Annotated in this window: 108 protein-coding genes, 1 tRNA gene and 2 pseudogenes (2 of these 111 only partly in view); 55 read left to right on the forward strand and 56 right to left on the reverse strand. The window is 66.1% G+C overall.

The window, feature by feature from the left end:
- Positions 1 to 380, reverse strand: partial view of a DUF7973 family transport facilitator gene (locus ACYQ07_RS01120; RefSeq protein ID WP_459876203.1) — the 5' end (the start) only. It extends 781 nt beyond the left edge of the window; 380 of the gene's 1,161 nt are visible here — the first part of the coding sequence; its start codon is at positions 378 to 380; the stop codon falls past the left edge of the window.
- Positions 381 to 382: 2 nt separating this feature from the next.
- A complete protein-coding gene (glpK, locus tag ACYQ07_RS01125) occupies positions 383 to 1,921 on the reverse strand; it encodes a glycerol kinase GlpK (protein WP_459876205.1) in 1,539 nt (512 codons plus the stop codon).
- Between the two features lie 336 nt (positions 1,922 to 2,257).
- Here glpK and glpA point away from each other — a divergent pair, with 336 nt between their 5' ends.
- The 7 genes from glpA (at position 2,258) to ACYQ07_RS01160 (ending at position 10,648) form a co-directional block, all read left to right on the forward strand.
- On the forward strand, positions 2,258 to 4,003 hold the full coding sequence (gene glpA / locus ACYQ07_RS01130) for an anaerobic glycerol-3-phosphate dehydrogenase subunit GlpA (RefSeq protein WP_459876207.1): 1,746 nt from the start codon (positions 2,258 to 2,260) through the stop codon (positions 4,001 to 4,003).
- Positions 3,994 to 5,403 (forward strand): glycerol-3-phosphate dehydrogenase subunit GlpB, encoded by a 1,410-nt coding sequence (gene glpB / locus ACYQ07_RS01135; protein WP_459876209.1) that lies wholly within the window; start codon positions 3,994 to 3,996, stop codon positions 5,401 to 5,403. The genes glpA and glpB overlap by 10 nt, the downstream gene beginning before the upstream one ends.
- Positions 5,400 to 6,920 carry an anaerobic glycerol-3-phosphate dehydrogenase subunit C gene (locus ACYQ07_RS01140; protein ID WP_459876211.1) on the forward strand — a complete coding sequence of 507 codons (1,521 nt, stop codon included), beginning with the start codon at positions 5,400 to 5,402 and terminating at the stop codon, positions 6,918 to 6,920. Before glpB ends, ACYQ07_RS01140 begins: the two co-directional genes overlap by 4 nt.
- 103 nt (positions 6,921 to 7,023) lie before the next feature.
- Positions 7,024 to 7,986: a hypothetical protein gene (locus ACYQ07_RS01145; protein WP_459876213.1), complete on the forward strand. Its 963-nt coding sequence runs from the start codon at positions 7,024 to 7,026 to the stop codon at positions 7,984 to 7,986.
- Positions 7,987 to 8,094: 108 nt separating this feature from the next.
- Positions 8,095 to 9,537 carry a CRTAC1 family protein gene (locus ACYQ07_RS01150; protein ID WP_459876216.1) on the forward strand — a complete coding sequence of 481 codons (1,443 nt, stop codon included), beginning with the start codon at positions 8,095 to 8,097 and terminating at the stop codon, positions 9,535 to 9,537.
- An 85-nt stretch (positions 9,538 to 9,622) separates the two neighbouring features.
- Complete coding sequence (locus ACYQ07_RS01155; RefSeq protein ID WP_459876219.1) at positions 9,623 to 9,817, forward strand: DUF7576 family protein; 195 nt, start codon at positions 9,623 to 9,625, stop codon at positions 9,815 to 9,817.
- A 105-nt stretch (positions 9,818 to 9,922) separates the two neighbouring features.
- Positions 9,923 to 10,648 carry a ribosome assembly factor SBDS gene (locus ACYQ07_RS01160; protein ID WP_459876221.1) on the forward strand — a complete coding sequence of 242 codons (726 nt, stop codon included), beginning with the start codon at positions 9,923 to 9,925 and terminating at the stop codon, positions 10,646 to 10,648.
- 583 nt (positions 10,649 to 11,231) lie between these two features.
- Here ACYQ07_RS01160 and ACYQ07_RS01165 read toward each other — a convergent pair.
- On the reverse strand, positions 11,232 to 12,509 hold the full coding sequence (locus ACYQ07_RS01165) for an MFS transporter (RefSeq protein ID WP_459876224.1): 1,278 nt from the start codon (positions 12,507 to 12,509) through the stop codon (positions 11,232 to 11,234).
- Between the two features lie 163 nt (positions 12,510 to 12,672).
- Here ACYQ07_RS01165 and ACYQ07_RS01170 point away from each other — a divergent pair, with 163 nt between their 5' ends.
- The 3 genes from ACYQ07_RS01170 (at position 12,673) to ACYQ07_RS01180 (ending at position 15,567) form a co-directional block, all read left to right on the forward strand.
- On the forward strand, positions 12,673 to 13,029 hold the full coding sequence (locus tag ACYQ07_RS01170) for a DUF2209 family protein (protein ID WP_459876227.1): 357 nt from the start codon (positions 12,673 to 12,675) through the stop codon (positions 13,027 to 13,029).
- A complete protein-coding gene (gene hflX / locus ACYQ07_RS01175) occupies positions 13,026 to 14,339 on the forward strand; it encodes a GTPase HflX (RefSeq protein ID WP_459876230.1) in 1,314 nt (437 codons plus the stop codon). Before ACYQ07_RS01170 ends, hflX begins: the two co-directional genes overlap by 4 nt.
- A 76-nt stretch (positions 14,340 to 14,415) precedes the next feature.
- Positions 14,416 to 15,567 (forward strand): CobW family GTP-binding protein, encoded by a 1,152-nt coding sequence (locus tag ACYQ07_RS01180; RefSeq protein ID WP_459876233.1) that lies wholly within the window; start codon positions 14,416 to 14,418, stop codon positions 15,565 to 15,567.
- Positions 15,568 to 15,573: 6 nt separating this feature from the next.
- Here the strand turns inward: ACYQ07_RS01180 and ACYQ07_RS01185 are convergent, their stop codons facing one another.
- Positions 15,574 to 15,726, reverse strand: coding sequence for a hypothetical protein (locus tag ACYQ07_RS01185; protein ID WP_459876236.1), 153 nt, complete (start codon positions 15,724 to 15,726; stop codon positions 15,574 to 15,576).
- A 145-nt stretch (positions 15,727 to 15,871) separates the two neighbouring features.
- Here ACYQ07_RS01185 and ACYQ07_RS01190 point away from each other — a divergent pair, with 145 nt between their 5' ends.
- Positions 15,872 to 16,039: a hypothetical protein gene (locus ACYQ07_RS01190; RefSeq protein WP_459876239.1), complete on the forward strand. Its 168-nt coding sequence runs from the start codon at positions 15,872 to 15,874 to the stop codon at positions 16,037 to 16,039.
- Positions 16,040 to 16,079: 40 nt separating this feature from the next.
- On the opposite strand, the gene ACYQ07_RS01195 is transcribed toward ACYQ07_RS01190, so the two are convergent.
- Positions 16,080 to 17,249 carry a glutathione-independent formaldehyde dehydrogenase gene (locus ACYQ07_RS01195; protein WP_459876241.1) on the reverse strand — a complete coding sequence of 390 codons (1,170 nt, stop codon included), beginning with the start codon at positions 17,247 to 17,249 and terminating at the stop codon, positions 16,080 to 16,082.
- Positions 17,250 to 17,487: 238 nt separating this feature from the next.
- On the opposite strand from ACYQ07_RS01195, the gene fdhF reads away from it, so the two are divergent.
- Positions 17,488 to 19,629, forward strand: a complete 2,142-nt coding sequence (gene fdhF, locus ACYQ07_RS01200) for a formate dehydrogenase subunit alpha (RefSeq protein WP_459876244.1) — start codon at positions 17,488 to 17,490, stop codon at positions 19,627 to 19,629.
- Positions 19,630 to 19,668: 39 nt separating this feature from the next.
- On the opposite strand, the gene moaC is transcribed toward fdhF, so the two are convergent.
- The 4 genes from moaC to ACYQ07_RS01220 form a co-directional block, all read right to left on the reverse strand.
- Complete coding sequence (gene moaC, locus ACYQ07_RS01205) at positions 19,669 to 20,205, reverse strand: cyclic pyranopterin monophosphate synthase MoaC (RefSeq protein ID WP_459876247.1); 537 nt, start codon at positions 20,203 to 20,205, stop codon at positions 19,669 to 19,671.
- Positions 20,198 to 21,655 carry an NAD(P)H-hydrate dehydratase gene (locus tag ACYQ07_RS01210; RefSeq protein ID WP_459876250.1) on the reverse strand — a complete coding sequence of 486 codons (1,458 nt, stop codon included), beginning with the start codon at positions 21,653 to 21,655 and terminating at the stop codon, positions 20,198 to 20,200. The genes moaC and ACYQ07_RS01210 overlap by 8 nt, the downstream gene beginning before the upstream one ends.
- A gap of 276 nt (positions 21,656 to 21,931) precedes the next feature.
- Positions 21,932 to 22,741 carry a Sir2 family NAD-dependent protein deacetylase gene (locus ACYQ07_RS01215; RefSeq protein WP_459876254.1) on the reverse strand — a complete coding sequence of 270 codons (810 nt, stop codon included), beginning with the start codon at positions 22,739 to 22,741 and terminating at the stop codon, positions 21,932 to 21,934.
- Between the two features lie 192 nt (positions 22,742 to 22,933).
- Positions 22,934 to 24,664 (reverse strand): transposase, encoded by a 1,731-nt coding sequence (locus ACYQ07_RS01220; RefSeq protein WP_071401739.1) that lies wholly within the window; start codon positions 24,662 to 24,664, stop codon positions 22,934 to 22,936.
- Positions 24,665 to 24,961: 297 nt separating this feature from the next.
- On the opposite strand from ACYQ07_RS01220, the gene ACYQ07_RS01225 reads away from it, so the two are divergent.
- The 7 genes and pseudogenes from ACYQ07_RS01225 to ACYQ07_RS01255 all read left to right on the forward strand — a co-directional run bounded on the left by ACYQ07_RS01225 (position 24,962) and on the right by ACYQ07_RS01255 (position 29,554).
- Entirely contained in the window at positions 24,962 to 25,510 is a 549-nt protein-coding gene (locus tag ACYQ07_RS01225) for a hypothetical protein (protein WP_071401738.1), read from the forward strand.
- A 629-nt stretch (positions 25,511 to 26,139) separates the two neighbouring features.
- On the forward strand, positions 26,140 to 26,613 hold the full coding sequence (locus ACYQ07_RS01230; RefSeq protein ID WP_071401737.1) for a hypothetical protein: 474 nt from the start codon (positions 26,140 to 26,142) through the stop codon (positions 26,611 to 26,613).
- A gap of 311 nt (positions 26,614 to 26,924) precedes the next feature.
- Complete coding sequence (locus ACYQ07_RS01235) at positions 26,925 to 27,587, forward strand: SCO family protein (protein ID WP_168170977.1); 663 nt, start codon at positions 26,925 to 26,927, stop codon at positions 27,585 to 27,587.
- A gap of 2 nt (positions 27,588 to 27,589) precedes the next feature.
- Positions 27,590 to 28,126, forward strand: coding sequence for a TlpA family protein disulfide reductase (locus ACYQ07_RS01240; protein ID WP_071401735.1), 537 nt, complete (start codon positions 27,590 to 27,592; stop codon positions 28,124 to 28,126).
- A 46-nt stretch (positions 28,127 to 28,172) separates the two neighbouring features.
- Positions 28,173 to 28,847, forward strand: a complete 675-nt coding sequence (locus tag ACYQ07_RS01245) for a cytochrome c biogenesis CcdA family protein (protein WP_071401734.1) — start codon at positions 28,173 to 28,175, stop codon at positions 28,845 to 28,847.
- A 74-nt stretch (positions 28,848 to 28,921) separates the two neighbouring features.
- A pseudogene (locus ACYQ07_RS01250) lies at positions 28,922 to 29,131 on the forward strand (transposase); the annotation flags it as partial.
- Between the two features lie 69 nt (positions 29,132 to 29,200).
- Entirely contained in the window at positions 29,201 to 29,554 is a 354-nt protein-coding gene (locus ACYQ07_RS01255) for a DUF7471 family protein (RefSeq protein ID WP_071401733.1), read from the forward strand.
- Positions 29,555 to 29,739: 185 nt separating this feature from the next.
- Here the strand turns inward: ACYQ07_RS01255 and ACYQ07_RS01260 are convergent, their stop codons facing one another.
- From ACYQ07_RS01260 to ACYQ07_RS01275, 4 genes are all read right to left on the reverse strand, one after another.
- A complete protein-coding gene (locus ACYQ07_RS01260; RefSeq protein WP_071401732.1) occupies positions 29,740 to 32,295 on the reverse strand; it encodes a heavy metal translocating P-type ATPase in 2,556 nt (851 codons plus the stop codon).
- Positions 32,285 to 33,250 (reverse strand): CPBP family intramembrane glutamic endopeptidase, encoded by a 966-nt coding sequence (locus tag ACYQ07_RS01265; RefSeq protein WP_236996025.1) that lies wholly within the window; start codon positions 33,248 to 33,250, stop codon positions 32,285 to 32,287. The genes ACYQ07_RS01260 and ACYQ07_RS01265 overlap by 11 nt, the downstream gene beginning before the upstream one ends.
- Before the next feature lie 26 nt (positions 33,251 to 33,276).
- Positions 33,277 to 35,670, reverse strand: coding sequence for a heavy metal translocating P-type ATPase (locus ACYQ07_RS01270; protein ID WP_071401731.1), 2,394 nt, complete (start codon positions 35,668 to 35,670; stop codon positions 33,277 to 33,279).
- Positions 35,671 to 36,029: 359 nt separating this feature from the next.
- Positions 36,030 to 37,361, reverse strand: a complete 1,332-nt coding sequence (locus ACYQ07_RS01275) for a 4Fe-4S binding protein (RefSeq protein ID WP_076584436.1) — start codon at positions 37,359 to 37,361, stop codon at positions 36,030 to 36,032.
- Positions 37,362 to 37,550: 189 nt separating this feature from the next.
- On the opposite strand from ACYQ07_RS01275, the pseudogene ACYQ07_RS01280 reads away from it, so the two are divergent.
- A pseudogene (locus tag ACYQ07_RS01280) lies at positions 37,551 to 37,865 on the forward strand (zinc ribbon domain-containing protein); the annotation flags it as partial.
- Between the two features lie 58 nt (positions 37,866 to 37,923).
- Here the strand turns inward: ACYQ07_RS01280 and ACYQ07_RS01285 are convergent.
- The 3 genes from ACYQ07_RS01285 to ACYQ07_RS01295 form a co-directional block, all read right to left on the reverse strand.
- Positions 37,924 to 38,838, reverse strand: a complete 915-nt coding sequence (locus ACYQ07_RS01285; RefSeq protein ID WP_071401729.1) for a ZIP family metal transporter — start codon at positions 38,836 to 38,838, stop codon at positions 37,924 to 37,926.
- A 171-nt stretch (positions 38,839 to 39,009) separates the two neighbouring features.
- On the reverse strand, positions 39,010 to 39,696 hold the full coding sequence (locus ACYQ07_RS01290; protein ID WP_071401728.1) for a metal-dependent transcriptional regulator: 687 nt from the start codon (positions 39,694 to 39,696) through the stop codon (positions 39,010 to 39,012).
- Positions 39,697 to 40,101: 405 nt separating this feature from the next.
- Positions 40,102 to 41,097, reverse strand: coding sequence for an arsenic resistance protein (locus ACYQ07_RS01295; RefSeq protein ID WP_071401727.1), 996 nt, complete (start codon positions 41,095 to 41,097; stop codon positions 40,102 to 40,104).
- A gap of 416 nt (positions 41,098 to 41,513) precedes the next feature.
- On the opposite strand from ACYQ07_RS01295, the gene ACYQ07_RS01300 reads away from it, so the two are divergent.
- From ACYQ07_RS01300 to ACYQ07_RS01330, 7 genes are all read left to right on the forward strand, one after another.
- Positions 41,514 to 42,347, forward strand: coding sequence for an MBL fold metallo-hydrolase (locus ACYQ07_RS01300; protein ID WP_459876266.1), 834 nt, complete (start codon positions 41,514 to 41,516; stop codon positions 42,345 to 42,347).
- Positions 42,348 to 42,493: 146 nt separating this feature from the next.
- Complete coding sequence (locus tag ACYQ07_RS01305; RefSeq protein WP_459876269.1) at positions 42,494 to 44,011, forward strand: hypothetical protein; 1,518 nt, start codon at positions 42,494 to 42,496, stop codon at positions 44,009 to 44,011.
- A 49-nt stretch (positions 44,012 to 44,060) separates the two neighbouring features.
- Complete coding sequence (locus ACYQ07_RS01310; RefSeq protein ID WP_459876272.1) at positions 44,061 to 44,966, forward strand: phosphoribosyltransferase HisG-related protein; 906 nt, start codon at positions 44,061 to 44,063, stop codon at positions 44,964 to 44,966.
- A gap of 380 nt (positions 44,967 to 45,346) precedes the next feature.
- Complete coding sequence (locus tag ACYQ07_RS01315) at positions 45,347 to 45,739, forward strand: DUF5805 domain-containing protein (RefSeq protein WP_459876275.1); 393 nt, start codon at positions 45,347 to 45,349, stop codon at positions 45,737 to 45,739.
- The gene (locus ACYQ07_RS01320; RefSeq protein ID WP_459876278.1) at positions 45,732 to 46,808 is read left to right on the forward strand and encodes a tyrosine-type recombinase/integrase; all 1,077 of its coding nucleotides are present in this window, start codon (positions 45,732 to 45,734) and stop codon (positions 46,806 to 46,808) included. The genes ACYQ07_RS01315 and ACYQ07_RS01320 overlap by 8 nt, the downstream gene beginning before the upstream one ends.
- Positions 46,809 to 46,968: 160 nt before the next feature.
- Positions 46,969 to 47,874 carry a cation diffusion facilitator family transporter gene (locus ACYQ07_RS01325; RefSeq protein WP_459876282.1) on the forward strand — a complete coding sequence of 302 codons (906 nt, stop codon included), beginning with the start codon at positions 46,969 to 46,971 and terminating at the stop codon, positions 47,872 to 47,874.
- Between the two features lie 112 nt (positions 47,875 to 47,986).
- Positions 47,987 to 48,922: a ZIP family metal transporter gene (locus tag ACYQ07_RS01330; RefSeq protein WP_459876285.1), complete on the forward strand. Its 936-nt coding sequence runs from the start codon at positions 47,987 to 47,989 to the stop codon at positions 48,920 to 48,922.
- 49 nt (positions 48,923 to 48,971) lie between these two features.
- Here ACYQ07_RS01330 and ACYQ07_RS01335 read toward each other — a convergent pair whose 3' ends face one another.
- Positions 48,972 to 51,290: a type I restriction endonuclease subunit M gene (locus ACYQ07_RS01335; protein ID WP_459876288.1), complete on the reverse strand. Its 2,319-nt coding sequence runs from the start codon at positions 51,288 to 51,290 to the stop codon at positions 48,972 to 48,974.
- Positions 51,287 to 51,574: a DUF7111 family protein gene (locus tag ACYQ07_RS01340; protein ID WP_459876290.1), complete on the reverse strand. Its 288-nt coding sequence runs from the start codon at positions 51,572 to 51,574 to the stop codon at positions 51,287 to 51,289. The genes ACYQ07_RS01335 and ACYQ07_RS01340 overlap by 4 nt, the downstream gene beginning before the upstream one ends.
- 145 nt (positions 51,575 to 51,719) lie before the next feature.
- Here ACYQ07_RS01340 and hisF point away from each other — a divergent pair, with 145 nt between their 5' ends.
- Both hisF and ACYQ07_RS01350 read left to right on the forward strand, forming a co-directional pair.
- Complete coding sequence (hisF, locus tag ACYQ07_RS01345; protein ID WP_459876293.1) at positions 51,720 to 52,538, forward strand: imidazole glycerol phosphate synthase subunit HisF; 819 nt, start codon at positions 51,720 to 51,722, stop codon at positions 52,536 to 52,538.
- A gap of 84 nt (positions 52,539 to 52,622) precedes the next feature.
- Complete coding sequence (locus tag ACYQ07_RS01350) at positions 52,623 to 52,829, forward strand: DUF7511 domain-containing protein (protein WP_459876296.1); 207 nt, start codon at positions 52,623 to 52,625, stop codon at positions 52,827 to 52,829.
- Positions 52,830 to 53,016: 187 nt separating this feature from the next.
- On the opposite strand, the gene ACYQ07_RS01355 is transcribed toward ACYQ07_RS01350, so the two are convergent.
- Positions 53,017 to 53,295 carry a DNA-directed RNA polymerase subunit L gene (locus tag ACYQ07_RS01355; RefSeq protein ID WP_459876298.1) on the reverse strand — a complete coding sequence of 93 codons (279 nt, stop codon included), beginning with the start codon at positions 53,293 to 53,295 and terminating at the stop codon, positions 53,017 to 53,019.
- Positions 53,296 to 53,609: 314 nt separating this feature from the next.
- Between ACYQ07_RS01355 and ACYQ07_RS01360 the strand changes: the two genes are divergently transcribed.
- Genes ACYQ07_RS01360 through ACYQ07_RS01370 form a run of 3 tightly spaced genes read left to right on the forward strand, consistent with a single transcriptional unit; the run spans position 53,610 to position 55,600 of the window.
- Positions 53,610 to 53,756, forward strand: a complete 147-nt coding sequence (locus tag ACYQ07_RS01360) for a DUF2080 family transposase-associated protein (protein ID WP_459876301.1) — start codon at positions 53,610 to 53,612, stop codon at positions 53,754 to 53,756.
- A gap of 3 nt (positions 53,757 to 53,759) precedes the next feature.
- On the forward strand, positions 53,760 to 54,989 hold the full coding sequence (locus ACYQ07_RS01365; protein WP_459876304.1) for an RNA-guided endonuclease InsQ/TnpB family protein: 1,230 nt from the start codon (positions 53,760 to 53,762) through the stop codon (positions 54,987 to 54,989).
- Between the two features lie 38 nt (positions 54,990 to 55,027).
- On the forward strand, positions 55,028 to 55,600 hold the full coding sequence (locus ACYQ07_RS01370; protein WP_459876307.1) for a GNAT family N-acetyltransferase: 573 nt from the start codon (positions 55,028 to 55,030) through the stop codon (positions 55,598 to 55,600).
- 490 nt (positions 55,601 to 56,090) lie between these two features.
- Here ACYQ07_RS01370 and ACYQ07_RS01375 read toward each other — a convergent pair whose 3' ends face one another.
- From ACYQ07_RS01375 to ACYQ07_RS01425, 11 genes are read right to left on the reverse strand one after another with little or no spacing between them, the layout of a single operon-like run.
- A complete protein-coding gene (locus ACYQ07_RS01375; protein ID WP_459876310.1) occupies positions 56,091 to 57,392 on the reverse strand; it encodes an outer membrane protein assembly factor BamB family protein in 1,302 nt (433 codons plus the stop codon).
- Between the two features lie 55 nt (positions 57,393 to 57,447).
- On the reverse strand, positions 57,448 to 57,825 hold the full coding sequence (locus tag ACYQ07_RS01380; RefSeq protein WP_459876313.1) for a DUF3209 family protein: 378 nt from the start codon (positions 57,823 to 57,825) through the stop codon (positions 57,448 to 57,450).
- Between the two features lie 22 nt (positions 57,826 to 57,847).
- A complete protein-coding gene (locus ACYQ07_RS01385) occupies positions 57,848 to 59,065 on the reverse strand; it encodes a CbiX/SirB N-terminal domain-containing protein (protein ID WP_459876316.1) in 1,218 nt (405 codons plus the stop codon).
- Complete coding sequence (locus ACYQ07_RS01390) at positions 59,062 to 59,826, reverse strand: cobalamin biosynthesis protein (protein WP_459876319.1); 765 nt, start codon at positions 59,824 to 59,826, stop codon at positions 59,062 to 59,064. The genes ACYQ07_RS01385 and ACYQ07_RS01390 overlap by 4 nt, the downstream gene beginning before the upstream one ends.
- The gene (locus ACYQ07_RS01395; RefSeq protein WP_459876322.1) at positions 59,823 to 60,101 is read right to left on the reverse strand and encodes a ferredoxin; all 279 of its coding nucleotides are present in this window, start codon (positions 60,099 to 60,101) and stop codon (positions 59,823 to 59,825) included. The genes ACYQ07_RS01390 and ACYQ07_RS01395 overlap by 4 nt, the downstream gene beginning before the upstream one ends.
- Positions 60,091 to 61,158, reverse strand: a complete 1,068-nt coding sequence (cobJ, locus tag ACYQ07_RS01400) for a precorrin-3B C(17)-methyltransferase (RefSeq protein WP_459876325.1) — start codon at positions 61,156 to 61,158, stop codon at positions 60,091 to 60,093. Before cobJ ends, ACYQ07_RS01395 begins: the two co-directional genes overlap by 11 nt.
- Positions 61,159 to 61,173: 15 nt before the next feature.
- A complete protein-coding gene (locus ACYQ07_RS01405) occupies positions 61,174 to 62,127 on the reverse strand; it encodes a precorrin-3B C(17)-methyltransferase (protein WP_459876327.1) in 954 nt (317 codons plus the stop codon).
- 31 nt (positions 62,128 to 62,158) lie between these two features.
- Positions 62,159 to 63,223, reverse strand: coding sequence for a cobalt-precorrin 5A hydrolase (gene cbiG, locus ACYQ07_RS01410; RefSeq protein WP_459876330.1), 1,065 nt, complete (start codon positions 63,221 to 63,223; stop codon positions 62,159 to 62,161).
- Positions 63,223 to 64,179, reverse strand: a complete 957-nt coding sequence (locus ACYQ07_RS01415) for a cobalt-precorrin-4/precorrin-4 C(11)-methyltransferase (protein WP_459876333.1) — start codon at positions 64,177 to 64,179, stop codon at positions 63,223 to 63,225. The genes cbiG and ACYQ07_RS01415 overlap by 1 nt, the downstream gene beginning before the upstream one ends.
- A complete protein-coding gene (locus ACYQ07_RS01420) occupies positions 64,176 to 64,985 on the reverse strand; it encodes a cobalt-factor II C(20)-methyltransferase (protein WP_459876335.1) in 810 nt (269 codons plus the stop codon). The genes ACYQ07_RS01415 and ACYQ07_RS01420 overlap by 4 nt, the downstream gene beginning before the upstream one ends.
- The gene (locus tag ACYQ07_RS01425) at positions 64,982 to 65,632 is read right to left on the reverse strand and encodes an ATP-binding protein (protein WP_459876338.1); all 651 of its coding nucleotides are present in this window, start codon (positions 65,630 to 65,632) and stop codon (positions 64,982 to 64,984) included. Before ACYQ07_RS01425 ends, ACYQ07_RS01420 begins: the two co-directional genes overlap by 4 nt.
- 149 nt (positions 65,633 to 65,781) lie before the next feature.
- On the opposite strand from ACYQ07_RS01425, the gene ACYQ07_RS01430 reads away from it, so the two are divergent.
- Complete coding sequence (locus ACYQ07_RS01430) at positions 65,782 to 66,585, forward strand: DUF7839 domain-containing protein (RefSeq protein ID WP_459876341.1); 804 nt, start codon at positions 65,782 to 65,784, stop codon at positions 66,583 to 66,585.
- Between the two features lie 138 nt (positions 66,586 to 66,723).
- Here the strand turns inward: ACYQ07_RS01430 and dph2 are convergent, their stop codons facing one another.
- The gene (gene dph2, locus ACYQ07_RS01435; protein ID WP_459876343.1) at positions 66,724 to 67,767 is read right to left on the reverse strand and encodes a diphthamide biosynthesis enzyme Dph2; all 1,044 of its coding nucleotides are present in this window, start codon (positions 67,765 to 67,767) and stop codon (positions 66,724 to 66,726) included.
- A gap of 185 nt (positions 67,768 to 67,952) precedes the next feature.
- Between dph2 and ACYQ07_RS01440 the strand changes: the two genes are divergently transcribed.
- The 3 genes from ACYQ07_RS01440 (at position 67,953) to ACYQ07_RS01450 (ending at position 69,983) form a co-directional block, all read left to right on the forward strand.
- Complete coding sequence (locus tag ACYQ07_RS01440) at positions 67,953 to 68,612, forward strand: alpha/beta hydrolase (protein WP_459876346.1); 660 nt, start codon at positions 67,953 to 67,955, stop codon at positions 68,610 to 68,612.
- Between the two features lie 84 nt (positions 68,613 to 68,696).
- Positions 68,697 to 69,071, forward strand: a complete 375-nt coding sequence (locus ACYQ07_RS01445) for a YlbF/YmcA family competence regulator (protein WP_459876349.1) — start codon at positions 68,697 to 68,699, stop codon at positions 69,069 to 69,071.
- A 279-nt stretch (positions 69,072 to 69,350) separates the two neighbouring features.
- Positions 69,351 to 69,983, forward strand: a complete 633-nt coding sequence (locus ACYQ07_RS01450; protein ID WP_459876352.1) for an RAD55 family ATPase — start codon at positions 69,351 to 69,353, stop codon at positions 69,981 to 69,983.
- Between the two features lie 27 nt (positions 69,984 to 70,010).
- Here ACYQ07_RS01450 and ACYQ07_RS01455 read toward each other — a convergent pair whose 3' ends face one another.
- From ACYQ07_RS01455 to ACYQ07_RS01465, 3 genes are all read right to left on the reverse strand, one after another.
- Positions 70,011 to 71,402, reverse strand: coding sequence for an erythromycin esterase family protein (locus tag ACYQ07_RS01455; RefSeq protein WP_459876355.1), 1,392 nt, complete (start codon positions 71,400 to 71,402; stop codon positions 70,011 to 70,013).
- Between the two features lie 123 nt (positions 71,403 to 71,525).
- A complete protein-coding gene (locus ACYQ07_RS01460) occupies positions 71,526 to 71,786 on the reverse strand; it encodes a DUF8049 family protein (protein ID WP_459876357.1) in 261 nt (86 codons plus the stop codon).
- An 81-nt stretch (positions 71,787 to 71,867) separates the two neighbouring features.
- The gene (locus ACYQ07_RS01465) at positions 71,868 to 72,788 is read right to left on the reverse strand and encodes an FKBP-type peptidyl-prolyl cis-trans isomerase (protein ID WP_459876360.1); all 921 of its coding nucleotides are present in this window, start codon (positions 72,786 to 72,788) and stop codon (positions 71,868 to 71,870) included.
- A 164-nt stretch (positions 72,789 to 72,952) separates the two neighbouring features.
- Between ACYQ07_RS01465 and cyaB the strand changes: the two genes are divergently transcribed.
- Together cyaB and ACYQ07_RS01475 are read left to right on the forward strand one after the other, a co-directional pair.
- Positions 72,953 to 73,564 carry a class IV adenylate cyclase gene (cyaB, locus tag ACYQ07_RS01470; RefSeq protein WP_459876363.1) on the forward strand — a complete coding sequence of 204 codons (612 nt, stop codon included), beginning with the start codon at positions 72,953 to 72,955 and terminating at the stop codon, positions 73,562 to 73,564.
- A 145-nt stretch (positions 73,565 to 73,709) separates the two neighbouring features.
- A complete protein-coding gene (locus tag ACYQ07_RS01475) occupies positions 73,710 to 74,912 on the forward strand; it encodes a methionine adenosyltransferase (RefSeq protein ID WP_459876366.1) in 1,203 nt (400 codons plus the stop codon).
- Between the two features lie 29 nt (positions 74,913 to 74,941).
- Here ACYQ07_RS01475 and ACYQ07_RS01480 read toward each other — a convergent pair whose 3' ends face one another.
- The gene (locus tag ACYQ07_RS01480; RefSeq protein ID WP_459876369.1) at positions 74,942 to 75,628 is read right to left on the reverse strand and encodes a DUF7125 family protein; all 687 of its coding nucleotides are present in this window, start codon (positions 75,626 to 75,628) and stop codon (positions 74,942 to 74,944) included.
- Between the two features lie 107 nt (positions 75,629 to 75,735).
- Between ACYQ07_RS01480 and ACYQ07_RS01485 the strand changes: the two genes are divergently transcribed.
- Positions 75,736 to 76,188 (forward strand): DUF5804 family protein, encoded by a 453-nt coding sequence (locus tag ACYQ07_RS01485; RefSeq protein WP_459876371.1) that lies wholly within the window; start codon positions 75,736 to 75,738, stop codon positions 76,186 to 76,188.
- Positions 76,189 to 76,751: 563 nt separating this feature from the next.
- On the opposite strand, the gene ACYQ07_RS01490 is transcribed toward ACYQ07_RS01485, so the two are convergent.
- Entirely contained in the window at positions 76,752 to 77,669 is a 918-nt protein-coding gene (locus ACYQ07_RS01490) for a PLP-dependent cysteine synthase family protein (protein ID WP_459876374.1), read from the reverse strand.
- Positions 77,670 to 77,778: 109 nt separating this feature from the next.
- Between ACYQ07_RS01490 and ACYQ07_RS01495 the strand changes: the two genes are divergently transcribed.
- Entirely contained in the window at positions 77,779 to 78,162 is a 384-nt protein-coding gene (locus ACYQ07_RS01495) for a thioredoxin (RefSeq protein ID WP_459876376.1), read from the forward strand.
- 26 nt (positions 78,163 to 78,188) lie between these two features.
- Here ACYQ07_RS01495 and ACYQ07_RS01500 read toward each other — a convergent pair whose 3' ends face one another.
- The 3 genes from ACYQ07_RS01500 to ACYQ07_RS01510 form a co-directional block, all read right to left on the reverse strand.
- Positions 78,189 to 78,719: a hypothetical protein gene (locus ACYQ07_RS01500; protein WP_459876379.1), complete on the reverse strand. Its 531-nt coding sequence runs from the start codon at positions 78,717 to 78,719 to the stop codon at positions 78,189 to 78,191.
- Positions 78,720 to 78,818: 99 nt separating this feature from the next.
- Entirely contained in the window at positions 78,819 to 80,072 is a 1,254-nt protein-coding gene (locus tag ACYQ07_RS01505) for a Glu/Leu/Phe/Val family dehydrogenase (RefSeq protein WP_459876382.1), read from the reverse strand.
- Positions 80,073 to 80,170: 98 nt separating this feature from the next.
- Positions 80,171 to 81,019 carry an HpcH/HpaI aldolase/citrate lyase family protein gene (locus tag ACYQ07_RS01510; protein ID WP_459876384.1) on the reverse strand — a complete coding sequence of 283 codons (849 nt, stop codon included), beginning with the start codon at positions 81,017 to 81,019 and terminating at the stop codon, positions 80,171 to 80,173.
- A 119-nt stretch (positions 81,020 to 81,138) separates the two neighbouring features.
- Between ACYQ07_RS01510 and ACYQ07_RS01515 the strand changes: the two genes are divergently transcribed.
- On the forward strand, positions 81,139 to 81,654 hold the full coding sequence (locus ACYQ07_RS01515; RefSeq protein ID WP_459876386.1) for a MaoC family dehydratase: 516 nt from the start codon (positions 81,139 to 81,141) through the stop codon (positions 81,652 to 81,654).
- A 78-nt stretch (positions 81,655 to 81,732) separates the two neighbouring features.
- On the opposite strand, the gene ACYQ07_RS01520 is transcribed toward ACYQ07_RS01515, so the two are convergent.
- Complete coding sequence (locus ACYQ07_RS01520; protein ID WP_459876388.1) at positions 81,733 to 82,185, reverse strand: hypothetical protein; 453 nt, start codon at positions 82,183 to 82,185, stop codon at positions 81,733 to 81,735.
- Positions 82,186 to 82,304: 119 nt separating this feature from the next.
- Here ACYQ07_RS01520 and ACYQ07_RS01525 point away from each other — a divergent pair, with 119 nt between their 5' ends.
- On the forward strand, positions 82,305 to 83,264 hold the full coding sequence (locus ACYQ07_RS01525; RefSeq protein ID WP_459876390.1) for a DUF7547 family protein: 960 nt from the start codon (positions 82,305 to 82,307) through the stop codon (positions 83,262 to 83,264).
- Between the two features lie 23 nt (positions 83,265 to 83,287).
- On the opposite strand, the gene ACYQ07_RS01530 is transcribed toward ACYQ07_RS01525, so the two are convergent.
- The 3 genes from ACYQ07_RS01530 to ACYQ07_RS01540 form a co-directional block, all read right to left on the reverse strand.
- Positions 83,288 to 83,773: a Zn-ribbon domain-containing OB-fold protein gene (locus tag ACYQ07_RS01530; protein WP_459876393.1), complete on the reverse strand. Its 486-nt coding sequence runs from the start codon at positions 83,771 to 83,773 to the stop codon at positions 83,288 to 83,290.
- A complete protein-coding gene (locus tag ACYQ07_RS01535) occupies positions 83,770 to 84,930 on the reverse strand; it encodes a thiolase family protein (protein ID WP_459876396.1) in 1,161 nt (386 codons plus the stop codon). The genes ACYQ07_RS01530 and ACYQ07_RS01535 overlap by 4 nt, the downstream gene beginning before the upstream one ends.
- Positions 84,931 to 85,007: 77 nt before the next feature.
- A complete protein-coding gene (locus tag ACYQ07_RS01540; protein ID WP_459876399.1) occupies positions 85,008 to 85,316 on the reverse strand; it encodes a transcription initiation factor IIB family protein in 309 nt (102 codons plus the stop codon).
- Between the two features lie 122 nt (positions 85,317 to 85,438).
- Between ACYQ07_RS01540 and ACYQ07_RS01545 the strand changes: the two genes are divergently transcribed.
- From ACYQ07_RS01545 to psmB, 4 genes are all read left to right on the forward strand, one after another.
- Positions 85,439 to 85,522 (forward strand) — tRNA-Leu (locus ACYQ07_RS01545).
- A gap of 180 nt (positions 85,523 to 85,702) precedes the next feature.
- Positions 85,703 to 86,131 (forward strand): VOC family protein, encoded by a 429-nt coding sequence (locus tag ACYQ07_RS01550; protein ID WP_459876402.1) that lies wholly within the window; start codon positions 85,703 to 85,705, stop codon positions 86,129 to 86,131.
- Between the two features lie 239 nt (positions 86,132 to 86,370).
- Complete coding sequence (locus tag ACYQ07_RS01555) at positions 86,371 to 86,544, forward strand: hypothetical protein (protein ID WP_459876405.1); 174 nt, start codon at positions 86,371 to 86,373, stop codon at positions 86,542 to 86,544.
- A gap of 208 nt (positions 86,545 to 86,752) precedes the next feature.
- Entirely contained in the window at positions 86,753 to 87,484 is a 732-nt protein-coding gene (gene psmB / locus ACYQ07_RS01560; RefSeq protein WP_459876408.1) for an archaeal proteasome endopeptidase complex subunit beta, read from the forward strand.
- A gap of 124 nt (positions 87,485 to 87,608) precedes the next feature.
- On the opposite strand, the gene ACYQ07_RS01565 is transcribed toward psmB, so the two are convergent.
- Positions 87,609 to 89,228 carry a glutamate-cysteine ligase family protein gene (locus ACYQ07_RS01565; RefSeq protein ID WP_459876411.1) on the reverse strand — a complete coding sequence of 540 codons (1,620 nt, stop codon included), beginning with the start codon at positions 89,226 to 89,228 and terminating at the stop codon, positions 87,609 to 87,611.
- 151 nt (positions 89,229 to 89,379) lie between these two features.
- Between ACYQ07_RS01565 and ligA the strand changes: the two genes are divergently transcribed.
- The 3 genes from ligA (at position 89,380) to ACYQ07_RS01580 (ending at position 92,762) form a co-directional block, all read left to right on the forward strand.
- Positions 89,380 to 91,302 (forward strand): ATP-dependent DNA ligase LigA, encoded by a 1,923-nt coding sequence (gene ligA, locus ACYQ07_RS01570; protein WP_459876414.1) that lies wholly within the window; start codon positions 89,380 to 89,382, stop codon positions 91,300 to 91,302.
- A gap of 35 nt (positions 91,303 to 91,337) precedes the next feature.
- Positions 91,338 to 92,072 carry an MBL fold metallo-hydrolase gene (locus ACYQ07_RS01575; protein WP_459876417.1) on the forward strand — a complete coding sequence of 245 codons (735 nt, stop codon included), beginning with the start codon at positions 91,338 to 91,340 and terminating at the stop codon, positions 92,070 to 92,072.
- Between the two features lie 84 nt (positions 92,073 to 92,156).
- Positions 92,157 to 92,762 carry a GNAT family N-acetyltransferase gene (locus ACYQ07_RS01580; RefSeq protein ID WP_459876420.1) on the forward strand — a complete coding sequence of 202 codons (606 nt, stop codon included), beginning with the start codon at positions 92,157 to 92,159 and terminating at the stop codon, positions 92,760 to 92,762.
- A 352-nt stretch (positions 92,763 to 93,114) separates the two neighbouring features.
- Here the strand turns inward: ACYQ07_RS01580 and ACYQ07_RS01585 are convergent, their stop codons facing one another.
- Positions 93,115 to 93,252, reverse strand: a complete 138-nt coding sequence (locus ACYQ07_RS01585) for a hypothetical protein (RefSeq protein WP_459876422.1) — start codon at positions 93,250 to 93,252, stop codon at positions 93,115 to 93,117.
- Positions 93,253 to 93,405: 153 nt separating this feature from the next.
- Positions 93,406 to 94,998 (reverse strand): phosphoribosylglycinamide formyltransferase, encoded by a 1,593-nt coding sequence (gene purN, locus ACYQ07_RS01590; RefSeq protein ID WP_459876425.1) that lies wholly within the window; start codon positions 94,996 to 94,998, stop codon positions 93,406 to 93,408.
- Between the two features lie 168 nt (positions 94,999 to 95,166).
- On the opposite strand from purN, the gene purB reads away from it, so the two are divergent.
- On the forward strand, positions 95,167 to 96,612 hold the full coding sequence (purB, locus tag ACYQ07_RS01595; protein WP_459876427.1) for an adenylosuccinate lyase: 1,446 nt from the start codon (positions 95,167 to 95,169) through the stop codon (positions 96,610 to 96,612).
- A 103-nt stretch (positions 96,613 to 96,715) separates the two neighbouring features.
- Here purB and ACYQ07_RS01600 read toward each other — a convergent pair whose 3' ends face one another.
- The 6 genes from ACYQ07_RS01600 to trkA all read right to left on the reverse strand — a co-directional run bounded on the left by ACYQ07_RS01600 (position 96,716) and on the right by trkA (position 102,697).
- A complete protein-coding gene (locus ACYQ07_RS01600; protein WP_459876430.1) occupies positions 96,716 to 97,600 on the reverse strand; it encodes a universal stress protein in 885 nt (294 codons plus the stop codon).
- Positions 97,601 to 97,606: 6 nt separating this feature from the next.
- Positions 97,607 to 98,782 (reverse strand): ACR3 family arsenite efflux transporter, encoded by a 1,176-nt coding sequence (arsB, locus tag ACYQ07_RS01605; protein ID WP_459876433.1) that lies wholly within the window; start codon positions 98,780 to 98,782, stop codon positions 97,607 to 97,609.
- Positions 98,779 to 99,228 (reverse strand): RidA family protein, encoded by a 450-nt coding sequence (locus ACYQ07_RS01610; RefSeq protein ID WP_459876436.1) that lies wholly within the window; start codon positions 99,226 to 99,228, stop codon positions 98,779 to 98,781. The genes arsB and ACYQ07_RS01610 overlap by 4 nt, the downstream gene beginning before the upstream one ends.
- Positions 99,229 to 99,303: 75 nt before the next feature.
- On the reverse strand, positions 99,304 to 99,690 hold the full coding sequence (locus ACYQ07_RS01615) for an ArsR/SmtB family transcription factor (RefSeq protein ID WP_459876439.1): 387 nt from the start codon (positions 99,688 to 99,690) through the stop codon (positions 99,304 to 99,306).
- A gap of 155 nt (positions 99,691 to 99,845) precedes the next feature.
- The gene (locus ACYQ07_RS01620) at positions 99,846 to 101,357 is read right to left on the reverse strand and encodes a TrkH family potassium uptake protein (protein ID WP_459876442.1); all 1,512 of its coding nucleotides are present in this window, start codon (positions 101,355 to 101,357) and stop codon (positions 99,846 to 99,848) included.
- 2 nt (positions 101,358 to 101,359) lie between these two features.
- Positions 101,360 to 102,697, reverse strand: coding sequence for a Trk system potassium transporter TrkA (gene trkA / locus ACYQ07_RS01625; protein ID WP_459876446.1), 1,338 nt, complete (start codon positions 102,695 to 102,697; stop codon positions 101,360 to 101,362).
- Positions 102,698 to 102,784: 87 nt separating this feature from the next.
- Here trkA and ACYQ07_RS01630 point away from each other — a divergent pair, with 87 nt between their 5' ends.
- The gene (locus ACYQ07_RS01630; protein WP_459876449.1) at positions 102,785 to 103,519 is read left to right on the forward strand and encodes a uracil-DNA glycosylase family protein; all 735 of its coding nucleotides are present in this window, start codon (positions 102,785 to 102,787) and stop codon (positions 103,517 to 103,519) included.
- A gap of 347 nt (positions 103,520 to 103,866) precedes the next feature.
- Here the strand turns inward: ACYQ07_RS01630 and ACYQ07_RS01635 are convergent, their stop codons facing one another.
- Both ACYQ07_RS01635 and ACYQ07_RS01640 read right to left on the reverse strand, forming a co-directional pair.
- On the reverse strand, positions 103,867 to 105,075 hold the full coding sequence (locus tag ACYQ07_RS01635) for an asparagine synthase C-terminal domain-containing protein (RefSeq protein ID WP_459876452.1): 1,209 nt from the start codon (positions 105,073 to 105,075) through the stop codon (positions 103,867 to 103,869).
- Complete coding sequence (locus ACYQ07_RS01640; protein WP_459876455.1) at positions 105,072 to 105,755, reverse strand: PHP domain-containing protein; 684 nt, start codon at positions 105,753 to 105,755, stop codon at positions 105,072 to 105,074. Before ACYQ07_RS01640 ends, ACYQ07_RS01635 begins: the two co-directional genes overlap by 4 nt.
- Before the next feature lie 316 nt (positions 105,756 to 106,071).
- Here ACYQ07_RS01640 and ACYQ07_RS01645 point away from each other — a divergent pair, with 316 nt between their 5' ends.
- The 4 genes from ACYQ07_RS01645 (at position 106,072) to ACYQ07_RS01660 (ending at position 108,747) form a co-directional block, all read left to right on the forward strand.
- Positions 106,072 to 106,539, forward strand: coding sequence for a 30S ribosomal protein S15 (locus tag ACYQ07_RS01645; RefSeq protein ID WP_459876458.1), 468 nt, complete (start codon positions 106,072 to 106,074; stop codon positions 106,537 to 106,539).
- Between the two features lie 74 nt (positions 106,540 to 106,613).
- A complete protein-coding gene (locus ACYQ07_RS01650) occupies positions 106,614 to 107,771 on the forward strand; it encodes an exonuclease RecJ (RefSeq protein ID WP_459876461.1) in 1,158 nt (385 codons plus the stop codon).
- The gene (locus tag ACYQ07_RS01655) at positions 107,768 to 108,106 is read left to right on the forward strand and encodes a KEOPS complex subunit Pcc1 (protein WP_459876464.1); all 339 of its coding nucleotides are present in this window, start codon (positions 107,768 to 107,770) and stop codon (positions 108,104 to 108,106) included. The genes ACYQ07_RS01650 and ACYQ07_RS01655 overlap by 4 nt, the downstream gene beginning before the upstream one ends.
- Positions 108,103 to 108,747 (forward strand): 30S ribosomal protein S3ae, encoded by a 645-nt coding sequence (locus ACYQ07_RS01660; RefSeq protein WP_459876467.1) that lies wholly within the window; start codon positions 108,103 to 108,105, stop codon positions 108,745 to 108,747. Before ACYQ07_RS01655 ends, ACYQ07_RS01660 begins: the two co-directional genes overlap by 4 nt.
- A 718-nt stretch (positions 108,748 to 109,465) precedes the next feature.
- On the opposite strand, the gene ACYQ07_RS01665 is transcribed toward ACYQ07_RS01660, so the two are convergent.
- The gene (locus ACYQ07_RS01665) at positions 109,466 to 109,798 is read right to left on the reverse strand and encodes a (2Fe-2S) ferredoxin domain-containing protein (RefSeq protein ID WP_459876469.1); all 333 of its coding nucleotides are present in this window, start codon (positions 109,796 to 109,798) and stop codon (positions 109,466 to 109,468) included.
- Positions 109,798 to 110,174, reverse strand: partial view of a CbtA family protein gene (locus ACYQ07_RS01670; RefSeq protein ID WP_459876472.1) — the 3' portion only. It continues 352 nt past the right edge of the window; the window shows 377 of its 729 coding nt (coding positions 353-729); its start codon lies beyond the right edge, outside the window; it ends in the stop codon at positions 109,798 to 109,800. Before ACYQ07_RS01670 ends, ACYQ07_RS01665 begins: the two co-directional genes overlap by 1 nt.

A 110,174-nucleotide genomic window follows, 5' to 3' on the forward strand; every position in this document is an offset into this window, starting at 1 on the left:
GGCTTGCTCCCGAGCGCGGTGCTGATGTCCTTGGCGTTATGGTAGTCGAAGCCCGACTCCATATACCCCTTCTTGGAGGCGTAGCCGGCTGCGGCGGCACCCCCCGCAAAGGAGATGTGTGGCCCGAAGACGGGACCGAACCCGACGTCGACGCCGAATCCGCCGCCTCCCAGCGACCCCGCCAACACGAGAAAGCCCGTGAAGACGAACGCGGGCAGCGCACCGAGTGCGGCGCCGAACGCGCCGCCCGCGATCGCGCCGAGCAGGATCGCGGGGTCGGTGAGGCTCTCGATCACGTCGGTCGGATCGCCGGGATTGTAGCCGGACTGTGCCAACAGGTCGCCGGCGACGGCAGCCTCCGCGAGGAGTTCCAGCGCCATCTTCACTCACCGCCGTCGTCACGAGCCCAGTCTTTCGCGCGCTCGACCGCCTCGCCCCAGCGGCCGTAGCGCTCGTCGATGTCGTCGCGCTCGTCGGAGGGCTCGAACTCGCGGTCGATCTGCCAGTTGTCGCGCAGCTCGTCGAGCGTCTCCCAGTAGCCGACCGCGAGGCCGGCGGCGTACGCCGAGCCGAGCGCGGTCGTCTCGTCGACCTCCGGGCGGACGATCTCCGTGTCCATGATGTCGGCCTGCAGCTGACAGAGGAAGTTGTTCTTCACCGCCCCGCCGTCCACGCGGAGACTGTTGAGGTCGATGTCGGCGTCCTGCACCATCGCCTCGGCCACGTCGCGGGTCTGGAAGGCGATCGACTCCAGCGTCGCCCGCACGATGTGGGACTTCTCCGTCCCGCGGGTCATCCCGACGATGGTGGCGCGGGCGCGCTGGTCCCAGTGGGGGGCGCCAAGTCCCGTGAACGCCGGGACGAAGTAGACGCCGTCGGTGGAGTCCACCTGCCGAGCCAGCTCCTCGGTCTGGGCGGCGTCCTCGATGAGGTCGATGTCCTCCAGCCACTCGATGGCGGCGCCGGTGACGAAGATGGAGCCCTCCAGCGCGTACTGGATCGGCTCGCCCGAGCGCTGGAACCCGATGGTGGTGAGCAGGCCGTGGTCGGACGCGACGGCCTCCTCGCCGGTGTTCATCAGGAAGAAGCTCCCCGTGCCGTAGGTGTTTTTCGCGTCGCCGGCGTCGAAGCAGGTCTGGCCGAACAGCGCGGCCTGCTGGTCGCCGAGCGCGCCGGCGACGGGCACCTCGGCGCCGAGGAAGCCCTCGGCGTCCGTGCTACCGTACGTCTCCTCGTCGGAGGAGGGTCGGACCTCGGGCAGCATTTCCTCGGGGACGTCGAACTCCTCGAGGAGCTCGTCGTCCCACTCGGCGTCCCGGATGTTGTACAGCATCGTCCGGGAGGCGTTCGTCACGTCCGTGATGTGGTTGCCCGTGAGCTTCCAGATGAGCCACGTGTCGATGGTGCCGAAGAGGATCTCGCCCTCGGCGGCGCGCTCCTCGATGTCCGCGGGCCGGGAGCGCTGGAGCTTGATCGGATCGGAGTTCTCCAGCAGCCACTCGGCTTTCGTCGCGGAGAAGTAGGCGTCGACCTCCAGGCCGGTTTTCTCGCGGATCGGCTCCTCCCAGCCGTCCTCCTGCAGATCCTCGACGCGGTCCGTGGTTCGGCGGTCCTGCCAGACGATGGCGTTGTGGACCGGCCGGCCGGTCTCGGCGTCCCAGAGCACGGTCGTCTCGCGCTGGTTCGTGACGCCGAGCGCGGCGAGCTCGTCCGGGCTGATGTCGGCCCGCGAGAGCGCCTTCTGGATCACGTCTTTCGTGTTCACCCAGATCTCGGTCGCGTCGTGTTCGACCCAGCCGGGCTCCGGATACACCTGTTCGTGTTTCTCGTAGGCGTTCGCAACCACCTGGCCGCTGTGGTCGAACACCATAAAGCGCGTTCCTGTCGTCCCCTGGTCGATCGCTCCGACGTATTCTGTCATGTGTTGGATCCCTCCCGCGGTGGCAGCCGTCGTCGGGTCCGGACGCGGCGTCCGGCGAGCGCCGGCGCGACGCCGTCACGGGACCATGCAGAGCCTCGTCCGGCTCGGCGCCGAGCGCACCACGACGTATCTTCACGGGTACCTCCGCTTCGTTCGTGAAGATAGTGGACATTCATTTAAAACTATCTGTATAACTCACTTTTCTGAAACGATAGTGCGCCTCCTATCGCGGAATAAAGGGTGAGGCGCCTGCACCATACGATGATCGATTCAGATAGTTACTGTTGGTCTAGGATGAGAGGTAAAGTAAAGTGCCCGCGCTCCCAACCGCCATCCATGAACACGGAGGTGGACGTCGTCGTGGTCGGCGGGGGATCGACCGGATGCGGCGTCGTCAGGGATCTCGCGAGGCGAGGGCTCGACACGGTCCTCGTCGAGAAGGGGAACCTGACGCACGGAACGACGGGCCGGATGCACGGGTTGCTCCACTCGGGCGGCCGGTACGCGGTCTCCGACCAAAAGAGTGCGCGTGAGTGCATCGAGGAGAACCGCGTCGTCCGGGAGATCGCCGGCCACTGCGTCGAGGAGACCGGCGGGATGTTCGTGAAACGCCCGGAGGACTCCGAGGAGTACTTTCAGGAGAAGCTGGAGGGCTGTCGCGCCTGCGACATCCCAGTCGAGGTGATCGACGGCGAGGAGGCCCGCCGGCGCGAGCCCTACCTCGCACGCGACATCGACAAGGCGATCGTCCTCCCGGACGCCGCCGTCGACCCCTTCCGGCTCTGCGTGGCGAACGCCGCCGACGCCAAGGAGCACGGCGCCCGGATCGCCACCCACGCGGAGGTCGTCGACGTGCTGGTCGAGGACGACGAGATCGTCGGCGTCGAGATCGAACACGGCGACGGCCCGGGCAAGCAGGGATCGGACACGCAAACGGCCGGCGAGCGCGAGCGGATTCGCGCCCGGCACATCGTCAACGCGACCGGCGCGTGGGCGGGCCAACTCGGTGAGATGGCGGGCGTCGACGTGGCGGTTCGCCCCTCCAAGGGCGTGATGACGGTGATGAACGTCCGACAGGTCGACACCGTCATCAACCGCTGTCAGCCGAAGGGCGACGCCGACATCGTCGTCCCCCACGAGACGGCCTGCATCCTCGGCACGACCGACGAGGAGGTGTCCGACCCCGAGGACTACCCCGAGGAGGAGTGGGAGGTCGACCTGATGATCGAGGAGCTGTCGAAGCTCGTCCCCGCCCTCAAGGACGCCCGGACGCTCCGGTCGTTCTGGGGCGTCCGCCCCCTCTACGAGCCGCCGGGCACCGGCACGGAGGACCCCACCGACATCACCCGCGACTACTTTCTGCTCGACCACGACGACCGCGACGACCTCCCCGGCATGACGACCATCGTCGGCGGCAAGCTCACCACCTACCGGATGATGGCCGAGTCCATCGCCGACCACGTCTGCGAGAAGCTCGACCACGAGGCGGCGTGTGACACCGCCGAGAACCCGCTTCCCGGCTCGGACGATTTCTCCGTGCTGCGCGACTACATGGACGAGTTCGGCCTGCGGTCGCCCATCGGACGCCGCTCCGTCCAGCGGCTCGGCTCCCGCGCCGACGACGTGCTGGCGACGAACGAGCCGAACCCCGTCGTCTGCGAGTGCGAGGGCGTCACCCGCGCGGAGCTGCGCGACGGCATCGACGACGCCGGCGCCGACCTCAACGCGGTCCGGCTTCGCACCCGCGCGTCGATGGGGAACTGTCAGGGCGGCTTCTGCACCCACCGGATCGCGAGCGAGCTCGCTCGCGAGTACCCGGAGCCGGTCGCACGCGACGCCGAGCTGGAGCTCTACCAGGAGCGCTGGAAGGGCCAGCGCCACGCGCTGTGGGGCCGGCAGCTCTCACAGGCGATGCTCAACCACCTGCTCCACGGCACCACGATGAACCGCGACGGCGACCCCGCCGAGCTCGACGACGACGTTGACTTTTCCGCGTTCGACGCGGGGCCGCCGGCGGAGGACGCGGAGGGCGGTTCCACCCCCGACCGCGCCGCGACCGACGGAGGTGACTCGTGGCGATAGAAAGCGACGTGCTGGTGGCGGGTGGCGGCATGGCAGGCATCGCCGCCGCGGTCTCCGCGGCCCGAGAGGGGGCACACGTCCGGCTGGTCTCACACAAGGCGAGCACGCTTCGGCAGGCCTCCGGCCTCGTGGACGCGCTCGGCTACGTCCCGCCGACGGAGCCCGCAAAGCCCCTCCGCGAGGGACCGCCGACGGCCGGGAGAGGGGTGGACCCCGACGAGTGGCCCGACCCCGAAGGGCCTCTCGCGGACCCGTTCGACGCGATCGAGCGTCTTCCGGAGGACCACCCGTACCGCGTGCTGGGCCCCGACGCGCTCCGCGAGGGGCTGGCGCTGTTCGACGACCTCGTGGGCGACGCCTACCTCGGCAGCCACACCGACGCCAACGCCCTCGTGCCCACGTTCGGGGGGACGGTGAAGCCGACGGCCCGGTATCCCCGAGGGTCTTCGGCCGGGCTCGCCAGTGACGACCGACCGACCCTCGTCGTCGGGTTCCGGTCGCTGACGGAGTACGACGCCACGCAGGTCGCGAACCGCCTTCGCGACGCCGGCGTGCCGTTCGAGGTGGCGGGCGCCGAGGTCGAGTTCGCGGAGGCGTTTCGGTCGGACGCGAAGATCACCCGCTTTGCGCGGGCGCTGGACCGCGACGAGCCGATCGACGGCAAGCCGGCTCGCGAGGCGCTCGCGCGCGCCGTCGGGCCGCACCTCCACGATGCGACCGACGGCGAGGGTGGAATCTCTCGCGTCGAGCGCGTCGGCTTCCCGGCGTTCCTCGGGGACGACCACGCCGCGGAGGTCCGAGCGGACCTTTCCGACCGGCTCGGCGCCGAGGTGTTCGAGATCCCGATGGGACCGCCCAGCCTTCCGGGACTCCGGCTGGAGGATCTGCTGTACGAGGCGCTGGACACGGAGGGCGTCGACTTCGAGACGGGCGTGCCGGTCGTCGACGCGACGACGGACGAGAACGGTCGCGTGACCGATCTCCTCGTCGACCGCAAGGGGAGCCACGTGCCGTATGCAGCCGACACGGTCGTGCTCGCGACCGGCGGGCTCGTCGGGAAGGGGCTCGACTCCGACCGCGGGGGCGTGCGCGAGCCCGTCCTCGACCTGCACGTCCCGCAACCGGAGAGCCGGTACGACTGGTTCGTCGACGACGCGTTCGGTGACCAGCCGTACGCGCGCTTCGGCGTGCGGATCGACGAACAGGGACGGCCGACGGGGCCGAACGGCGACCCGGAACATCCGAACGTCTTCGCGGCCGGCAGCGTGGTCGGCGGCGCGGACGTGGCCCGCGAGAAGTCCGCCAGCGGCGTCTCGCTGGCAACCGGCCTCGTGGCCGGGCGGGAGGCGGCGCGCGCGGCGCAGGCAGGCGACGAGACAACCACGGAGGCGACCCGATGACACACCCGAACGACACCACCGACGGCGGCGAGGAGGCGAACGACCAATCGACGGCCCCGACTGAGGGCCGCGGCGAGCCCGGGGTGCCGACGCTCGGCCGCGACGAGCAGCCGGCGATCTTCGTGCCGGATGCGGAGGAGGAAGAGAGCGGAGTTGACACGGGCGGGACGACGGCGAAACCGGCGGAACCGGCGACCGCCGCCACCGACGGCGGGAGCGCGTCGGCCGCGCCGCCGGAGAACGACGCGCTCGACCCGGACGCCTACGACCCGGTCGACGTGTTCCCGGGCGGCGAGCTCGACCTCCGGGACGGCGCCGACTCCTGTTACAAGTGCACCTCCTGTGACACCAGCTGTCCGGTGGCGGAGGTGGACGACGAGTTCCCCGGGCCGAAGTTCCAGGGGCCCGAGCAGTGGCGGCTCAAGCGGAAGGACGACACCGAGATCGACGAGTCGATCACGTCCTGCTCGAACTGCATGCGCTGTGACGACGCCTGCCCCTCCTCCGTGCCGCTCTCGCAGATGCACAACGAGGCGCGCGGGCAGTTCGTCGAAGAGCAGATGGAGAAGCTCTCGCGGGAGTACATCCGCAACCGGATCCTCTCGAACTACCGCTTTTTCGCCGCCATCGCGAGCAAGGTGCCGCGGCTGGCGAACGCCGCGACCAAGGTTCCCGGCGCGATGTGGGCCGGCGAGAAGCTCCTCGGTGTGACGAGCGAACGGGAGTTCCCCGAGTTCGCCACCCAGACGTTCCGCGAGTGGTGGCGCGAGCGCGGCGGCGCGCAGGTGGAGAACCCGGACAAGCGCGTGGCCTACTTCCACGGCTGCTACTCCAACTACAACACGCCGGAGGTCGGCAAGGCGTTCGTCCGGGTGTTCGAGCACTTCGGCTACGAGGTGATGGTGCCGCCCCAGAAATGCTCGGGCACCCCGATGTTCGCCAACGGAATGTTGAAGGACGCCCGCCGGCACGCCGAGACGAACGTCGAGGAGCTCGTCGCCGCCATCGGTGAGGGTGCCGACGTGATCGCCTCCTGTACCTCCTGCTCGATGAGCCTCCGCCAGGAGTACCCCGAGCTGTTCGACATTCACGGCATCGAGGACGTAGCCGAGCACACCTTCGAGGCGATGGAGTACCTCCGGATCCACGAGGACCTGTCCGGGGCGCTCGCGGACGCCGAGCTCGACGAGGAGCGCGCGTTCGCCTACCACGCGCCGTGTCACGCACGGAATCAGGGGCTCGAACGCCAGGCCGTCGAGACGTTCCGCGACGTGGACGGCGTCAACGTCGAGGACGTGGGCGACTCCTGTTCGGGCATCTCGGGCACCTACGGCTGGAAGGCCGAGAAGTACGAGACCTCGATGGAGATCGGCGAGGAGATGTTCGACCACATGGAGCACGCCGAAGGCGAGGTCGGCATGACGGAGTGTCCCACCTGCGCGATGCAGATGGAACACGGCACCGGCTACGAGATCGAACACCCGCTGCAGCTGCTCGCGGACGCCCTCGACGCCTGAGGGCGGCGTTCGCACGCGCCGGCGGTCCGCCGCGACAACCCCCTTTCCACCGGCGAGACTCACCCCCGTGCGTTTATCAGTCTCTCGTGTGCATGACGAGACAGTGACGCTCGTACGGCTCATCGACGCGTTCGACTCCGCCGAACGCTCGATCGTGGTGGTCAACCGCACCGAACCGGACCCGATCCGGAACATGCTCGCCGAGACGTTCGGCGAGGGCGCGATCGACATCTCGGACCGCAAAACCGACGAGAGCTACGGGAACGCCGGCGACCGCGATGGCGCCGGCGACCACGACCGCAACTGGCAGGAGACGGTCGAGGCGTTGGTCGGCGACGGCGGGGCGGACCTCGACGTGGACGCGCTGGTGGAGGCGGCTATCGGTGACACCGCATCCGCCGCTCCCGGCACTGACGACGCCGACACGATCTCGAATCTCGTGTTGCTCGTCGAGGAGGGGAAAATCGTCGCGAGCTCGACACTCGACGAGTTCGTCGAGGCGATCCTCCTCGTTAACTCCGACCTCTACATCACCGGTGCACGCGAGCTGTCGGACCTCGATCTGCCGGACGTGCTCACCGGGCTCTCCGAGACGGTGTTCACGCTGCGCGGATATCCGGAGTCGAACCGGCAGAAACTCCTTCTCATCACGATCTCCCGGTTCATCGAGCGGGCCGCCTCCGAGGCCGGCGCTGGGACGCTCCGGTCGTCGTTCCAGCGACTCTCACGGCTTGAGGACGAGGTGGGCACTCGCGAGGTGTACGAGGAGGTCGTCGCGCGCGGCGTCGACACCCACGTGTACGGCGTTCCGGACGCGGTCCCCGAGGACCTCGGCGCGACGGTGCATGGGGGCCGAACCCGGAACTACACGGACACGTGGTTCGTCGTCTTTCGACCCGAGGGCGGCGCCGAGCGCGTCTCGGCCGACGACGACCTCCAACGAGCCATCGAGGGAGGTATCGCCCTGCTTGCGGTCGAGGTCGAGGACCGGCTCTGGAAGGGCGTCTGGACGTACGATCCGGCGTGGGTCGAGCGGATCGACGGGATCATTCGCGAGGAACTCTGAGGGCGCCACTCCGACGAGTCTCAGCCGTACTGCCGTGCCAACACGCAAAAGCCCCTCGTCCCGCGGCTGACCCGTGCGTTCATATTCGCTGAGCGGCGAGAGGAGGGCATGTTACGGGACGCCGCCGGCCTCCTCTCGAGCGCGCCGCCGATGCGCGGCTACGGGGTGAGCGTCACCCCCGGTCGGGAGGGCCCGCTCGTGTTCGTCGCGGGCTACGGCGAGCCCAACCGGCTGTACGCTCGGCGAAACGGGCGCTTCGTCGACACCGCGTGCGGGATCGTTGCCGACGGCGACCGCCACGGAATGGGTGTCTGTGCAGCCGACCTTGACGCCGACGGCTGTGAGGAGGTGTACGTCCACAACTGCGCGAGCTACGCCGGCCTCACGGGCGACACCGACCTGCTGCTCGACCGGCTGGAGTCGGAGCGCTACCGCTGGACGGACGCGTTCGCGCTGGCGGTGAACGCCGACCGGCTCAACTTCCGGGCGGGGCGGTCGGTGGCCGTGCTCGACCGCTTCGGGACGGGGCGGTACGGCGTCGCCGTCGCCAGCTACGGCGCACCGGTCGCCTACTACGAGGTGGGCGAGGACGGCGAGGTCACGGATATGGCCGAAAGCGTCGGACTCGACGTGAACGGCGGCTGCCGGTCGCTGCTTCCCGGTCCCATCGTCGGCGACGGGATGGACCTGTTCGTCGGCGTCGAGGATGGCCCCAACCGGCTGTTCCGCAACGAGCGTGGCCACTACGTTCCGGTCGACGCGGGGCCGGCGCTCGCCGACCCGACGGGCGACGCGCGCGGGGTCGCACTCGTCGACGAGGGGCGCGAGGGGTTCTCCATCGCGCTCGGCAACTGGGAGGGGGAGAGCCGGCTGCTCAGGCGGGGCGGCGACGCGTCGGCAAGCACGGCGGCGCCCACCTACCGCGACGTGGCCCCCGATTCGCTTGCGAGCGCCGGGAGCGTCCGGTCGGTGGTCGCCGCCGACCTCGACAACGACGGCCGCCAGGAGCTGTTCTGTAACGCGCTGGGCGAGCCGAACCGGCTGTTCGCGCGGGAGCCGGCGGCCGGTCCGGGCCCGCGGGCGCCGCAGGCGGATCCGGGAGCTACCACCCGCTGGCACCGTCTCGACGCCGGCGACGCCGCGGAGCCCGACGGGTTCGGAACCGGGGCGGTCGCCGCGGACCTCGACGGCGACGGCGCACTGGAGCTGTTGGTCGTCCACGGCGAGGTGGCCGCCCAGCCGATCACGGTGTACGAGGTGCCGGGTGCGGCCGCGAACGGGTGGCTTCGGGTGGCGCCGACCACCCGCTACGGGGCGCCGGCGCGGGGTGCCGTCGTCCGGCTGGAGACCGACCGCGGAAGCCAGCGACGACTGATCGACGCGGGAAGCGGCTACCTCTGTCAGACCGAGCCGGTGGCGCATTTCGGGCTCGGCGGCGCGGCGCCCGAGCGCGTGGTGGTCCGGTGGCCCGACGGGCGCGAGCACGTCGTCGAGGCGCCGGCGGCCGAGGCGGTCCACGAGGTGGCACATCCGGCGGCCGAGGACGGGTGAGGACGGGTAAGAGCGGCGGACAGCGCCACAGTCCAAACCTTGCCGGCCTTCGCGGTTTCAAGTGCGCGCGGACGGGAGTGGGGGTATGGTAGACCCGACCTCCGATCTCGGAGAGGACGTGGACGAGGAGTCCGCCCCGCGGTGTGCGGTCTGTGACCGCCCCGTGCTCGGCGCCGGCCAGCGCGTCGTGACGTGGGTGGCGGACGACGCCGTCGAGACGCGACGCTTCTGTGACGACGACTGCCGCGCGGAGTGGGACGACGAGCGCCCGTCGGCGTGAGGGCGCCGGCCTCGGGGCGGACGACCTCGGGACGGGGCGCGCGGCGCCCCCGCGACCCGCTCCGTCCCGGGAGGCTTTTTAAAGCCGCGGCTGGTAGCAGTACCCATGATATCACTCGACGAGGCGGTGACGGCCCGGCTCGAATCCCACGGCGAGCGATTCGAGGTGCTGATCGACCCGGACGCCGCACTCGAGATGAAGCGCGGAGAGTTCGACGGCGAGCTCGAGGACGTGATCGCGGCGGAGGACGTCTTCGAGAACGCCTCGCGCGGCGACCGCCCGGCCGAGGGGGATCTGGAAACCGTCTTCGGCACGACCGACCCGCTGGAGATCATCCCGCAGGTCGTCAAGAAGGGGGAGATCCAGATCACGGCCGAGCAGCGCGAGGAGATGCTCGAACAGAAGCACAAACAGCTCGTCAACACCATTGCGCGCAACGCCGTCAACCCGCAAATGGACAACTCCCCGCACCCGCCCGAGCGGATCGAGCGCGCGCTGGAGGAGGCCGGCTTCGACGTGGACCCGATGGAGCCCGTCGAGAACCAGATCGACGACGCCCTCGAAGCGCTCCGGCCCGTCATCCCGATCCGGTTCGAGGAAGTGACGATGGCGGTCCAGCTCCCGCCGGAGTACGCAGGCTCCGGCCAGGCGCAGATCCGCGAGTTCGGCGACCTCGAACGCGAGGAGTGGCAGAACGACGGCGGCTGGGTCGGCGTGATCACCTTCCCCGCCGGGCTCCAGAACGACCTCTACGACCTCGTCAACGAGCTCACCTCCGGCGAGGGCGAGGCGCGCGTCATCAAGGACAAAGACGAGCTGAGCACCCGGTAGGACGAGTTTTAAACGGGATTCGTTCGAGCGTTCGGTTTTTAAGTGGTTGCTGGGGTGTGAGCGCCGGCGAACGCCTCCAAAGCCCCAGCCTGCTCCGGTCGAGGGTTCCGGAAGACGGTCCGGCTCGCGCCCGTTGGGCGCTCGCGGGCTGCGACTTCCGTCGTCCCGCTCGCTGCTCACGGCTTCGCCGTTCGCTATCGAGGGCTCCCTGTGGTCGCCCTCGCAATGCTCGCGGGACGCTCGCTGTCGTCCGAAAATCGGAGATTTTCGTGATGACGAGAGAGCTGCGCTCTCTCGAACCACGCGCTCAAAAGGCCTCTCGGCACCGCCCGGCCTTTTGAGTGCTTGCGTCGCCCGTCTTCCCGGAGCCGACTGCCCCTTTGAGTCCCGCCCCGCACCGCACAGCACCTCACGCCTCCCCAGCCTCGGTCGGCGGCGGCCGCGGGACCGCACCGCAGCCGCGGCCGCCGCCGACCTCCCTCGCGAGCCGGCTCGCTACGCTCGCCGGCCGCGCCACAGCCTCGCAAAGACGCTGCTAATTAGCGTTCCGGGAGTCTCTTCCTCCGGCGCCCCACTCTCCCTTTTAAGCGCGCGCGTCGCGCCGCCAGAGCGCGAGGCTCGCCAGGAACGCGACGGCGAGGACGCCGGAGACGATCCCGAACGCGACCCGGTAGCCGAATTCGGTGTAGGCGACGGTGCCGCCGACGGTCTCGCCAGTGGTGTACGCGTCGAGCGCGACGCCCATCGCCCACGGCAGCAGGGAGGCGCCGACGAACCCCGCGGTGTTCACCGTCGCCGTGGCGACGCCGCTCGCACCGGAGGGGTACCGCTCCTTGACGAGCGTCAGGGTGAGCAGCCCGGAGCCGATAAGGAACCCGGAGACGCCGTAGACGACGGCGACGACCCACAGCGGTGGGCGTCCCGTGACGGCGATGATGGCGAGCACGAACGAGAAGCCGGCGACGCCGAGCGACATCGGGAGGTGCCGATTCTCGAAGCGGTCCGAGAGCCAGCCGATGGTCGGCCCGCCGAACAGCATCCCGACGGCGCCGACGAGGGTGAACAGCGAGGCGGTGGTCACGTCGAAGTCGTACACCACCACGAGGTAGGGGACGCCCCACAGCCCGATCAGCGTGAGCAGCGTGCCGTTGGTGGCGAAGAAGACCGACGAGAGCAGCCACTGGTCGCGGTCGCGCGCGAGTCGCCCGAGGTACTCGCGCGTCTCCGCGAGGGTGACCGACGGCTGGTCGGGGACGCCCTCGATCGGCTCCAGACCGGCGTCCGACGGCGAGTTGCGCACGAGGACGTAGGCGGCTGCGCCCGCGAGGAAGCCGACGCCGGCGAGGATCTGCATCGTCTCTCGCCACCCGATCGCGTCGACGGCGACCGCCAGCGGCGTGGTGGCGAGAATGGCGCCGAGCCCGGCGACCGCACCCGTCATCCCGGTCATCGTCGCGAACTCGTCGACGCGGAACCAGTTGGCGGCGAATCGGAGGATGGAGACGAAGATGACGCCGCTGCCGAGCCCGACCAAGCCGCGCGCGGCGAGCGCGATCAGGTAGCCATCCCCGAACGAGAATACGACGGCGCCGAGGCTCAACAGGACCGCGCCGCCGGCGCCCACGTACCGCGGGCCGATCCGGTCGACGAGCACGCCGGTGGGGATCTGCACCAGCGCGTAGACGACGAAGAAGGCGGCGTGGAGCGTTCCGAGCTGGGCGGCTGACAGTGAGAATCCCGCCCGAAGCTCCTCGGAGAGCACGCCGGTCGAGAGCCGGTGGAGATTGACGAGCAGGAAGACGAGCGCGAGCGCTCCCCACGCCACCCAGCGCCGACGCCGCGGGTCCGAAAGCAGGTTCACGCTCGGGGGATTCGGCGGCGGCGCCTAAGGGGTTCGGGTGGGGGCAACCGCGAACCTTCAAGCGGCCGGGAGGCGTACGCCCGGACAATGGACGCGATCCGCTTCCTGACGTGGCGTGTGACTCGAACCGAGGTGACCGGTCGCCATCCCTGACGTTGTTGGCGTGGACATCAGCGGTCGCCACGAGGAGAACGGCGACTATCTGATGGTGGCGGCGGCGGTCCATGCCCGGATCGACTCCGCGCGCATCCGGTCCGTGGAGGGGATGGGGTTCGCCGCCGTGCGCGAGGAGCCGACGCTGGAGGCGACGGTGGCGCTGACGGCGGAGGCGGTCGGCGACCTCCCCGAGCCGCCGGAGTGCCCCGTCGTCTCCGAGCGCGGCGAGTTCTACGAGGAGCCCGCACGGCGCGTCGGGCTCGCCTTCCAGCCCGAGTTTAAATACGTCGAGAGCATAGGTGAACGCGAAACAGTGCAGGCAGCACATCACGCCGCGTACGCCGCCAGAGGTCTCCTCCAATGAGCAGCGACGCCGGCAATCGAGCGGTCGTCGCAAAACGCGTTGACGAGGGAGAAGCGGACCTGACCGAGATCACCCAGCTGGCCGAAGCCGCCGGCTACGACGTGGTCGCCGAGCTCTCGCAGACCCGAACGGAGGACGCCGCCTTCATGTTCGGCGAGGGGAAGGTTGCCGAGCTCCGCGACCTTGTGGTCCGGGCGGACGCCGACTGCGTCATCATCGACAACTCCGTCGGCCCGTACCAGATGTTCAACATCGGCGGGGAACTCCCTGAGGGGGTCGAGGTGGTCGACCGGTTCACGCTCATCCTCGAGATCTTCGGCCAGCGAGCGAACACCCGCAAGGCCCAGCTCCAGGTCGAGCTCGCCGAGCTCCGCTACGAGCTCCCACGAGCCGAGGCGAAAGCCAGCCTCGCGAAACGCGACGAGCGCCCCGGGTTCATGGGGCTCGGCGAGTACGACGAGAGCGTCGAACGCGACATCAAACGCCAGATCTCGGAGATCCGCGACGAGCTGGAGTCGATCGCCGAGAAGGAGGAGTCGCGTCGCGAGCAGCGCCGCGCGTCCGGCTTCGACCTCGTGGCGCTCGCCGGCTACACCAACGCCGGTAAGTCCACGCTGATGCGCCAGCTCGCCGCCGAGCTCGACGTCGACGAGAACGTCGACCGGCACCCCGACCTCGGGACGACGGCGGAGTCACAGGACATGCTGTTCACGACGCTCGGCACGACCACGCGCCGCGCCGAGATGGACAAGCGGGACGTACTCCTCACGGATACTGTCGGGTTCATCTCCGATCTCCCCCACTGGCTCGTCGAGTCGTTCGAGTCGACGCTCGACTCCGTCTACCGCGCGGACCTCGTCTTGCTCGTCGTCGACGCCAGCGAGCCGGTCGAGGAGATGCGCGAGAAGCTGGTCACGAGCCACGACACGCTGTACGAGCGCAACGAGGCGCCCATCGTCACCGTGTTCAACAAGGTCGACCGGCTGGCGCCCGGCGAGCTGGCCGACAAACGCGCCGCCCTCTCCGGACTGGCGCCCGATCCGGTCGCCGTCTCCGCACGGACGGGCGCCGGCGTTGCCGAGCTCCGCGACCGCGTCGAGGCCGAACTCCCCGCGTGGGAGGACGAGCGACTCGTGCTCCCGCTCTCCGACGACGCGATGAGCCTCGTCTCGTGGATCCACGACCACGGCCACGTCGAGGAGGAGATGTACGGCGACGACCACGTCACCGTCACCTTCGAGGCCAAGCCGACCATCGTCTCTCGGGCGCGCGCGAAGGCCGCCGACCTCACGCCGGCGCCCTCGACGTAGACGGTCGGGGAACCACTCCCGGGACGGCGGGCGACCGAGGTTTGATGCACCGACAGTGTGAACAACTCGCACACATATGTCCGACAACCGGATACCAGTTACCGTCCTCAGCGGCTATCTCGGGGCAGGGAAGACGACGCTCGTCAACCACCTGCTGGCGAATCCCGGCGACCGACGGATCGCCGTGATTCTCAACGACATGGGCGAGGTGAACGTCGACGCCGAGCTCGTCGCTCGCGAGAACGACGACGAGGGGATCGTCGACCTCTCGAACGGCTGTATCTGCTGTCGGCTGCAGGACGACCTGCTGTCCGAGGCGAGCCGGCTGGCCGACGCCCGCGACTTCGACTACCTGCTGGTGGAGTCGTCGGGCATCTCCGAGCCGGTGCCGGTCGCTCGGGCGTTCCTCGAGGGGACCGATGAGTCGGACGTCGACCCGACGGAGCGGTTCCGGCTCGACACGATGGTAACGGTGCTCGACTGCTACGGCTTCTGGAAGGAGTTCGACGCCGGCGAGGACCTCCCGACTGCGGGCGAGACGGACCCCGACCGACCCCTCGCCGACGTGCTCGTCGAGGGGATCGAGTTCTGTGACGTGCTCCTGTTGAACAAGACGGACGTGGTCCCCGACGACGTGGTCGACCGGATCGAGGCGGTCGCCGCCGAGATCGGCCCGCGGGCGAAGCGGATCCGGACGGTGGAGTCGGCGGTCGACCCCGGGGAGGTGCTCGACACGGGGCGGTTCGACTTCGAGGAAGCGCGACGCTCGGCCGGCTGGAAGCGGGCCATCGCGGAGAGCGAGGGTCACGAGCACGCGGAGGAGAGCGACGACCACGGAGGACACGCTCACGACCACGAGGAGGGCGCCGCCGCGGCTCACGGCGTCGGCTCGTTCGTCTACCGGGAGCCGACGCCGTTCGACCCGACGGCGTTCGCGGACTGGCTCGCCGACTCCGACGACGCCGTGATCCGCGCGAAGGGCGTCGCGAACGTCGCCGGGACCGACGACGTGGTCGGCGTCAGCCGGGCCGGCACTTCGGTCCGGGCCGGCCCGATCGGCGAGTGGGACCCCGACGACGACCGCCGGAGTCGACTCGTTTTCATCGGTGGTGAGGAGATGGACGAATCGCGGATCCGGGCCGACCTCGACGACCTCCTGGTCGATGCGGATGGCGCGGACGGCGACCGCCCGGCAGCCGCGGACGAGGCGTTCCCGATCCGGACGTAGCCGGGGCTAGATGCCGAGTTCGGACTGCAGATCGTCCCACTCCTCGTGGAACCCGTGTGTCGACTCGGTCTCCCCGCCGACCGCCGACTGGTACACTTCGTCGTACTCCAGCAGTTTTCCCCAGCCGTCGGAGAAGGCGTAGTTGCAGTACTTGCACATACGCACACCCATGCGTGGGAGTCGCTTACGCGTTTCGCCGGCGGGCGTCGTGCTCCGGCGACGTTCTTCCCCAAGCGCGACGCCCGCGCGACCGGTTCCCCTGTGGGCCGACAACGTGAACCGTGACGGGGGTTTACGGACCACGATGAGCGGATACAGACGCGGCGGGTACGTGCGGGCCGGAGACGACGGCGTGGAGCGCGAGTGTGACCTGTGTGAGTGGTACGCGGTCGCAGACACCTACCCGGAGCTGGTCGGGGCGTACCAGTCGCATCTTCGCGAGGAGCATCCGCGGGCGTGGCTCCGGGCGTGAGGTAGAAAGAAAGTGAACGGAAGCGGAAGCGACTCCGGTTTCAGGGCTCCAGCAGGACCTTCGTGACGCCCTCCTCACGGGCGTCGAACGCCTCGTACATCTCGGGCGCCTCCTCAAGGCTGACGCGGTGTGAGACGACCCAGCTCGGGTCGGCGCGCCCCTCAATGATCATGTCCCGCAGGTAGCGGTTGTACGCCTTGACGTTACACTGGCCCGTGCCGCACTTGAGCCCCTTCTCGAAGAACTTCCCGAAGTCGATGCCGAGTCGGCCCTGCGCGGCCATGTCGTCGGGTGCGCCGGGGTCCTCGGGGACGTACAGCCCCGGAATCCCGAGCTGGCCGGTGGGACGCACGACGCGGATGAGGTTGTTGATGACGACCGCGGGATTCTCCTTGGCCGGGTCGTACGAGTAGTCGTCCTCGTTCGGGTCGACGTCGTCCGGGTCGGTCGCCTGATAGCCGACGGCGTCGACGCCCTTGTCGACCATCCCGCCGTGTTCCTCGATGATCTGGTCGACCGGGTCGCCCTCGCTGAAGTCGATCGCCGTCGCGTCACAGTGCTCCTCGGCGAGCTCCAGCCGGCTCGGCACTTGGTCGACGACGTAGATCTCCGCGGCGCCCTTGATCTTGGCGCTGTAGGCGGCCATGAGCCCGACGGGGCCGGCCCCGAAGACGGCGACCGACTCCCCGGGCTGGAGGTCGGCGAGCTCCGTGCCGTGCCATCCGGTCGGGAAGATGTCCGCGAGCAGCGCGAACGCGTCCTCGTGTTCGCGCCCCTCCGGCAGCTTCAGCGCGTTGTGGTCGGCGTACGGGACGCGGAGCTTCTCGGCCTGTCCGCCCGGATACGGCCCCATCGCGACGTAGCCGTACGCGCCGCCGGCGAAGCCGGGGTTGACGTTGGTACAGAATCCGGTGTACCCCTCCTCACAGTTCTGACAGAATCCACACGACACGTTGAACGGCATCACGACGCGGTCGCCCTCCTCCAGCGTGGAGACGGCGTCGCCGACCGCCGAGACGATTCCCATGTTCTCGTGGCCGAAGATGATCCCCTCCTCGGCGGCAGTCCGGCCCTCGTACATGTGCAGGTCCGACCCGCAGATGCACGAGGTCGTGATGTCGACGATTACGTCGTTCGGGTGTTTGAGCTCCGGTTCCTCGACCTCCTCGACAGCGACCTCGTAGGGTCCCTGATAGACGACTGCTTTCATGAATGATCCATGTCAACAGTTTACGCGAGCATAAGTAAGTCTATTTACATGACAATTACACTTAACATTTCCAGACCCAATATTGTGAACGTTTATGAAGAATTCAAAAGTAATGGTACGGGGTGTAGAAAGGCGTAATACGCGACCAAATAATGAGTCTCGATTCATTCACCGGTACACTCATACATCAACGGTCCGTATCCGTGACATATGAGCACACGCACTGTGGGTGATGCGGATGGCGAGTGAGGAGGCGGTGAACACGATCTGTCCGTACTGTGGGGTCGGCTGCGGGATCTCGGTCCGCCCGGGTGAGGAGGACGCCGGCGACATGCGGTTCCAGCCGTGGGGCGACGCACCCGTCAACGAGGGGCGCGTCTGCATCAAGGGCGGCGCCGCGACACAGGTCGTCGACCACGAGGACCGCCTGACGGAGCCCCTGATCAAGGAGGACGGCGAGTTCCGCGAGGCGACCTGGGAGGAGGCGTACGACCGGGTCGTCTCGGAGATGGAGCGGATCCGCGAGGAGTACAACCCCGACGCCATGGGATTTTACGGCTCCTCGAAGACGATGAACGAGGAGAACTACCTCCTCCAGAAGATCGCCCGACGGTACGGCACCAACAACGTCGACAACTGTACGCGGATGTGTCACGCCTCCACCGTCTGGGCACTCCGCACCAGCCTCGGCGCCGGCGCGATGACGAACAGCATGGCCGACTTGGAGGAGCACGCCGACGTGCTCTGGATCCAGGGGGCGAATCCCGGCGAGCAACACCCGATTGCCAACAGCCAGTACTTCCGACAAGCAGTGTTGGAGGGGGCGACCGTCATCCAGGTCGACCCGCACGCCAACAAGACGACGGAGTCGTTCAAGATCGACGAGACGGAGCGGCACATGCACCTCCAGTTGAATCCGGGCACGGACATTCCCCTGCTGAACGTCGTGCTCAAGACGATTCTGGAGCGTCACGAGGCGGAGCCCGACGCCGGCTGGATCGACGAGTCGTTCATCGAGGAGCGCACGAAGGGGTTCGACCACCTCAAGGAGACGCTCGCGGACTTCGACAAGGAAGCCGCCGCCGAGGAGTGCGGCGTCCCGCTTGAGGACCTCGAACGCGCCGCCGAGACGTACGCGATGGCGAACAACGCCGCCATCTTCACCGGGATGGGGATGAGCCAGCACACCTGCGGCGTCGACAACGTTCAAAACGAGATCAACCTCGCGCTCATTACGGGCAACCTCGGCAAACCCGGCGCCGGCGTCAACCCGCTCCGCGGCCAGAACAACGTCCAAGGAACCTGTGACGTGGGTGCGATGCCGAACGTGCTCCCGGGGTACCAGCTGGTCGACGACGACGAGGCGCGCAAGAGCGTCGAGGACGTGTGGGGCTTCGAGATCCCGAGCGAACCCGGGCTCACCAACGTCGAGATCTCACACGAAGCCGGAAAGTCCGTCCACGGCCTCTACGTGATGGGCGAGAATCCCGTCATGAGCGAGCCCGACGGCAACGTCGTCGAGGAGCGACTGAAGGAGCTGGAGTTCATCGTCGTCCAGGACATCTTCATGACCGAGACCGCCAAGTTCGCGGACGTAATTCTCCCCGCCACGACCTGGGCGGAGCGCGGCGGCACCGTGACGAACACGGACCGCCGGGTCCAGCGAATGCGCGGCGTCGAGAAGGTTCACGAGAACACCGAACACGACATCGAGATCCTGATGGAGGTCGGCAGTCGGCTGTTCGGCGAGGACGGCTTCCGCTTCGAAGACGAGGAGGCCGTCTTCGAGGAGCTTCGCCAGGTGTGCCCGAGCTACCACGGGATGACCTACGACGCGCTCGGCGAGGAGGGGATCCAGTGGCCCTGCTACGAGGAGGGCGACGAGGGCGACCAGTTCCTCTACGAGGAGTCGTTCGACACGGATGACGGCCTCGGACAGATAGAGGGCGTCCGCCACCAGCCGCCGGCGGAGGTTCCCGACGAGGAGTATCCCCTCATTCTCACCACGGCCCGGCTGGAGGAGCACTACAACACGGGGACGATGAGCCGGCGCTCGCCGACGCTCAACCGCCAGCACCCGGAGAACTTCGTCGACGTGCATCCGAACGACGCCGAGCGCTACGACATCGAGGACGGCGACACCGTCACGCTTCGCTCGCGGCGCGGCGAGATCGACGTGAAAGCGCAGGTGACCGACGCGATCAAGGAGGGCGTCGTCTGGACGACGCCGCACTTCGCGGCCGCCTCGGCCAACCGGCTCACGAACGACGTGCTCGACGAGCGCGCGAAGATTCCCGAGTACAAAGCCGCTGCCGCGGAGATCGCGGTGACGGTCGATGACGGGGACGGCGTCGACGACGCGGCGCCCGCCGACGACTGAGGGGAGAACCGGAAGGACGGACCCTCCAACGTCGGCGTTTCAGTTTTCGATCCGCTCTTTTCGCTTCTCGACGACTTCGACGTCCGTGATCCGGGTGTCGGGGTAGCCGCCGTCGGCGTCCTTCTCGGCCGCCTTCACCATGTCCCAGACGACGTTGAGCCCGGTGGTGACGCCCTCCAGCGCCTCCATCTCGCAGCCCGTCTTCCCCGTGGTTTCGACGACGACGGACAGCTCGACGCGGTCGTCCTCGACCGCGAACGTCGTGTCGACGTTCGTGATCGGGATCTGGTGGCACATCGGGATCGTCTCCCAGGTGTGTTTGACGGCTTGAATGGCCCCGATTCGGGCGGTGGCAAGCACGTCACCCTTCCCGACCTCGTCGGCGCGAATGGCGTCGATCGTCGATTCGGTCAGGTGGATCGTCCCCCGGGCCTCCGCTCGGCGGCTGGTGTCGGGTTTCGCGCCCACGTCAACCATCTGCACGTCGCCGGCCTCGGTCGTGTGGGTGAGCTCGTCGCCGGCGTCCGCCTCGGTCGGCGTCTCCTCGTCGATCTGAGAGTCCGTCTCCTCACTCATTGCTGTACAACGCCTGCGGGAGCCGGTCGATTAAGTCCGTCGCCACGAGCCCGTAGCCCCGGTCCTCGACGGCCGCATCACCCGCCCGCCCGTTGATGTAGACGCCGACGGCGGCCGCCTCGAAGGGGTCGTTCGTCGCGGCGAGCGCGCCGAGCGCGCCCGCAAGCACGTCGCCGGTGCCGCCCACCGTCATCCCGGGGTTGCCGGTGCGGTTGAGCCGCACCTCGCCGTCGGGTCCGGCGACCACGTCGACCGCTCCCTTCACGAGCAGCGTGTGGCCGAGCTCGGCGGCGAACTCGCCCACGAGCGCGGCGCGTTCGTCCGGGTCGTCGGCGGTTTCGCCGCCCATCTTCAGCAACTCTCCCTGGTGGGGGGTACAGACCAGCTCCGCGTCCGTCTCCACGTGGGGGACGACTTGGAGCGCGTCGGCGTCGACGACGACCCGGCCGGCGAACTCGGCGAGGAACTCGCGGACGAACGCGAGCGTCGCGTCGGCGTCGCCGAGTCCCGGCCCGAAGACGACCGTGTCGTGGCCCGTCGCCAACTCCCGGATCCGGTCGAGGTGGGCGGATGCGAGCGTCTCGCCGGGAAAGCCGTGGACGATCAGGTTCTCCGAGAATCCCTGCACCTCCCGGGCGACCGACGCCGGACAGGCGACGCGCACGAGGTCGGCGCCCGCGCGCAGCGCCGCCCGCGCCGAGAGCGCCGGCGCGCCCGTGTACGGCCCGCCACCCACGACGAGCACCTCGCCGTTCTCGCCCTTGTGCGAGTCCGGCTCCCGTCCGATTCCGAGCAGGTCACCTGGTCCAGTGAAACGCTCGGCGGCCTCCGGGATACCGATGTCCGCGACGGTCACGTCTGCATCAAGGTCGTCGAGTCCGGGCTTCTCGTCGTGGAAGGTCACTACACGGTCGGCGCCGACGGCGAGCGCGTCGTCCCCGCCCGTGGATGCTCCAGTGTCGGCGTCGATTCCCGACGGAACGTCGACCGCGACGACCGTCGCGCCCTCCTCGCGGGCGTCGTTGATCCGTGTCGCAGCCGTGCGCTCCGGCTCGCGGAGGGCGCCGGCGATGCCCGTCCCGAGCATCGCGTCGACGACGACATCCGGTTCACCGAGGTCGAGGGTCGTGGAGTCCGTCACCGTTTCACCCGACATGTCGGCTTCTTGCAGCGCAGCCCAGTTCTCGCGGGCGATGTCGGTCGTGATCGACTCCGGGCGCCCGAGGAGGTGAACGGTGGTATCGTACTCGGAGAGGAAGCGCGCGGCGACGAAGGCGTCGCCGCCGTTGTTCCCCCGGCCACAGACGAGTGCGACCTCGTCGTCCGGGTCGGCGATTGCTCGCACTTCGCGGGCGACGGCATTGCCCGACGACTCCATCAGCTGTTTGCGCGGGACGCCGAGCGCTGCCGCGTTGGCGTCGACGGCCGCCATCCGATCCGTCGTGATCATGGACGGCGGTTCACCCGGAGTCGGATTAAGCGTAGGGGGCGGAACGGCGCAAGTGAGCGACAACCCCGGGTGAACCCCGACGTGCGGGTCACCTCCGGACGGACCAACTAGAGAGGTCGGAGGCCAGTCAAAGACGATGCTAATTTGAGCGCGAGCGTCGCCGGAAATCCCACAACACATGCAGATCACCCACAGTTTACAAATTGTAGAATTTTCACAAACTTCAGATGGTCCAAACACGTCGTTCGCCGACCACCCTCCGGCGGTTGCCGGGGCTCAGTCGTCGCGGAGCACGCGCTCGGCGAGCGCGGGTAGCACCTCGGTCACGTCAACTCGGAGGTCATAGTCGGCGTTGCCCGCGTATCGCGTCCGGTCGAGGTTGACGACGGCGAGCGTCCCACCCTGTCGGTGAGTCGGCAGCGATGCCGCCGGGTCTACGGTGAGCGACGACCCCGCCGCGAGGAACACGTCGCTCGCCGCAGCCAGCGACTTCGCACGTCGGTGTGCCTCCTGCGGTAACAGCTCGCCGAACAGCACCACGTCGGGTTTGAACGGGCCGCCGCAGTCGCAGGTCGGCGGGAGCTCGCCGTTTCGCGCCCGCTTGCGGACCGGGCCGGCGGGCGCCTCCTCACCGCAGCGGATGCAGACCACCCGGGCGTTCGTCCCATGGAGTTCAACCACGTCCGCCGTCCCCGCCGCCCGGTGGAGACCGTCGGTGTTCTGGGTGATCACCCCATCGAGCACGCCGGCGTTCGTAAGGTCGGCAAGCGCCTCGTGAGCCGCGTTCGGCGCGGCGCCGCCGTCGGGCTCCATGTGGTCGTACAGGTCGAGCCGGTCCGCCCAGAACCCCGCCGGATCGCGCTCGAATCGTGCGACGTGGAACGCCTCCTCGTCGAACGCGTCACCCCAAATACCGTCGTCGCCGCGGAACGTCGGGATTCCCGAGGCCGCCGAGAGCCCGGCGCCCGTGAGCGCGACGGCTCGGTCGGCCTCCCGGATCTCGTTGGCGAGCGCCTCGACCGCTCCATCAAGGTCGCTCCCGGCGTTTTCCGGTGCATTTGCGACCGGTGACTCTCCATCCCACATTCTTCGCGTGCTTATAAACCTACAAATGAAACTCGGAAATTCACGAGTTAGTGACTACAAATCCGGTGCGAAAATCGGACGAGACCGAATTAGCAACTACGGACCATTCATAGATATGATAGTTAGTTCGAAATCCGCAAAAACCGACAGCGCAACCGCTACCGAATCAGTGAACCCAGAGTGAGAAAAGCGTTACCCGAACTCACGCAAGAAGTCGCCTAACGCCCGCACGAACGTCTTTGCTGTGATCACTGGCGGTGACCGGATCGGCTCGTCGAGCGCGACCTTGATTAGATAATCCGTCAGCCGCCACAGATTGTAGATCAGCGTCGACAGCGCGAAGTTACACAGCCGAAGCCGGTAATCTGTCGATGATGTCTTCGGCATGAAATCCTTGATCGACTTGTACTGGTTCTCGATGTCCCATCGACGACTGTACCCGTTCACGACACTCGAGATTTCTTCGGGCTCGACGCAGTCCTGGTTCGTTACGAACACCGCGTACTTTCCGTCAGCATCATCGCTCGTACTGGGAGCATAGAGGAACTCAGCCTCGTGGTGGACCTCACCGTCGATTCCGAACGGGACGTTGTGCTTGACAGCTTCGTCCGCCGTTGGATGTTTCTGAATATTTTGGATATCCTCTAAATCATCCTCATATGTCGGAACCGGCGAGAGGTACGTGAGCCCGCGATCGTGAACGTCGGCGTACACGCGATTGACGTAGAATCCACGATCGAACATCACCAGATCCAGGTCGACGAACTGCTCGGCCCGGTCAAGCAACCGACTTACTAAGTCGGCTTTCGAGTACGATGGAGAGTCGTCGGGTTCCCACGCAGAGTTCTCTTTGACCGGCTCAATACCGAGAACGATCGGTGCGTGGTCTCCAACCAGCGTGATAGTGGCGTACTTGTACCCGCGCTTGTACTCGCCGTCTTTCTTGTACCCGCTCACCATCTTCGGGTAGTCTGGCTTCGTGATCCCCGCCTCCTTGTCCTCCCACGGCCAGACGTGGAACTGCTCGTGGGTGATGTCGATCGCCGCAACGGTCTGACGAGAGTCGAAGGGATCGTCACCACGGATCGAGTTGATGATGTTTTCCGTCGCGGCGTTGAACGCCGTCATAATAGCGTCCCGAATCTGGTCGATCTCGGGCATCGAGTTATCGTCCTCGAAGTCCTCGAACGTGAGCTGGCCGTCCGAGTCTTTGGGCATGGCTATCTTCTTGATTGCCCGTAGGAAGGTCGAGTCGTCGCAGATGAGTTCGTCGTCGGTGAGCCAGCCGTACTCGGCTTCTGAATGAGCACTACCGTTGTTCGCGCAGATACTCGCAAACATATCCAGCATTACCTCGTCGGAGTACGTCTTGTGGGCTGCTCGGTGCGTGTCGAACTCAGGGATAACGTGTTTTCGAGCGAGCGTCAGCGTCTTCTGGGCCTTCTCTTTCTTATACTCGTTCGCGCTTTGTGACTCCTCCTCGGCGTCGGCTGGGACTGACGGAACGAGGCCTTCCGTGAGGACGTCGTTGTCGAGAGCAACTTTCCGGATACCAGCAACCGTCTGATTAAGGATCTCTTGGGTATCTTCGCTGAATTGCGCGTGCGTGTACGAAAGCTCTTGTTGAGTGGGTGTATCCGAGAGATCGGTGATATCGAGGTGGAAGCTCTTGACTAAGCTCGGCTCCCGTCCAAGTCGTTGCGCTAATTCATTCTGGGAGATGCCTCGAATCCCTTTGAACAAGAGCGTGCGGAACATCTCGTCAGTTCCAAAGGTTACGCGGTTCTGATCGCGGGCGTCCTCCAGTTCGTTGACGGGGATTGAGAGTTTACGGATGACATCCCAGAGGTGGTCTTCACGCTCACAGAGCGTCTCCGCGTGAACAATGATTGACTCAGCAACAGCCGACGGATCAGTTGGCATTGAGCCACCTCCAGGACAAGCTGCTCTGTTTTTGGGCTGCGGTCGACCAGATACTGGAGTGATCGTGTGTAGAAGCGTCTGCTGTGAAGGAGCGAATATCAGTGTAGGATAGAGTGAAAATATGATTGTGCATTAGTGCCGGTTGTCTGCTCTTGGCTTGTGGTGGGGGACATATGAAGAGGTATGCGTGCTATACTTGGAGAATTGATTGTGGCCAGAATACGGTGTAAGTCAAGAATCAGTATGAATCGGATATCGGTTGGAGTTATAGTAGTAGACTGAGAACAGGTAGGTACGATGGGATTGGACGAACTCGAGTCGTTTCTTCGGAAGAAGGGAGCGGCGGAACTTATCACGGAGATCGGAACGGGAACAGCGACGTTCAACGCACTCGTCGACGCGGTTGCGGTAAGTGGATCGACGGTCTCCTCGCGACTCTCTGAAGGCGTTGAGCGTGAGGTGTTCACGGTGAGTCACTGGCCAACCGAGCATGGGACAGAGAAGCGGTATGAGCTCACCATCCTCGGGCGTCGTGTGTATGATTGGGCAGTGCAGACGGAGTTCGAGCGGAAGATTCGAGAGCTCCGGCGGGTTCGGCAGGAACGTGAGACGACGTTCGAGCAGCTGATCGGGAAAATCAATCGGGATATGGAGATTCGCAAAATGGTCACCGATTCGGACCCAATGCAAGATCAGGACATTAACCTCCCTGAAGGCACGTCGTTCGTGCCGAAGATGCCGTCAGAAGACGAGCTTCGTAAAGCTAAATACGAACGGATGGAAGCCAATCTCAAGCCAGTCGAAGAAACCGAAGATACCGATGAAATAGGAGAGAACAGCGAGTAACGCAGGTCGTCAATTAGGGCTCAGATCGTACAGTTGCCCCGACAGACGCAGCACCATTCGTCAGACTGTCATCTTGATCCAATCAAACGCCCTTACTAGCGTCGAAAGATACGGAAGGCTGACCGGCAGAGGGTTGTGTATGGGAAAATCAAATGATCCACAATCTAATTTATACTAACAAAAATTCGGTTGTTTAGAAGTGCCTTGACGGAGCGCCGCACAACTTCAACATCGAAGACGGAGACGGCAACGGCTTCTGAGTACGGAAATCATAGCGGCAACAGCACGGAAACCCACCCGTTCACAGTAGTTGCTGATTCGATCAGGAAAACCGGGAGGATGGAAGCTCCGTATCGGCTCTGACTTCGTGAAATCGTGCCCCAGGTCTGGCCAGAGAGTGCAACAACTGCCGAATCATCCCGTCAGCCGCTGTTCTCCCAGTCTTGCCAGTACTGAGGGGCGGATAGCTCGTTCACAGGATCGCCAGAGACATGCTTCGACACCGCTGCGCAAGTCTATCTACGGTGGGAATCGCAATTGGTACGGATTTACTGGATGGTCCATTAGATTACCACACAATTCGGTAAATGAACCACAAAACGCAAATGAGAACCACAGTTATTTCAGGTATGAACGAACAACTGTCGTGGCGATTGGTTTATCTGGCTGGTGGGCTCGTATTTATTTCGGCAACAGTTCATCTCATCGTCGGCATACTTGGGCTCTATGAGTCACTCGGCTTGAATGAGGGAACCGCCACGTTACCGGTGCTATTCATTCTTGCTGCACTCGTCGCCTATGCTCTGATTGGGGCATATCTCACCAACCGTATCGCACCAATTCCGGCTTATGCGTTCGGAGCTGTATTGATGGCTCTATATATTGTCACCTTCGCTGACTGGCATGCGTTCGGTTACGCCGACACCCTCCTTCCGCTCGAGACAATCGGTCTCGATCCCCATTACCATGAGGACCCTGTGGTACAGATATTGCTTGATCACCTCCTCAATGATCCGTTTGCGCTGGTTAGTAAGATCGCGGAGACAGGTGCAGTACTTATTCTCGGCATGCTAGCCCTGAGTGAACGCATCCGACCGTCCTAATCGAACGTCGCTCATTCTGAGAGATTGTAGCCCGACGGAGTAGTAATCTCACTGATATTCCGATCCTTCGAGAGTAGCGCTGTAGAGCTCAATTCTGGACCAAGGGATGAAAAGTTGAAGGGTTGTGAATCGCCTTGGGACTTGACCCGTGGCATTCCCTTCGATACCTCTGTAAAATTCCCTCGCTCGTTCGACGATTTCGAGATTCGCACCAATCATCTCTTAGTTATCCATGCATAACTTCGTCTAAGATGGCTTCTAACCGATCCGATATTGGTCGCCGGACTGTTCTTCGGGGCACCGGAGCGGCAATGCTCACTGGGACACTGGCCGGCTGTTCGGACATCCTTTCGCTGGGCTCAACTGGTGCTAATGATAATGTCGTGCTTGACCTGCCGGAGGAGTATGACCAGCGTTCCGAAGCCGATTTACCATACCCAATTCACGGAGAGGAACTCCCGGCAGCGACTGCCCCCGCGCCCCTTCACGATCGTGAGGTATCGACCCGGGAGTTCGTCGGTGATCGGCACGTCATGTTGACCGGCATATTTACGCGCTGCTCGGAGGTCTGTCCACGGCTGGTCGAACCTCTTGTGCAGGCACAGGCGGCATCTATCAAGGACGAATTTGCCGACGAGTTTGCGTTTCTTCCAATAACCTTCGACCCGGAATACGATACCCCAGAACAGATCACCGAATACAGCGAAGAACGAGGGGCTGACCTCGATATCGGAAACTGGTGGTTCCTTCGCCCAGAAAGCCGACAACGGGCTGAAGAAGTTACCGATACCTTTGGCGTTCTCTCCGAGTTCGTACCAGAGGACGATCGAGAGATGGAAAACATGGCATGGGTTCACAATAACGTCGTCATATTGGCAAACGCTGATGGCTACGTTGAGCGGACATATACCCGCGAGCCGCCGAACCCTGCGACAGCTCTTGAAGATGTCGAGACACTCCGTGAACGGTGGTGACCATGCGGCGGCGCGACCTTCTCGCTGGCATCGGTAGCTTAGTAACACTAGGCGGAGGTATCGCGTTGGCGTTCGGAAAGCTTGGCGGGCCCGACGGAGCTGCCGGGATCCAGCCGGTTGACCTAGAGACGGTGGATACAGCCGGTAGTTCCGGTGAGACTGTCACTGTCCCTGCACTGGGTGAGCCGACGTTTATAAAATTCTTTGCAACTTGGTGTACTGTTTGCCAGGGAATGATGCCTGAGCTCGCTGTCGCCCACGAGGAAGTTAATGATGAAGTGCAGTTCTTGTCGGTAACCAACGAACCGGTAGGCATCACGACCACTCGTGAAGAGGTCGTTGAATGGTTAGAAGAGCACGACGGTAACTGGCCAGTCGCATTGGATTCCGAGCTTGAATTAACGGAGCGATTGGACCCTTCTGGTGTGCCGTATGCCTACGCGCTAGATTCCGATAACCGCGTCGTCTGGGAACATCGCGGCGATGCTACCGCTGATGAATTAATCAAGGGGATTCGATCGGCGATGGGCGAAGAGTAACGCTACGGTATGATCTGTAACATAATGCTCGGAAATTGGACTCAAAATGGAGGTGTACTCGGTGAGTACTGAACCGTACGCAACGCTAACTCTTGCAATTGGGGCGGGGGCAGCGACGTTTTTTGCCCCCTGTTCATATGCCTTACTTCCGGGCTATATCGGGTACTATGTCTCTGCGACCGACAGCAATAGGGCACCACTCGCTGGTGCTGTCGTGAGAGGCACTGCAGCCGCTGTGGGCGTATTGGTGGCCTTTGGTCTCCTAGCTGCTGTCACCGTGACCGCAAGCGATATTGTTGAGAGTGCCCTACACGTGATCGAACTTTTGGTGGGAATCTTTCTGGTCGGATTTGGCCTAGCGGTTCTTCAAGGGTGGACAGGGAGTTTTCATGTACCACTCCCTGAACGGCGGGCTACCGTTGCTGGCTTCGGGTTTTTTGGCACACTCTACGCGCTAGCGTCGGCTGCCTGTGTACTTCCAGTGTTCCTTGGCGTAGCACTGCGAGCGACGACACTTCCACCGACAGAAACTGCAGTAGTTCTCGGCGCATATGGAGGCGTCGTCGCCGTGTTGATGCTCGCTACAACAGTCGCTATCGCAACCGGGCGTTCGCTGGACATTGAGCGCGTCGTTGGTCCCGATCGGTTGATATCGGCTGCTGGTGTACTGCTTATACTGGGCGGAATTGGACAACTGTACGTCGCATTAACAATCTCGTAGGGCTCAGTGAGGGTGTCGATTTTCCCTTCTAGAATCGAACCAGAGATGGTAACTCAATTCGGCTAAATGGTGAAATAGAGCATCGCATCTTCGTACCCTATGACCACACGCACAACGCCAGAATTGACCGCCAGCGCTACATCAGCGCTCTATGATTGAGACGGTCAACTCGGCTGTCAAGCGCTCGCACGGCTCGCCGTGCGAGCGCGGTCCGATTTCGGGAGTTCCGAGAAATCGCTTTGATGTGTGTCGTCTATAACATCAAGCGAGGCGTGGAACAGTGAATTGCACCACCTTATGGCGATTCAACACGGCCCCATAGATAGTTTATGCTCCAATCACCAGTATCGTCCATGTTCGCTGTGAATTTTTGGGGTAGCGAATGGCTGGATCCGCAACTGGCTCCCCTTCTCGTCCTGATAATCGTTCTTGCGGTGGTCGGTACGGTTATCCTGTTCGGAATCAGCCTTATCGCGTATTTGAGGCGACAAACCGTCCGCTATTTGTTGATTACGTTCGTCTTAGGGATACTCGTGGCTCGCTCTGTTGTCGGGCTTGGAACAGTCCTTGGACTCGTTCCAATGACTGTCCATCATCTCGTTGAACATGGCGCGGACGTCCTCATTTCAACTACTCTGCTCTATATGATATATCGAGGCGGCTCGCCAACAGCTACACGTTCTATCGAAACGAACAGGTATCAATAGACGCATGACTCCGTCGCGCCGAAGCGGGCGCGACGGAGTCGCTCATAACGCTCGTCCGGATCAAGAAGGAACACTTCTACCGAATCCCCAACAGCAACTAACGGACTCGTCGCTACTGGAAGTTACGACTGGTCGGGATGAGCGCGCACATATACTGAACGTCTGTCACCACAGATGAGCAGCTATTAATAGTCACTTTTTATCAACTTTCGCGAGCTATTGGCGGCGATAAGGCCACCGCTTGCAATCACCGCAACAGCGGCCGTCAACGGGTTGAACACACCAGCAAGTGCGGCAGGGATCGCAATCCCATTATAAACGAAGGCTAATCCATTATTCCTCCTGACACGTTGTTGCGCGGCGCGGGCAAGGTCGAACGCCATCTCAACGGAGCGAATTTCGTCGTCAGCGATTGCAATATCGGCTGCATCAGCCGCGAGGGCAGTTCCTCCGCCGAGCGAGATACCAAGATCAGCCGCTGCAAGTGCTGGTGCATCGTTCGTTCCGTCACCGACCATAGCGACTTGTCCCTTGGATTTAAGCCGCCGGATCGCTGCCGTTTTCCCTTCAGGCGGAACGCTTGCAAACACGTGCGTGACATGTGCATGCCGGCTGAAGAAGTCAGTGGCTTCTTCGTCATCACCGGTCAACACCACGACGTCAGTTCCACGTTCTCCCAGACGCGTTATCGTCTCATCCCACCCCTCTCGCGGCTCGTCACCGACAATAATGATCCCTTCTGCAGTGCCATCTCGCCCAACGATGACTGGGAGTTGACCGAATCCGCGGGCATCAGCGACCCGCGATTCGATGTCATCGCTCACTGTCCACTCCTGTTCTGCGAAGAGATCGAGGTTACCGACCAGGGTCTCTCTGTCCTCCACTATTCCCTCAATTCCTGTCGCGTGACTCGTGAACTCTCTGATTCGGCCTGTCTTCTTCTGTTCGTTGTCTCGTTCGTCGATCACACCGTCATCAGAGCGAGGAGGCTTGGGTTCTCCACCGTCATCGGTGTGGGAAAATGCGGTCACGATCGCGTTCGCAGCTGGGTGAGATGCCCGCTGCTCTAGTTCAGCGACCACCTCCAATAGGTCCGGCGGCGCATCGGCTTCGATTACGTCCATCTCCCCTGTCGTGAGCGTCCCTGTTTTATCGAAGACGACGATATCGATGTCTCGGAGCCGTTCGAAAACCGTCTCGTCAAAGACGATAATACCTCGCTGCACCGCTTCTTCGAGACTAGTTGCCACTGACAGCGGAGTCGCAAGCCCAAGCGCCCATGGTGATCCGACGAACAGAACCATCAACACTAGTAAAACGATCTCTGGTGGTTCGACACCGAGCAATACCGCTGCACCACCGATGAGGACGGCCGAACCGCCGACTAGCCCGATGACACGTGCCGCCAGTCGATCCGCGCGGCGCTGGACGCCGTGATCGGCACTCTGTAACTTCCAGACAGCGGCCGTGATCCGGTCGATACTACTCGTGGCACTCTCGCCAACCTTAACAACAGCCACATCATCCGTAACGACCGATCCACCAATAACAGTATCACCCGTTCGCTTCAGCACCGGGAGCGATTCTCCTGTGACGACCGCTTCATCAACGGTACAGTTGCTTTCAACCAGCATGCCATCTACCGGGATTCGTTCGCCCTGCCGGACAAGGACGCGATCACCCGGCGCGAGGTTGTCAACTGCAACCTCTGTCGTTGTCCCACCCGTTTCATACACCCGCGCGGTGTCCACCTGTGAGACGGTCAGATCCGTGAGTCGGTTCAGTGCGCGTTGTTTGATTGATGACTCGTAGAACATCATCGCTGTCACGGCGGCCGCGACCACTATCGTAAGGTCGTAGTAGATGTCGTTCCAACCGACCAAAACTGCAACCGTGCTATAGACGTATGCGCTTATGGCAGTGATCGCAACGAGCAAGTCTGTGTTCGGGCGTCGCATTTTCAGACTAATGTACGCGCCGCGTAGCACTGGCAGCCCGGTAAAAAAGAGGATTACACCGGTCAATATGAAGTAAAGACGTAGGAACACGAGCCCACCCTGGCTATCCAGTTGGAATGCACCGTCGAACATCTGGAGCGCCTCCCAATCAAAGAGTGACGCGAGGTGGGTCGGATAGAGTATGGTCACGTACGGGATCATCAAGAACGCACCGAAGAGCAGGCCCGCAGCATATCGCATTTCCAAGAGTTGGTCGTCTCGACGTTTCCGAATTCCGGCCATTTCTCGCGATTGGAGCGTCGTGTTTGTCGAATTCTGGGTAGTGTCTGTGGTCTCCTCACGGAGGTAGGCCGTATACCCGAGCGTGCTTAGCGCATCACAGAGATCTGTTTTTGAAATCTGATCGAGATTGTGCGTAATCCGTATCGTCTCCGTTACGTAGCTTGCCTCGGCGTCACTGACACCGTCCTGTTTTCCGGCAACCGATTCTAGAAAGACTTCGCACGTCGCGGAGTGCATACCGTCAATCCGAAGGAACGTTCGGACAATTTCTCCCTCTTGGCCATCGGAGGTGTCATTTCTTTTCCCTATTTCATCATCGATGTCTCCTCCATCTGTCGGCGCGATCTCACTATCCTGCGGCTCAGGACCTCCGAGTGTCGAATGAACGTCCCGACACCCTGTCGAACAAAATACTGCCTCGGTCTCGTCCTCGATACTGAATGGCGGTATCTCGCGCCCACAGAGGCTGCAACTAGAAGCCTCAGCGGAGTCAGTTCGCAAGAACCATCCCCTCCACTATGTTGAAGGCGAACCTACTATTCGTGATCTCGCCAAATAGAAGTCCCATCACGAGGAGTATTCCTCCGAGCATTATAATCCCAGTTCTTACGATGTGATACCGAGGTGGACAACATGAGGCGACGAACGATTTGATCGACTCTGTCGACACATTGACCAAACCTGAGAGTGTAATGACACTGATGACAGCAAGAAGGGAAAGGAACAGGCTGCTTCCAGTTGGTTCCACAACAGCTACGTTCCCGCTTTGTGTGGTTGAAATGTATGCTACACCGAAGATGGTCGCATTATACGCTCCGTGAATGAGGGCTGGGACGACGATATTGTCGGTATATTCGTAGACTCCACCGAGAATCAGGGCAAGGACAAAGACGGTGACGATATAGACCCATTTTCCGTCCCCCTGAAGCGATGGACCGTGAATAGCTGCAAAGAGTGCGCTTGCAAGAACTACTGCACGAGGGGCAGAAAACGTCTCTCGGAGGCGTCCTTGAATGACTCCTCGATAGAGGAGTTCTTCGCCTGGCCCGACGAGCAAGAAGGAAAATACGATGAGGAGGAGGAACACTGAGGGCTCTTGCTCTGCTAGCGTAATAATCTGGTTTTGTGCCGACTCAATACCGAACCATTCGATTATCGTTGTGATCGCCCACAGGGCTGCCAGCAAGGCGAGGAATCCACCGATCGTCCACGCGATATCACGGCGCGTCGGTATTCGAACGCGTATGAAGCTGATTCCCCTCTGACTGAATTTGAGATACAGCAATGCGATTCCGCCAAACGCAACGCCTTGCACCATGACCGTACTGACACCGAGTTGAATTGCTGGTCTGTCGTAGACAGAAATCCCTATTCCAAGAAGCCCTAATGCGGCCACGAGTACAACGAGCTGGCCAACGCCTATTGCTCCGACAGCCAAACCGATGCCGACTAGCACCGACCGGACTCGGGACGTATCTCCACTCATGATGTCGGTGTTTTGGCTTCGAGAAGCTCATCTGGTTCGATCCGGGACAACCGCGTCGCATTTCCAGTGACGGCCACAGTCATGCCGGCATCACCGATGAGCACTGCCGCCCAGACTGGAACCAAACCGAAGGGAACGCCAGCAGCCAGCAGGCCCTTCGCAACGAGACTCGACCAGATGTTCTGCCGGATCACGCTATTCCCCTTATGCGAGAGGTCATACAGGTACGGTAAACGGGAAAGATCATCACTCATCAGTGCGATATCAGCGGTTTCCAATGCGGTATCGGTTCCAGCCGCGCCCATTGCGATGCCGACCGACGCCGTCGCCAATGCGGGTGCATCGTTCACGCCATCGCCGACCATTGCAACCCCGTCATACGTGTCGTCGAGTTCCTCGATGGCATTGACCTTCTCTTCCGGCAGGAGTTCAGCGCGATAGTTGTCAACGCCGAGTTCTGATGCAATTGCCCGGGCAGTCCGTTCGTTATCGCCTGTGAGCATGATTATCTCCCGGATGCCGAGCTCGTGGAGACGTGTGATGGTCGCCTTCGCTTCCGGGCGGATTTCGTCAGCCACCGCGACGACCCCTTCGATTTCGTCCTCGGTCCCGATCAAGACGACCGTCTTCCCCTCGGATTGTAGCTCAGGAATCGCCTCATCAAGGAGGTCGAGACAGTCATTTCGTTCGCATAGTTCTCGACTTTTCGTTGTTACGACGCCACCATCGGTCGCCGCATGAACGTGGTTGAGATCGAAGCCAAGTTCTTCAAACAGGCCGGGCTTGCCAGCATAGTGGGTCTTCTCGTGAACAGCCGCCTCGACCCCCTTGCCGGTAATGCTCTCGAACTCCTGCACCTCGGGTGTCTCGATATCCCGACCTGCGGCGTGCTCGACGATGGCCTCACCGATGGGATGCTCGGACCGGGCTTCGAGCCCGCGAGCACATCGAAGGACATCCGCTTCCGTATACCCGTTCAACGGGATCACATCAGTGACTGTGAGTTCACCTTTCGTGAGCGTCCCGGTCTTGTCCATGGCGATCGCGTCCACGTCGCCCATCGCTTCAAGGTAATTTCCACCTTTGATCAGGACTCCGTTTTTTGCTCCGCTCGTGATACCTGAGACAACTGAAACGGGCGTCGAGATGACGAACGCGCACGGACAGGCGAGGACTAGTAGCGTCAGACCGTAGAGGAACCAGACCTCCCACGCCGCCGGGAAGGTGTGGGCGTATCCTGCGGCGAGTTCAACCGTCACTGGCTCATCTATGAGAAGCGGTGGAACAGCTGCGGTGAGCACCGCAAGTACCACGACAACAGGCGTGTAATAGGATGCGAACCGATCAACAAACTTCTCTCGCTCAGTCTTGGCCGCCTGCGCGTCCTCGACCATCTCGATGATCCGGGACAAGGTATTGTTGCTCGCCTCAGACGTGACTTCGACTTCAAGGTAGCCGGATTCGTTGATGGTCCCGGCGTATACCTCGTCACCTTCGACTTTATCGACCGGGACGGACTCACCCGTGATCGGTGCCTGATTCACAGCACTCTCACCGTCGATAACGACCCCATCCATCGGGATTTTCTCTCCGGGGCGAACGAGTACGACATCACCAATCTCGACATCCTCGACGGGAAGGGAGATCTCTTCGCCGTTGCGGCGAACGGTCGCCTCGTCGGGTGAGAGATCCATCAACTCTCGAAGCGAGTTGCGGGCCCGATCGATCGAGTACCGTTCCAAGAGTTCGGCCACACTAAACAGGAATGCCAGCAGTGCGGCTTCCAAATACAGTCCAGCGCCGAATCCAAGGCTGGCCGCGAGCGCACCGATGATAGCGATCGAAATCAGCAAGTCAATGTCGAGGCTCCGATTCCGGAGGGAATAGTACCCGTTCCGAAGGATGATCTCGCCTGCGGTTCCGACAGCGGCGAGAAAGAGGATATCAGCAACGAAGAGATCTCTTCCGAGAATGATGGCGACTTCAGTGTTGATGCCGATCAGTAGGAACTCGATGAAGAGGCCTGCGAGGGCAAATCCCCCACTGATCCAGGTTTTGATGGCGCGCTCGCTTTTCCAGACACTTCCCGGCATTTCGTCATGATGAGCATGTGCCTCCGAACCCTGGGACTCGGCACCTGGTGTCGAGGTTTCAACTGAAGAATCAACAACATCGTACCCAGCGTGTTCGATTGCGCGTACGAGATCACGAGTCGAGAGGCTCGCCGTATCATACGTTACGACGACTTTTCCGGTCGTTGGCCGCGTCTCATACTGAATAATGCCTTCGATACTGTCGAGTGCGTTTTCGATCTTCCCTGCACACGACGGACAGTCCATTTCAGGAACATCGAATTGGACTTCGTCGGTTCTTTCAACTGACTCGCTCATTGAGTCACACTACTCGTTGAGGTCTTATGAATTCATCTGCTATCTATTACCCTTATTCTAGTATTCCTTTATCAGTGTGTTCCAAGTGAGTTAATAATAATACTTTGACTAGTTCCTCCTATTCTTCTCGGAACGTGGAGTCGTCGGGCCATTAGACAGCGGAAAGAGGTGGTCAACTCGTGCCTGGAGCCGTCTCCTTATACTGTCTGATTCCATGATAAACAGGTACCAGTGGTTTGGCCTTGCCACTAGAGGGAGTCATAGAACGATTCACATGGCATTCCTACGCCCTATCTGGACCAAACTATCCGTTCACTACAGGAGGTGAACAGAACGCCAAAGTATTCATCAGATAAATATCACCACAACACTTCGACCACGACCCATGCCGTCGTAGCAACCAGTAAGACCGCATGTGGGAGAAGACTTCGTACAATCGTTCGCTTGGAGAAATTGAATCGACGGAACGCGAACCAGACGATACCGAGGCCCCAGATGACACCGATCCACGGGAGAAGCGTCGCATTGAAGCTATTCCAAACGGCGATCGTTGACTCACTGACGAGGGACTCAGACAGAGTAATCGGAATTCCGAACGTGGTGAAGAAGACGTTCAGTGCAGCCCCACCGCTCTCAAGAAAGCCGGGGATGCCATGATTTCCGAGCATGAAGAGGACAGCCCACGGAAGATAGGCGTACGCCAGCCATGTGAACGATTCTTCCCAGTCGATTCCACTCCACCATGATCCGACAGCAGTCGCTGTGAGGTACCCTGCAAACGCGAGAAGGAGACTGGCGAAGTAAGCATAGATATCAACCCAATCTCCAGGGATGAACGCTTCAGCATTCGTGACGGTGACAATGTGATCGGAGAGGACGTGGTCAATCGGGAACACGGCCCACAGTACGATGATGAGAATCGCTTCGTCGGGGAGTGGAATTCGTTGTCGTATGGCTGCGGCACCTGGCCACCGAGCACGGAGACCGACATCTTCGTCAGGCTGTTCCGTTGTACAGTTCATACAGGAAACACAGCGGCGGTCTGAAGACAGGTACTCACTCTTGTATTCAAGCGTCGCGCACTGCACTCCGGTTTCGGCCTCTTGGCGCAACTCGAATGGTGACAACCGGGAGGTGACAGTCATTACTCCCGAAGCAGGGCAGACGTACCGGCAGAACGCTTGTCGTTGATAGACTAAACTCACACCAACTGCGAGGATGGTACTGATCAAGAAGAAGTACGAAATCAGTTGTGGATCGAATACCATTCCAAGATTGTACATCGGCATTCGAGCGAGAATGAACGTAATCGCCGTAATTGACACGACGGAAATAGAGATCCCGAGTACCGTCGTTTTCGTATTCGCAAACATCGGAAAGTGTCGCTTGAGGCCAAATCGTTGTGTGAACCGCACGATCGCACCCATCGGACAGAAATAACACCAGATGCGCCCGATAAGAACCAGACTAAACAACATCACGGGTATCCACCACAACTCAAAAAAGGCGACCGCACCGAAGTTGGACCCAGGGTCTTGTGGACCTGTGAGCCCCTCCCAGATAGCTAAAAAGAAAATCCCTACCATAATTACATGGACAGTTGGTTGAACGTATTTGTTCGTGAGTAGAAATTTCATTATACGATTATCTGTTAGTGTGATATGCCACGGTCGCTCGGAATTCTCGCCCATATGCGTACCGTAAACAGAAAGAAACTGAATAAGTATTGGTGCATTCATCGAAACTTCCACTATATCTAACATCTGTTATATTGTCTCGTGATCAGATCTACTGACTGATAGTGCAACGACCTTTCTCTGCGTTCAGCAGGACCCTCTGACAAGATTCAGAGGAGCGTAATCTCGCCCTGATAACTGTTCTACCAGTATCTCGCGTACAAAGGTGAGATACGTGGTGTTGAGGTACTGCAAGAAAACGAGTGGGAGACGTCGAAAACCTGGTCACGTTGTGGCGACGACACGAAGTCGAATCGCGTGGAACGTGGCTTGTACGTCTGCTCACCGTGTGAGTTGATGGCCAACGCAGATTGTTACGGATCGGAGAATACGTGACAAAAGATAACTCCGGATCCTCACGGCGAGGAGAGGAGTAATGGCTGTGTTGCACAGTCATCGATACACCTATTCGACCGCGAGAGCGGGATGTTTCGCACGAGAGAGCAGGTCGTGTCGTAGACCTGCAAATATCCCACCTGCCGTACGGGAAGCCGCGCCCATCAGGGTGCGGAGGATGTTACAGGAGAATCATATCGATAAACACCTCGTCAAGAAGGAACATGAAGACGAATCCACCGACAAAGCCGCTCATATTTGCGCGGGTGAGTACCTGCGGCGTGTCGAATTTGATGAGGTCTACCACCTGCCAGATCACTTGGGCGATTGCACCAATCCCCACTGCAAGGAGTGCAGCTGCCATAACCGGTGAAAAGGCGACAGCAGCGATCCAGCCGCCAAGCACGACGGGACCGCCCGCAATCACGCCGAGAGCTGCAAAATGAAGTAGCGGTGGTGCTTCGGCGTCACGGGCAACGGCAGCAACTACGGTCGGCCCTTCTGTCACGTTATCGAGGATAAAGCCAACAATCAATAACGTTGCGAGTGCTGCTTCACCCAGCAATAGGGAACTCCCGATTGCGATACCTTCACCGAGGCTGTGCAGGCCAAGCCCGAGTGCAACCAAGTACGCAACGCCGAGCCCTCGGTTTCCGCTCTGTTGAGCGCGAGCAAGACTCCACCGGCTCACGCCAACCATCAGGAGGAGCGTCCCGATGAATCCAACGATAGCTAACCCTGCTGCAAGACTTGGCGACGGTGCCGCCGCAGCGTACTCGATTGCTTCTTCCGTCATTTCTACACCGACGAACGCGAGGACCCCGGCTGAGAGTGCTAACACAATATGGAGTTTACTGTGATCGAGTGTCCGCATAAACGGGAACCAGAGCATCCCAATCACAACAGGGATAATTCCGACAATGAGTCCGATCAGTACCATTGTCCCAAGCACCTCACCTGTTGTGGCGGTTTCAATTGCCTCCAAGTCACCAAGCGGAGAGGTGATTGCTAAGAGCGCAATTGCTGCACCGAGAACGATGAATGGTCCGAGAAACAATACCGACCGAGGAAGCTGCTCGTACGGTGATTCCCTCATGAGCCATCACCAACAGGAAAAGTCGTGTCGGACAGGCTAGGCGCGTTAGCACTCGATCCAGTGAGTCTATCGTCGGTACCGCAAATCGCATCCGAGCCGAAATCTGCGTTCATCAAGCCAAATTTGATTGGGCTAAATAAAAAGTTTTGCTATAGGTATATTAGATTGAGCCTAATAAAACACCTGTGCTGGTTCCACAGTGGCGACACGCACGTGGTGGGCAATGTGTTGTGGGAGTGAGACTGGTTGGTCATTATCACCGGCTAGAACAGTGATCATCCCGAACGGTGCAACCTCACGGACTGTAAGTTCGGTTCCGGGAGTGATCTCATGGTCGGCCAGATATTCGAGGACTTCCGAATCCCGGTCGCTCACTTGTTCAACAATGACTATCGTATCCTCCTCAAACTCCGAGAGGGCAATCCCTGGTCCGCCATCCGGAAGTTCGAGCGTCGAATTAGGAATCGGATCGCCGTGTGGGTCGGTTTCTGGATCGTCAAGTGCCGCAGCTATACTCGTGACAAACTCGTCGCTGATGTGGTGTTCGAGCCGATCCGCTTCCTCGTGGACCTCTGCCCACGAATAATCGAGATGTTCGGTTAAATAAGCTTCAAGGAGTCGATGATGGCGGATGATTTCAAGGGCTACCCGCTTTCCATGTGCCGTCAGCGAGACGCCTTTGTACTTTTTGCGCTCGATGAGGTTCCGCTCTTCTAGTTTGTCGAGCATACTTGTCACCGTGGGCGCAGTCACGTCGAGTTCGTCAGCGATCTCCGATGTCCGGACTCTCTCCTCGTTCTCTTTGTGGAGGTGGTAGATTGCCTTAATGTAATCCTCCATCACAGCGCTTAGCATCATTACTTAAATTAGACATCCCTAATCCCTAAATATGTTGTCCCAAATTACGGGCAGTAAAAAATTAGTATTTCTGGAAGTCCCTAGACTTACGCCCAGTCCACCTTGACTAACGAAATGGATGGATCTCATCGCATAGTTGTAACACCGTCCACACACGCTCCACTCCAGAGGGTACTACCTTGGAATCAACCTTCATAAGGATGACTCGCACGTCGCCGTTGTGGACGACGATGGCGAGGTTGCCGAAGAGATTTATGTTACAGGTTGTAACCTGAAAATACCTCGCTCTTCGAAGCCCGTCGTTGAAGTCGGTCTATCATGCGGCTGAATCTGACTGAACTGTAGCCCATTCTAAATGCGGTTCGAGTCGGCCTCGAATCTCATAGTGTTATGTTGAATAGCCTGTCAGCCTCTGCTGAACAGGATAGCAGGGTCAAACGGGCACCACTCTCGATCTCTAATTGCTACATGGATATGTGCAATCACTCCGAGGAGAGGGAGTTCTAAGAGCGGTCCGATCACTAATGCCAGCGGGATGAGCGGTTCGTGTGGAAACGCGACAACGGCAATTGCGAGGGCTGTCGGTGAGTTCCGTGAGAGGATAGTATTGTTGAAACAAACCATCTCTTTGTAGGAAAACGAGAGCACTCGCCCGACGCCAAACCCGATGCCGAGGTTGATCGCATAGAAGACGATTACGGGAACAGCAAGGAGTGCTAGCAGTCCGGGATTCTCAAGGATCACCTCACCTTGCGAGGCGAACATCGCGCCGATAGCGAGGCTTAAAAAGATGATTTGGAGCGGGCTCAACTTCGGAAGGAACTGCCGATTGAACCACTGCTGGCCCATCTGACGAGTCAACCCCCACCGAGCAATTCCGCCGAGCACGAGCGGAACGATGAGCACGAGAACGACACTTTCGACCAGCAACTCCACCGGTAACGTAACCAGTTCGCCCGCGAAGACGTACAGGTAGAGCGGAAGTAGTATCAACTGGAGAACGAGGTTGTACGGGAGAATAGAGGTTGCCAGCGGTACATCCCCGCCCGCGATGTCGGTGAAGATGAGATACCAGTCCGTACATGGCGTCACCATCAGCATAATAAGTCCGACCCACAGGGCAGGGTGGTCTCGCAGAAATATCGCGCCGAGTGCCACCGCCAACAGCGGACTCCAGATGAAATTTATCAGAAGACTTGACCCGACCACACGACGATTTTTGAACGCCGACCGGAGTCGAGAAAGTGGAATTCCGGCGAACGCGGCAAACAGCATTACCATCAAAAATGGAAGAATCAGTTGGTCAGCGACAGGAGCGACGCCAGAAACCTGCCCCACTGCGAGGCCGCCGCCGATAACGACGAGAACAAACACTGTCTGATATTTTTCGACGAAATCCATTTTGTGAGAAGTTACGTCTGTTGCTGGTTATGCCGTTTGATTTCCACCAATACCTGCTCATGGGAACACGAGTCTCGGAATCAATTCCACGAAGTTGAAAAATAACAGTCAGTAGCTGTGGAACCCGTAAGCACCTCCTTTTCGGCCCTCGCTTCTAACCATTACCTATATACAATTTTGACAATTATCGTAGAACACGAGGAGGCTGACCAGTTGTAACGGCCAGAGAATATCAATCAGTTGGTGGTTTGTAGCTGCGAGCATGCCGAATCTCTGCCATCCTGATCCGCCATAATTCTGTATAGCGTCTTATAGTGTATAAGACTGACTTCGATCGCTCTTGTGTGTTACCAAATGACGTGCAAATTCCCACCGACTCCGGAACGATTACGGATTTGCCCCTCACAGTCTGCTCTATGACCAACTCCGACTGGGGCGACTGGTTGCCGCACGCGGTGGCCGACGCCGACCCCGACACGGTCGCACTCTGGTACCTCGGCTGTAACGGCTTCGCAATCAAGGGTAGCGAAGGGACCGTTCTCTGGATCGACCCGTACGTGGGCACCGGCGACCCGCCGCGTACGGTGCGGATGATCCCCATCCCGTTCGACCCCGAGGACGTCGAGGGTGCGGACGCCGTCCTCGCCACGCACGAGCACACGGACCACACGCACGGCCCCTCGCAGGCGCCGATCCTCGCAAACACGGACGCCGAGTTCCTCGGGCCCGACGACTCGCTCGCCGTCGCACGCGAGGAGGAGTCGTGGACCGACGAGTGGGACGTTTCCGACGAGCAGTTTCAGGAGGTGCGTGAGGGCGACGAGCTTCGCATCGGCGAGTTCACCGTCCACGTCGTCGAGACGTTCGACCCCGACTCCACTCACCCCGTTGGCTACGTGATCGAACACGACGCCGGCACCGTGTTCCACGCCGGCGACAGCAAGCCCTCGCCGTCGTTCGCGGGGCTCGCGGAGTCGTTCGACATCGACCTCGGCATCCTCGCGTTCGGCTCCGTCGGCACCGTTCCCGACAAGGAAACGGGCGATCCGGTCCGCACCAAGTGGTACAGCGACGAAAACGAGATCGTGGAGGCCGCAAGCGCCCTCGAACTCGACCGGCTGCTCCCCACACACTGGGACATGTGGAAGGGGCTCACCGCCGATCCGACGGCGTTGCACGCCCACGCGAACAGCTTTGAGCACCCACAGCGTCTGGAGATCGCGGAGATCGGCGACCGGATCGACCTCTGAGCCGTCAGCAGGGGTCACGGCCGGTTCGCCGGCACGCTTAGCGCCGCGTTCGCCGCCGGCGTGGAGGCGATACTCGCCGCGTGAGGATTATCAGCGACGAAACCCGGCCCGTGTGATTTAAGCCCTTCCTTGCGGACGCTTGAGCCATGAGCGAACGGACCGCGGAAGCAGCCATGACCGTCGAGGAGGACGGAGTACGCGTCGAGAAGTCCTTCACGGACGACGAGTTCCCCGTGCCAGCGGTGACGTACGACCTCTCCTCCTCGCGTGAGGAGGCCGCCCGCGTGCGGATCGTCGACTCGATCCCCGAGTCGTTCCCGATGGACCGCGTTGGCTTTCACCCCGACTACGAAAGCGAAAACTGGACCGCCTACAAGGACCACCGCGTGGAGTTCGAGCGCGTGCTCGAACCCGGCGAGGAGGTCCGCACGGTGTTCGGAATCCGGTCGGACGACCCCGATCTCGACGGCTTTCTCTCGACGCCCGTTATCGAGCACGTCCCCGTCGGCGAGGAGATCGAGGACGTCCTCGGCGAGGACAGCGACGCCGTCCGCGAGGTGCTCTCGGGTGACCGGACCACGCTCCCAGGGATGGAGGAAGCGGCGGAGGACGCCGAAACGGCCGACATCGGCGACATCGACGTTGCGGAGGAAGCGGACGAAGGCGACGGGGCCGACGAGCCTGCTGCACCCGAATCCGTCGAGCCCCGCGAGCTCGCGACCACGACCACCGCTGCAGTCACGCGCCGGAGCGGGGCGACCGACGAGGAGGTCGCCGTAGAGGAGAACGCGGAAGCCGAAACCGGAGCGGGCGCGGACGAAGAGGAAGCGCCGGAACCCGACACGGAACGTGCGCCTGCCGCGACCACCGCAGCACCGCCCGAGGGCGGCGTCGCCGCCGCGCTCGCCGCGGAGGTTCGTGCGGGCGAGGCCGCCGAGGAGGACCTCGAACTCCTGCGTGAGTCGCTCGGCGAGGGCGTCCCGCGGAGCGTCGACGTCCGTATTAGCCGGCTGCAGTCCAGCGTCGCCGACATGGAGGCGTACACCGACGCGCTTGAGGCGTTCCTCGACGAGGAGGGAACCGCCGAGGAGGTGCTCTCTGGGCTGCAGGACCGCCTTGACGATGTCGAATCCGAGGTCGACGCGCTCGTCGACCGTGCGGATTCGGCCGCGACGGAGCGCGAGGAGCTCGACGAGCGTGTCGGCGGCGTACAAGACGCCCTCGTTGGCGTCGAGGAGACCGTCATGCGCGTCGAACGCTCCGTGGGTGACGTGGAGGAGACGGTCGACGATGTGGAAGGAACCGTCGAGGGCGTCGTTGACGACGTTGCAAGCGTGGAGTCCGAGATGACGGGTCTCGACGAGGCGCTTGACGACCTGAGCGACGACGTGAGCACGCTGTACGACGAGCTGGAGTCGACCGCCGCGTCGCTTGAGGACACCGACGAGCGCGTCGCCGACACGGAGGCGACGCTCGACACCTACGACGCCGAGTTCGGCGACATCTGGGACGACCTCGCGGAGGTCGACACCCGACTGACGGCGGTCGAGGAGGACCTGGGCGACGATCTGGGCGATGTCGAAGCCGAGATCGAGGCGATCCACGACCAGCTGGAGGAGCTGGACGCGTTCCGCGAGCGCCTCAACGAGGCGTTCGGGCCGTAGTTCGGCCGGAAACACAACCCGTTTTACCGCCGACCACCGAGTGACGGCAATGAGTGAGATCGTGCCGGTTGCCGTCCCTCGGAAGGGACGACCGCTCGAAGCCGTGTTAGAGCGGATCGCGAACGTCGGCGACCGCGAGGAGCTCGACGCGCTCGCCGACCGCGTGAGCAACACGCTCCGCTACGAGAAGGCGGTCACCAAGGGGAACATGACGGCCGAACGTGGTCCCTACGAGCGGCTCGCCGAGTACTCTGCGCCCGGAGAGCCGGACGAACCGGAGTTCACGCTGATGCGTGACGACAGGGACGGCAAGCCTCGGCGGATCGTTTTCGACGCCGCCACCGTCGAGCTCGATGGGGTCTCCATCAAGCTCGTCGGCCGCGAGGAGCCGTTTCGGGCGCTTCGGACCCACGAGTTCGCGCTGGGATTCGACTCTGCTGACCTCGTGTTGGAGGAGGTCGTCGAGCTCCGCCCGCAGGGCGTCGAGACGCTCGCCGACATCAACGAGCGGATCAACCCCCGCGACACCGACGTGCGGGTCGTCAACGGCCTTGGGGACACCGTCTACCACACGTTGATGGCCGACCCAGAGATTCTCCCGTCGGGCGACGAACTCGACCGCGAGTTCGTCGCGAGCTACGAGGGATCCCTCTGTATCTCGCCGCGATACGAGCGGCTGGTCGCCGCCGTGCTCGGCACGAACGCCCTCGAACACGTCGAGTTCGCCTATCCGACCCCCGACGAGGAAGAGGAGGCCGCCATCGCCCGCACGGGCCTCGGCGTCTATCTCACCGTCACCGGCTCGACCGCGCGCGACCACGGGCTCGTGCTAGGGGAACACCTCTTCCCCAGCGAAACCGTGCTCATGCGCAACGTTGCAGAGTCCGGCGCTGCCATCGAGCGCGCCCGTGACCTCCTCGTGGCGCCCGAACCCGACTCGAAGATCGCCGTCTGAACGCTCTCCGCTTCTCCCGGCTGTGCCGTCCGCCAGCGCCCGCCGGCGTCCGTGAGCGAGCGTATCGTAGAGTGTCGTTTATCGTTCATGGATGACGAGTGCGCCGGCGAGCGCTGGCACCCTCGCTCTCCGAAAGCAACCGTCGAATGATCGGACCCGCTCTGCAGCGCCGAATCCTGTCCTACTCTTGTGAACACAATCAGAATCGGAGGGGGAATCATATCTTATTATGTAGGACCAGATAGGCTACTAGATAGTACTTCAAATCAAGATATTCTAGATACGACCACCGTTTTGTAGTGTGGTACGTTCGGATAAAGTCCCTTATCCGGAATTGTGGGATAGATTCAAGGTGCTTGCCCGAGAGGTGCCGATAACGGATGAGCACCGACGACGAGACGGACCGGCGCGCGGTGAAGACGTACGTGCCCGAATATCAGAAATCCGAGTGGAAGGCGCACGCCGACGAACTGGGGATGTCCCAAAGCGAGTTCCTCAGAACGATGGTACAGGCCGGGAGACGGGGGTTCTCGGTCGAGAATTCGAGTAACCCCGAGGAGGGCAGTGATCAGGGGGATGACCCTAGGGGTGATGGCCTCGAAACCCGGGTCGAGGATGCGCTCGCCGGCGGCGCCCGTTCGTGGGACGCGTTGGTCGAGGATCTCTCGGGCAATTTCGAGGATCGGCTGGAGCAGGCGCTCGACTCGCTACAGGATCGCAACCGCGTTCGGTACCGTCCCCGCGAGGGCGGGTACGCGCTCGTCGATGAGTAGTCGAGAGGGTGGTGCCGACGCCGGCGCGGGGGAGGCCGCCGAGGATCCGGTCGGCTACTTCATCGAGGACCTCACCTACCACGGGAAGAGTCGGCGCACGCGGGAGTCGTACGAGCGCGTGCTTCGTCGATTCGAGGCGTTCCTCGCCGAGGGTGGGCCCGCCGGCGGGGCAACGACGCCGGCGGACGCGAGCCACCGCGACTGCATGGCGTTCGTCCACTCGCTGCGGGGCGAGGTCGGCGAGAGCACGGTGGCGACGTACGCCGCCTACCTCCACCGGTTTTACGCGTACATGGCCCAGGTGGGGGCGTTCGACGGGAACCCCATGACCCTCGTGATGGAGGAGATGGACGAAACCGTGGACAAGGACCCCGCACGCCGGGACGTGCCGGTCGCGGCCATGCGGTCGTTCGTTGCCGACGTACGCCATCCGCTACATCGAGCGCTCGTCGTGACGTTGCTGAAAACCGGCATGCGTGTCGGTGAGCTCTGCAACCTCGACCTCCGGGATCTCGCCGTCGACGACCCGGAGCTCGACGAGGCGTACGCGCTCGGCATGCGGCCGACGCTGTCGAACCGCCCGAATTCGCTGTACGTCACCGACGAGGCCGCGGTCGGCGAGTCGCTCAACGGCGAGGTGCGAACCGCCTCGAACAAGCGCAAGCGGGGTACGGTGATCCCCGTCGACGACGAGCTCGCTCGGACGCTGAAGGCGTGGCTGGCGGTGCGACCGGACTCGCGCTCGCCGGCGGACCCCCTGTTCGTCGGCACGAGCGGGGACTGGGGCGAGCGGCTCGATCCGGACGCCGTCCGCCACGTCGTCGAGCGGTACGCCCGCGAGGTGGGCTGGTACCGCACCGGCGGGGGCGCAGCCGAGAACGTCACTCCCCACTACTTCCGGCACTTCTTCACCACGCACCTCCGTGACCGCACCGGCGATCGCGGCGTGGTGAAGTATCTCCGTGGCGACGTGGCCGACGACGTCATCGACACCTACACCCACAACTGGGGCGACCAGGTGCGCGAGACGTACGAGGCCAACATCTACCGGCTGCTTGAGCCACGCTAATTCTGTTCTTCCGTTGACCACACAAATTTCGTCGTGTCAAACCCGACACAATTATGTCCGAAATGGTACTTCTAAATCGTATTCCGCTATATCTAATGCTATAGTTCGTCCCGCCGATCAGCGACGCATTCCTTAAGAAGCGGGGCGGACGACGAGGAGTATGGGGGCCCAGACGAGGACCGACGAGAAACGGCGGTTTCGGCGGGCCGCCGGCGTCAACGTCCTCGGCAACGCGGCGAAGATCGTCGTGCAGGGAACGGCGGGACTCCTGTTCGGCAGCGTCGCCCTCGTGGCCGACGCCGCGCACTCCGTCGCGGATCTGGTTGCGAGTCTCGTCGTGTTGGTGTGGGGTGGGACACGCTACGACGACCCCGACGACGAGCATCCGCACGGCCATCAGCGGATCGAGCCGCTGGCGGCGCTGTTCGTCGGCGCGCTCATCGTGCTGCTCGGGATCAACCTGCTGTGGAGCTCGATCAACGGGCTCCGGTTTGGCACGGACGTGCGGTTCAGCCCGGTCATGCTCGGCGCCCTGGCGTTCGCGATCATTGATATGTACCTGCTGTACTGGTACACCACCCGCGTGAACGCCGACCTCGACTCGACGGCGCTCGCGGCGCTGGCCACCGACTGTCTCAACGACATCTACACCTCGGTGGCGGCGACGGTGGGGGTGCTCGGCGTGCTCTTCGACGTGCCGGTGTTGGACCCGCTCGCCGGCGCGCTCGTCAGCCTGCTGGTCGTACACCAGGGCGTGGAGATCGCCCGCGAGAACGTGACGTATCTCGTGGGCGCGGCCCCGCCGGCGGACGACCGTCAGCGCGTCGCCGAAGCGCTCCGGTCGCATTCGGCCGTCGAGGGGATCCACGACCTCACCGTCTTCTACGACGGGACGGACATCGAGGTGGAGGTGCACGTCGAGGTCGACGGCAGCATGACGCTCCGGCAGGCCCACGATATCGAGACGGAGCTCGTCGACCAGCTTCGCGCGCTCGACGGCGTCGGGGACGTCCACGTCCACCTCGACCCCTCGGGTGTCGGCGAGTGGAAGGACGCCGCCGACTGATCCGGACGGGGCGGAGTCGGAGGGTGGGCCTACGCCGGTGCGTCGAGGCGTGTGACTCCTTCACTCATAGCCACATTTAAGATTAGACGTATCTAATCTTGAAGTACGATAGATGAGTTCTTCTGATCCCGGAGTGTCGTCACCGACCGACTCGCTGCCTCGATGGGCGCTCGCGGTCGGTCCGCTCGTGATCCTCGGCGCCGTGTTGGCGCTGTTGTTTTTCACGTCTCCGTTTGGTGATGCCGGCGCGATGGCCGATGCTTCGACCGGTGAGGTGCTATGGACGATCACGATCATCAGTCTCTTCGTCGGGATCGTCCCCGTCGCCATCGGCATGTTGTGGTTCCCGTACATCCGCCGGCTGAATCCGGTGTATTTGCACGCGGTGTTGGCACTGTCCGCCGGCGTGCTCGCGTTCGTCGCCGTCGAGATGACCGAGGAGGCGATCGACTACGCCGGCGAGGCCGCCGACCCGCTGCTTGCCGGCGGCGTCGCGCTCGCCGCGGGCGTGGTGACGTTCCTGATCGTGATGGGCGCGAGCCGGTGGAGTCACCGGAAGCTCCGTGACACCGAGAGCCGTGGACTCGGCGTCGCGTATCTCGTCGCCGTCGGCCTCGGTCTCCACAGCGTGGGCGAGGGGATCGCCATCGGCGGCGCCTTCATGATCGGCGAGGTCGAGCTCGTGTTGTTGCTCGTGATCGGGTTTCTGATCCACAACATCACCGAGGGGCCGACGGTGGTGGCCGCCGTCGCGCGCGACGCGGAGACGCCACCGCTGCGCCACTTCGCCGCGCTCGGGCTGATCGCCGGCGGGCCGCTCGTCCTCGGCGGGTGGATCGGCGTCGTCGCCTACTCGCCGATGCTGGCAGCGGCGCTGCTCGCGGTCGGTATCGGCGCGATCCTACAGGTGGTCCTTGAGGTCGTCGGCCTGATTCGGCTGGAGGCCGCCTCCGTCGTGACCCGCGCGAACACGATGGGGTTCGTCGTCGGCTTCGTGCTGATGTTCCTGCTTGAGGAAGTGTTCCTCGACATGTACCTCGGGCTCTGAGCGCGCCGGATCCCCTTTTGAGGCGCGTCGGTCGCGTATTCGCCGGCGGTCACTCGTCCTGTGCTACGTCCGCCTCCGCTTCCGTCGGGAGCTCGCCGGCCGCGAGCATGGCGTCGACCGTTTCGTCGATCCGAGCCCGCACGGCTGCCAGCTCGGGGATCGTCGTCCGATTGTAGGCGCGCTTGCTCACGTCGACGTGCTCGGGGACGATCCCGTGGGCCTCCCGGGAGAGGTCGGCGACGCGCTCGGCGGCCTCAGTGTCGGGGTACTCGGGGAGGGCGAGCTCGCTGACGACCGACTTGGAGAGGCCGGACTTCCCGCCGCCCGTGACGGCCTCGATGGCGCGGCGGTAGCTCTCGGAGTTGAGCAGACCACAGAGGAAGTGGGCTTCACGCTCGTCGTCGGTCGGCACGAACATGCAGTGGTCGCCGGGGACGACGAGTTTCTCGCCGAGCAGGTCGTCGTCGACGGTCGACACCACGACGAAGTGCGGTTTGAACCCGAGCCGGCACCAGACGACCTTGTACGGTGCCCACGTGTACTCGCCGAGGCCGAACACGTTGTAGAACGGCCCCTTCTCCAGCCACGACGAGGAGCGTGCCGCCAGTCGGTCGCGATGGTCCTGGAGGTAGGCGTACGTCTCCGGGCAGGCGTCGCGGAGCGCGGCCTCGTTGTCCTCGTGGGCGGCGTCCATCGGAACGAGCCGGTGCTCGTGCCCGAACAGCCCGAACTTCACCACGTGTTTCGACTTGAGGTACGGGAACACCCGGTCGGGCTCGACCCGGTCGAGGTCGGCGTCGTCCATCCCGAACACGGCCGCCGCGTCGTCTTTCACCCCGTGGCGGATCGGGACCTCGCACTCGCCGAGCGCCCGCCGGTCGGCGTCGGTGCGGACCCACGATCCGGCCGGATCCTCCGGGTCCACGGGCGTGAGCCCGGTCTCCTGGCGGGCCAGTCGCCGGCGCATGGTCGCGACGGAGTCGAACGTCGCGCGTTGGGGAGTGTCGGTCGGTTCCACCCCATCGCCCGGCGGCCGCGACCACGCGACGGCGGGAACTGGAAACGTCGGCTCCCGGTCCGCACGGAGGGTGTAGACGGCGGCATCGGCGTTCACGCCGTCGCCGAACGGCGCGAGATGCGTGAAATCGTGGACGCGCGCGGGGGCGAGTCGGCGGTGGCCGACGCTTCCCTCCCGAAAGAGGCGGCCGGCTGGACCCTTCATCAGCCCACGCTTGCAGACCACGCTCACGGTGCCACCCCTCGCGAGGTGGCGGTCGATGCAGGTCCACAGGAACGGGACGGAGACGTCGTCGTTGGCGTGGCCCAACAGCGACTCGGCACCCTCCCGGACGGAGAGCCCGAGCCGGTCGACAGGCCCGGACCGCCAGGCGTCCCGGACGGAGTCGGGGAGGTCACTCCAGGTGATCCACGGTGGATTGCCGACGAGGTGGTCCGCGATCGGGTCGTCCGGTGTGTCAGCATCGATGCCGCCGGCGAACGGCTCCCCCCGAAACCGGATCCGGGTGTCGTGGGTGATCCCGACGGCGTCGACGAGGAAGACCGGCAGTGAGACGGTCTCGCGCTCGGAACCGGAGAGCGGCTCGGCGAGCGCGGCCAGGTACCGGAGTTTGGCGCTTTTGACCGCGAGCGGGTCGAGGTCGAACCCGACGACGGCGTCGGTTATACTCCGCACCGCGCCGTCGGGAGGAGCGGAGAACCCGTCAAGAGCGCGTTCGACGGCGGCCGCCAGAAAAACGCCCGACCCGCAGCCGGGATCGAGCACGCGGTCGAGCTCGCCCGTTGATGCGGGTGGCTCCGGAAGCTCATCGATGGCGAGGTCGGCGACCCCCCGAGGGGTGTAGTACTGACCGAGCGCGCGACGGTAGGCCGGTGACACCACGCGCTCGTGGAGTTCGCGGAGGAGTCCGTCGTCGAGCGTGTGGATGACGGCGTCGGCGGTCACCGCGGATGGCGAATCGGCCGACTCCTCGCCGCCGATCCGGTCGTGGAGGTCGTCGAACGCCACGTCGAGGAGGTCGGTGTTCGCGGACGGTTCACGGTTCGTCACCCGAACGCCGACGCCGTCCTCGACCACGTCGAGGAGTTCGTCGACGACGCGGTCGTACGCGAGCGCGTCGGCGAACGCGGCGGTCGGATCGGCGTCGGTCTGCGCGAACACGTCGCCGTGCGCCTCGCGGACGAAGGTGGCCCACGTGTCGGCCGCCTCGCGGAGCACCGGATCGTCGTCGATCCGGGAGGCGGCACGAGCTGCGTGTGGTGTCGCGACCTCGGTCGCCAGCCGTGCCGCGAGGACGCCGGCGTCCGTGTCGGCTTCGTCCGCGGGTGCGGCCACGTCGCCCCCGCTCACATTCCCATGTCGGCGGCGGCCTCGGGAACCGGCAGGTCGTGAACGTCGACGCCGAGCAGCTCCGCGGCGTGGTCGAGTGCCATGTCGAAGCCATAGTAGCGTTCCAGTTCGTCGCCATCCGGTCCGCGGCGCACCTTCAACATCGCGTAGCCGTCGACGTTCTGGGCCACCGTCGCCGTCCTCCCGTCGTGCGTGAACGTCAGCAGGCGCTCGGCGTCCGTCTCCTCGTAGGTCGCGCGTACGCCGTTCGCCTCGGCCGTCGTCGCGTCCGCCGCATCGGTCATGAGGGGAGTTCGAACCGGGGCCAGTCGTATCTATCGGTCGCCGGTGACCGCTGGCCTGCAGCGACCAGCGACCAGCGACGGCGCCCGCGTATCCTCGCCGGCGTCGGGCCTTTTAACCACGCCGGCCGCCAACTTCCGGCAACGAATGGGACTCACGAAGCGTATCATCCCCTGTATCGACGTCGACCTCGACGAGGAGGGCGACGCCGCCGTCTACACCGGCGTCAACTTCGAGAACCTGGAGTACACCGGCAACCCCGTCGAGCTCGCCAAGAAGTACAACGCGGCGGGCGCCGACGAGTTCGTCTTCCTCGACATCACTGCCAGCGCCGACGGGCGCGAGACGATGCTGGACGTGGTCCGGTCGGTGGCCGACGAGTGTTTCATCCCGCTCACCGTTGGCGGCGGCATCCGCACGAAAGCGGACATCAAGGAGACGCTCCGCGCGGGCGCCGACAAGGTGTCCATCACGACCGGCGCGCTCGAACGCCCCGAGCTGATCGAGGAGGGCGCCGCCGCCTTCGGCTCGCAGTGTATCGTCATCTCCGTGGACGCTCGCCGGCGGTACGACGACGAGGGCGAGCGCTACGTCACCGACGAGGACGGCGAGGAAGTCTGGTTCGAGTGCACGAAAAAGGGCGGCCGTGAGGGAACCGGCATCGACGCCGTCGCCTGGGCGGAGGAGGCCGAGGCGCGCGGCGCCGGCGAGCTGTTCGTCAACTCCATCGACCGCGACGGCACGAAGGACGGCTACGACGTGCCCCTGATGAAGGCGGTGTGTGACGCCGTCTCCACGCCCGTCATCGCCTCTTCCGGCTGCGGCTCGCCCGAGGACATGCACGAGGTGTTCACCGAGGCAAACGCGGACGCCGGCCTCGCCGCCTCCATCTTCCACTACGGCGAGTACTCCATCGAGGAGACGAAGGCGTATCTCGACGAGCGCGGCGTCCCCGTCCGCCTGTAGCGCCGGCCGGCAGTTTTCAATAGGTTTCCCGGGCGATCCATCGAAAGCAACATCTATTAAATGATGACGAGCAAACGGTCGCGTATGCACACGCCGCCGCCACGAGCGCAGGCCACGGGGATGGGCACCGCGAGCGACGACGACGGCGAGCTCGTCTGCCGGCGAACGCGTGAGCCGACGGGTGTGACCGAGTGGACGTTTTTCGAGGCCGACCTCGACCCCGAGGAGCGCACCGCGCGCTGGATCACGGTCGAGGAGGCGGACATCGTCCCGGAAAGCGACTGGCGCTGAAGCGGTGCTCGCCGTCGCCCGGCGACCGCCGTTCGCCGGCTGGTGTCGGCCGCTGACCACCCACCGTCTCCAGTCCTTTTAAGCGACGCCGACCACGCCGCCGGCGAGTAACGGCGCCGTCGCTCTCGGGCGGATACGCGAACGGGAGAACGGAGGGCGCTCGAAGGTCGGGGATCGGCAGTCGGCGTTACGCCGCCTTGACCGCGTCGCGCAGCTCCGTCGTCTTGTCGGTGATCGACGTTGCCGCGTCCTCGACGCAGTCGAGCGGGTCCGTCGTCTCCGACTTCACCGTCAGGATCGGCTCGGTCTGGCCGCCGGACTGCTCGGGGTTCACGTCGTAGGTCGCGGCGGTCACGTCCTCGGCCTCCAGCAGGGCGCCCTTCAGCACGTTCATGAACGTGTGGTCCTCGCCGGCGATCTCGATGCGGAGTTCCGTGTCGGTCTTCTCGATGACCCGCAGTTCCATGGTGCGTGATTCGCCCGAGGCGCGTTTCAAGCTTTCGTCTCCCGGATATCGGAGGTTGCGGAGGGTCCACACGCCACGCGAGCGTTTTTAACTGGAATTAGGTGCTAAGTCCTCTTCCTCAAGGAGCAACGCAGGGAGCGAAGCGACCGAGTAGCGCAGTAGGGAGGGGATACAGCGTTCACAAGAGCGGAGCTCTTGTGCGCGAACGAGACGCACAGCGTCTCGTCAACGCCGCACGGTTCTCAAACACGTTCACCACTCGGCCCACAGGCCCACCGCTACCTTTATGTCTATCCATAGTCTATACAAGGGTGATGGATAGATTTGAAATTGAAGGCGAGGAAGTTCTCGACGGGACTGCAAAACCGTCAGGGAATAGTGCCCACGTCATCGTTCCCAAACGCTGGCGCGGAGCCGACGTGAAAGTCGTCCGCGTCTCCGAACCAAACCCAGACGAGTAGACCATGCAGTACAACTACAAGTATCGACTGAACCCGTCAGAAGACCTCGCTGAGGCACTTCTGTCTCACATCGATACTTGTAGGCAACTGTATAACCACGTTCTCTACCTGCTCAACAAGGCAGACGATATTCCCGCCCGCTACGAGGTGCAGGGACGACTTCCCACCCTCAAATCGTGGTGGGACGACCTCGGAGATGTCCACTCGAAAGTTCTCCAAATGGTCGTCAAGCGCGTCTACGACAACCTCTCCACGCTCAAAGCCCAGAAGGAGAACCGACGCAGCGTGGGAATGCTCAAGTGGAAACCGCCCCGGAAGTATCGGTCGCTCACCTACAACCAGTCCGGCTTCGAACTCAAGAATACGAGTGGTCGGTCCGTGTTATGGTTGAGCAAAATCGGTGAGGTTCCGATACATCTCCACCGAGACATCCCCGAGAACGCAACACTCAAACAGGTCACGGTCAAGCAGGAACCCACAGGTGAGTGGTTCGCCACGTTCGGTATCGATGTGGACGAAGCCACGCCTGAGAAACCGGAGACGCCCGAGAAGGTCGTCGGCATCGACGTGGGGATTCTCAAGTACGCGCACGACACCGACGGGTATGCCATCGAGAGTCCCGACTTCAGCGCCGAGCGTGAACGGTTGGAACGCGCCCAGCGCAACCTTTCACGGAAGGAACACGGCTCTGCGAATTGGGAACAACAACGGCAGGTCGTTGCCGAACGCCACGCCGACCTGAAGCGGAAGAGACGAGACTTCCTCCACAAGTTGTCGAACTACTATGCCACCGAGTACGATTTGGTGGCGGTCGAGGACTTGGACGCGAAGGGACTGGTCGAACTCCCCGGAAACTCGCGGGATCGAGCAGGTGCGGCATGGGGAACGTTTCTGCGGATGCTCGAATACAAGTGCGAGCGCGAGGGGGCCCACTTCGTCGCTGTTGACCCGACAGACACGACGAAGGAGTGCGCCTCCTGCGGTGTCAAGACGGACAAGCCACTGTGGGTTCGTGAACACTCGTGTCCCTCGTGCGGGTTTGAAGCGGACAGGGACGCGAATGCAGCGTGGAATATTCTTTCTCGCGGTCTTGCAGAAGTAGGAGTGGTTCACTCCGAATCAACGCCTGTGGAGACTGCGCTCGCTGTGGATACACCTGTATCTGCAAAGCGCGTCGTAGAAACAGGAAGCCCCACCCTCAAGGAGCGAACGGCGTCAGCCGTGAGCGAGTAGGGTGGGGTAGTTCACGGCGCGTGGACGCAGTCGCGGGCATGGAGCTTCGACGCCTGCCCCCGGACGAGGACGTGCTCCGGCGGTTCGCGCGGGAGTGCTGGCTGCCGTACCACCGCGACCTGGCGGCGGCGTCGGCCTCCCACGCGCTCGCTGACTGGGACGACGACCGCATCGTCGAGGCGAACGTCGACTTCTACCGCGGGCAGTTCGAGGAGGACGGGCGGCGCGGGTGGCTCGCGGTGGTGCCGGCGGGGGACGCGGACGGTGGCGAGGAGGGCGACGAAGATGTCGCCGACCCCGCGACCGCCGCGCTCACCGACCCCGACATCGAGCTGGTCGCCCACCTGCTAACCGAGGCGGACGAGGCACCCGCCGTGTTCGACCGGCCCGACCGGCTCGTGGTCGGGGACATCTACGTGCGCGAGCCGTACCGCGGCACCGGACTTGCCGACCGGCTCGTCGAGCGCGCGGCGGCCGACGCCCGCGAGCACGGATGTGGGGAGTTACGGCTCGACGTTGATGCCGGGAACGAGCGCGCGCTCGCCTTTTATGCGAAGCAGGGGTTCGAGACCTACCGGAAACAGCTGACGCGTGACGTGGACGGGGTGTAGGCTGCGATCTGCGCTTTCGATGTGGCTGTCTGGCGCTTATAAGCGGGTTGTGTGGAGAACAGGGTGATGGACACCTCCATAGCGCCAGTCAGGGCCTTATAAGGGGTTGTGCGGTTGCTGCGGTGAGCACGACGGGTGGGACTCAAAGGGGCAGCCGGCGACGACCACCGGAAGACGTTCCTGCTCGCTTCGCTCGCAGGCTGCCCCTTTGAGTCCCACCCGCCCAGCACTGCAACCGCACCTCACACCTCCCCAGCCTCGGCCGACGACGGCCGCGGGATCGCACCGCCGCGGCCGCCGCCGGCCTCCCTCGCGCTCCGGCTCGCGCCAGCGGGCGCTCGCCGGGCGCGCCACCGCACCGCGCGTCAGTTTATAAGAAGAGCGTTTCCGCTCTGCTCGACCGTTTATATACTCTCTCGCCGGCGGCGATCTGCAACACCCACTCCCGAGGCGTATCACGGAGATCGTCAACGCAGTCACGCCGGTTCGCTCACACGTCTTGGAGGTGCAGCCGGTGGGCGCCGCGGTGGCCGTCCTCGTCGTGGTACGAGATGGGCTCCTCCAGCGTTGCGACCCGTCCGCCGGCGGCCGCAACGTCGACGGCGACGCCGTCGGTTCGGAGGTGCTCGACCGCGCCGGTTTGGGGGACGACGACGCGGACGCCGTGCGTGTCGGGGTCGCGGTCGCGAAAGTGCTGCCCGACGGCGAGCAGGTGGTCGCCCTGGCCTTCCGCCCCCGCGGATTCCGCCCCCGCGGATCCCGTCCGACCGGTCCCGCCCAGCCAGCCGCCGATCGGTGTGGTCCACGCCTGGGTTCCGCGCTCGCGGTCGACCGCGGTGAGCGTGTGCTCGCGGGGGTGGCGCGCATCGGTGTCCCGGCCTGCTTTCGGGAAGGTGTTTCCGGTGACGAACAGCGCGCGGTCGCCGGCGAGCGCGACGTGGTTCGGGTAGGTGTACACCACGTCACCGCCATCAGCACCGTCACCACCGTCACCGCGGCTCGCCGGTTCGCGTTCCATCGGCCGACCGAGGTCGACGCGCCAGCGCTCGCGACCGTCGTGGTCGAGCGCGTAGCCCCGGTAGTCGCCGTGGCTCGCGACGACGACGCCGTCGGCATCGAGCACGACATCGCCGACGCGCCGGCCGCCGTCCGTGCCGGGGTCCCACGTCAGGTCGAGCTCGCCGGTCGCCGCGTCGAGAACGACCAGCCCGCACTGGTGGGCGCCGTGACAGCGGTTGTACGCGACCGCGAGGCGGTCGTCGCGCCGGTCGAGCGCGATCGGCGAGGCGTCGGCGTCGAACGTCCACGCGACCGACCCGTCCGGGTCGAAGGCGTACACCCGGCTCTCGAAGTGGCGGTCGTCGCCGTCGCGCTCGTAGCGCCGCGCGGCGGCGTACAGGCGGTCGGTGTCGCTCGCGAGGGCGACCGTCATCGGGTAGTAGAACAGCGTCTCCTTCGTCGCGCTCCCGAGGTCCGCCTCGATGTCGTGCGTCCAGCGCACGCGGCCCTCGACCGCATCGAGCAGCGCGAGGACCGCGGTCTCGCCGCGCGTCCCGACCAGGACGACCGGCTTGCCGTCCACGAGCGTCGGTTCGAGCGCGACGGCCATGCCGCCGAGGTCGACGGCCCACGATTCGGTGCCGTCGGCGTCGAACCCCCGCACCACGCCGTGACCGGTGCCGACCACGAAGTCGGGAACCTCCTCTTCGTCGCCCCCGACCGCCGCCAGGGCCGACCGCGTCCACTGCTGGCGGGTGTTTCGCGGCGTCAGCTCCGGGAGGTCGACCGTCATCTCGGACCTCACGTCCGCCGTGTCAACGGGAGAGCCTCGGGCGCCTTGCCCTCCCTCACTCATCGACGGGGAAGGTCTCGTGGAGCGTGTGGTGTGTATCCCCGAGGTCCGACAGGAACGACTCCCCTCCATCGACGAGTCGCGCCAGCGAGCGCTCGGCGTCCCGGACCGCCACGACGCGGCCGCGAGTGTAGTCGTACTCCGGGTCCTCGGCGTCCATCGCCGCGACCTCTTCCTCTAAGTCAACCAGTGCGGCGTCGAGGTGGCGTTGGAGCCCCGCCAAGGACTCCGCGTTCGCCAGCGCGGCGATCGGGCCGTCGCCGTCGAGCGCGTCGCCGAGCTCCTGTTCCGCATGCTGGCGCACGGACTCGTCTTCGGTGCCGAGGACGTTCATCAGGCCGAGTCGCAGGGCTTCGATCTCATCACAGCTCATGGCGTACAAGTGGAGTTGTGTCTCATAAAGTCTGGTGAACCAAGTCGCTCACGATGCGGTCGCGCTCCGTCGCGGAGACGATCCGCTCGGCGTCCTCGGCGTCACAGCCACCGTACCAGACGCCATCCGGATACTGCGCCACGATGGGGCCGTCGCCACACTGGTCGAAACACGACGATCGCGTCACGTGGACGTCCGCGTCGGCGTCCCGGGCTGCTTGCCGCAGGTTCTCCAACACGGCGGGCGACCCGCCCGCCGCGCAGGTCTGGTTCGTACAGACCGCGAGGTGTGTCCCGGGGGCGTCGTGCGCGTGTGGCTCGTCCGCGACGTTCTCGCGGTCCTCGTGCGCCTGCTGGTGGGTGAGCGCGCGGAGCATCGCCCGTGCCCCGCCGGTGTCCTCCTCGTAGCCGTCGAGCTCGACCTTGTACTTGCAGGTGTCACACGACATGTCGACGGAGTCGGTGCGCGCCTCCTGCCAGCGGTCCGCGAGCACGTCAAGTAGTCGCGTATCCCGCCCGAGCGGGTCGCCTGCAGCGGCGTCGACGTACGGGTACTCCGCGTCGAACTCCGACGCGCCATCACGGATCCGGCCCGTCAACACCCCGTCACCGAGCATGTACGGCAGCACGACGACAGCGTCCGGCCGCGTCTTCGCCAGGTCGTGCAGCGCCTCGTCCAGCAGGGGCTCCGTGACGCCGATAAACCCGGCGTCGACGCGGGAGAACTCCCGTCCCTCGTACAGCAGTCGGGCGAGTTTGTGCACGTCCGCGTTCGAGTCCGGGTCCGAGGAGCCGCGTGCACAGACGACGACCGCCACGTCGTCGGTCTCGCGGTCGACGCCGAGCTCCGCTTCCACTGCCGCCGCCCGGTCGTCGAGCACGTCGAGGATCGCCGGGTGGATCCCGAGGTTGCCGCCGGCATGAAAGGTGACGCCCGAATGCTCGCTCCGGGCGCGTTCGACCGCCAGCGGCAGGTCGTTTTTCACGTGGCTGGCTGCAAACAGGGAGAGCGGAACGAGCGTGAGCCGGCTCGTCCCGCGCGCGAGCGTGCCGACCGCGTCCGGGATCGACGGCTCCACGAGCTCGAGGAACGCGGCGTCGGTCGCGACGCCGATCCGCTCCTCCAGCCCGGCGGCGAGTTCGCGCACCGCCTCGTTCGACTTCTCGCGACGGGAGCCGTGGCCGACGAGGAGGACCGCCTCGTCGTCGCCGACCCCGACCGCGTCGGCCACGCGGCTCATGGATCGGCCCCGTCGGCGTCGTCGGTTCCGGCGGCGTCGGTCCCGGTTTCGTCGTCCCGCTCCGCGGGCTCGATCAGCGTCCCGACTGCTAGCCCCGCGGCGCGCTCGACGCTCCGGAGGGCCTTCCGCCGGCGGTCGGTGGCGAACAGCCCCGTCTCGCCGGAGCCCTCGTACACCCACTCGGCGAACGCCGCCGTGTCGCCGTCGGCGACGCCGAACCAGTAGCCGCCCGAGGAGGACGCCGCCGGCTCGTCGGCGTCGAACCCCTCCGCGTCGAGGAGGGTGCGGATGCGGTCCAGCAGGCGCGTGTCGTCGTGGACGAACGAGATGCCGACCGCGTTGCTCGACTCGCGGAAGCAGACGACGCCACAGGCCTCCAGTAGGCCGCGCAGCAGCTCTCGCCGGTGGTCCCGCAGCGTGTCGAACCGGTAGCCGCCGGGGTCGGAGCCGACGGGGAGACCGAGCGCGCCGGCCGCGTTCGCCGCCAGCGACGGGTCGATCACCTGAACGGTGTACTCGTCCTCCCGGCGGGTCACCGCCGTGTCGTGGGCGAAGTCGCGCTCGGCGATCCGGTGGTCGACCGACCCGCCGCCGGCGATGGCCGCGAGGCGGTCCGCGGCGTCCTCGTCGCTCGTCGTCACCGTGACCGACGTCTCGGTGACCGTCCCGTTTCCGGCGACGTGCCCCCAAAAGTACGCCGTCTCGGGGTGCCGGGCGAGCAGGTCGTCCGGCGCCGCCTCGGCGGCGTCTCCCGTGCTCATGGCTGCACCTCCTCGACGGCGATCGCGTCCAGCGGACAGGCCGCCGCGGCCTGCCGGGCCTCGTCCACGCGGTCGTCGGTAAACGTCGCGGACACCGCGTCGGGAGTGCGCTCGACGCCTCCGCTCGCTGCGGCGGAGTCGAAGCCGGCGAGTCCGTCGTCGGCCTCGACGAACCGGTCGTCGCGGACGAGGCAGGCGAAGACGCCGTCACAGGCGTCCAGATCCACCGTGACGCGGTAGGTGGTCGTGGCGGCCGATGTCGTTTCAGTAGTCATACTTGCTCTCGTAGCCGCGCGGAGTCACCATCCGGCCGTCCCAGACGTACGTCTCCTCGTTGCCGACGAGGATCGTCGTCGTCATGTCGACCAGGTCGGTCCCGCCGAGCTCCTCCAGCTCGCCGAGCTCGACGATCTCGACGCGCTCGTCCTCGCGGCCCGCCCCGTGGACGATGCCGACCGGCGTGTCGGTCGGCCGGTGCTCCAGGAGGATCTCGCAGGCCTTCTCGAAGTTCTCGCGGCGCTTCCGGCTCCAGGGGTTGTAGATCGCGATGGTGAACCCCTCGCCGGCGACCGCGTGAAGCCGCGACTCGATGGTCGACATCGGGGTGAGATGGTCCGACAGCGAGACCGACACCGAGTCGTTCACGAGCGGCGCGCCCACGCGAGCCGCACAGGACTGTGCGGCCGGGACGCCGGGAACGACCTCGAAGTCGAGCATCGACGCCGTCGCGCCCTTCGACTCGACGATCTCCAGCGCGAGCCCGCCGAGCGCGTACACGTTCGGGTCCCCGGAGCCGACGATGGCCACGTCGTTGCCGGCGAGCGCGCGGTCGATCGCCTCCTCCGTTCGCGAGACCTCGCCGCACATCGGCGTGTCGTACAGCTCGTCCGCTTCCGCGGTGATGTCGTCCGGAATCAGGTCGATGTACGTCGTGTAGCCGACGATGTGGTCGGCGTCCAACAGCGCCGCGCGGGCGCGCTGGGTCATCCCCTCGGGCTGGCCCGGGCCGAGCCCGACAGCGACGAGCCGTCCGGGCTCCGCGTCGAAATCGTCGACGGTCGAGCCGACTTTCTCGTCGGTCGCGGACGACGACCCGCCGCACGACGAGGACGACGAGGTACCCGACGAGTCAGAGTCGTCCGCGGAGCTCGCGCCGCACTTCGAGGCGGTCCCGCTCGACGCCTCCGTCGTCGCTCCACCATCAGTCGCCGTTCCGCTGTCAGTCGCCGTTCCCGTCTCGGTCGCCGTTCCGCCGTCAGTCTCCGTTCCGCCGTCGCGTCCGCCGCATTTGGATGTCGATTCGTCGGTCGATCCGCAGGTGTTGTCGCTCATTGTGTCGTGTCGTTCTCAGAAGTCGTCGACGTCTCGCCCGCCACGCGGGGTGACGAGGAACTCATCGTGGTCGTTCTCCCAGACTTCGGTCTCGTGGGTCCCGATGATGAGCGAGGTCCCCATGCCGCCGACCTCGTCATCGTGGTCGGTCGCCTCGCCCAGCGTCGTCAGCGTGTACGTCTCGTCGTCGAGGTTACGACCGGCCTCGCCGCGCCCGGCGTCGTTGACGATGGCGACGGGCGCGTCGTCGGTCCGGTGTTCGCGCAGCACCTCGATGGCGCGCTCGTAGTCGCGCCAGCAGTTGTAGAGGACGACGACGAACCCGGAGACGGCGGCGGCCTGGAGCTTCTCCGCGATCTCGTCCCAGCCGCGCCACTTGTCGGACAGCGACACCGTACAGAAGTCGTTCGAGAGGGGCGCACCGACCATCGCGGCGCCGCCGAGCGCGGCGGTCACGCCGGGGACGATCTCGATGGGGACGTCGTACGCCTCCTCCTCCTCGGCCATCAGGTAGACGAGGTCGGACTTGCCGTAGACGTTCGCGTCGCCGCCGGAGACGTGAACGACGTCCTGTCCCGCTCGAACGCGAGCGAACGCCTCGCGGGCGAGCTCGACCTGCTGGCCCATCGAGGAGCGGACGATCTCGACCGTCTCGCCGTCCGGATGCGTGCCGATCTTGCCGGGCTCCCAGTCGTCGAGGTCGTCGGCTGCGTCGACGGCGGCTCCGCCGTCGGCCGCCGTCCCGTCTGGCGCTTCCTCCGTCCGTGATTCCGGCGGAATCGTCCCGTCCTGCCGGAGGAACTCCTGATACAGGTTGGAGGCGATGACGCAGTCCGCGTGCCGGATCACGTCCCGGGAGCGCTGGGTCATCGCGTGCGGTAATCCCGGGCCGATCCCGACGACGTACAGCGTTCCGAGCCCGTCGGGCGCGTCGTCGGCGCCGCCAGGGGCCGTGCCGTTGCCGGTCATCGGTCACCTCCTGGAGGGAACGCCGGTCCCATCATCGTCCCACCGCCACGGTGACCTCGCTCTCGTGGCCGAACTTCTCGAGGACGAGCTCGTGGTCGCCGCCGCCGGCGATGGCGCTCGCCTCGGCCACGCCCGGCCACCCGATCAGCGCCTTCGACTTCGAGGGGGTTGGCCCCTCGTGGTCGAGCAGCGTCTCCTTCTCGAAGGCGACGACGCCCACGTCGCGCGTCGCCGCCGCGGCGAGCAGCCCGTCCTCCTCGGCCTTGCGGGTCGCCGTGGCGACGAACTCCACGTCATCCCACTCGCGGTCGGCACGGTCGAGCGCCTCGTCCCACGCTTCGAGGAAGCGCTCCTCCGACGCGCCGGAGACGGAGCCCGTGCCGAGGACGACACCGTCGTCGAGGTTGCGCTTGAGAACGGTCACGTCGTCGTCGACGAGCACCGCCTTCGGGCCGTCGAGACGCTCGACCGGCCCGAGCTCGTCGTCGAGGACGGCGAGGTTCGTCGCGACCGTCGAGTCGCCGTTGACGACGTGTGCGGACAGCGCCTTCGCCTGCTTTTCGACGCCCTGTTTGTCCGCCGCCTCCGACGCGGTCGTCATCGCCGGCACCGCGCCGAGCGTCGCGAGGTCGTCGGCGACCTGGTTGGCACCGTGGTGGCCGCCCGTGATGGGGATCGCCCACGTCAGCTCCTCGTCGACGACGACGATGGCGGGGTCGTCCCACTTGTCGTCGAGCAGCGGCGCGGTCTTGCGCATCGCGATGCCCGAGGCCATCAGGCCGACGAAGCAGTCGTACTCGCCCCAGTGTTCGGCGAACACGTCGCCGTGGTACTCGATGACATCGATGGACTCGTAGCGGTCGCCGATCCCGTCGACGATCTCCGCGGCCGTGTCGAGCTTGCGCTCGAAGCTGATGATCCCGATCTCCTCGGCCACTTCCCCGTCGGAGTCGGGGGTCGAACAGTGGCCGCCGCCGTCGTCGGTGTTCCCGTCATCGGTGTTGCCGTCGTCCGTGGTCCCGTCGTCCGTGGTCCCGTCGTCGGTCCTCCCCTCGTCCGTCGTGCCGCTCGTCGCGGCGTCCTTGTCAGTGCTCATCAGTCGTCGGCCTCCGTCGCGTTCACGGCGTCGTCGGCCGCGTCAGTCGTCTCCTCGGCGCCGTCCGCCGTCGAATCGTCCGATCCGCCGTTCGCCCAGTCGCCGTAGAGGTACGAGCGCTCGTAGCCCGCGCCGGTCGCCGCCTCACCGATGAGGACCATCGCCGAAGCGCGGTAGCCCGCTTCCTCGACCTTCGCGCCGACGGTCTCGACGGTGCCCGTGATCACGTCCTCGTCGGGCCACGACGCGTGGTAGACGACGGCGACCGGCGTGTCGGGGTCGACGCCCTCGGCGTCGAGCAGGCGGTCCATCGTCTCGCTTACGGCGTGGGTGCCGAGGTAGATGCAGGTCGTCACGTCACCCATCTCGACGAACTCAGCGACGTGATCCTCCTCCGGATCCAGCGTCTTCCCCTGTGGACGGGTGAACGCGACGTGGTTCGCGACGCCGTTGAGCGTCAGCTGGGTGCGAAGCGTCGCCGCCGACGCGAACGACGAGGTGACACCCGGAACGACGTACGCCGGGACGCCCTCGCGTTCGAGCGCGTCGATCTGCTCCAGCGCGGCCCCGTAGATCGCGGGGTCGCCGCTGTGGAGCCGCACCACGTTCCGCCCCTCCTCGTGGGCGTCCCGCATCAGCGGGATCAGCTCCTCCAAGTCCTTGCCAACGGAGTTGACCAGCTCCGCATGTGAGCAGTGCTCCTCCAGCAGCTCGCTGGAGACCAGCGAGCCGGCATGGACGACGAGGTCGGCCTCGTCGACCAGCTCCTTCCCCGTGAGCGTGAGCAGTCCGGGGTCTCCCGGGCCGGCGCCGATGAACGGGATCCCCTCCTGCGTCTCGCCGGCGGTGTGCTCGCGGACGCGGGGGTCGAGCCCGCCCGCCTTCGCCTCGCCGGCGGCGTCGATGGCGTCCTGCGGGTCGTCGGTCGCGTTGTCGCCGTCGCCTTGGTCGGTCATTGGCCCTCACCCGGGTGGTCCCCGTGTTCGGCCGCCTCGGATGGCTCCACGGCGTCTCCGCCGTCCGCGACGACGCCGTCGTCCGACTCGCCGTCAGACACGCCCTTCGCGGCGTCCGCCTCCGTCACGAACGCGTCGGTGGCGCACGAGGTGTCGAGGTCGCGGCGCTCGGCGTACGCCAGCGTGTAGTAGTCGCGGTCGGCGAGGTCGGTCGGATCCTCGGTGACGACGGTGTCGCCGGCGTCCATGAACAGCCGGCGGCCGAACGTCACGTCGTACCCGGCCGCGTCGAGCCCCTCGGCGGTCGCCGGCGCGTCCGTCACCTTGAACAGGATCAGCCGATCGGGACCGGTCGGGGCGGCGCCGCCGGACGCCTCCCGCAGCGCGAGCCCCGCTCCCGCCTCGACCTCCACGTCGAGCGCGGTCGCGAACGCGGTCATCGCGCTGATCCCCGGCACGACCTCCACGTCGATTTCGGGGTGAAACGCGTCCATCGTCCGCCGGAGGTGGCCGAACGTGGAGTAGACGTTCGGGTCGCCCAGCGTGACGAACGCCACGTCGCCGTCGCGAGCTTTCGGGGCGATCTCCGCGGCGGCCTCCTTCCACGCGGCGCGGAGTGTCTCCTCGTCGCGCGTCATCGGAAAGTCGAGGTCACCGATCCGCGACTCGGGGACGTGTTCGGTTGCGACCGCCCGCGAGAGGCGGCCGGGCGAGTACACCACGTCGACCGATTCGAGGACCTCCTTGCCACGGACGGAGACGAGGTCCGCCTCTCCGGGACCGAGTCCGACGCCGTACACCGTCATGCGCCGCCCTCCTGTTGGTCACCGGGCGAACCGGGCTCCGCGATGAGCATGTACACCGGGTTGTTCGCGTCGAAGCTCGTCGCCCCGGCGAGGTCGTAGCCGGTGGCCACCTGGAGACACAGCGTCTCGTCGAGCACGTCACGCTCGCGGAACGCCCGGGCGGCCTCGCCGGCGACCTCCAGCCGCGAGACGTTCATCACGATCCGGTCGTACCCCGCGTCGAGCGCGGCGTCGAGGATCGCCTCGTAGTTGCGCGACCCGCCGAGAAAGAGCACGGTGCCGTCCGCCGGGAGTCCCTCGGGTGCCTCGGCGTGAACGAGTGAAACGCTCTCATCGCCGGTCTCGACCTGATCGCCGGCGGCGTCATCCCCAGCGTCGTCCTGATCGCCGGTCTCGTTCCCGCCGCCGGCGTCGACCCCGTTGGCCGCGAGGTTCGCCCGGGTGGTCTCCAGCCGGTCGGGCTTGCGCTCCAGCGCCGTCACCCGGCCGGCCCGCCGGGCGGCCTCGACGGTGACCGCCCCGGTACAGGAGCCGACCTCGACGAAGTGGTCGTCCGGTCCGAGCGCGAGCTTGCGCTCCAGGACCGCGCGGACCTCCGGCTTCGTCGGGCCGGCTTTCGCGTCGTTCGGAAGTCGTGTCGTCTGCATCGTGATACACAAGCGAGCCTTCACGTAAATCAATTGTGCTTGTTTTATAGCAAGTGCTATTTCGTTATAGGCGCGATATCGCCCGTATATCGCAACAGTACCGGGAGAACTGCAACAGTACTTTATCCCACGAACGCGGATCACGGCCGATGGCAGACTCCGAGAGCGGTGGGACGCCGGAGGTTCTCGACAGCAAGCGCGACGCGACTCGCTATCAGGTGCTCGTGGAGATCGCGGCCCGTCAGCCGGCGGTCAGTCAGAGCGAGATCGCCGAGGCGATCGGCGTCACCTCACAGGCGGTCAGCGACTACGTGCGCGACCTCGTCGAGGCGGGCTACGTCGACAAGGGTGGACGTGGCCGCTACGAGGTGACGAAGGAGGGCGTCGACTGGCTCATCTCCCGGACCGACAGCCTGGAGACGTACCTCGAACGCGTGAGCTCCGACGTGCTCGGCAGCGTCGAGGTCGACGCCGCCGTCGCCCTCGACGACGTTTCGGAGGGCGAGGAGGTCGGACTGCTGATGCGCGACGGCGTCCTTCACGCCACCACTGCGGGCGGGTCGGCCACCGCCGTCGCCGTCACCTCCGCGCGGACGGGCGAGGCGCTCGGCGTCACCGACTTCGAGGGCGTCGTCGACTACGACACCGGCACCGTCGTCGTGCTCCCGGTGCCCTCGGTCACCGACGCGAACCCGCCCGCGCCGGAGACGGTGACGAACCACCTCCCGGACGACGGGCTGCTTGCGGTTGCGGGCACGGAGGCGTACGCGCTCGTCTCCCGGAGCGACGCCGACGTCGACCTCCGATTCGGCACCGCCGACGGCGTCACCGAGGCCGCGCTCCGCGGCCTGGACGTGCTGCTGGTCGCAACCACCGACGAGCTTCCCCGGCACACGAACAAGCTTCGCGAGGAGAACGTGCCGCACAAAGTGCTCGACCCGGCCGACCGCTGACGGCCGGCTCGGCCGCCGACGTCGTTCGAGTTACGAAGTTGTCGTCACAGAACCGAACTCACCGAGCCGCAACAAAAGCCGCTTCTCCACGCTCCTCGTTCCCGAGCCGCCGGTCCGACCGGCCGGCCCGCCGACCGCCTACCAGGTGTCGTGGAACGTGTCGAACTCGATCGAATCGAGCGGTTTCTCGCCGATGGCGGCCTTGTACTCGCCGGGCGTGAGCATCGGCTTGTGGAACTGCGGGCCATCGTCGGTCGTGATCCGCGGACAGCCTGTGTTGACGAACGCGTCCATGGCGAAGTTCCGCAGGCGGTCCGGCGTCACCTCGTCCATCGTGATCAGGTAGGCGTTGTCGTTGTTTTCGACGATCTCCTGTGCCTGGTCCCAGCGACCCTGGCCGATCTTCGTACAGAAGATGACGCCCCACTTCTCGGCGTCCATCGCGCGGTGGACGGCGCCGTAGCGCTGTTTGAGGAACTTCTCGTGGTCGGCGATCTTCACCACGTTGTTGACGGGGTCGCCGATGACGACCGTCTTCTCGGGGTGCTCCATCGCCAGGCCGACCGGGTGGAACTTGCCGCCGCCGACGTACAGCACCTGGTCGGCGGGGATGTCCGCGGAGGCGTAGTTGCAGCCGAGCACCTGCCCCTCCTGGGTGAGCCGGTCGTCGCCCCGGCGGGTGTGGACCTCGTAGCCCCGCTCCTCCAGCCAGTCGGTCATCTCCTCGAAGCGGTTCATGTGCTGGGCGGTCGTCACGAGCCCGACGTCAGGGTCGTCTTCGGGGTCCGCCAGCTCGTCGAGCGCGTCCTCCATGATCGGGAAGGGGTCGACGTTCGAGAACAGCGGGACGTAGATGATGCTGTCCGACTCCTTCATCGGCGTGTGGCCGAAGTGGACGAACACGTCCGTCCGGCGCATCAGGTAGGTGTCGAGGTCGCAGGCGCCGTAACACGGCTGGCCCGACAGCATGAACGTCACGTCGTCGGGTGCCGCCTCGCGGAGGTCGTCGGCGACGCTCGGACCGCGGCGCTTCAGTCCCTCGGGGAACTGCAGGCCGACCTTCGAGGCGTCCCGTTCCTCGATCTCCTCGACGATCCGGTCGAGCTCGTAATCCCACTCCCTGTCGTGTTTCAGGGCCATCCCCGTCTTGGTGAGGTCGCCCTCGGTCGAGCCGCCACTCATATGGGCGAACTTGCGTGCCAGCACGGTTAAACGACGCGCTCGACGGACGTGGGTGGGACGGTAGCGCGTAGCAGCCGTATCCGCAGCAGGCACCCTCCTCTCCACTCACCCACTCCATCCGCCCCACCCGTACCGCGAATGCCGCCGGCGACAGACACAACACCCGTGCCGGCCAACGACTCGCCATGCCCGAGATCCCGCTGGAACACGTCCACGTCGCGCCCGACGACGGCGCCGCAAACGCTCCCGCCGTCTTCGTGCTGCACGGTCGCGGCGCCGACGAGGAGGACCTGCTCCCTGTCGCGGCCGAGCTTCCCGACGATCTCCACGTGATCAGCCTGCGCGCGCCGGATCCCCTGCAGGGCGGCTATACCTGGTACGAGCTCGACCTCTCCGGCGGCGGACTCCACCAGAGTCAGCCCCACGCCGAGGAGTTCGCGCGGAGTCTCGACCTCGTGTCCGAGTCCGTTGACGCGGCGGTCGAGGCGTACGACCTCGACCCCGACCACCTTGGCCTGCTCGGCTTCTCGCAGGGCGCGATCACCAGCCTCTCGCTGCTGCTTGAGGACCCCGACCGCTACGCCTGGGTCGTCGCGCTCCACGGCTACCTCGCGGACTCCCACGCCGACCTCGCGCCCGCCGAACTCGACGGCAAGCCCGTGTTCGTGGGCGCCGGCGCGGCCGACCGGATCATCCCGAAGGGGCGCAGCGAGGCGGCCGCCGAGCGGCTTTCGGCCGCCGGCGCCGACGTGACGTTCCGGAGCTATCAGGCCGGCCACGGCATCGGCCAGGACGAACTCGCCGACGTGGTCGCGTTCGTCGAGACGCACGTCGGCGGCGCGTAGCGCGTTGGTCACGTTGGTCCTCCGCTCCGGGCCCGACCCGCCGGCTCCGGCAGTTTCAAACCGTTCGAGCCCCGCGGTTCGAGTATGAGCGTGGAACAGGCCACCATCGAGGACCTCGGTCGCGAGCTCGGCGAGCGCATCGCGCAGACGCCGGAGTACGAGCGGTTCGAGGAGGCCCGCGACGCCGTCCAGCGAAACGACGAGGTTCAGGAGAAGATCGACGAGTTCGAGCAGCTCCGCGCGGAGTTCATGCAGGCACGCCAGACCGGACAGGCCACCCAGTCCGGCCTCAAGACGGTCCAGGACGCCCAGGAGGAGCTCCACGCTATGCCCGACATGAAGGAGTTCCTCGACGCCCAGGACGCCCTCGACGAGACGCTCGAAGCCGTCAACGAGGCGATCTCCGACCCGCTCGCCGTCGACTTCGGCGGTGAGGCCGGCGGCTGCTGTCAGGACTGACCGGTCCGCCCTCATCCGCTCCTCGACCCCCACTTTTAACCCCGATAGCGACGCAGACCCCCCATGATAGTCGTCGCCGGCGGAACGGGAGCTGCGGGAGGACGCTGCTCGGGGTCGCGCGGGCGTTCGCCCGTGGGCCACCGGACGACCGACGGCCGGGTGATGGATGCGGACGACGCGGTCGCCCGGTATCTCGCACGGGGTGGGGGCCCGGACGGGCGTGGGCGGCACGCACGAATCACCGACACACCCAAGAGCCTATAGCGGCTTGTCCGGAGTATGGAACGCGTACCGACCGGCGTCTCCGTGCTCGACCGCGAGCTCGGCGGCGGCCTCCCGGTCGGGAGTATCGTCGTGCTGGCCGCGGACCCCGCCAGCCAGTCGGAGCTGTTTTTGAACACCTTTGCCGCCGCCCACGACACGCTGTATCTGACGACGGTGCGCTCCGAGGAGGCCGTACGCGACGGCTTCGAGCGCTCGCCCCCACGGATCCCCGACCCAACGATTCGGTCCGTCGGCGGGAAGGCGGCGCTCGACGACGCCAGCGACCTCCTCTCGACGCTGCCCGAGGAGGCGAACCTCGTCATCGACTCGCTGGAGCCGCTCGAGGACGCCGACCCAGCCCGTTACCGTCGGTTCCTCAGCGAGCTCCAGACGCGCATGGTCAACACCGGCGGCGTCGCGATCCTCCACGCGCTCAAGGGCGTCGAGGCGGACGACGGCGGGCGCAACCGCGCGATGTCCGAGCAGGTCGCCGACGTGGTGTTCGACCTCCGGACGACCGTCACCGACGCCGACATCGAGAACCGCCTCGCGGTGCCGAAGTTCCGCGGCGGCGCCGCGCTGGAGGAGCCGGTGAAGCTGAAGCTCGCCGATTCGGTCGCCATCGACACCAGCCGCGACATCGCCTGAGTCGGGGGAAACCCTCGCTTTCACCGGCTATAGCCCGAACGGATAGAGCTCCGGCACGCGCTCCCGACTCGGGTGTCGCTCCAGCGAGTGGAGCGCCGTCGTCTCCTCCACGTGCAGGTACGCGTCGTAGCGCTCCCGCAGGTCGGTCGGCACGTAGTTGCCGGACTCCAGCGCGGGCCGATAGACGACGCCGATGGCGCGGTGGCCGCGCGGCTCCGCGAGGGCCGTCTCCGGATCGACCTCATCGGTGAACAGCAGCCGATCCTCGCCGCCAGCCCGGTGGAAGACGTCCTCGTAGCTGCCTGCCTTGGCGTGCGGCACCTCCTTCCGACCCGGGACCTCGCCCCACGCGTCGGCGGCGACCACGCGACCGCGGTGGCTGCCGAATCCCACGGCGGACGTGTTCTCACGGCCGTACGCCTCCCGAACGAGCTGGCCGACGTTGAGCCGGCCGCGCTCGGCCATGTCGGTGGCGCGGGCGTCGCCAACGTGGGTGTTGTGGGCCCAGACGACGGCCTTCGGCTGGTCCATGCCGTCGCCGCGTTCAGCACCGGCACCGTCTTCCGCGTGATGGTCGAGCAGGCGGTCCAGCGTCTCCGCCATGTGCTCGTCGCGGACGTTCCACGAGTCGGTCCGCGAGGCGAGATTGCGGTAGTACGCCTCCGCGTTCCTGGCGACGAGCGCGTTCTGCTCGGCGCCGAACCGCTCGTCCGGGTGCCGGTCCGCGTCGTCTCCGGCGGCCTCGGCGGCCTCCCGCCGTCGTTCCTGCATCGCCAGCAGCACGTCGACGACCTCCTCCTTGCAGGACTCGGGCACCATCCGCGTCTCGCGGGCGTACTCCTGTGCATCCTCGCCGTACGGCTCGAAACACCGGTAGGCCCCCCGGGCGTGCTCGGCGGCCTCCGGGTCGACATCGGACAGATAGTCGACCACCTCGTGCATCGACTCGAAGAGCCCGTACACGTCGAGTCCGAAGAAGCCGACCCGTTCGTCCGGCGACCGGGTTTCGTTGTGGAGGCGGAGCCACTCGAAGAACGCCACCGTCTCCCAGTTGGCCCACATCCAGGTCGGCCACCGGTCGAATGCGTCGACGGCGGCCTCGACGGTCTCGGGGGCCTCCGGGAGCCCCTTCACGAACCGGTTGATGGCGAAACAGCTGGGCCAGTCACCCTCGACGGCGACGAAGTCGAAGCCGTGGTCGCGAATCAGCTCGGCCGTGATCCGGGCGCGCCACCGGTAGAACTCGCTCGTCCCGTGTGAGGCCTCGCCCAGCATCACGACCCGGTCGTCGGCGAGCCGGGCGACGAGGTCGTCGAGGTCGTCCGGCCCATCGACGATGCGGCTCTGTGCGCGCACGTCGGCGGTGGCCCGCTCCGTTGCCGGCGGCTCGGACCAGTCCTGTCGGTCGCGGAGTGGCATCTCGTCGGTCGTTCGTCGAGGCGCGTGAAGGGAGTGGTGGCCGGCGCGGGCGGTCGGACAGCGCAAGAGGGCCGCGCGGGCGACCGGCGCTGGAGGGCGGCTGGACGGCGCTCTCCCGTTCCGTTACAGGAAGGCCGCCCACGCCAACACGGCGATCCCGACGAGCACCGCGAGCACTGCCCAGTTGCGCGCGGTGTCGAGCGCGCCGTAGGGACCGCCCTTTCGGGTGAACACGTACGCGAAGTAGACGCCGACGGGCGCGAGCATCGGGAACGTTCCGGGGTCGATCGCGGGGACGAAGCGGCCGACGAGCGCCACCGACACGGTGACGGCTGCGGCGGTGATGGCGACGACGAGGTCCTCTCGGGCGCGGTCGAGTTCCATACGCGTCGCTGGCGTCGTGGGGTTCAAAAGAACACGGTTCGTCGCGGATGGCCGGCAGTTCGACCGACCGGTGGGATGAGCTTACTCCTCGTCGAGCTCGTCGACGATCTCGTCGGCGTCGACGTCGACGTCCTCGAGGGCCTCCTCGATGTCGGCTTCGCCGGCGCCGCCCATGCCGCCCATCATGCCGCCGAGACCGCCCATGCCGCCGCCCTCGATGACCTCCTCGACGACCACGCGGTCGAGGTCGAGCCGGGACATGATGTCATCCGCGATCTGCTGTTTCTGGAACATCCACTGCTGGTTCATCTGCATCGACTGGGTCGCCGTGATGTAGAGCACGTCCTTCTCGACCTCCTCGGTCTCGACGGTCTCCTCGCCGTCCTCGTCCTCGACGGTCGTCTCCTCCTCCTCGGTGACCGTCTCGATGCGGACCTCCGGCGTCTCCTGAAGGTACATGCCGAGCATGCCGGCCGCCTGCTCCTCACGGTCGTCGACCTCCTCGAGGATCTCGTACTCGTATTCGAGGTCCTCACCCGCGAGCGGATGGTTGAAGTCGACGCGGGCGCGGCCGCCGATGATCGTCTCCAGGTGGCCCTGGCGCTCGTCGATCTGGACCTGCGCGCCGGGGTAGCGGCTCTCCTCGGGGATCTTGTCGGCCTTGACCGTCTCGACCTCGTCGGGGTCGTGCTCGCCGAACGCGTCGGCGGCGGGGACGTCGACGGTGCCCGTGTCGCCGACCTCGGCGCCGATGAGGGCGTCCTCGACGGAGTCGAAGACGTGGCCCGCGCCGATGGCGATGATGCGCGGCTCGAACTCGTACTCGTCGACGTCGATCTCGGACTCCTCGGCGACCTCCTCGTCCGTCGTGTCGATGACGCGGCCGTCGTCCGTCCGGATCGTGTACGCGATGCGGACGAAGTCGCCGTCCTGCAGACCGGTGGTCTCGTCTTCCGTCGCTTCCTCGTGTTCGGCCTCCTCGGCCTGCTCCTGGTCGCTCATGCGCTGAACATACCTCGTTTCACCCTTAAGAAGCACGGTTCGCCGCGCAGAGCGTGGTTGCGTGTGACACACGCCGAGAGCGGCGCTCGCCGGCGGAACACAAGGAGGGCGTCGCTCTCCGCGACTCCCAACCCCTTTTGAGGCCCCCAACCATCCTTGCGCTCATGTACGAGGTCGAGATCAAGGTGCCCGCGAGAGTGGCCGACGTCCGAGAGCGCCTGCGCGCGGCGGGCGCCGAGCGCACGGACGCGCGCCGTCAGCGAGACGTCTACTACGACGCGCCCCACCGCGACTTCGCCCGGACGGACGAGGCGCTTCGGGTGCGCCATGAGACGCCGCTTTCGGACGGGATCGGGTCGCCGGAGGCCGCCGGCGGAACGACGAAAATCACGTATAAGGGACCGCTGCTCGACGCCGGCTCCAAGAGCCGGGAGGAACATGAGACGACGGTGGATGACGCCGACGCGGCTGCCGGAATTTTCGACGGCCTCGGCTTCGAGCCGGCCGCCGAGGTGACCAAGCGACGGGAGTTCTGGGCGTTCGAGGGGTTCACCGTGACGCTGGACGCCGTCGACGAGCTCGGAGATGGTGAGGAAGGAGAGACAACGGAAGCCGGCGAATTCGTGGAGATCGAACGGGAGGTCGACGAGGAGGCGGCGATTCCCGAGGCCCGGGAGGCCGCCGGCGACGCGCTCGACCGGCTGGGGCTCGACGCCGACGACCAGATCCGCACCTCCTACCTCGGGTTGGTGTTGGCGGAGCGCGCGGACGCGTGAAGACCTTGATCGCCAATTAGCAGCGTCTCGCCGGCATCGACCGATTTTGGTTGCGCAAAGGTTGCCAAAACATAACCTGAGGGCATGAAATGCGGGCGAAGAGTTTCCGCAAGTTATACTGCGGCCGGCCGGATAGGGGAGGGTAATGAGCCGGAACATTCAGGTAAGCCGTCTCGACCGACAGGCGGTCGAGGACCAGGAGGTCGAGATCGTCGAGCGCAAGGGGATCGGTCATCCCGACTCGATCAGTGACGGGATCGCGGAGTCCGTTTCGCGGGCGCTCTCGCAGCTCTACCTCGACCGCGTCGGGAAGGTGCTCCACTACAACACCGACGAGACGCAGCTCGCCGCCGGGCGCGCGGCGCCCGCCTTCGGCGGCGGCGAGGTCATCGAGCCGATCTACATCCTCATCGTCGGCCGCGCGACGAAGGAGTACGACGGCCAGCAGATCCCCGTCGACTCGACGGCGCTCGCGGCCGCCCGCGACTACCTCGATGACGCAGTGCCGGAGCTGGAGTACGGCACCGACGTGGTCGTCGACGTGAAGCTCGGCGAGGGCTCGGGCGACCTCCAGGACGTGTTCGGCGAGGAGACGCAGCAGGTGCCGATGGCCAATGACACCTCCTTCGGCGTCGGCCACGCGCCCCTCACGGAGACGGAGACGATCGTCCACGCTGCCGAGGCGGAACTCAACACGACCTACTACGAGGACCACCCCGAGCTCGGCCCCGACGTGAAGATCATGGGGAAACGCGAGGGCGACCGGATCGACATCACCGTCGCCGCCGCGATGGTCGACGCCTACATCGACGACCTCGACGACTACGACGACGCGGTCACCGATGTCCGCGAGTTCGTCGAGGACCTCGCGCGTGACCACACCGACCGCGAGGTGAACGTCGAGGTCAACACCGCCGACGACTACGACGAGGGCTCCATCTACCTCACCGTCACCGGCACCTCAGCCGAGCAGGGTGACGACGGCTCCGTCGGGCGCGGCAACCGCGCCAACGGGCTCATCACCCCGAACCGTCCCATGTCGATGGAGGCGACCTCCGGCAAGAACCCCGTCAACCACATCGGAAAGATCTACAACCTCCTGTCCACCCACATCGCCGAATCCGTCACCGAGGAGGTCGACGGCATCCGCGACCTCCAGATCCGGCTGCTCTCGCAGATCGGGCGCCCCATCGACGAGCCCCACGTCGCCGACGCCCAGATCGTCACCGAGGACGACGTCGAACTGGCCGACATCGAGGAGGACGTACAGGAGATCGTCGACCGCGAGCTCGCCGACGTCACCGAGATCACCCGCAAGGTGATCGAGGGCGACGTGTCGACGTTCTGAGTCGGCACTCCGACCGCCGCGGTTCTTTTTCAGGCGATGTCGCGGCTCGTGTCGATCGACACGTCCCGGCCGAGCTCCAGTTTGAGGCGCTCCTCCGGCGGCTCCTCCCCGCGGAGTTTCGGCACCGCGAGGTGGTTCTCCACCTGTATCCCGTCGGTCTCGACGGAGAGCTGTAACACCACGTCCGCGGCCTCCAGCGTCCGTGATCTGAGCGCCGGCGGGCTCTCGCCCGCGACCGCGTGCAACACCGCGATGCTGTCCGTCTCCAACAGCGACTCCTTGAGGTCGTTCAGGAACGTCGCGTACGCCGTCGGATCCGCCGTTCGCTCGACCGCGTCGACGGTGTCGACGATGACGGCGGAGCGTTCGGTGGGGATCTCCAACGCCTCGGCCAGTCGCGGGAGGGGTTCGTCGACCCCGACGTGGACGACTTGCCAGTCATCGTCCGGGGTGAACTCGTCGGAGTCGTCTTCTTCACCGCCTTCTTCCCCGTCGTCAGCCGCGGTCGGCTCCGCGTGCGCCAAGGAGGCCTCGACGACCTCCTTTGAGCGAGTGGTGGTGGCGTACATCGTCGGACGGCCTCGTCCCATGGACCGCACTAGCGGCTCGCTCTGTGCTTCCGGCGGCGCCTCGACGACGACGAGGCTCCCCCGCCGGAGCCCGCCGCCGATCCGCCTGTCGAGCGGATCGAGCCCGGTCGAGAGCCGCTCGCTCATCCACGAACACCCGGCATCGAGTGATGTGAGGGACGGCGTCGGAAAAATAGCTGTGGCAGCCGCCGGCGACCGCAACCGATTTGCGGCGGGGGCGGGTTCCTCGTGATATGACGCGGGTGTGTCTCGTCGGCGACGCCGACGAGAACCTGACGTACGAGCTGCTCTCGCGGGAGACCGCCCGCGACGCGCTCGCCACCTACGAGATCCGGGAGCCGTTCGCCAACAGTCTCGCCGTCGACACGGTGAGTCTCGGCGCCGCCGTCTCCCTTTTAAACGACCTCAACTGGTACCTCACGCGCTTCGTCGAGGAGGCGCTCGTGCTCGAACCGTCCGTCTCCGAGACGGAGTGGCTCTCGCGGGACCTCGCCCGACAGGTGCGCGACGGCGACGTGCGCCCCGAGGAGACCGACCAGCGCCTGAAGGTGTTCGGCGTCGAGGACGGCCGGCTGGTCGAGCCGCTGTACGTCCGCCGCCGACAGGGCGAGGTCCCCGACTACGACCTCCGCGACGTGGACGAGACCGTCGTCGTCCGCGTGAGCGAGGAGGAGTTCGGCGGGTGAAGCGGAGCGCGGACGGCTGGGGACGATGGCACACGGAATTTTCTACGTGGCGCGCCGGTGAGCGCCTATAAGGCGCGAACCGCGCGCGAGGGAGGCAGCGACCGCCGGCGGAGCGGTTTCCCGCCGGTGGCCGTCTGCCGAGGCTGGGGAGGCGTGAGGTGCGGTGGCGTGCTGGACGGGGAGGGACTCAAAGGGGTAGCTGGCTCCGGGAAGACGGGCGACGTAAGCACTTCTCAGGGCGTCGGGCGGTGCGGAGAGACGCCCTGAGGAGCGCGCAGCGAGCGTCCAGCGAGCGTGCGAGCGGGACGACGGAAGTCGCAGCCCGCGAGCGCAGCGAGCCGGACCGTCTTCCGGAACCCTCGACCGGAGCCGGCTGGGGCTTTGGAGCTGTTCGCCGGCGTGTTCATCCCAGCAACCGCTTAAAAGGAGCAGGCTGGGGCTTTGGAGCTGTTCGCCGGCGTGTTCATCCCAGCAACCGCTTAAAAGGAGCAGGCTGGGGCTTTGGAGATGTTCGCTATCGCGTCCACATCATCGATCCCATCCACCGCACCACGATCGTCCTTTTAAACGTCAAACGCGCCCGTGGAGAGGTAGCGCTCGCCGCTGTCCCAGAACACGGTCACGACAAGCGGCTCGTCGCCGACGTACGCCCCCGACTCGCGGAGCTCGGCGGCGACCTCGCCAGCGGCGAGATTCGACGCGGCCGACGACTGCCCGACGAACAGCCCCTCCTCGCTTGCCAGCCGCCGGCATTCGGCCTCCGCGGTGTCGATGTCGACGGTGTGGACCTCGTCGATGAGGTCCACGTCGAGGTTGGGCGAGATGAACCCCGGGCCCATCCCCTGAAAGGTGTCGCCTTCGGGCTCCTTCCCCGACAGCACGGCGCTGTCTGCGGGCTCGACGGCGTCGATCCGCATCTCGGGCCACTCCTCGCGGAGTCGGCGGCCGATCCCCGTGAGGGTGCCGCCAGTGCCGACGCCGGCGACGAACGCGTCCACGGTTCGGCCCTCGACCTGGTCGAGGATCTCCGGGGCGGTCGTCTCGTAGTGCGCGCGCGGATTCGCGCCGTTCTCGAACTGGCGAAGCTGGACGTAGCCCTTCTCGCGTTCGATCTCGTCGGCGCGCTCCTTGGCCGCGCTGATGTCGCCGTCGACCAGCTCGATGTCGGCGCCGTACGCGCGCATGATCCGCCGGCGCTCGGGCGACTTCGAGGCGGGCATCACGAGCGTCACGTCGTACCCCTTCACGGCGCCGACCATCGCCAGCCCGATGCCGGTGTTGCCGGAGGTGGGCTCCACCAGGCCGTCGCCCGGCTCCAGCTCGCCGCGCTCCTCGGCGGCTTCCACCATGTACAGCGCTGGCCGGTCCTTCGCGGACCCGCCCGGATTGCGCGACTCGACCTTCGCGGCGACCGTCGTCCCCGGCGGGGAGTCCACCCGCACGAGTGGAGACCCGAGGCCGTCCAGCACGTCATCGTCCATTGATGGGGCGAACGCGCGGCGGACGGAAAGGCGTCTCGGACCCCGGCAAGCCCCGCCACCCGTTGCCACTGGCGCGCCGTTTAAGCGGCGCGGCGGCGTATCCTCGTCCATGACGCTCGAAACGCTCCAGCCCGACCCCTCGCTGTCCGCCGCGGACTTCGACGCCGACGACCTCGCCGCGCTCGGCGCCGCCGACCTCACGTTCAAGGTGTGGGGCGGCGACTGGTGTATCGACTGCAAACAGCAGCTCCCGGCGTTCGGCGCCGCGCTCGCGGCCGCCGGCGTCGACGCCGAGCGGATCGAGCACTACCCCGTTACCAAGACGCCGAGCGGGAAGGAGGGCCCCGGCGTCGAGGAGTACGACATCGACCTGATCCCGACGGTCGTCGTCGAGCGCGACGGCGAGGAAGTCGCCCGCTTCGTCGAGCAGGAGCCCGAGGGTATCACGGCCCATCTGGCCGCACAGCTCTCGGAACTGGAAGCGTCCGCCTGAACCGGTCGCACACCGCCTTTTAACGGCTACTCGACGTTGACGGACAGCACGCCGTCGAGCATGTGGTCGGCCTCCGCTTCAACCACGTCGAGCTTGTCACTCTCTCCGTCGTCACCCTCTCCGTCGCCATCCCCCACTTCGAGACGCCCGACTGCACCGTATCCGGGTCCGCCGGTGCCGTACAGCCGCTCGAAGCGGTCGATCCGGTCGAGGGCGTACTCCAGCGCCTCGACCAGCGTGTCGATCTCGACGCCGAGTTCCTTGCGGAGCCCGCCGTTGCGGTCGTGGTGGTAGAACGTCGCCGGCCCCTGCGGGTCGAGGTTCGACTCCGGAACGAGCGCCAGCTCCTGGCGCGACCGGTCGTGTCGGAACACGAGCGCGTCGGTGAGCACGTCCTCGCCGTAGACGACGACATCCGGCCGCACCGACCACTCCGCCGGGAGGCGCGCGGCGAGCGCGTCGGCGTCCGCCACGTCCCGGAGCGTCTCGGCGGTCCGGACGCTTGCGAGGTCGGGCTCGCTCGAGCCGCGAAGTCGCTCGACCAGCCGGGTGACCATGCGTGGATGTCACACGACCAACGACATAGTGGTATCGGCCGATCAGATATCCGCAGCCGCGAATAGACGACCGGACCACCAGCCACCGCCGTCGCCCCCTTACGGCCAGTTGCCACCCTGCGCGTACGCCTTTCTGACGCGCTCGATGGCGACGACGTACGCCGCGGTGCGGAGGTTCGGCAGGTCGTGACGTTCGTAGGCGTCGATGATGCCGCCGAACGACTCCGTGATCACGCGTTCGAGCTCCTCGTTCACGCGCTGTTCGGTCCAGTGGAACCGCTGTCGGTTCTGGACCCACTCGAAGTACGAGACGGTGACGCCGCCGGAGTTGGCGAAGATGTCCGGGACGACCCACACGTCGCGCTCGGCGAGCACCTCGTCGGCGCCCGGCGTGAGGGGCCCGTTGGCGGCCTCGACGACCACGTCAGCCTCGACCTTCCGTGCAAGCTCGCGGTTGACGGCGTTCTCCAGTGCCGCCGGAATCAGCAGGTCCACGTTGAGGGTCAGCAGCTCCTCGTTGGTGATCGCGTTCGCGCTGTCGTATCCCGAGACGGCACCCGTCTCGCGTTTGTGCTCTTTCACCGCGGTGGCGTCCAGTCCCGCCGGGTCGTGGATGCCGCCCGAGGAGTCCGAGACGGCGACGACGTTGGCGCCGATCCCCTCCAACAGAATCGCGGCGACCGACCCCGCGTTGCCGTACCCCTGCACGGCGACGGTCGCGCCCTCGATCCGCTTGCCGACCCAGTCGAACGTCTCGCGCGCGGCGAGCATCGTCGAGCGCCCCGTCGCCTCGACGCGCCCCTCGCTGCCGCCGGAGTCGAGCGCCTTCCCCGTGATGACGCCCGGCGCCGTCGTGTTTTCCAGCGTCTCGTAGGTGTCTTTGATCCAGTTCATCTCCCGCTGGCCGGTGTTCACGTCGGGCGCCGGGATGTCCTTGTCCTCGCCGATAAGGGGGCGGAGTTCCTTCGCGAATGACCGCGTGATCCGCTCCAGCTCGGTCTCCGAGTAGTCGGCGGGGTCGATGGCGATCCCCCCTTTCCCGCCGCCGTAGGGGATGTCGACGACCGCGCACTTGTACACCATCCACCCCGACAGCGCCGTCACCTCGTCGCGGGTGACCGCCGGGTGATAGCGGATGCCGCCCTTGTACGGGCCGCGGTCGCCGTTGAACTGCGCGCGGTACGCCCGGACGGTCTCCAGCGAGCCGTCGTCGCGCTCGAACGTGAGGTTGGTCTCCAACACCCGTTCGGGGTTTTTCAGGCGCTCGACGACGCCCGCGTCGGCGTCGAGATGCGCCGCCGCGTCGTCGACCTGCTCCTGCAAACTCTCGAACGGGTTCGTGTCGTCCGACATGGCAAAAAGTGGCACGCTGCGGCGGGTTAACTGTGTCGTCCGGGACATCGAGTGCCGCCGTCACTCCCCGTCATCTGCCCAGATGCGAATCCCCGTCCTTACCGCAACCCAGCGGCCTCCGCCCGCGCCATCACTCGTTCGGCCTGGGCGATAAGCGGCGCGTCGATCATCTCGCCGTCCACCTCGAACACGCCACGGCCCTCGGCGTCGGCCTCGTCGCGCGCACCCAGCACCGCCTCGGCCCACTCGATCCGCTCGGGCGCCGGCGTATACGCCTCGTTGATCACCGGCACCTGCGCCGGGTGGATCGCGAGCTTGCCGTCGTAGCCGAGCGTCACCGCGAACTCGGTGTCCTCGCGGAGCCCCGCCTCGTCGCCGAAGTCGGTGTACACCGTGTCGATCGCGTCGATCCCCGCGGCCGCCGCCGCCGTGACGATCCGCTCGCGGGCGTACAACACCTCCGTCCCTTCCTCGGTGCGGACGGCGCCCACGTCCGCGGCGAAGTCCTCGGCGCCGAATAGCAGCGCGTCCGTGGGGTCAGCGTCGGCGATCGCCGGCGCGGCCTGCACGCCGGCGGCCGTCTCCACGAGCGCGAGCACGGCGACGTCGAGGTCGCGCTCCGCACACATCGCGGCGGTCGTCTCCACCCGCTTTGCCGTCTCCACCTTCGGGAGGACGACGGCGTCGAGGCGGAGGTCGTGGTTCCCCACGAGCGCGTCGAGGTCGGCGGCCGGCTCCGTCGTCGTCAGCCGAACCGTCACCTCGGCGTCGGGGTCGAACTCTGGGTCGGTCAGGACGGTCCGGACGGCCTCGCGCGCCTCGGGCTTCCGGCCGGGAGCGACGGCGTCCTCCAGGTCGAAACACAACACGTCCGCGTCGGAGCCGGGCGCCTTCCGCATCAGCTCGGGTCGGTCGCCGGGCGAGAACAGCAGGCTTCGTCGGGTCATATCCGGACGTGTGTCGGGTGTCGTATAAAAAGCGACGGCCGCGCCCGGACCGGGTCACCAACAGTCAGCACGCGACCGCTCGACGACACGCTTATGAGGTGCCTGTGGAACTCCCGGACATGCCCGGACTGTACTACGAGGAGTTCGAGGTCGGCGAGACGATCGACCACGCCCGCCGGCGGACGATAAGCGAGTCGGACAATCAACGCTTCTGTGACATGACGATGAACCAGCAGCCACTCCACCTCGACGCCGACTTCGCGGAGGACACGGCGTTTGGCGAGCGGCTCGTCAACGGCCTCTACACGATGTCGCTGGCGGTTGGCGTCTCCATCCCCGAGACGACCGACGGCACCATCGTCGCCAACCTCTCGTACGACGACGTGGAGCATCCCGAACCCGTCTTCCATGGGGATACGATCCGCGCGCAGTCGACGGTGACGGACAAACGCGAGACCAGCGACGGCGAGCGCGGCGTCGTCACCATGGAAGTGGAGGCGTTCCGCGTCGAGGACGACGGCGAGGACACGCTCGTCTGTTCGTTCACTCGCACCGCCCTCTCGCTGAAAAAGCCCGACGGTGACGGCGACGACGACGGCGACGACGACGACGGCGACGACGACGGCGACGAGTAGGGCGAACGCCGTCGCTCGCCGTTGGAGAGGGAGAAAAGCAAAAGTCGGAATCGCCCGAAACGGAACCGCGTGTTCGGCTTAGTCGTCCTCGAGCGCCTGCGCGATGCGCTGGAGCTGCCGGGTCGCGTCGCGAACCTCGTCGCGGAGCTGGCGAACCTCACGCACCAGTTCCTCGTTGCCTGCGCTCTCGGAGCCACCCTCGCCCCGACCGCCGGCGCCCGGCGGGCCGCCGCCCATCCCGGGGGGACCGCCCGCGCCGCCGGCACCACCGGCACCGCCGGGGCCGCCACCGCCGCCCATCATGCCGGACATCATCTGCGCGAAGGGGTTGCCGCCGCCGCCGCCGCCGCCCATCCCGGGCGGGCCGCCGCCGCCACCCATCATCTCCTCGGGCGAGGGGCGGTCGCCCTCCTCGCGCTCCTGTTCTCGTCGCTCGCGGATCTCCTCGACCCGCTCGCGGAACGACTTCTCCTCGCCGTCGCCACCATTGTCGCCGTTCTCGCCGGCGTCCGTGGTCTCGTCGTCGGACATGGCTCCCGGTTGGGGGCCGGCTCCGAAAAGGGTTGTTCCTGCGACCGACGGCGGACGCACGAACCACGACGGCGTGCCTCGCGGACGCCTTTTTGGTTGCGGGGCGCCAAGCGGGCACCATGAACCCCCGCGACCCGCCTCGTGACTCCTCGCGAGACCCCGACCGGGACCCGTCGCGAGACCCCTCGCGCGGCCCGCCACGCGACGACGACCTCGAGGAACGCCTCGACGAGCTGGAGGACGTGCTCACCGAACTGCGCCGTGACCTCCGACGCGAGGAGCGCGGCGGGCGGTCGGGACGCGACGAGCGCCGGCCGTTCGAGCCGCCGCGTCCACCTCGCCTCTCCGAGCTCCTCCGGTTCACCGAACAGTACACGATCCCGACGCTGATCGCGCTGCTGGAGACGACGATCAAGTCGCTGAAGCTCCTACAGGGGACGCTCCGTCTGGCCGATCCGGACCGGAGCGCGATCGAGGACGGCACGCGCGCCGGGTCACGCGCCGCCGGCGCCGCCAGCGACCGGCTCGCCGGCGTTCGCGACGAGGCGACCGCCGGGCTGTCCCGGTCGCTCTCCGAGCTCCAGACCGCGCTCTCGGAGGCGGACCTCCCGGAGGACGCGACTTCCCGCTCGGTCCTGGAGGACGCCCGCGACCTCACCGCCGAGATCGAAGCCCGGATCGAGGAGGGGCGCCGCGACGCGGATGATGCACGCGACCGCCGACGCGGCCGGACCAACGGTCGAAACGGCGATCGGGACGGGTCCCGTGCTGGACGCGAACGGGGGCGCGACGGCGGCGATGACGCCGGTGACGGCGACGCCCATACGGGGTCCGGCGTCGTCCACATCGACGTACGGGACCCGGACGATCCGGAAGTGGGTGGTGACGCTGCGGACGCCGGCGCCGATGAGGACGCGCCGGAGGTCGACGTGGAGTCGGAACTGGAGTCGATCAAGAAACAGCTCGACGACCCTGAGGACGGGTCCGCCGGCGACAGCGGTGAGGGCGCTGACGGAGGGGACGACGTTGATGCAGAGCCCGACGGCGACGAATCGCCGTCGGACGAAACGGGCCGCTGATGCTCGCGTTCTCGTAGGCTCCCCTACTCGACCGGCTGAAAGCGGAAGCCGTCCCAGTCCTGGCTGTCGGGTTCGCGAATGCCGGCGCCCGGCTCCCGGAGCTCGTCGGCGTACACTGGCTCGACGCGGTCGCCGATCTCGACCTCGTACGTCTCTCCGTCCTCGTCGTCCGCGATCTGCCCGAGCGCTCGCACGGGCGGGCCGTCGTAGTCGTCGCCCATGTCGAACGCGACGATCGCGAGCGTGTTGGGCTGGCGCACGCCCGGCGGCGTCGCCGTCGAGGTGGTCCAGGTGATGACGGTCGCCTCTCGGGCACCGAGGTCGACCGTCCCCACGCGCTCCGTCCCCTTGGGTCCAACTGGATGGGGCGGGTAGGTCACCGCGCCGCTCTCGTACTCGGCGGCCTCGAAGACGGCGCCGCAGTCGGTCGCTGTCGCCGTCTCGTCGTTCGCTTGCTCGGTGCCGTCCGCCTCGGTCTCCGTTCCGTGGTCCGTCTCGTGGTCGCTCATTCTGAACCCTCCATGATCGTGGTGGTGACACAGTTCCCGAATCCGCCGACGTTACACGCGAGTCCCACGTCGGCGTCGACCTGCCGGTCGCCGGCGTCGTTGGTCAGCTGTTTGTGGATCTCGTACACCTGTGCGACGCCGCTGGCTCCGAGGGGGTGCCCCTTGGACTTGAGCCCGCCCGAGGTGTTGATCGGGAGCTCGCCGTCGCGGTCGGTGACGCCCTCCTCGACGGCTTTCCACCCGTCGCCCTTCTCGAAGAAGCCGAGATCCTCGCTCTGGAGGAACTCGAGGATGGTGAACATGTCGTGAAGCTCCGCCACGTCGACATCGTCCGGACCGAGTCCGGCCATCTCGTAGGCCTGATCCGAGGAGTCGACGACGCCACCCATCGTGGTGGGATCGGCGCGCTCGTGGACGACGTGGGTGTCCGTGGCGCCGCCGATCCCCGAAATCACGGCGTAGTCGCCGGGGTCGGCGTACTCCTCCGCGACGGATTCCGGACAGAAAATGAGCGCGGCGGAGCCGTCCGTGATCGGACAGAAGTCGTACAGCCGGAGAGGATCAGCGACGATCGGAGAGTCGAGCACCGTGTCGAGGTCGACCTCCTTGCGGAACTGTGCGTGCGGGTTGTCCAGCCCGTTCCGGTGGTTCTTCACCGCAACCTTGCCGAGGCTCTCGCGGGGCGCGTCGTACTCGTCGAGGTAGAGCCGCGCGGTCATCCCCGCAAACGAGGGGAGCGTGACGCCGTGTTTGTACTCCACCGGGTGCGTGAGCGAGGCGATCACGTCGGTCGCCTCACCCGTCGTCCGGTGGGTCATCTTCTCGCCGCCGACCAGCATCGTGCAGTCGCTCGCGCCGGAGGCGACCGACTGCCACGCGGCGTAGACGCCGGCGCCGCCGGACGAGGAGGTCTGGTCGATCCGCGCGGTGTAGGCGGGCATCGCCGCGAGGTCGTGTGCGAGAGCGTTCGGGATGCCGGTCTGGCCCTCGAACTCCCCGCTGGCCATGTTCGAGACGTACAGGTGGTCGAGCTCGGCGCCGTCGATGCCGGCGTCAGCGAGCGCGGCCTCGCCCGCCTCCGCGAGCAGCTCACGGACCCAGGCATCGCGCTGGCCGAACTGCGTCATCGACGCACCGACGATCGCTACGCGTTCCATACCCGCCCATCCCGGGCCCGGACCTAAAACGTACCTTTCCGTCGCTTGCGCGGTCGCTTAAAAAGTGAGGCGCCGGGCTACCACGTCGGCGCCGAGAAGCCGGCGGCCTCCAACACCGGCTTCCAGCCCTGTTGGACGGAGAGCCGCGAGACGCTCATCGCGTCGGCGACCGCCGACTGCGACCGCTCCTGACCGCGGACGAGCGCGGCGGCGTAGAGGCTCGCAGCCGCCGTCGCGGCCTTCGACCGCTCCTCGTCGGGGACTTCCGAGAGGAACATATCCGTCGCCGTGGTCAGCGCATCATCGTCGAGGTCGAGCTCCGCGCACGCCTCGCGGAGTCGCTCGACCCACTCGTCGTTGTCCACCCGGTCGCTCGCCCGGTACATGTGGCGACGTTCGGCGTCGGAGTACAAAAGGGACGCGGGGCGTGGGATGGCGGAGCGCCGGCGGGCTCCCTCGCCCCGGTTCGTCAGGTACTTGAGGGACTTGCGACTACGAACGGGTGCGAGCGCGGGTAGCCAAGCCGGGAAACGGCGCAGCGCTTAGGACGCTGTCTCGTAGGAGTCCGCCGGTTCAAATCCGGTCCCGCGCATACTTCTCCGAGCAGTTTCGCGAGGAGAAGCATCGTTGCGGTGGATTTGAACCCTGCAAGTCGCAGCCCGCGCAGGGCCGGAGGCCCGAGCAGGACCGTCTTGCTCCGGTTCAAATCCGGTCCCACCCCCACCACGCCCCCACCGACACGCCCTTTTGAGCCCGCCGGCAACCACACGCCATGCGACCACTCACCGCACACCACTTCGGGATCACCGTCGCGGATCTGGAGCGCGCCGTCGACTTCTACACCGAGACGTTCGACCTGCCGGTCCTCGCGGAGTTCGAGGTGTCCGGCGAGGCGTTCGCGGACGCCGTCGACGTGCCGGGCGCGACCGGGTCGTTCGTACATCTCGATGCGGGCGACGCGCGCGTCGAACTCGTGGAGTACGAGCTGGCAGCGAGCGACGACGGGCCGGCGCCGGCGCTCAATCGACCGGGCGCGACACACCTCGGGCTCGAAGTCGAGGATCTGGCCGCCTTTTATGAGGAGCTCGACGACGAGGTGGCGACGCTGTCGCCGCCGCGCACGACGTCAAGCGGGTCGCGGATCCTGTTCGTGCGTGACCCGGAAGACAACCTCGTCGAGGTCATCGAGCCCGCCGACTGACGCTCGTGCGGCGGGCCTCACGACGCGCTGAGGTAGGCGCAAGCGCCCCGACACATTTCCATAACTTATGAGAATCACCTGCGTTCGCGCCGCTTGGGGTACGGCCTGTTCCGCCATCGGTCGCTAATTATCATCGTCCGTGATGAATGATCGACGATCGCAAGAGGGCGGCGTGTTGCTTCCGTCGGACGCCCCGGAAGAGCTTTATATGTCCCCCTGATGTCCAGCAGTGAAGACATATGCTCGAACGCATTCGCACCTCGGTCCTTTTCGGACTCCACCAGGCCGCCGTCGCTGCCGGTATCTCGCTGTTCCCCGTCGCCGTGTTCGCGCGGCAACACCTCGGGATCGACCTTCCGATTCGGCAGTTCGTGGAGGCGACCGGCACGGCATACGAGCGCGCCGAGGAGTAGCCCTCCTTTTCCTCACGTTTGGACGCCAGCTCCGCGAGCGACGGCGCCGTCGCTCCGAGGGTGCTCGTGAGGCCGGCGCCGGCGTCAGCGGTGCAGTCGGCGGTCGCGACCCCCGGACGACCGCACCGACCGAGCGGCGCACCGGGGCGACGGCGCTAAGCCTCCGGAAAGGTTGCATTTATCAGCGCGCCGGGCCAACTCTTCGCTAATGCGAACTCCGAACGGCGATCTCTCGGGCGACCTGTCCGGCGAACTGGGCCGCAACCAGCCCGTCTTCGGGCCGGAGCTCGGCGAGTTCGACCAGAGCGAACAGCGCGCCGCACAGGCCTCGGGCGACGACGAGCTCAAGACCGGAACGACGACCGTCGGCATCAAGACCTCCGAAGGTGTCGTGCTCGCGACCGACATGCGAGCCTCCCTCGGCGGGATGGTGTCCTCGAAGGACGTCCAGAAGGTCGAACAGGTCCACCCGAACGCCGCGCTCACGATCGCGGGCGGCGTCTCGGCTGCACAGAACCTCATCTCCTCGCTGCGCGCGGAGACGAACCTCTACGAGGCCCGCCGCGGTCAGGACATGTCGATGCAGGCACTCTCCACGCTGACGGGGAACCTCCTGCGCACGGGCGCGTTCTACATCGTCCAGCCGATCCTCGGCGGCGTCGACGAGACCGGCCCCCACATCTACTCCATCGACCCCCTCGGCTCCGTCATCGAGGAGGAGTACACCGTCACCGGCTCCGGCAGCCAGTACGCGCTCGGTGTGCTCGAACAGGAGTACAGCGACGACCTCACCATCGAGGACGCCAAGACCGTCGTCGCGAAGGCGATCAAGTCCGCCGTCGAGCGCGACCTCGCCTCCGGCAACGGGATCAACATCGCCGTCGTCACCGACGAGGGCGTCGAGATCACCCGCGAGAAGGACATCGACTCGCTGCTGTAGTCGGGAAGCGGTCGCCCGATAAGCGGTCTGCGGTCCGCGGACCACGATCCGCGGTTTGCGATTCTCCAGTTTTCGACCCAGTAGCGTCGGCTCCGGCCGGCGGAAACAGCCCGGCGACCGCCGATTACCACTCCGCGAATCCGCCGTCGATCAGCGTCTCCGCTTGCTTCCCGATGTACGCGCGCTGGACGCCGTGGACGGCGTCGGCGAACGACTCGCCGTCGGCCAGTCGGGCCTCGACGCGGTCGCGCTTCCAGCTCGCCGGCGTGACGCCCTCCTCGACCCGCCAGCGGAGCGGCGCGAGCCACGACTCCGCCTCGCTCGCGGAGCACCCGGCGGTCCGAAGTCCGGCGGCCGCGGCGTCGAGCAGGTCGTCGTACACGCGGTGCCGGTCGGTGGTGCGCTCGCCGTCCTCCCCGACCCACGTGATCTCGGCGTCGAGGCCGTCGGCGACGGCCGCGTAGAAGTTGTCGCGGGCGGTCTCCCAGTCGAGCCCGATAACCGGGTGATTGCGCTGTGGAAGCGCCTCCATCAGCCCCGCGAACGCGGCCTGGAACGCGATCGAGTCGCGGACGGTGGGCTGGGCGGCGATCGGCCGGAACTCGATGCGGGCGTTCGCCGACGAACGGCTCGCCCCCTCGAAGACGGGGCGGACCCAACGCCAGTAGGTGCCGTGTTTGGTCCGGAAGGTGGCGAAGGCGTCGTCGAACCGGTCCGAGCCGCCCGGATCCGGCATCGGGACGATCGTCTCGTCGCCGGCGATGCGGTCGACGGCCTCCTCCACGGTGTGGAAGTCCCGGGGGAATCGCACCTTCTCCTCGGCGGTGCGACTGTTGAGCACCGACTCGAACACGTGTACCCGGTTCTCACTGGCGCCCTCCGCGAGCACGCGCTCGCCGTCCCACGCCTCGTCATAGAGGTCCGGCGGGAAGAATGGCGAGTTGACGCCGAGCGCGAGGAGGGGGCCGGCGATCCGCAGCGCGTACCGGAAGTGTCTGGGGAGCGTGTCAGCCTGTGCCACCTGGTAGTGGGGCTGGATCGAGGTGATGAGCGCCTCCGGCATCACGGTGTCCGCGGGCAGGCTGACGCCGGGCGCCTCCAGATGGGTGACGGGTTCGGTGTCGGTTCCGTCGGTGCCCCCGTCATGGTCGTCGGCATCCGTCTCCTCACCGGCCTCCGTCTCCCCACCGGCCTCCGTCTCCGTGTTCGCCATCGCGTGATAGCGCACGGCGCCGCTCATGTTCGCGGCGACCTCGACGCCCCCCATGTCGACGCTATCGGTGAGGTACTTTTCGGCGGTCTCGCCGGCGGGCGGGATCGTCCAGATCCCGTCGGAGACGAGCCGCATCCCCTCGACCCGGGCGCAGTCCTCGGCCGCGGAGAGGCGGGCACGAACCTCCGCGAGCTGTGCCTCCAGCCCGTGGTCCGAAAGCGGCTGCGGGCTGGTGGACATCTCCGCGTTGTGGAGCCCGAGCTCCTTCTCGAACCCCATCAGCTCCAGCAGGCGACGCGGCACCCGCATCAGCGCGTAGTCGCCGGCGCGGGACTCCTCGCTCCAGCGCCCGTCGGCGACCGCGTAGAACTCGTACTCGAAGCCGACGATCGACTGGTGGTTGTCGAAGACGCCGTCACGGAGCCCCTGTTTGACGACCTCCGCTTCGGCCTCCGCGCGCTCGGCGAACGCCCCGGCGTCGACGTCGAGCGCCTCGCGAACGCCGGCCGCGAGGTCGGAATCGCTGCTCATGCGCCACCCGAGGGTCGGAGACAGTAAAAAGGCCGGCGACCGGTCGGCACCACGGGTAACCGACCCACACCAGAGTGAGACGCGTCGCTTCGACCAACCGCTGTGGGACGCACCGCGGTGCTTTTGGCGATGTCTCACGGAGTCACCATCAATGGAGTTCGCCGCGTTCGCCGACCGCGTCGAGACGCTGGAGTCGGAGCCGGGCGACCTCGCGACGGTCGCCGCCGTCGCCGAGCTGCTCGTCACCGCGGACGAGGAGCTGCCGGTCGTCACCCGCTTCCTGCTCGGCCGGGTGTACCCCGCCCACGACACCCGCACGTTGGACGTGGGGCCGGCGCTGTGTTATGAGGCGCTCGCCCGCGCGGCTGGGACGAACGTCACCAAAGCCGACGTGGAGGACCGACTGGCCGAAACCGGCGAGATCGGGGCCGTCGCCGCAGATCTCGACCTCGGCGGGCAGCAGGGTCTCGCGGCGTTCGCCGCAGGTGCGGGCGACGGGATCGGGGCCGGCGAAGGTGACGGGCTCACCGTCACGGAAGTCGACACGACGCTCCGCGAACTCGCCGCCGAGAGCGGCGAGGGCAGCGAGTCCCGGAAGCTCGACACCCTGTTCGGGCTGTTCAACCGGTCGTCTCCCGCGGAGGCGAAGGTGCTCGCCCGACTCGTCCTCGGGGAGATGCGCATCGGCGTCGGCGAGGGCGCCGTTCGCGACGCGGTGGCGGAGGCGTTTCTCGCGGACCCCTCGGCGCCGGCGACATCGGCTACCGACGAGCCCGACACGGACGCCACCCTCGCCGACTTCGGGACGGACGCCGGGGACGGGAACAACGCCGACGCTGCCGTCGAAAGCGACGACGCCGACGACGAGCCGGTCACGCACGCGACGGACGAGGCGATCGCCGCTGTCGAGCGTGCCCTCCAGGTGACGAACGACTACGGGCGCGTCGCAGCGCTCGCACGCGAGGCCGGCGCCGCGGGACTCGCCGAGGAGCGGCTCCGGGTGGGTCGTCCCGTGCAGGCGATGCTGGCACAGGCGGGCACCGCAGCCGACGCCGTTGAGTCGTTCGGGACGGTCGCCGTCGAGACCAAGTTCGACGGCGCGCGCGTCCAGATCCACTACGACCCCGCGGGCGCGTCGACGACCGACGGCGAGCCGCTCGCTCCGGAGGTGTACTCCCGGAACATGGATGACGTGACGGGAGCACTGCCGGAGGTCGTGGAGTACGTGGAGGAACACGTCGACGCCCCGGTCATTCTCGACGGCGAGGTGGTGGCCGTGGACGACGACGGCGACCCGCTCCCGTTTCAGGAGGTGCTCCGACGATTCCGGCGGAAACACGACGTGGACAGAATGCGCGAGGAGGTGTCGCTCGAACTCCACGCCTTCGACTGCCTGCACGCGGACGGCGACGACCTGTTGGACGCTCCCCTCCGCGAGCGCCACGACCGACTGGCTGACCTGCTGCCCGACGCGGCCGCCGAGGTGACGCTCGTCGACAGCGTCGACGCGGTCGAGCGCATCGAGACGGAGGCGCTCGAGGCGGGTCACGAGGGGATCATGCTGAAAGACCCTGATTCGCCGTACACGCCAGGCGATCGGGGTGCCGCCTGGCTCAAGCGCAAGCCGGACGTCGAGACGCTCGACGCGGTCATCGTCGGCGCGGAGTGGGGGGAGGGCCGGCGTGCGGAGCTGTTCGGCACGTTCCTGCTCGCGGTCCGCGATGGCGACGACTTCGTCACGATCGGCAAGGTCGCCACCGGACTCACCGATGAAGAACTCGCCGCGCTCACCGAGCGACTGGAGCCACACGTGATCGGCGAGTCCGGCACCGAGATCAGCGTCCGTCCGGCGGTCGTGCTGGAGGTCGGCTACGAGGAGATCCAGCGCTCGCCCACCTACGCGTCCGGCTACGCGCTCCGCTTCCCCCGGTTCCTCGGCGTGCGCGAGGATAAGGACCCCGCAGACGCCGACACGCTCGACCGGATCGAGCGGCTCACCGGCGAGAGCTCGGCGGCCGACGAGCCAGCGACCGACGGTCGGGCAGCCGATGATCCGGCGACCGACGACCGATAGCCACGCTCAAGGCGGAGCCGACCGCAGCCCCGTCCATGACCGTACACACCGATGACCTGACCGTGGAGTGGCTCGGCTACGCTACCGCGCGCGTCGAGACGACGGGCGGCCCCGTCGTGTACACCGATCCCGGACGCTACGGCGTGCTCGACGACTACTGGGCGACGGACGGCGACCTCGTCGTCGTCACCCACGACCACCACTACTCCTCCGACGGCATCCGCTCGGTCGCCAGCGAGGACGCCACGCTCGTCGTGTACGAGGGCGTCGACCCGTCCGGCATCGACCGCGACGTTGAGTCCGTCGAGGAGCTGGCGGCCGACTACAACGTGGTCCGCGTCACCGACGAGGACCGCGTCACCGTCGAGACGGCCGCCGGCGACGCAACCGTCTGGTCGGTCCCCGCGTACAACGACCCCGAGGGACCGAACGCGAACGACGACGGCACCGTCCCACACCCGGAGGGGCTCGGCTGCGGCTTTCTCGTCTCCGCGAACGGGCACAAGACGTTCTGGCCCGGCGACTCCGACGCGCTCGACGGCTTCGCGGAGCTCGATGTCGACCTCTTCTTAGCCAACATCGGCGGTGGCGGGATCGTCTCGGACCGGCACACGTCCGCCGACCTCGCCGAGCGCATGGCGCCCGAACTGGTCGTTCCGATCCACTACGACACCTTCGAGCAGTTGGAGGCCGACGGCGAGGCGTTCGCCGGCGACGTGGCGAGCCGATCCATCCCAGTTGCGCTCGACGAGCGCTCCGCGAACCAGTAGTAGCGGTCGGTGCGGCGGTGGTCCCCCGCCGCACGAATCCCCATCCGGGGAACCGTTTTCCCGCTGGGCGTGCTAGCGTAGCACATGTACGTCCGCGACGCCAAGAACCGTGACGAGGCGTGGTTACTGGACGAGATCGAGGGGATGGGGCTCGACGCCGCCGCCTTCCGGTCACGCGACTACGTGATCGCGGTCGACGAGGACTCCGGCACCCGTGCCGGCTTCGGTCGTCTGCGGATCCACAAACTCCCCGACAGCGACGACGAGGTCGTCGAGCTGACGGGGATCGGGGTCCTTCCCGAGTGGCGCGGACAGGGCGTCGGCGCCCACGTGGTCGAGCGGCTGGTCGACACCGCCGCCGCGGAGGGGTTCGAGACGGTGTACGTGCTGACGGACGCCGCCGACTTCCTCACCCAGTTCGGCTTCGAGCCCGTCGACGAGGACGAGCTCCCCGCTCCCCTCCGTGAGCGACTCGACCAGAAGCGCGAGGAGGTCGACGAGGACGCCGTCGCGCTCGCCATCGGGATCGACGAGTTCGAGATGGCCGACCACCTGCGGGAGGCGTTCAAGCACGCGGCCGCCGGCGGTGGGGGTGAGGAGGACAGCGAGGAGGCGACTCCCGAGGACACCGCCGAGGACTTCGGCATCGATCCCGACTCGGCGACGTACAAGTACGACACTGGCAAATAGGGTTGAAAGGCTCTGTTGAAATCCTATTCTTCAGACACAATATCGAATGAAACAGCTGGTCGAGAGAGACTGCTTGTTGATCGATGTCGGGAGTAGGTGTTGTACGTGGGTGGAGATGGCATTTATAAGTAGGTCGTAGATGGTGTCGTAGTTCGTTTATAAGGTGTGAATGATCGGTGAGTCGCCGGGAGTTCGCCGGTGAGGGCCGCCTGCAAAGCCCCAGCCGGCTCCGGTCGAGGGGCTCGCTGCGCTCCTCGCTCTCGGCACCGCCCGCTGCGGTGCTTACGTCGCCCGTCATCCCGGAGCCGGCTGCCCCTTTGAGTCCCACCCCGCACGGCACCGCAACCGCACCTCACGCCTCCCCAGCCTCGTCGTCGCCTCCGGCGACGACTCCCTCGCGTGCCGCCGAGCGCCCGCGGGGCGCTCGCCGGGCGCGCCACCGCACCGCGCGTCCGTTTATAAGGGCCGCGTCACTGTAACTCTCGTCCATTTATATACCACCTCACCGGCGAAGAATTGCAATACCCACTCCCGCAGTCACTCATCGAGGATCCTGTATAGACCGCAGGTGGGTCAGTACTTATCAACTGTCGAGGAATTCAACGGAGCCGGTTGAAAAGGGAGACAGGACGCCTCGGCGACGTTAGTCGTGCCGGAAGCAGCGCGAGCCGGTGAACGCCATCGCCATGTCGTGTTCGTCGGCGGCGGCGATCACGTCCTCGTCGTTGACGCTCCCGCCGGGCTGGATGACGGCCTCGATGCCGGCCTCGGCGGCCTCCTCGATGGCGTCCGGGAACGGGAAGAAGGCGTCCGACGCCATCACGGCGCCGTCGGCGGACTTGCCCTCCGCATCCTTTTCGGCTTTCATCGCCGCGAGCGTGACGGCGTCGACCCGGGAGACCTGGCCCATGCCGACGCCGACGGTCTCCGTGCCGGTCGCAAAGAGGATCCCGTTGGACTTCACGTGTTTGAGCGTCTGCCACGCGAACAGCATCGTCTCGACCTGGTCGTCGGTGGGCTCGCGCTCCGTCACGAACTCGAGGTCGTCGGCCGTCGGTGACTGGAGGTCGCGCTCCTGAACCAGCCGGCCACCCGTGATCGGCTTCTCCGCCAGCTGCTCGGTGAAGCGGTCGTCGCCCTCACCGAGCGGGCCGACGGCGAGCAGCCGGAGGTTCTCCTTCTCGCGGAGCACGTCGAGCGCGCTCTCGGAGAACGCGGGCGCGACGACGACCTCCTTGAACGACTCCGTGATCGCCTCGGCGGTCTCGGCGTCGCACTCCCGATTGAGCGCCACGATACCGCCGAACGCGGATTTCGCGTCCGTCCGGAGCGCCGCGTCGTAGGCGTCCGCGAGCGTGTCGGCGGTTGCACACCCCGCGGGATTGGTGTGTTTGATGACGGCGGCCGCGGGCTCGTCGAACTCCTTGACGAGGTCGAGCGCGGCGTCGGCGTCGTTGTAGTTGTTGTACCCCATCCCCTTCGCGCCGGGGTTCAGCTGTTCTGCGGCGACGACGTTCGCCTCTTCGCAGGCGTCGTTGGCGTACAGCGCGGCGTCCTGGTGCGGGTTCTCGCCGTAGCGCAGGGTCGCGGAGCGGTCCTCCGAGAGGAGCCGGCGCTGGGGAAACGCCCCGCCGGTGTCGCCCTCGACGGAGACGGTGCCGGCGTCCTCGTCCACCGTCACGCGGTCCTCGGCAAACCAGCGGACGGCTCGGGGGTAGGCGGTGAACTCCGCCTCGTGGAGCACGCGGTCTTTGAGGCTCGCCTCGTCGTCGTCCTCGTAGACGGGCACCGGCTCCTGAGTGACGACGGGCCCGGCGTCGACCTCCTCGGTGGCGACGTGGACGGTACAGCCCGTGGTGCGGACGCCGGCCTCAAGCACCTGTTCGTGGGCGTTCGCGCCGGGGAACGCAGGTAAGAGGGAGGGATGGACGTTGAGGGTGGTCGGCGCGGCGTCGAGGAACTCGTCGGTGAGCACCCGCATGTAGCCGTCCAGACAGACGAGATCGAAGTCGTAGGCGTCGAGCCGGTCGAGGATCCGTCGTTCGTGGTCCTCGCGGGACTCACCCTCCTCACGGACGACGACCTCCGTGGGGACGCGGCGCTCGGCGGCCGATTCGACGACCGGCGCGCCCTCACTGTTGGTGAGAACGACCGAGAGTTCGGCGCCGCCCGGCGCGGCGTCGTCGATGTGCAGCAGGTTCCGCCCGCGGTTGCTTGCGAGGCCGGCGATCTTCATACGCGAACCCTCCGCGGCGCGGCGTAAATCGGTTGCGGTCCGCAGTCCGATTCGATCCACTATCGCGCATCAAACACCCGCGAACCACAGCTTGTTTCCGATGAACTATGCACTTCCGTGGGTGTTCCCATCGACACGCTTTTGCGCCTGCCGGCGGCACTCGCGGGTATGACCGACGACGCCGTCGCCGACCTGCCGCGGGAGGATCCGCTCGCCGCCGTTTCGCCGCTCGACGGCCGCTACGCCGGCCGAACCGCACCGCTCTCGCCGTACGCCAGCGAGGCGGCGCTGATGCGCGCCCGCACCCGCGTCGAGGTGGAGTACCTGATCGCGCTTGCCGAACTCGACGCGACGCCGCTCGCGCTCGACGACGGGGTTCGCGAACGACTCCGTGCCGCTTACGAGGAGTTCTCGGCGGCCGACGCCCGCCTGATCAAGGATCTGGAGGTATCGGGTGCCGAGGGATACGCCGCCACCAACCACGACGTGAAGGCGGTCGAGTACTTCCTCCGTGTCACGCTCGACCGGCTGGAGGACGACGGCGTGGTGGCCGATGCTGAAGCAGTCTACCCGTGGATCCACTTCGGGCTCACCAGCGAGGACGTGAACAATCTCGCGCACCGCGTGCTCGTGAAGCCGGCGGTCACCGAAGTTCTCCTGCCCGCCGCCCGCGAGGTGCGCGACGCGCTCGTCGAGCTCGCCCGCGACCACCGCGACACGCCGATGCTCGCACGCACCCACGGCCAGCCCGCCACGCCCACGACGTTCGGCAAGGAGATGGCCGTCTACGCCTCACGTCTCGGACGGGCGCTTGGCCGCGTGGTCGTCGCGAACGGCGACCTCTCCGGCAAGCTCGCCGGCGCCTCCGGCACCTACGCCGCCCACGAGGCCGCCTACCCCGACGTGGACTGGCGGGAGTTCTCCGAGGCGTTCGTCCGCGGACTCGGCTTGGAGCACACCACCCTCTCCACGCAGGTGAACCCCTGTGACGACCTCGCCGCGCTGTTCGACGCGATCCGCGGCGTGAACAACGTCCTGCTGGACCTGGACCTCGACGCCTGGCTCTACGTCTCCGACCGCTACCTCGGCCAGCGCACCGTCGAGGGCGAGACCGGCTCCTCGACGATGCCACACAAGGTGAACCCCATCGACTTCGAGAACAGCGAGGGGAACCTCTCGAAGGCGAACTCGGATCTCACCTTCCTGGCCGACTACGTCACCACCTCCCGGCTCCAGCGTGACCTCTCGGATTCGACGGTGAAGCGCAACATCGGCGCCGCGCTCGCCCACTCGCTTATCGGCTACAACAAGACCGCCGCCGGGCTCGGGAAGGTCGTCCCCAACGAGACCGTCATGCGCGAGGAGCTGGAGGCGACTCCCGAGGTGCTCGGCGAGGCCGTCCAGACGATCCTCCGCCGGGAGGGCGACACCGCTGCCTACGAGCGCGTGAAGGAGCTCACCCGCGGCAAGCGCGTCACCCTCGACGACTTCCGCGCGCTCTTCGACGACCTCGACGTCGACGAGGACGTTCGCGCCGAGCTGAAGGCGCTGACGCCCGCCGGCTACACCGGCGTCGCCGACGAGCTCGTCGACGAGCTGGGCGACGAGGAGTAGGTGCACATCGAGCGGCGACGGTGAGGCGACGGCGAGAACATAAGCGGGACCCCGCGCTGTCTCCTCATGCTGTCCGTCCCGCGAATCGCCGACTCCTTCTTGCTCAGTCTCGCTCGATCATGCCCGGGCCCACCGTCATCACCGGTTGGGATGCCCGTCGCACGACGGCATCGGCGACGCTTCCCGTGACGGCGCGCTCGATCATCCCGCGTCCGGCGGTGCCCATCACGACTATATCGACCGACTCGCGGTCCGAGTATGCGAGAATCCGGTCGGCGGGGTCCCCCGTCTCGATGGCGGTCGTCGTGTCGACGCCGTGCTCCTCGGCAGCGCTCACGAGCCCGTCGAGACGCGATTCGGCACCCTCATCGGACGGACCCTCGCCGTGGTCCGCGACCGCGTTCGCCGTCGCCTCGTCGATGACCGTCAACAGGTGGGCAGTCGCACCAAGTGCAGCCGCGAGATCGAGAGCGTATGCGGCCGCCTCGTCGGCGGCGTCGCTCCCGTCCGTCGGCACGAGCACGTCGTCGACGGGTGAGACCGGAACCCCGTCAACGGCATCAGCGTTTGCAGTCATCACCGGCACGGGAGCGGTTCGAACGACTTTATCAGCGACGCTTCCCATCAGGGTCCGAGCCACGCCGCCGCGACCAGAGGTTCCCATGACGATCGCGTCGATGTCGTCGGCCGCCGCATGCTCGACGATCTCGGCGGCAGGCACGCCCTCGTGGACGACTGTTGTCGCCTCCAGCCCGTGTTCGCGTGCCGCGTCGGCCAGCGCAGTCGCGCGCTTGTCGGCTGTCTCGCGCAGGGTGCTGCGGATCGACGCGGAGTTGCCCGCGTAGCCTGCGCCGGTCGCGACCGCCACGTCGGCGACCGAAAGAACGCAGATCCGGGCGTCGAGTCTCTCAGCAAGCGCGAACCCCCACCGTGCCGCGTTGGTTGCCGTCTCGCTACCGTCGGTCGGAATCAGCAGTGTGTCGATCATCGTGAATCAGTCGTCGTTTCGGTCCGGGTTCGATACGTCCACCGGGGTCGTCGGGTCGAGCCGGCCGGTTTCGTAGCCGTCCCAGTCGAAGCGCTGCTGGAAGTACACGGCCACCTTGACCAGCGCAAGGAGGACCGGCACCTCGATCAACGGGCCGACGACGGTGGCGAACGCCACGCCGGAGCCGACGCCGAAGACGGCGACCGAGACGGCGATGGCGAGCTCGAAGTTGTTCGAGGCCGCGGTGAAGCCGATCGCCGTCGTCGTGGAGTAGTCGGCGCCGATGCCGCGCCCCATCCCGAAGCTCACGAGGAACATCACGACGAAGTAGATCGTCAGCGGCACGGCCAACAGGAGCACGTCGGTCGGCTGCGCGAGGATCGCATCCCCCTGGGTTGCAAACATCACGATAACGGTAAACAGCAGCGCAAGCAGCGTTACCGGGCTGATCGTCGGAACGAACCGCTCGGCGTACCACGCTTCACCCTTCACACGAACGCCACCGAGACGGGTGAGAATCCCGCCGGCGAACGGGATCCCGAGGAAGATTGCGATGGCCCAGAACACCTGTTGGACCGTGATGTCGAACGTGCCGATGCCGGCGGCCAGCGACTCCAGGCCGAGGAGCGGCGGGAGAAACAGCGCGAAAAACCAGACGTACACGCCGTAGGTGATGATCTGAAAGAGACTGTTGAACGCCACCAGGCCGGCGGCGTACTCGCTGGAGCCGTCCGCGAGGTCGTTCCAGACGAGCACCATCGCGATACAGCGGGCCATGCCGATGAAGATCAGTCCGAGAAAGTACTCGGGACGGGCCGGGAACCAGGGGACGACCCCGCTGAAGAACACCACCGCCAGCAGAAACATCAGCGTCGGACCGATGAGCCAGTTCTGGATCAGGCTCAGACTCAACACGCGCCACTTGCTGAACACCAGCGGGAGCTGCCGGTAGTTCACCTTCGCGAGCGGCGGATACATCATCGCGATCAGTCCGATCTCGACGAGATAGTACTCCTGGATCGGCTCGACTATCGTCGGAAAGACGGAGCCGAGCCCGACGCCGAGCGCCATCGCGGCGAAGATCCACACGGTGAGATACTTGTCGAGGAAGTCCATCGACCGCGGGTCGCCACAGCTCGGACAGCCACAGTCCGGACCATGTTCGTGGTCAGTCGCGCTCATTCCTGGCCGGCGACGACATCTAACTGCACGTGTGCGCCACCCGGCAGCGAGCAGACACCGACCGTCGTCCGTGGCGGGCGTTCGCCGTCGAACCGGTTGCGGTACGCGCGCTCAACTGCGTCGGCGTCGGCCGCGCTGGTCACCTGAACTTCGAGTTTGAGCACGTCGTCGAGGTCACATCGCCGGTCTGCAAGCCGCGTCTCCAGCCGGTCGAAACACCGCTCTGCCTGCCACTCGGTTGAGCGCTCATTCAGAACCGTCCCGTTCTCTACCGGGAGAAATCCCGAGAAGAACACGAGGTCCGAACTACCGGTTCGACCTCCCATCCCCCCTACGTGGTTTGTGCCCTCGCGCTGTCTCCGACTTTCAACGCGGTCCTTGGATGGATCGGGAAGCGGGATGTGCTCATGCCGCTCTTCATCAGCGTTGTCGGATGTGACTTCCATAGCAGCTCAATTGAGATAGTACTCAATTAAATATCTGTTCATCCGTTTCCCAGCTGACCGTTCGGACGCTGCCGATCACCGGGAGCCGTCGAGGACCGTGAGGAGCGCGACGGCGCGGCTGGTCGCGCGGTACTTTCGCCACCGGCCATCCTTCCGTTTGGAGACGAGCTCGGCGTCGTCAAGTCGTGAGAGCGCGTGACTGACGCCGCTGTCGCTCACATCGACAAGAGGCGTTATCTCACAGACACAGAGCTCCTCGCCGGCTTCCACGAGCAGTCGAACGATCCGATATCGGGTCGCGTTTCCGAGCGCTGAGAGCGCCCCCACGTCGCTCGATACGGTCTCCTCGTCGAGTGCGGACTCCAGATCGTCGAGCTCCGCCAGGCGTCGTTGAAGATCCTCGTCATGGCACTCTCCGAGTTCGTCTGCAAGGTAGCGCTGGAGGCGATCGGTCTCACTCATGGATCACATATGTGGATTCGCTCAAATAAGCGTTCCGTCGGATGAGTTCCTCAGCCCCCCCCGACCCTCGCGTATTTCGGGGTCGCCTCGCCGGGAAGCTCCACCGGGAATGACGGCCGCGCTCGCCGGCGTCCACCTCGCGCTTTCTCCACCACCTACGAGGTCCAGAACGCCTTCGTGAACAGCACAAGCACCGGGATGATCTCGATCCGGCCGATCCACATCAACACGACCATCACGGCACGGGTCATCGCCGGGAACTCGGCGTAGGAGCCGTACGGCCCCGCCTCGCCGAACGCCGGCCCGATGTTGAGGAACGTCGACGCCGCCGCGCCCATCGCCTCGAACTCGGTGAACACGCCCGGCGCGCCACGCTGGGTGTCGACGACGATGAAGACGGCGAGCGCCGCGAAGATGACGAGGCTCAACAGGATGTACGCGTAGATGTCGCGGATCGTCCCCTCGTCGACGGGACGCCCCGAGATCCGGATCGGACGGACCGCTTCGGGGTGGACGCTGGTGAACAGGTTCCGCCGGAACGCCTTGAGCGCGACGAGCCACCGCAGCGACTTGATCGAGCAGGTGGTCGACCCGACCATCCCACCGATGAACATCCCCATGAACAGCGCGTACTTGGCGGCCGGCACCCACAGGTCGAAGTCGGTGCTGGCGTAGCCGGTGGTCGTCACGATGGACGCGACGTTGAAGACGGCGTGCCGGACGGAGGCTTCGACGCCGAACTCCGTCCCGCCGTCGGAGAGGAGGACGACGGCGACGATGCCTGACAGAACGCCGAGTGCGCCCAGATAGAAGTGGAACTCCTCGTTTTTCAGCAGGCGCCAGGGGTCGCCGTTGAAGAAGTAGTACAGCAGCACGAAGCTCGTCGAGCCGAGCACCATGAAGGGGATGATCGCCCACTGGATCGCCGGATGGAACGCGCCGACGCTCTCCGGCTGCGGGGAGAAGCCGGCGGTCGCCACGGAGGTGAACGCGTGTGCGACCGCGTTGTACAGGTCCATCTGCGGGTCGTAGACGGCGCCGAGCGCGAACAGCACGGCGATCGCCGAGAGCGTGATCCCGACGTACAGTCCCCATATCAGGCGTGCCGTCTCCGAGATGCGGGGCGTGAGCTTGTTCACGTCGCGAGTCTGCGTCTCGGACTCCATCAGCTGTGCACCACCGACGCCGAGTTCGGAGAGGACGGCGGTTGCGAGGATCAGGATCCCGAGCCCGCCGAGCCACTGGATCACCTGCCGCCACATCAGCACCGACTGCGAGTGGACGTCGAAATCGAGGATCACGGTGGCGCCCGTCGTCGTCAGGCCGCTCATCGACTCGAACAGCGCGTTCAGCGGGTGGGCGATGTTGCCGGCGCCCGCCACCACGAACGGGACCGCGCCGACGGCGGCGACCAGCAGCCAGATCACCGCCACCGCGAGAAACGCCTCTCGCGGGCCGAGGTTCTCGTCCGGGTCCGCGAGCACCCGGCAGACGCCGGCGCCGGCGAGCGACACGAGAATGGCGGCGACGAACGGCAGGACGCTCTCGCCGTAGTAGACGGCGACCAACAGCGGAAACGCCAGCGGCGCCGTCAGATACAGCAACACCTGACCGGTGAGGTCGACGCTGGCCCGCCAGTCCACCCGGATGCGAACGTCGTCGAACATGGTCACGTCATCCCGGTGAGCTCGCTCACGAACGCGGATTCCACGAAGACGATGATGTGGTCGCCCGGCTGGAGCACGGTGTCACCTCTGGGTGTCACGAGCTCGCGGCCACGGGTGATCGCGCCGATCACCAGGTCCGCGTCCAGGTCCGCGACCACCTCACTGATCGGCCGGCCGACCAGCCTGCAGTCCGCCGTCAGCTCCAGCTCCAACACCTCCGCCTGGTCGCCCTCCAGCACGGCGATGTTCTCGGCGACGCTGTCGTAGCTGAACCGGGTGATCTCCTCGGCGGTGACCATCCGGGGGTTCACCGCCACGTCGATGCCGATCTCCTCGAACAGGGTGACGTAGTCACCGCTGTCCACGACGGCCACCACCCGGTCGACGCCGAGCCGCTTGGCGAGGACGGAGACGAGCAGGTTCTGCTCGTCGGAGGCGAGCGCGGCGACGACGATGTCGGCTTCGTCAACGTGTTCGCGCGCGAGGAACTCGGTGTCGGTCGCGTCGTGTTCCATCACCAGCGTGTCCGGAAGGTTCTCTGCAAGCCAGCGCGCTCGCTCCGTGTCCTGTTCGATCAGCCGCGGTTTGAGGCCGCGCTCCTCCAGCAGTCGGGCGGTCTGATACCCCACCTCCGATCCACCCACCACCACGATCTCGTCGGCCGCATCAGGCGTTGATTCGGGCTCGATGTCCATCGCGAACGACTGGACGCTCTCCGGGCTCCCGATGACGACCGCCCGGTCGCCGGCGCGGACCTCCGTGTCACCGCGTGCCAGGATCATCTCGCCGTCGCGGAACAGCCCCGCGAAGGTGAGCGACTCGAACCGGTCGGCCTCCGCGACCGTCTGGCCGGCGACCGGACTGTCGTCGGGGATCTCGAACTCCGCCATCTGGACGAGTCCGCCGGCGAAGGGGTCCACGTCGACGGCGGACGGAAGGCCGATGACCCGGACGATGTTCTCGGCGGTGAGGAGGTCCGTACACACCATGAAGTCGACGCCGAAGGCGGTCTGCTCGCGCTCCCACGTGCGGAGGTACTCGGTCCGTCTCGTGCGCGCGATGGTGAACGGGTCACCGAGCGTCTTGGCCGTTCCACAAGCCACGAGGTTGGTGAGGTCGTCGTCCGTACACGCGATGACCATGTTGGCGTCCGCGACGCCGGCGGTCTCCTGGATGGAGTCGTGGGTGCCGTCGCCGGTGAGGGTCAACACGTCGAGCTCGTATTTGAGCTGCTCCGCGCGCTCGTCATCGCTGTCGATGACGACGACTTCGTGGTCCGACGCCAGGTTGGCGGCGATGGTCGTGCCGACCTCGCCGGCGCCGATGATGACCACATGCATGTCCCGACTCTCACACCCGACCCTCAAGTGGGTTACTATCGCTCCGATCGGAACCGCTTATTACCGCTGGACGGCCTACACCCGGGCGTGAGAAACGTTACGGACCGAACGCGGAATCCCTTCGGGATGACACCCGACTGCGATCGCTACGTTCCCGGCTACGGCGACGCGAACGCCGATTTCCACGTGGTCGGCGACCATCCGGGCGTCCACGGCGGGCTCGCGGACGGCATCCCCTTCACCGGGGAGGAGTGGTCGACCACGTTCCTGTCGGCGTTAGCCGAGGCCAGGTTGCTGGAGAGCGCCGCCGGCGTCATCGAGGCGCGCGCCGCGACGAACGGGGCCGGGAACGTAGACGCCGTCGACGACGGCACGGTTACGAACGCGACCGAGGCCGGCCGGGACGGCGAGCCACTGATGGCCGGCTCGACGTTCCTCTCGTACCTCCACATGTGCGCGCTCGACGGCGGCCGCACCCCGACGGACGCCGAGTACGACGACATGGACCGCTTTTTCGACGCCGAGCTCCGCGCCATCGCGGCCCACGTCCTCCTCCCCGTCGGCGCGACCGCCACCGACCGCGTGCTGCGCACGTACACCGCGCAGGCGTGGAAAACGGAGGTCGACATGGACGCGCTCCACGCCGAGGAGATCCGCGGCTCCGGGTGGCTCGTCGTCCCGATCAAACACCCGGGCGACTGGGCTGACGGCGACGCCGAGCGCCTCGTCGAGAGCCTGCGGGAGCTCCAGTCGACCGACTTCCGGCGGGAGACTGACCTCGGCCGGTTCATCGCGGGTAACGACCCGTACCTGGTGCGATAACGCGGCGGACGGATCACGGGAGAAGCGACGAACGTTCGAGTTTCGGGGCATCGCTCGCCGGCTTTCCGGACGATCGTTTTCGGAGGAGTCGTCGATCACCGCATCCGATCCGTTTTTGTCCGTATTCGGCGCCAAATTTGTCACCACGCCCCGTATTTTATACTGTCCACACGTACGGTTTCGATGACGCCCTCCATGGGCGTCGGCCGCAGGACTGGTACTCCACGGCGGCTTGGTCAGCGTCGGCCCTTGCGGGCCGGCTTTTCGTCACGCTCCATTCGCACAGCGACGCCGCTCTCTCAGCGGTGGCTGTCGTCGTCGCCGGCCACGAACGCCGTCCCAACCGCTCACTTCTCGATGAGCGACGCGATATACTGGCCGACGTGGTCGTCCATCCGTCGCTTATAGCCCGCCTGCCGGGCGAGTCGGTCTATCTCGCGGGCGACGTAGGTGCCGTACTGGACGGCCTTCTTGTCCGCGGTTCGCACCGATTCGGGAACGAGTCCCTCGGCAGCTCGTCGCAGCGCGACCTTGCGCTCGTCCGGCGTCGCGAGCAGCTCGCCCGGGAGGTCGAGCGCGGCGGCAACGACGCGGTCGTCGAGCAGCGGCGCGACGGGGTCGACGCCAGCCGCCCGCAGCGCGAGCACGTCGCGCTCCAGCTGGGCGGGGAGCGTTCGCACCGTCTCCATGCGCGCGCCGCGGACGGTGTCGGCCTCGACGCGGTGGTCCTCGGCGGGCTCGACGACCTTGCTGTAGCCGCCGAACAGCTCGTCGGCGCCCTGCCCCACGGCGAGCCGGTCGAAGCCGTCCGCGGCCGCTGCCTCCGCGGCCAGATACAACGGGACGGCGATGTTGAGGTCCATCGCGTTTTGCCGGCCGGTTGCGGCGGCGATCTCGGGGATCGCCCGGACAACGTCATCGTGGGTGAGCTCCACGACACGGAGATCGAGGGCCATCTCGTCGGCGGCGTCGCGCGCAGCCGCCAGGTCGTGACAGCCCTCGAAGCCGGCGACGTAACAGGGAGCGCCGGGCACGGCCGACGCGACGATACCCGAGTCGACGCCGCCCGAAAAGGCGACCGCCAGCCCGGAATCGTCCACGTCCGCGGTCGCCGCGCGCACGGCCTCGTCCACGGCGGCCTGCGCCTCGTCAGGGGGTGCGGGGTCGGGGTCGGGAAGCGTCCACCCGGTCAGGCTCCGCTCCGTGGTCGCGATGGTGCCCGCGGGAAGCGCTTCGGGCTCCGAGAGGTCTCGTCGGTCGAAGCTCCACGCGCCCGGGTCGGTCGGCGGCCGAGCCTCGCGCTCGACGAACAGCGGCTCGCGCCCCAGCACGTCACGGACCAGGATCGGCGAGTCGAACTCCGGCGAGTCCGCGATTCGCCCCGCGAAGCCGCGTCCGCCCGGGAACGGGTCGTTCGCGGCGAGCGAGCGGTCGACGAGCGCGGCGTCGGCCCCGCGAAGCCGGGTCTCGCCGGCATCCTCGGAGCGCTCCGTGGCTCCGGAACTCTCGTCGTTTGGCCCCCCTGGATGATCCCCGCCGCGACGATCCGCGGTCATCGCAGATCCCTGACCGCGCGGAGCGCCCGACGCTTCGCGCCGCCGGCGAACTGGCGGACGGAGACGTGCCACGGGGTGCGCTTGCCGATCACGCTGGTGCGCCCGTCGGCGATCGCCTCCAGGATCGCGTCGGCCGAGCGTTCGTCGGCACCGACTTCGGTGACGGCCTGGCCGATCATCTCCGAGATGTGGGCGTCGCTGCCGGCGGTCATCGGCAGCCCGTTTTTCACGGCGAACTTCTCCGCCTGCCGGTTGGCTCGCCCCGTGAACAGCCGGGAGTTGTACACCTCGATGGCGTCGGCGCTCGCCAGCGCCTCGTCCGTGACGTGGGCGGCGACGCCGTGGCGGGTTTTCTGGAAGGGGTGCGGGACGACGGCGATCCCCCCCTGCTCGTGGATCCGGTCGAGCGTCTCATCGAAGGGGAGTCCGGGCTCGACGAGCTCGTCGATGCCGAACGCGAGCACGTGGCCGGCCGCACACGTCACCTCCATGCCGACGATGCCGACGAGCCCGTAGTCGGGGGCCTTCTCGGCCGCCTCGATGCTGGCGTCGATCTCGTCGTGGTCCGTCACGGCGAGCGCGTCGAGCCCGATCGCCGCCGCCTGTTCGAGAAGGAGGTCGACCGGGTCACGCCCGTCGTGGGACAGCTCGGAGTGGGTATGCAGCTCGACCGATAGCACGGGCAACCATTAGCGGGTTGGCTAAAAAAGCCCCCCGGTTGTGTCGGATTCGCGGCGTCCGGACGCACAAGAACACCCTTAAGAGGGCCGGCGTCGACCCCATGAACGGGAACAGCACAGCTGCAAATCCGACCCGCCGGGGACGATTTCGCCCACGGCTTGGGATTGTAGCAGTGCACCGTCGCTCCGGCCGCGCGGCCGGCGCGCTCGGCGTGCACGTTCGCTCGTTATCGAGCGAGCCCGCCGGCGCACCGACAGCCGCGCAGCGCGGAGCCGCGGTCACGTCATGTGGTTGTGCCGTTCCAATTACAGACCAATGTCACGAATGCACACGCGCCGTCGCGGTTCGTCCGGTTCGGACAAACCGGCGACGGACGAGAACCCGGAGTGGAGCGACGTCGACGCCGAGGACATCGAGTCCCGCGTCGTCGAACTGGCGGAGCAGGGCCACGACCCCAGCGTCATCGGCCTCAAGCTGCGTGACGAGGGCGTCACAGGCACCCCCGTGCCGGACGTCAAGCTGGCGACCGGCAAGAAGGTCACCGAGATCCTCGAGGAGCACGACGCGAAAAAGGACCTGCCGGAGGACCTCCGTAACCTGATGGCTCGCGCGGTCAACCTCCGCAAGCACATGGCGGAAAACGAGCAGGACCACCAGAACAAGCGGGCACTCCAGAACACGGAGTCGAAGATCCGCCGTCTCGTCAACTACTACCGCGGTGACGAGCTCGACGAGGAGTTCACGTACACCTACGAGAACGCCGCCGAGCTGCTCGACCAGTAACCACGCGACCACCACGCGGACCCACGTAGAACCGCATCCACACCGACCCCACCGACCCCACGACCACACCACCCGTGACCGAAACCGCCGCCACGACCACGCCCGACGCCCTCGCCGGCGTCCTCGCTGACGCGCCGTTCGTCCGGCTCGTCGCCGCGGACGACGGGGATAGCGTCGCGGCCGCCGGCCTGCTCGCGAACGCGTTGCGAGCCGTCGGCGTGCCGTTCCAGGCGCGGGTTTCGCGCGACCCGACTCCCCACACCGACGTGTCCGACGATGTCGTCGTCACCGTCGGGACGGAGACGGGTGAGAACGCGATTTCCGGCCAGGGCTGCCCGGCAAGCACGACCGCCTTCGCGGTCGCTGGCGAGCTGGGTGCCGACCCCGACCCGGTGCTCGCGCTCGCGGGCGTCGTCGCCGCCGGCTCCGTCCCCGGGACGGACGGCTCGGGCGACGCGCTCGCGGCCGCCGAGGAGGCGTCGGTCGTCGAGCGTCGCCCCGGCGTCGCGGTTCCGACCGCGGACCTTTCGGACGGGCTCTCGGCGTCGACGCTGTTCCGGGCGCCCTTCTCGGGCGACCCGGAGGCGACGCGCGCCATGCTCGCCGAGCTCGAGCTGCCAGCGGAGCTCGACGACGACGCCCACCGACGCCTCGCGTCGCTGGTCGCCGTCGAGGTCGCTGCCGCACCCGATGCGAGCGAGCGGGCCGCCTCCGCAGTCGAACGGGCACTTCGCCCGTATGCGACGCCCGAAGACGTTGCGCCGTTCGCGACCGTCGGCGGCTACGCCGACGTGCTCGACGCGCTGTCCCGGGAGGCACCCGGGACCGCCGTCGCGCTCGCGCTCGCGGACGACCCGCGCGGCGAGCTCCGCACCGCGGCCGTCGACGGCTGGCGCAACCACGGGCTCGCCGCCCACCGCGCGCTCGACTCGGCGACGACCGGCCGGTACGACGGCTGTGTCGTCGCTCGCGTCGACGCGCCCGAGGCGGTGCTCCCGACGGTCGCCCGGCTCTGTCGCGACTTCCGGTCGCCGGAGCCGGTCGCCGTCGCGCTCGCCGAGGACGCGGGGACGCTCGCGGCAGCCGCCGTCGAGCCGACGGGGCTCGGAGACGTTTGCCGGGAGGTCGCCGCCGAGGTCGGCGGCGAGGGCTGGGGCACCGCCGACCACGGCGGGCTCTCGGTCGAGGGGGACGGCACGGAGGCGCTCGCCGCGCTCCGGGGGGCACTATGAGCGAGAACGCACGCGAGACGGCTGGTGGCGAGCCGGGGGCCCGGACGGCAACCGTTCGGACCACCCACGCCGATGCCGAGCTCGTCCGTGCCGCGCTCGCCCCCGACAACACCGACTCGATGGACGCGCGCGTCGACGGCGACGCGTGCGTCTGCGAGATCGAGCGGGAGACGACGGGCGGCCTTCGGTCGACCGTGGACGACTACGTGGTGAACCTGCAGGTCGCGGACCGCGTCGCGGCGCGTGCACGCACGCACCGGGACGGGGGAGCCGACGCCGGCGCAGCCGGGAACGGCTCCGCAACCGACACCACCGACACACACCACAACACATGAGTGAACGATCCGTATCCAAGAGTAGAGGAGAGAAGCGCTGGTACTCCGTGCTGGCGCCCGAACAGTTCGACCGTCAGGAGATCGGCGAGACGCTCGCCGAGGAGCCCGACCAGGTCGTCGGCCGCACGCTGACGACGACGCTCGGCGAGCTCACCGGCGATTCGAGCGCGAACAACACGAAGCTCACGTTCAAGATCACCGACGTGGGCAGCGACACGGCCTACACCGAGTTCGTCACGTACGAGCTCACGCGGGACTACCTGCGCTCGCTCGTCCGCAGCGGCGCCTCGAAGGTCGAGGCGTCGATCACGGTGCTGACGACGGACGACTACCGGCTCCGCGTCCAGCCCGTTGCGCTGACGACGAAGAAGGCCGACCGCTCCCAGGAGAAGGCGATCCGCCGCGTCATGATCGACAAGGTGCACGACGCCGCCGACGAGCGCACCTTCGAGGCGTTCGTCGACGCCATCGTGGACGGCAACCTCTCGTCCGCCATCTACGGCGAGGCGAAGACGATCTACCCGCTGCGCCGCGTCGAGGTCCAGAAGCTGACCCTCGAAGCGCGCCCCGCGGAGGTCGCCGCCGAGGAGGAGACCGCCGTCGACGTCGACTCCGAGGACGTTGCGGTCGACGACGAGTAACTCGTCGCCGAGCGCCACCACACCCGATTTCTCCATTTATAAGGCTTGTAGCGACGGCGCTCGCCGGCGTTCAAGTTCAAAAAGTCCCTTGCGCACCGAATAGCAGCGCGCCCGTGGAATCGTGGGTTGCTCACGGACAGACAACAACTGCGGTGGCGCGCCCGGCGAGCGCCCGCTGGCGCGAGCCGGAGCGCGAGGGAGGCCGGCGGCGGCCGCGGCGGTGCGGTCCCGCGGCCGTCGTCGGCCGAGGCTGGGGAGGTGTGAGGTGCGGTTGCAGTGCTGGGCGGGTGGGACTCAAAGGGGCAGCCAGCTCCGGGAAGACGGCCGACGTAAGCACTCAAAAGGGCGAGCAGCGCGAGCCCTTTTGAGCGCGCAGCGAGGGTCCCGCGAGCCTGCGAGCGGGACGACGGAAGTCGCAGCCGGCGAGCAATGCGAGAGCGACCGGAGGGAGCTCTCGATAGCGAACGGCGAAGCCGTGAGCAGCGAGCCGGACCGTCTTCCGGAACCCTCGACCGGAGCTGGCTGGGGCTTTGCCGGCGGTCCTCACCAGCGTCGCACCAGCAACTCACCGACCAGTCTCTGCTTATAAAAGGCGAACAACACCACCAGCGTCCCACTTATAAATGCCGCACCCGCCCACGTGATACACGTACTCCCGCAGTCTATCAGTGAACTCGACCAGTCGGGAACAGTTGGCGTCCTCTCGGGGCGGAACGTCTCAGTCGCTCGCCTCGCCGGCGACCTCCCGATCGGGAAGCGTCTCCCCGAGGAGCGCCGGCACGTCCTCGACGCCGACGTTCGCGAACCACTCGTCGGCCGGCTGGACGAGCACGGCGGCGCCGTCCTCGCTGCACATCCCGAGACAGGAGGTCTCGGCGACGGCGACCTCCGTCCAGTAGCGGTCGCGCTCCCGGAGCCAGTCGCGGGCGGCGTCGGCGACGGCGGCGCCCGCGACGTCGGCACAGCAGGCGTGGTCGTCGCGGGCGGTGGTGCAGACGAACACGACCGTCTCCAGCCCGCGCTCGTGCATCCGCTTGGTGCGTCGCTCCATCAGTCGGCGGGGTGTGCCGCCGGCGTCGTACCGGTCGTGCTACCGCCGGCGGTCCGGCGCTCGAACCCCCGATAGCTCGCGGCGATCAGCGTCCAGAGCGCCGCCTGACCGAGGACGACGAGCCACTGGAACGCGACCGCGAGGTCGGCCGGCGCGTCGCCCAGCACGAGCGTGGTCGGGGCGAGAACGGAGAGGGCACCGAGTCCGGCGAGCGGAATGATGGCGGCCGCGACGCCGGCGGCTCGACCCCGCGTCGCCGTCATGCGGTCGTACGCCAGGACGCTCGCGGCCGCGACGAGCGCGCCGAGGACGACCAGTCCGAGGTACAGCGGGACGCGAACCCCGGAGCCGTACAGCTGTTCCATGCCGGGTGCGA

Source organism: Halorubrum gandharaense, assembly GCF_054654575.1.

Bases quoted from the DNA above. Each gene is read 5' to 3' on its own strand.
- ACYQ07_RS01635 (WP_459876452.1), bottom strand. From the start codon at position 105,075: ATGACCGCGGATCGTCGCGGCGGGGATCATCCAGGGGGGCCAAACGAC.
- ACYQ07_RS01465 (WP_459876360.1), bottom strand. From the start codon at position 72,788: ATGAGCGACCAGGAGCAGGCCGAGGAGGCCGAACACGAGGAAGCGACG.
- ACYQ07_RS01270 (WP_071401731.1), bottom strand. From the start codon at position 35,670: ATGAGCGAGTCAGTTGAAAGAACCGACGAAGTCCAATTCGATGTTCCT.
- cobJ (WP_459876325.1), bottom strand. From the start codon at position 61,158: ATGAGCGACAACACCTGCGGATCGACCGACGAATCGACATCCAAATGC.
- ACYQ07_RS01140 (WP_459876211.1), top strand. From the start codon at position 5,400: ATGACACACCCGAACGACACCACCGACGGCGGCGAGGAGGCGAACGAC.
- purN (WP_459876425.1), bottom strand. From the start codon at position 94,998: ATGAAGATCGCCGGCCTCGCAAGCAACCGCGGGCGGAACCTGCTGCAC.
- ACYQ07_RS01440 (WP_459876346.1), top strand. From the start codon at position 67,953: ATGCCCGAGATCCCGCTGGAACACGTCCACGTCGCGCCCGACGACGGC.
- ACYQ07_RS01235 (WP_168170977.1), top strand. From the start codon at position 26,925: ATGCTCACTGGGACACTGGCCGGCTGTTCGGACATCCTTTCGCTGGGC.
- ACYQ07_RS01610 (WP_459876436.1), bottom strand. From the start codon at position 99,228: ATGGAAGTCACATCCGACAACGCTGATGAAGAGCGGCATGAGCACATC.
- ACYQ07_RS01160 (WP_459876221.1), top strand. From the start codon at position 9,923: ATGATATCACTCGACGAGGCGGTGACGGCCCGGCTCGAATCCCACGGC.
- ACYQ07_RS01190 (WP_459876239.1), top strand. From the start codon at position 15,872: ATGAGCGGATACAGACGCGGCGGGTACGTGCGGGCCGGAGACGACGGC.
- ACYQ07_RS01660 (WP_459876467.1), top strand. From the start codon at position 108,103: ATGAGTGAACGATCCGTATCCAAGAGTAGAGGAGAGAAGCGCTGGTAC.
- ACYQ07_RS01425 (WP_459876338.1), bottom strand. From the start codon at position 65,632: ATGCAGACGACACGACTTCCGAACGACGCGAAAGCCGGCCCGACGAAG.
- ACYQ07_RS01225 (WP_071401738.1), top strand. From the start codon at position 24,962: ATGGGATTGGACGAACTCGAGTCGTTTCTTCGGAAGAAGGGAGCGGCG.
- cbiG (WP_459876330.1), bottom strand. From the start codon at position 63,223: ATGAGCACTGACAAGGACGCCGCGACGAGCGGCACGACGGACGAGGGG.
- ACYQ07_RS01645 (WP_459876458.1), top strand. From the start codon at position 106,072: ATGTCACGAATGCACACGCGCCGTCGCGGTTCGTCCGGTTCGGACAAA.
- ACYQ07_RS01450 (WP_459876352.1), top strand. From the start codon at position 69,351: ATGGAACGCGTACCGACCGGCGTCTCCGTGCTCGACCGCGAGCTCGGC.
- ACYQ07_RS01550 (WP_459876402.1), top strand. From the start codon at position 85,703: ATGCGACCACTCACCGCACACCACTTCGGGATCACCGTCGCGGATCTG.
- ACYQ07_RS01520 (WP_459876388.1), bottom strand. From the start codon at position 82,185: ATGTCCGACGACGAGACCACGGACGCCGGCGAGAACGGCGACAATGGT.
- ACYQ07_RS01540 (WP_459876399.1), bottom strand. From the start codon at position 85,316: ATGTACCGGGCGAGCGACCGGGTGGACAACGACGAGTGGGTCGAGCGA.
- glpA (WP_459876207.1), top strand. From the start codon at position 2,258: ATGAACACGGAGGTGGACGTCGTCGTGGTCGGCGGGGGATCGACCGGA.
- ACYQ07_RS01385 (WP_459876316.1), bottom strand. From the start codon at position 59,065: ATGAGCCGCGTGGCCGACGCGGTCGGGGTCGGCGACGACGAGGCGGTC.
- ACYQ07_RS01350 (WP_459876296.1), top strand. From the start codon at position 52,623: ATGCACACGCCGCCGCCACGAGCGCAGGCCACGGGGATGGGCACCGCG.
- ACYQ07_RS01375 (WP_459876310.1), bottom strand. From the start codon at position 57,392: ATGACGGTCGACCTCCCGGAGCTGACGCCGCGAAACACCCGCCAGCAG.
- ACYQ07_RS01405 (WP_459876327.1), bottom strand. From the start codon at position 62,127: ATGACCGGCAACGGCACGGCCCCTGGCGGCGCCGACGACGCGCCCGAC.
- hisF (WP_459876293.1), top strand. From the start codon at position 51,720: ATGGGACTCACGAAGCGTATCATCCCCTGTATCGACGTCGACCTCGAC.
- ACYQ07_RS01355 (WP_459876298.1), bottom strand. From the start codon at position 53,295: ATGGAACTGCGGGTCATCGAGAAGACCGACACGGAACTCCGCATCGAG.
- ACYQ07_RS01395 (WP_459876322.1), bottom strand. From the start codon at position 60,101: ATGACTACTGAAACGACATCGGCCGCCACGACCACCTACCGCGTCACG.
- ACYQ07_RS01490 (WP_459876374.1), bottom strand. From the start codon at position 77,669: ATGGACGATGACGTGCTGGACGGCCTCGGGTCTCCACTCGTGCGGGTG.
- ACYQ07_RS01210 (WP_459876250.1), bottom strand. From the start codon at position 21,655: ATGATCACGACGGATCGGATGGCGGCCGTCGACGCCAACGCGGCAGCG.
- ACYQ07_RS01320 (WP_459876278.1), top strand. From the start codon at position 45,732: ATGAGTAGTCGAGAGGGTGGTGCCGACGCCGGCGCGGGGGAGGCCGCC.
- ligA (WP_459876414.1), top strand. From the start codon at position 89,380: ATGGAGTTCGCCGCGTTCGCCGACCGCGTCGAGACGCTGGAGTCGGAG.
- trkA (WP_459876446.1), bottom strand. From the start codon at position 102,697: ATGCATGTGGTCATCATCGGCGCCGGCGAGGTCGGCACGACCATCGCC.
- ACYQ07_RS01290 (WP_071401728.1), bottom strand. From the start codon at position 39,696: ATGATGCTAAGCGCTGTGATGGAGGATTACATTAAGGCAATCTACCAC.
- arsB (WP_459876433.1), bottom strand. From the start codon at position 98,782: ATGAGCGCGACTGACCACGAACATGGTCCGGACTGTGGCTGTCCGAGC.
- ACYQ07_RS01495 (WP_459876376.1), top strand. From the start codon at position 77,779: ATGACGCTCGAAACGCTCCAGCCCGACCCCTCGCTGTCCGCCGCGGAC.
- ACYQ07_RS01535 (WP_459876396.1), bottom strand. From the start codon at position 84,930: ATGGAACGCGTAGCGATCGTCGGTGCGTCGATGACGCAGTTCGGCCAG.
- ACYQ07_RS01480 (WP_459876369.1), bottom strand. From the start codon at position 75,628: ATGAGCGAGCGGCTCTCGACCGGGCTCGATCCGCTCGACAGGCGGATC.
- cyaB (WP_459876363.1), top strand. From the start codon at position 72,953: ATGTACGAGGTCGAGATCAAGGTGCCCGCGAGAGTGGCCGACGTCCGA.
- ACYQ07_RS01565 (WP_459876411.1), bottom strand. From the start codon at position 89,228: ATGAGCAGCGATTCCGACCTCGCGGCCGGCGTTCGCGAGGCGCTCGAC.
- ACYQ07_RS01240 (WP_071401735.1), top strand. From the start codon at position 27,590: ATGCGGCGGCGCGACCTTCTCGCTGGCATCGGTAGCTTAGTAACACTA.
- ACYQ07_RS01445 (WP_459876349.1), top strand. From the start codon at position 68,697: ATGAGCGTGGAACAGGCCACCATCGAGGACCTCGGTCGCGAGCTCGGC.
- ACYQ07_RS01150 (WP_459876216.1), top strand. From the start codon at position 8,095: ATGTTACGGGACGCCGCCGGCCTCCTCTCGAGCGCGCCGCCGATGCGC.
- ACYQ07_RS01580 (WP_459876420.1), top strand. From the start codon at position 92,157: ATGTACGTCCGCGACGCCAAGAACCGTGACGAGGCGTGGTTACTGGAC.
- ACYQ07_RS01285 (WP_071401729.1), bottom strand. From the start codon at position 38,838: ATGAGGGAATCACCGTACGAGCAGCTTCCTCGGTCGGTATTGTTTCTC.
- ACYQ07_RS01665 (WP_459876469.1), bottom strand. From the start codon at position 109,798: ATGGAGCGACGCACCAAGCGGATGCACGAGCGCGGGCTGGAGACGGTC.
- ACYQ07_RS01215 (WP_459876254.1), bottom strand. From the start codon at position 22,741: ATGTGGGATGGAGAGTCACCGGTCGCAAATGCACCGGAAAACGCCGGG.
- ACYQ07_RS01195 (WP_459876241.1), bottom strand. From the start codon at position 17,249: ATGAAAGCAGTCGTCTATCAGGGACCCTACGAGGTCGCTGTCGAGGAG.
- ACYQ07_RS01325 (WP_459876282.1), top strand. From the start codon at position 46,969: ATGGGGGCCCAGACGAGGACCGACGAGAAACGGCGGTTTCGGCGGGCC.
- ACYQ07_RS01245 (WP_071401734.1), top strand. From the start codon at position 28,173: ATGGAGGTGTACTCGGTGAGTACTGAACCGTACGCAACGCTAACTCTT.
- ACYQ07_RS01315 (WP_459876275.1), top strand. From the start codon at position 45,347: ATGAGCACCGACGACGAGACGGACCGGCGCGCGGTGAAGACGTACGTG.
- ACYQ07_RS01360 (WP_459876301.1), top strand. From the start codon at position 53,610: ATGGATAGATTTGAAATTGAAGGCGAGGAAGTTCTCGACGGGACTGCA.
- psmB (WP_459876408.1), top strand. From the start codon at position 86,753: ATGCGAACTCCGAACGGCGATCTCTCGGGCGACCTGTCCGGCGAACTG.
- ACYQ07_RS01585 (WP_459876422.1), bottom strand. From the start codon at position 93,252: ATGGACGAGAGTTACAGTGACGCGGCCCTTATAAACGGACGCGCGGTG.
- ACYQ07_RS01365 (WP_459876304.1), top strand. From the start codon at position 53,760: ATGCAGTACAACTACAAGTATCGACTGAACCCGTCAGAAGACCTCGCT.
- ACYQ07_RS01155 (WP_459876219.1), top strand. From the start codon at position 9,623: ATGGTAGACCCGACCTCCGATCTCGGAGAGGACGTGGACGAGGAGTCC.
- ACYQ07_RS01430 (WP_459876341.1), top strand. From the start codon at position 65,782: ATGGCAGACTCCGAGAGCGGTGGGACGCCGGAGGTTCTCGACAGCAAG.
- ACYQ07_RS01295 (WP_071401727.1), bottom strand. From the start codon at position 41,097: ATGGATTTCGTCGAAAAATATCAGACAGTGTTTGTTCTCGTCGTTATC.
- ACYQ07_RS01275 (WP_076584436.1), bottom strand. From the start codon at position 37,361: ATGGGCGAGAATTCCGAGCGACCGTGGCATATCACACTAACAGATAAT.
- ACYQ07_RS01415 (WP_459876333.1), bottom strand. From the start codon at position 64,179: ATGACCGACCAAGGCGACGGCGACAACGCGACCGACGACCCGCAGGAC.
- ACYQ07_RS01185 (WP_459876236.1), bottom strand. From the start codon at position 15,726: ATGTGCAAGTACTGCAACTACGCCTTCTCCGACGGCTGGGGAAAACTG.
- ACYQ07_RS01420 (WP_459876335.1), bottom strand. From the start codon at position 64,985: ATGACGGTGTACGGCGTCGGACTCGGTCCCGGAGAGGCGGACCTCGTC.
- fdhF (WP_459876244.1), top strand. From the start codon at position 17,488: ATGGCGAGTGAGGAGGCGGTGAACACGATCTGTCCGTACTGTGGGGTC.
- ACYQ07_RS01220 (WP_071401739.1), bottom strand. From the start codon at position 24,664: ATGCCAACTGATCCGTCGGCTGTTGCTGAGTCAATCATTGTTCACGCG.
- ACYQ07_RS01330 (WP_459876285.1), top strand. From the start codon at position 47,987: ATGAGTTCTTCTGATCCCGGAGTGTCGTCACCGACCGACTCGCTGCCT.
- ACYQ07_RS01310 (WP_459876272.1), top strand. From the start codon at position 44,061: ATGAGTGAGATCGTGCCGGTTGCCGTCCCTCGGAAGGGACGACCGCTC.
- ACYQ07_RS01505 (WP_459876382.1), bottom strand. From the start codon at position 80,072: ATGTCGGACGACACGAACCCGTTCGAGAGTTTGCAGGAGCAGGTCGAC.
- ACYQ07_RS01475 (WP_459876366.1), top strand. From the start codon at position 73,710: ATGAGCCGGAACATTCAGGTAAGCCGTCTCGACCGACAGGCGGTCGAG.
- ACYQ07_RS01575 (WP_459876417.1), top strand. From the start codon at position 91,338: ATGACCGTACACACCGATGACCTGACCGTGGAGTGGCTCGGCTACGCT.
- ACYQ07_RS01615 (WP_459876439.1), bottom strand. From the start codon at position 99,690: ATGAGTGAGACCGATCGCCTCCAGCGCTACCTTGCAGACGAACTCGGA.
- ACYQ07_RS01230 (WP_071401737.1), top strand. From the start codon at position 26,140: ATGAACGAACAACTGTCGTGGCGATTGGTTTATCTGGCTGGTGGGCTC.
- ACYQ07_RS01340 (WP_459876290.1), bottom strand. From the start codon at position 51,574: ATGACCGATGCGGCGGACGCGACGACGGCCGAGGCGAACGGCGTACGC.
- hflX (WP_459876230.1), top strand. From the start codon at position 13,026: ATGAGCAGCGACGCCGGCAATCGAGCGGTCGTCGCAAAACGCGTTGAC.
- ACYQ07_RS01305 (WP_459876269.1), top strand. From the start codon at position 42,494: ATGAGCGAACGGACCGCGGAAGCAGCCATGACCGTCGAGGAGGACGGA.
- ACYQ07_RS01180 (WP_459876233.1), top strand. From the start codon at position 14,416: ATGTCCGACAACCGGATACCAGTTACCGTCCTCAGCGGCTATCTCGGG.
- ACYQ07_RS01460 (WP_459876357.1), bottom strand. From the start codon at position 71,786: ATGGAACTCGACCGCGCCCGAGAGGACCTCGTCGTCGCCATCACCGCC.
- ACYQ07_RS01655 (WP_459876464.1), top strand. From the start codon at position 107,768: ATGAGCGAGAACGCACGCGAGACGGCTGGTGGCGAGCCGGGGGCCCGG.
- ACYQ07_RS01390 (WP_459876319.1), bottom strand. From the start codon at position 59,826: ATGAGCACGGGAGACGCCGCCGAGGCGGCGCCGGACGACCTGCTCGCC.
- glpK (WP_459876205.1), bottom strand. From the start codon at position 1,921: ATGACAGAATACGTCGGAGCGATCGACCAGGGGACGACAGGAACGCGC.
- purB (WP_459876427.1), top strand. From the start codon at position 95,167: ATGACCGACGACGCCGTCGCCGACCTGCCGCGGGAGGATCCGCTCGCC.
- ACYQ07_RS01455 (WP_459876355.1), bottom strand. From the start codon at position 71,402: ATGCCACTCCGCGACCGACAGGACTGGTCCGAGCCGCCGGCAACGGAG.
- ACYQ07_RS01300 (WP_459876266.1), top strand. From the start codon at position 41,514: ATGACCAACTCCGACTGGGGCGACTGGTTGCCGCACGCGGTGGCCGAC.
- ACYQ07_RS01485 (WP_459876371.1), top strand. From the start codon at position 75,736: ATGACGCGGGTGTGTCTCGTCGGCGACGCCGACGAGAACCTGACGTAC.
- ACYQ07_RS01620 (WP_459876442.1), bottom strand. From the start codon at position 101,357: ATGTTCGACGACGTTCGCATCCGGGTGGACTGGCGGGCCAGCGTCGAC.
- ACYQ07_RS01510 (WP_459876384.1), bottom strand. From the start codon at position 81,019: ATGACCCGACGAAGCCTGCTGTTCTCGCCCGGCGACCGACCCGAGCTG.
- moaC (WP_459876247.1), bottom strand. From the start codon at position 20,205: ATGAGTGAGGAGACGGACTCTCAGATCGACGAGGAGACGCCGACCGAG.
- ACYQ07_RS01600 (WP_459876430.1), bottom strand. From the start codon at position 97,600: ATGATCGACACACTGCTGATTCCGACCGACGGTAGCGAGACGGCAACC.
- ACYQ07_RS01380 (WP_459876313.1), bottom strand. From the start codon at position 57,825: ATGAGCTGTGATGAGATCGAAGCCCTGCGACTCGGCCTGATGAACGTC.
- ACYQ07_RS01500 (WP_459876379.1), bottom strand. From the start codon at position 78,719: ATGGTCACCCGGCTGGTCGAGCGACTTCGCGGCTCGAGCGAGCCCGAC.
- ACYQ07_RS01525 (WP_459876390.1), top strand. From the start codon at position 82,305: ATGAACCCCCGCGACCCGCCTCGTGACTCCTCGCGAGACCCCGACCGG.
- ACYQ07_RS01515 (WP_459876386.1), top strand. From the start codon at position 81,139: ATGCCCGGACTGTACTACGAGGAGTTCGAGGTCGGCGAGACGATCGAC.
- ACYQ07_RS01370 (WP_459876307.1), top strand. From the start codon at position 55,028: ATGGAGCTTCGACGCCTGCCCCCGGACGAGGACGTGCTCCGGCGGTTC.
- dph2 (WP_459876343.1), bottom strand. From the start codon at position 67,767: ATGAGTGGCGGCTCGACCGAGGGCGACCTCACCAAGACGGGGATGGCC.
- ACYQ07_RS01255 (WP_071401733.1), top strand. From the start codon at position 29,201: ATGTTCGCTGTGAATTTTTGGGGTAGCGAATGGCTGGATCCGCAACTG.
- ACYQ07_RS01530 (WP_459876393.1), bottom strand. From the start codon at position 83,773: ATGAGCGACCACGAGACGGACCACGGAACGGAGACCGAGGCGGACGGC.
- ACYQ07_RS01555 (WP_459876405.1), top strand. From the start codon at position 86,371: ATGCTCGAACGCATTCGCACCTCGGTCCTTTTCGGACTCCACCAGGCC.